Source organism: Rheinheimera tilapiae, from assembly GCF_042432165.1.
GTDB classification, from domain to species: domain Bacteria; phylum Pseudomonadota; class Gammaproteobacteria; order Enterobacterales; family Alteromonadaceae; genus Pararheinheimera; species Pararheinheimera tilapiae.
Genome location: NZ_JBHLXP010000001.1, coordinates 223,076 through 338,418 on the forward strand (window position 1 = coordinate 223,076; position 115,343 = coordinate 338,418).

Annotated in this window: 94 protein-coding genes (1 of these 94 cut by a window edge); 39 read left to right on the forward strand and 55 right to left on the reverse strand. The window is 53.3% G+C overall.

All coding sequences use genetic code 11. From position 1 onward, the window contains the following. The first annotated feature begins 308 nt into the window (after positions 1-308). The 9 genes from ACFFJP_RS01005 to ACFFJP_RS01045 all read left to right on the forward strand — a co-directional run bounded on the left by ACFFJP_RS01005 (position 309) and on the right by ACFFJP_RS01045 (position 9,214). Positions 309-1,076, forward strand: a complete 768-nt coding sequence (locus ACFFJP_RS01005; RefSeq protein ID WP_377239499.1) for an SDR family oxidoreductase — start codon at positions 309-311, stop codon at positions 1,074-1,076. A 35-nt stretch (positions 1,077-1,111) separates the two neighbouring features. After that, the gene (gene kduI, locus ACFFJP_RS01010) at positions 1,112-1,954 is read left to right on the forward strand and encodes a 5-dehydro-4-deoxy-D-glucuronate isomerase (RefSeq protein ID WP_377239501.1); all 843 of its coding nucleotides are present in this window, start codon (positions 1,112-1,114) and stop codon (positions 1,952-1,954) included. An 80-nt stretch (positions 1,955-2,034) separates the two neighbouring features. Next, the gene (locus tag ACFFJP_RS01015; protein ID WP_377239504.1) at positions 2,035-3,111 is read left to right on the forward strand and encodes a TRAP transporter substrate-binding protein; all 1,077 of its coding nucleotides are present in this window, start codon (positions 2,035-2,037) and stop codon (positions 3,109-3,111) included. Beyond that, on the forward strand, positions 3,104-3,604 hold the full coding sequence (locus ACFFJP_RS01020; RefSeq protein WP_377239506.1) for a TRAP transporter small permease: 501 nt from the start codon (positions 3,104-3,106) through the stop codon (positions 3,602-3,604). The genes ACFFJP_RS01015 and ACFFJP_RS01020 overlap by 8 nt, the downstream gene beginning before the upstream one ends. Beyond that, positions 3,604-4,899 carry a TRAP transporter large permease gene (locus ACFFJP_RS01025; RefSeq protein WP_377239509.1) on the forward strand — a complete coding sequence of 432 codons (1,296 nt, stop codon included), beginning with the start codon at positions 3,604-3,606 and terminating at the stop codon, positions 4,897-4,899. Before ACFFJP_RS01020 ends, ACFFJP_RS01025 begins: the two co-directional genes overlap by 1 nt. A 137-nt stretch (positions 4,900-5,036) precedes the next feature. After that, positions 5,037-6,056 (forward strand): LacI family DNA-binding transcriptional regulator, encoded by a 1,020-nt coding sequence (locus ACFFJP_RS01030; protein ID WP_377239512.1) that lies wholly within the window; start codon positions 5,037-5,039, stop codon positions 6,054-6,056. 513 nt (positions 6,057-6,569) lie between these two features. After that, on the forward strand, positions 6,570-7,853 hold the full coding sequence (locus ACFFJP_RS01035; protein WP_377239514.1) for a glycosyltransferase: 1,284 nt from the start codon (positions 6,570-6,572) through the stop codon (positions 7,851-7,853). A gap of 205 nt (positions 7,854-8,058) precedes the next feature. Beyond that, positions 8,059-8,478, forward strand: coding sequence for an LIC_13387 family protein (locus ACFFJP_RS01040; RefSeq protein WP_377239516.1), 420 nt, complete (start codon positions 8,059-8,061; stop codon positions 8,476-8,478). Between the two features lie 118 nt (positions 8,479-8,596). Further along, the gene (locus ACFFJP_RS01045; protein WP_377239518.1) at positions 8,597-9,214 is read left to right on the forward strand and encodes a LysE family translocator; all 618 of its coding nucleotides are present in this window, start codon (positions 8,597-8,599) and stop codon (positions 9,212-9,214) included. A gap of 430 nt (positions 9,215-9,644) precedes the next feature. Here the strand turns inward: ACFFJP_RS01045 and ACFFJP_RS01050 are convergent, their stop codons facing one another. The 4 genes from ACFFJP_RS01050 to ACFFJP_RS01065 form a co-directional block, all read right to left on the reverse strand. Next, positions 9,645-10,193, reverse strand: coding sequence for a DUF1697 domain-containing protein (locus tag ACFFJP_RS01050; RefSeq protein WP_377239520.1), 549 nt, complete (start codon positions 10,191-10,193; stop codon positions 9,645-9,647). A 9-nt stretch (positions 10,194-10,202) separates the two neighbouring features. Beyond that, positions 10,203-10,664: a DUF4920 domain-containing protein gene (locus ACFFJP_RS01055; RefSeq protein ID WP_377239522.1), complete on the reverse strand. Its 462-nt coding sequence runs from the start codon at positions 10,662-10,664 to the stop codon at positions 10,203-10,205. 97 nt (positions 10,665-10,761) lie between these two features. Continuing rightward, positions 10,762-13,806, reverse strand: coding sequence for an efflux RND transporter permease subunit (locus tag ACFFJP_RS01060; protein WP_377239525.1), 3,045 nt, complete (start codon positions 13,804-13,806; stop codon positions 10,762-10,764). Continuing rightward, positions 13,803-14,855 (reverse strand): efflux RND transporter periplasmic adaptor subunit, encoded by a 1,053-nt coding sequence (locus tag ACFFJP_RS01065; RefSeq protein WP_377239527.1) that lies wholly within the window; start codon positions 14,853-14,855, stop codon positions 13,803-13,805. The genes ACFFJP_RS01060 and ACFFJP_RS01065 overlap by 4 nt, the downstream gene beginning before the upstream one ends. A gap of 87 nt (positions 14,856-14,942) precedes the next feature. Here ACFFJP_RS01065 and ACFFJP_RS01070 point away from each other — a divergent pair, with 87 nt between their 5' ends. Next, on the forward strand, positions 14,943-15,635 hold the full coding sequence (locus ACFFJP_RS01070; protein ID WP_377239529.1) for a TetR/AcrR family transcriptional regulator: 693 nt from the start codon (positions 14,943-14,945) through the stop codon (positions 15,633-15,635). Here ACFFJP_RS01070 and ACFFJP_RS01075 read toward each other — a convergent pair. From ACFFJP_RS01075 to ACFFJP_RS01100, 6 genes are all read right to left on the reverse strand, one after another. Next, entirely contained in the window at positions 15,625-17,226 is a 1,602-nt protein-coding gene (locus ACFFJP_RS01075) for a methyl-accepting chemotaxis protein (protein ID WP_377239531.1), read from the reverse strand. The genes ACFFJP_RS01070 and ACFFJP_RS01075 overlap by 11 nt on opposite strands. A gap of 12 nt (positions 17,227-17,238) precedes the next feature. After that, positions 17,239-19,125, reverse strand: coding sequence for a putative bifunctional diguanylate cyclase/phosphodiesterase (locus tag ACFFJP_RS01080; protein WP_377239533.1), 1,887 nt, complete (start codon positions 19,123-19,125; stop codon positions 17,239-17,241). A gap of 369 nt (positions 19,126-19,494) precedes the next feature. Continuing rightward, positions 19,495-22,038 carry a glycoside hydrolase family 3 protein gene (locus ACFFJP_RS01085; RefSeq protein ID WP_377239535.1) on the reverse strand — a complete coding sequence of 848 codons (2,544 nt, stop codon included), beginning with the start codon at positions 22,036-22,038 and terminating at the stop codon, positions 19,495-19,497. Between the two features lie 19 nt (positions 22,039-22,057). Further along, a complete protein-coding gene (locus ACFFJP_RS01090; RefSeq protein ID WP_377239537.1) occupies positions 22,058-23,485 on the reverse strand; it encodes a glycoside hydrolase family 30 protein in 1,428 nt (475 codons plus the stop codon). Then, a complete protein-coding gene (locus tag ACFFJP_RS01095; protein ID WP_377239539.1) occupies positions 23,469-25,067 on the reverse strand; it encodes a tryptophan halogenase family protein in 1,599 nt (532 codons plus the stop codon). The genes ACFFJP_RS01090 and ACFFJP_RS01095 overlap by 17 nt, the downstream gene beginning before the upstream one ends. A 15-nt stretch (positions 25,068-25,082) precedes the next feature. Next, positions 25,083-27,839, reverse strand: coding sequence for a TonB-dependent receptor (locus tag ACFFJP_RS01100; protein ID WP_377239542.1), 2,757 nt, complete (start codon positions 27,837-27,839; stop codon positions 25,083-25,085). A gap of 465 nt (positions 27,840-28,304) precedes the next feature. Between ACFFJP_RS01100 and ACFFJP_RS01105 the strand changes: the two genes are divergently transcribed. Next, entirely contained in the window at positions 28,305-29,489 is a 1,185-nt protein-coding gene (locus ACFFJP_RS01105) for a helix-turn-helix transcriptional regulator (RefSeq protein WP_377239544.1), read from the forward strand. A 16-nt stretch (positions 29,490-29,505) separates the two neighbouring features. On the opposite strand, the gene ACFFJP_RS01110 is transcribed toward ACFFJP_RS01105, so the two are convergent. Then, positions 29,506-30,951: an ADP-ribosylglycohydrolase family protein gene (locus ACFFJP_RS01110; RefSeq protein WP_377239546.1), complete on the reverse strand. Its 1,446-nt coding sequence runs from the start codon at positions 30,949-30,951 to the stop codon at positions 29,506-29,508. 167 nt (positions 30,952-31,118) lie between these two features. Here ACFFJP_RS01110 and arfB point away from each other — a divergent pair, with 167 nt between their 5' ends. Continuing rightward, positions 31,119-31,538: an alternative ribosome rescue aminoacyl-tRNA hydrolase ArfB gene (arfB, locus tag ACFFJP_RS01115; protein WP_377239548.1), complete on the forward strand. Its 420-nt coding sequence runs from the start codon at positions 31,119-31,121 to the stop codon at positions 31,536-31,538. Positions 31,539-31,695: 157 nt separating this feature from the next. Then, complete coding sequence (locus tag ACFFJP_RS01120) at positions 31,696-35,301, forward strand: InlB B-repeat-containing protein (protein ID WP_377239550.1); 3,606 nt, start codon at positions 31,696-31,698, stop codon at positions 35,299-35,301. Between the two features lie 109 nt (positions 35,302-35,410). On the opposite strand, the gene ACFFJP_RS01125 is transcribed toward ACFFJP_RS01120, so the two are convergent. Both ACFFJP_RS01125 and ACFFJP_RS01130 read right to left on the reverse strand, forming a co-directional pair. Continuing rightward, positions 35,411-36,556, reverse strand: a complete 1,146-nt coding sequence (locus ACFFJP_RS01125; RefSeq protein ID WP_377239553.1) for an RNA polymerase sigma factor — start codon at positions 36,554-36,556, stop codon at positions 35,411-35,413. A 1-nt stretch (position 36,557) separates the two neighbouring features. Beyond that, complete coding sequence (locus ACFFJP_RS01130) at positions 36,558-37,559, reverse strand: alpha/beta fold hydrolase (RefSeq protein ID WP_377239555.1); 1,002 nt, start codon at positions 37,557-37,559, stop codon at positions 36,558-36,560. A 349-nt stretch (positions 37,560-37,908) separates the two neighbouring features. Between ACFFJP_RS01130 and ACFFJP_RS01135 the strand changes: the two genes are divergently transcribed. From ACFFJP_RS01135 to ACFFJP_RS01150, 4 genes are all read left to right on the forward strand, one after another. After that, entirely contained in the window at positions 37,909-39,285 is a 1,377-nt protein-coding gene (locus tag ACFFJP_RS01135; protein ID WP_377239558.1) for a Gfo/Idh/MocA family protein, read from the forward strand. A gap of 651 nt (positions 39,286-39,936) precedes the next feature. Next, positions 39,937-40,356 carry a hypothetical protein gene (locus tag ACFFJP_RS01140; RefSeq protein ID WP_377239561.1) on the forward strand — a complete coding sequence of 140 codons (420 nt, stop codon included), beginning with the start codon at positions 39,937-39,939 and terminating at the stop codon, positions 40,354-40,356. Positions 40,357-40,513: 157 nt separating this feature from the next. Then, positions 40,514-40,960 (forward strand): hypothetical protein, encoded by a 447-nt coding sequence (locus ACFFJP_RS01145; protein WP_377239564.1) that lies wholly within the window; start codon positions 40,514-40,516, stop codon positions 40,958-40,960. A gap of 20 nt (positions 40,961-40,980) precedes the next feature. Then, positions 40,981-42,921, forward strand: a complete 1,941-nt coding sequence (locus ACFFJP_RS01150) for a DNA topoisomerase III (RefSeq protein WP_377239566.1) — start codon at positions 40,981-40,983, stop codon at positions 42,919-42,921. A gap of 40 nt (positions 42,922-42,961) precedes the next feature. Here ACFFJP_RS01150 and ACFFJP_RS01155 read toward each other — a convergent pair whose 3' ends face one another. The 4 genes from ACFFJP_RS01155 to ACFFJP_RS01170 all read right to left on the reverse strand — a co-directional run bounded on the left by ACFFJP_RS01155 (position 42,962) and on the right by ACFFJP_RS01170 (position 45,709). After that, positions 42,962-43,663, reverse strand: coding sequence for a transporter substrate-binding domain-containing protein (locus ACFFJP_RS01155; RefSeq protein WP_377239568.1), 702 nt, complete (start codon positions 43,661-43,663; stop codon positions 42,962-42,964). A gap of 294 nt (positions 43,664-43,957) precedes the next feature. Then, positions 43,958-44,485 carry a GNAT family N-acetyltransferase gene (locus tag ACFFJP_RS01160; RefSeq protein WP_377239572.1) on the reverse strand — a complete coding sequence of 176 codons (528 nt, stop codon included), beginning with the start codon at positions 44,483-44,485 and terminating at the stop codon, positions 43,958-43,960. Further along, positions 44,482-45,225, reverse strand: a complete 744-nt coding sequence (locus tag ACFFJP_RS01165) for an FMN-binding negative transcriptional regulator (RefSeq protein ID WP_377239575.1) — start codon at positions 45,223-45,225, stop codon at positions 44,482-44,484. The genes ACFFJP_RS01160 and ACFFJP_RS01165 overlap by 4 nt, the downstream gene beginning before the upstream one ends. Before the next feature lie 40 nt (positions 45,226-45,265). Next, positions 45,266-45,709 carry a GNAT family N-acetyltransferase gene (locus tag ACFFJP_RS01170; RefSeq protein ID WP_377239578.1) on the reverse strand — a complete coding sequence of 148 codons (444 nt, stop codon included), beginning with the start codon at positions 45,707-45,709 and terminating at the stop codon, positions 45,266-45,268. A 115-nt stretch (positions 45,710-45,824) separates the two neighbouring features. Between ACFFJP_RS01170 and pdxR the strand changes: the two genes are divergently transcribed. After that, on the forward strand, positions 45,825-47,309 hold the full coding sequence (gene pdxR, locus ACFFJP_RS01175; protein ID WP_377239580.1) for a MocR-like pyridoxine biosynthesis transcription factor PdxR: 1,485 nt from the start codon (positions 45,825-45,827) through the stop codon (positions 47,307-47,309). Here pdxR and ACFFJP_RS01180 read toward each other — a convergent pair. The 16 genes from ACFFJP_RS01180 to ACFFJP_RS01255 all read right to left on the reverse strand — a co-directional run bounded on the left by ACFFJP_RS01180 (position 47,306) and on the right by ACFFJP_RS01255 (position 62,439). After that, entirely contained in the window at positions 47,306-48,034 is a 729-nt protein-coding gene (locus ACFFJP_RS01180; RefSeq protein WP_377239582.1) for a LytR/AlgR family response regulator transcription factor, read from the reverse strand. The two genes, pdxR and ACFFJP_RS01180, sit on opposite strands and share 4 nt — an antisense overlap. Further along, the gene (locus ACFFJP_RS01185; RefSeq protein ID WP_377239584.1) at positions 48,009-49,223 is read right to left on the reverse strand and encodes a sensor histidine kinase; all 1,215 of its coding nucleotides are present in this window, start codon (positions 49,221-49,223) and stop codon (positions 48,009-48,011) included. Before ACFFJP_RS01185 ends, ACFFJP_RS01180 begins: the two co-directional genes overlap by 26 nt. 31 nt (positions 49,224-49,254) lie before the next feature. Beyond that, a complete protein-coding gene (locus ACFFJP_RS01190; RefSeq protein WP_377239586.1) occupies positions 49,255-50,490 on the reverse strand; it encodes an ABC transporter permease in 1,236 nt (411 codons plus the stop codon). A gap of 35 nt (positions 50,491-50,525) precedes the next feature. Then, entirely contained in the window at positions 50,526-51,284 is a 759-nt protein-coding gene (locus ACFFJP_RS01195; RefSeq protein WP_377239588.1) for an ABC transporter ATP-binding protein, read from the reverse strand. 14 nt (positions 51,285-51,298) lie between these two features. Then, positions 51,299-52,591 carry an efflux RND transporter periplasmic adaptor subunit gene (locus ACFFJP_RS01200; protein WP_377239591.1) on the reverse strand — a complete coding sequence of 431 codons (1,293 nt, stop codon included), beginning with the start codon at positions 52,589-52,591 and terminating at the stop codon, positions 51,299-51,301. Between the two features lie 35 nt (positions 52,592-52,626). Further along, a complete protein-coding gene (locus ACFFJP_RS01205) occupies positions 52,627-53,358 on the reverse strand; it encodes a YIP1 family protein (protein WP_377239593.1) in 732 nt (243 codons plus the stop codon). A 364-nt stretch (positions 53,359-53,722) separates the two neighbouring features. Beyond that, a complete protein-coding gene (locus tag ACFFJP_RS01210; RefSeq protein WP_377239595.1) occupies positions 53,723-54,589 on the reverse strand; it encodes an SMP-30/gluconolactonase/LRE family protein in 867 nt (288 codons plus the stop codon). Positions 54,590-54,709: 120 nt separating this feature from the next. After that, positions 54,710-55,054: a flagellar biosynthesis regulator FlaF gene (locus ACFFJP_RS01215; RefSeq protein ID WP_377239598.1), complete on the reverse strand. Its 345-nt coding sequence runs from the start codon at positions 55,052-55,054 to the stop codon at positions 54,710-54,712. A gap of 101 nt (positions 55,055-55,155) precedes the next feature. Continuing rightward, positions 55,156-56,016, reverse strand: coding sequence for a hypothetical protein (locus ACFFJP_RS01220; protein ID WP_377239600.1), 861 nt, complete (start codon positions 56,014-56,016; stop codon positions 55,156-55,158). Between the two features lie 243 nt (positions 56,017-56,259). Beyond that, positions 56,260-57,156: a cold adaptation protein AtcC gene (gene atcC, locus ACFFJP_RS01225; protein WP_377239603.1), complete on the reverse strand. Its 897-nt coding sequence runs from the start codon at positions 57,154-57,156 to the stop codon at positions 56,260-56,262. A 10-nt stretch (positions 57,157-57,166) separates the two neighbouring features. Further along, positions 57,167-57,928 carry a cold adaptation protein AtcB gene (gene atcB, locus ACFFJP_RS01230; protein WP_377239605.1) on the reverse strand — a complete coding sequence of 254 codons (762 nt, stop codon included), beginning with the start codon at positions 57,926-57,928 and terminating at the stop codon, positions 57,167-57,169. Further along, positions 57,928-58,512 (reverse strand): cold adaptation protein AtcA, encoded by a 585-nt coding sequence (gene atcA / locus ACFFJP_RS01235; RefSeq protein ID WP_377239607.1) that lies wholly within the window; start codon positions 58,510-58,512, stop codon positions 57,928-57,930. The genes atcB and atcA overlap by 1 nt, the downstream gene beginning before the upstream one ends. Positions 58,513-58,519: 7 nt before the next feature. Beyond that, positions 58,520-58,801, reverse strand: coding sequence for a cold adaptation protein ActJcold adaptation protein ActJ (gene atcJ / locus ACFFJP_RS01240; protein ID WP_377239609.1), 282 nt, complete (start codon positions 58,799-58,801; stop codon positions 58,520-58,522). A gap of 131 nt (positions 58,802-58,932) precedes the next feature. Next, the gene (locus ACFFJP_RS01245) at positions 58,933-60,744 is read right to left on the reverse strand and encodes an amidohydrolase family protein (protein WP_377239611.1); all 1,812 of its coding nucleotides are present in this window, start codon (positions 60,742-60,744) and stop codon (positions 58,933-58,935) included. A 16-nt stretch (positions 60,745-60,760) separates the two neighbouring features. Beyond that, the gene (locus ACFFJP_RS01250; RefSeq protein WP_377239613.1) at positions 60,761-61,528 is read right to left on the reverse strand and encodes an ABC transporter permease; all 768 of its coding nucleotides are present in this window, start codon (positions 61,526-61,528) and stop codon (positions 60,761-60,763) included. Then, entirely contained in the window at positions 61,528-62,439 is a 912-nt protein-coding gene (locus ACFFJP_RS01255) for an ABC transporter ATP-binding protein (RefSeq protein WP_377239615.1), read from the reverse strand. Before ACFFJP_RS01255 ends, ACFFJP_RS01250 begins: the two co-directional genes overlap by 1 nt. A 233-nt stretch (positions 62,440-62,672) precedes the next feature. Here ACFFJP_RS01255 and ACFFJP_RS01260 point away from each other — a divergent pair, with 233 nt between their 5' ends. Then, on the forward strand, positions 62,673-63,740 hold the full coding sequence (locus tag ACFFJP_RS01260; protein ID WP_377239617.1) for an alkene reductase: 1,068 nt from the start codon (positions 62,673-62,675) through the stop codon (positions 63,738-63,740). 155 nt (positions 63,741-63,895) lie between these two features. Beyond that, the gene (locus ACFFJP_RS01265) at positions 63,896-64,591 is read left to right on the forward strand and encodes a 2OG-Fe(II) oxygenase (RefSeq protein WP_377239619.1); all 696 of its coding nucleotides are present in this window, start codon (positions 63,896-63,898) and stop codon (positions 64,589-64,591) included. 45 nt (positions 64,592-64,636) lie between these two features. Here ACFFJP_RS01265 and ACFFJP_RS01270 read toward each other — a convergent pair whose 3' ends face one another. Then, positions 64,637-65,095 (reverse strand): GNAT family N-acetyltransferase, encoded by a 459-nt coding sequence (locus tag ACFFJP_RS01270; RefSeq protein ID WP_377239621.1) that lies wholly within the window; start codon positions 65,093-65,095, stop codon positions 64,637-64,639. A 247-nt stretch (positions 65,096-65,342) separates the two neighbouring features. On the opposite strand from ACFFJP_RS01270, the gene ACFFJP_RS01275 reads away from it, so the two are divergent. Together ACFFJP_RS01275 and ACFFJP_RS01280 are read left to right on the forward strand one after the other, a co-directional pair. Beyond that, positions 65,343-67,358 carry a PhoX family protein gene (locus ACFFJP_RS01275; RefSeq protein ID WP_377239623.1) on the forward strand — a complete coding sequence of 672 codons (2,016 nt, stop codon included), beginning with the start codon at positions 65,343-65,345 and terminating at the stop codon, positions 67,356-67,358. Between the two features lie 347 nt (positions 67,359-67,705). Then, positions 67,706-68,941: a hydrolase gene (locus ACFFJP_RS01280; protein ID WP_377239625.1), complete on the forward strand. Its 1,236-nt coding sequence runs from the start codon at positions 67,706-67,708 to the stop codon at positions 68,939-68,941. 66 nt (positions 68,942-69,007) lie between these two features. Here the strand turns inward: ACFFJP_RS01280 and ACFFJP_RS01285 are convergent, their stop codons facing one another. Beyond that, positions 69,008-69,898 carry a DMT family transporter gene (locus ACFFJP_RS01285; protein WP_377239627.1) on the reverse strand — a complete coding sequence of 297 codons (891 nt, stop codon included), beginning with the start codon at positions 69,896-69,898 and terminating at the stop codon, positions 69,008-69,010. An 8-nt stretch (positions 69,899-69,906) separates the two neighbouring features. Then, positions 69,907-70,815, reverse strand: coding sequence for a cysteine synthase CysM (gene cysM / locus ACFFJP_RS01290; protein ID WP_377239629.1), 909 nt, complete (start codon positions 70,813-70,815; stop codon positions 69,907-69,909). Between the two features lie 262 nt (positions 70,816-71,077). Between cysM and ACFFJP_RS01295 the strand changes: the two genes are divergently transcribed. Further along, positions 71,078-75,211, forward strand: a complete 4,134-nt coding sequence (locus tag ACFFJP_RS01295) for a S8 family serine peptidase (RefSeq protein WP_377239632.1) — start codon at positions 71,078-71,080, stop codon at positions 75,209-75,211. 84 nt (positions 75,212-75,295) lie between these two features. Here the strand turns inward: ACFFJP_RS01295 and ACFFJP_RS01300 are convergent, their stop codons facing one another. The 3 genes from ACFFJP_RS01300 to ylqF all read right to left on the reverse strand — a co-directional run bounded on the left by ACFFJP_RS01300 (position 75,296) and on the right by ylqF (position 78,785). Then, the gene (locus ACFFJP_RS01300) at positions 75,296-76,045 is read right to left on the reverse strand and encodes an RNA methyltransferase (protein WP_377239634.1); all 750 of its coding nucleotides are present in this window, start codon (positions 76,043-76,045) and stop codon (positions 75,296-75,298) included. A 42-nt stretch (positions 76,046-76,087) separates the two neighbouring features. After that, a complete protein-coding gene (locus ACFFJP_RS01305) occupies positions 76,088-77,767 on the reverse strand; it encodes an amidohydrolase (RefSeq protein ID WP_377239636.1) in 1,680 nt (559 codons plus the stop codon). An 82-nt stretch (positions 77,768-77,849) separates the two neighbouring features. Further along, positions 77,850-78,785, reverse strand: a complete 936-nt coding sequence (gene ylqF, locus ACFFJP_RS01310) for a ribosome biogenesis GTPase YlqF (RefSeq protein ID WP_377239638.1) — start codon at positions 78,783-78,785, stop codon at positions 77,850-77,852. Positions 78,786-78,988: 203 nt separating this feature from the next. On the opposite strand from ylqF, the gene ACFFJP_RS01315 reads away from it, so the two are divergent. Both ACFFJP_RS01315 and ACFFJP_RS01320 read left to right on the forward strand, forming a co-directional pair. Next, on the forward strand, positions 78,989-80,476 hold the full coding sequence (locus ACFFJP_RS01315; protein WP_377239640.1) for an FG-GAP repeat domain-containing protein: 1,488 nt from the start codon (positions 78,989-78,991) through the stop codon (positions 80,474-80,476). Positions 80,477-80,493: 17 nt separating this feature from the next. Beyond that, positions 80,494-81,054 carry a peptidylprolyl isomerase gene (locus tag ACFFJP_RS01320; protein WP_377239642.1) on the forward strand — a complete coding sequence of 187 codons (561 nt, stop codon included), beginning with the start codon at positions 80,494-80,496 and terminating at the stop codon, positions 81,052-81,054. A 578-nt stretch (positions 81,055-81,632) separates the two neighbouring features. Here the strand turns inward: ACFFJP_RS01320 and ACFFJP_RS01325 are convergent. Then, entirely contained in the window at positions 81,633-82,043 is a 411-nt protein-coding gene (locus ACFFJP_RS01325) for a GNAT family N-acetyltransferase (RefSeq protein ID WP_377239644.1), read from the reverse strand. A gap of 218 nt (positions 82,044-82,261) precedes the next feature. Between ACFFJP_RS01325 and ACFFJP_RS01330 the strand changes: the two genes are divergently transcribed. From ACFFJP_RS01330 to ACFFJP_RS01365, 8 genes are all read left to right on the forward strand, one after another. Beyond that, positions 82,262-83,728: a PepSY domain-containing protein gene (locus tag ACFFJP_RS01330; protein WP_377239646.1), complete on the forward strand. Its 1,467-nt coding sequence runs from the start codon at positions 82,262-82,264 to the stop codon at positions 83,726-83,728. Between the two features lie 164 nt (positions 83,729-83,892). After that, positions 83,893-84,987: a sulfate ABC transporter substrate-binding protein gene (locus ACFFJP_RS01335; RefSeq protein ID WP_377239648.1), complete on the forward strand. Its 1,095-nt coding sequence runs from the start codon at positions 83,893-83,895 to the stop codon at positions 84,985-84,987. 42 nt (positions 84,988-85,029) lie between these two features. Next, complete coding sequence (cysT, locus tag ACFFJP_RS01340) at positions 85,030-85,872, forward strand: sulfate ABC transporter permease subunit CysT (RefSeq protein WP_377239650.1); 843 nt, start codon at positions 85,030-85,032, stop codon at positions 85,870-85,872. Beyond that, positions 85,869-86,747 carry a sulfate ABC transporter permease subunit CysW gene (gene cysW / locus ACFFJP_RS01345; protein ID WP_377239652.1) on the forward strand — a complete coding sequence of 293 codons (879 nt, stop codon included), beginning with the start codon at positions 85,869-85,871 and terminating at the stop codon, positions 86,745-86,747. The genes cysT and cysW overlap by 4 nt, the downstream gene beginning before the upstream one ends. 81 nt (positions 86,748-86,828) lie before the next feature. Further along, positions 86,829-87,656 carry a hypothetical protein gene (locus ACFFJP_RS01350; RefSeq protein ID WP_377239655.1) on the forward strand — a complete coding sequence of 276 codons (828 nt, stop codon included), beginning with the start codon at positions 86,829-86,831 and terminating at the stop codon, positions 87,654-87,656. Between the two features lie 492 nt (positions 87,657-88,148). After that, a complete protein-coding gene (locus ACFFJP_RS01355; RefSeq protein WP_377239658.1) occupies positions 88,149-88,532 on the forward strand; it encodes a response regulator in 384 nt (127 codons plus the stop codon). 25 nt (positions 88,533-88,557) lie between these two features. After that, positions 88,558-91,314: a PAS domain-containing protein gene (locus tag ACFFJP_RS01360; protein WP_377239661.1), complete on the forward strand. Its 2,757-nt coding sequence runs from the start codon at positions 88,558-88,560 to the stop codon at positions 91,312-91,314. A gap of 30 nt (positions 91,315-91,344) precedes the next feature. Beyond that, a complete protein-coding gene (locus ACFFJP_RS01365; protein WP_377239664.1) occupies positions 91,345-92,976 on the forward strand; it encodes a diguanylate cyclase in 1,632 nt (543 codons plus the stop codon). A gap of 193 nt (positions 92,977-93,169) precedes the next feature. On the opposite strand, the gene ACFFJP_RS01370 is transcribed toward ACFFJP_RS01365, so the two are convergent. From ACFFJP_RS01370 to ACFFJP_RS01390, 5 genes are all read right to left on the reverse strand, one after another. Beyond that, positions 93,170-95,569 (reverse strand): putative bifunctional diguanylate cyclase/phosphodiesterase, encoded by a 2,400-nt coding sequence (locus tag ACFFJP_RS01370; protein WP_377239666.1) that lies wholly within the window; start codon positions 95,567-95,569, stop codon positions 93,170-93,172. Next, positions 95,569-96,513: an ABC transporter substrate-binding protein gene (locus tag ACFFJP_RS01375; RefSeq protein WP_377239669.1), complete on the reverse strand. Its 945-nt coding sequence runs from the start codon at positions 96,511-96,513 to the stop codon at positions 95,569-95,571. The genes ACFFJP_RS01370 and ACFFJP_RS01375 overlap by 1 nt, the downstream gene beginning before the upstream one ends. A gap of 105 nt (positions 96,514-96,618) precedes the next feature. Continuing rightward, positions 96,619-97,896 (reverse strand): acetyl-CoA hydrolase/transferase family protein, encoded by a 1,278-nt coding sequence (locus tag ACFFJP_RS01380; protein WP_377239671.1) that lies wholly within the window; start codon positions 97,894-97,896, stop codon positions 96,619-96,621. A 78-nt stretch (positions 97,897-97,974) separates the two neighbouring features. Then, positions 97,975-98,859, reverse strand: a complete 885-nt coding sequence (locus ACFFJP_RS01385) for an AraC family transcriptional regulator (RefSeq protein WP_377239674.1) — start codon at positions 98,857-98,859, stop codon at positions 97,975-97,977. Between the two features lie 142 nt (positions 98,860-99,001). Continuing rightward, on the reverse strand, positions 99,002-99,841 hold the full coding sequence (locus ACFFJP_RS01390; RefSeq protein ID WP_377239676.1) for an SDR family oxidoreductase: 840 nt from the start codon (positions 99,839-99,841) through the stop codon (positions 99,002-99,004). Positions 99,842-99,963: 122 nt separating this feature from the next. On the opposite strand from ACFFJP_RS01390, the gene ACFFJP_RS01395 reads away from it, so the two are divergent. Then, a complete protein-coding gene (locus ACFFJP_RS01395; RefSeq protein WP_377239679.1) occupies positions 99,964-101,358 on the forward strand; it encodes an FAD/NAD(P)-binding protein in 1,395 nt (464 codons plus the stop codon). A 213-nt stretch (positions 101,359-101,571) separates the two neighbouring features. On the opposite strand, the gene ACFFJP_RS01400 is transcribed toward ACFFJP_RS01395, so the two are convergent. The 6 genes from ACFFJP_RS01400 to ACFFJP_RS01425 all read right to left on the reverse strand — a co-directional run bounded on the left by ACFFJP_RS01400 (position 101,572) and on the right by ACFFJP_RS01425 (position 109,087). Beyond that, complete coding sequence (locus ACFFJP_RS01400) at positions 101,572-101,820, reverse strand: DUF3297 family protein (protein ID WP_377239681.1); 249 nt, start codon at positions 101,818-101,820, stop codon at positions 101,572-101,574. A 152-nt stretch (positions 101,821-101,972) separates the two neighbouring features. After that, a complete protein-coding gene (locus tag ACFFJP_RS01405) occupies positions 101,973-102,356 on the reverse strand; it encodes a hypothetical protein (RefSeq protein ID WP_377239683.1) in 384 nt (127 codons plus the stop codon). Positions 102,357-102,809: 453 nt separating this feature from the next. Further along, on the reverse strand, positions 102,810-103,874 hold the full coding sequence (locus ACFFJP_RS01410; RefSeq protein ID WP_377239685.1) for a sulfate/molybdate ABC transporter ATP-binding protein: 1,065 nt from the start codon (positions 103,872-103,874) through the stop codon (positions 102,810-102,812). Continuing rightward, a complete protein-coding gene (locus ACFFJP_RS01415; RefSeq protein ID WP_377239687.1) occupies positions 103,871-104,011 on the reverse strand; it encodes a hypothetical protein in 141 nt (46 codons plus the stop codon). Before ACFFJP_RS01415 ends, ACFFJP_RS01410 begins: the two co-directional genes overlap by 4 nt. A 296-nt stretch (positions 104,012-104,307) precedes the next feature. Further along, on the reverse strand, positions 104,308-106,305 hold the full coding sequence (locus ACFFJP_RS01420; RefSeq protein ID WP_377239689.1) for a phytase: 1,998 nt from the start codon (positions 106,303-106,305) through the stop codon (positions 104,308-104,310). Positions 106,306-106,321: 16 nt separating this feature from the next. Continuing rightward, positions 106,322-109,087 carry a TonB-dependent receptor gene (locus tag ACFFJP_RS01425; protein ID WP_377239691.1) on the reverse strand — a complete coding sequence of 922 codons (2,766 nt, stop codon included), beginning with the start codon at positions 109,085-109,087 and terminating at the stop codon, positions 106,322-106,324. A gap of 218 nt (positions 109,088-109,305) precedes the next feature. Between ACFFJP_RS01425 and ACFFJP_RS01430 the strand changes: the two genes are divergently transcribed. After that, complete coding sequence (locus ACFFJP_RS01430) at positions 109,306-110,208, forward strand: GGDEF domain-containing protein (RefSeq protein ID WP_377239693.1); 903 nt, start codon at positions 109,306-109,308, stop codon at positions 110,206-110,208. Next, a complete protein-coding gene (locus ACFFJP_RS01435) occupies positions 110,208-111,161 on the forward strand; it encodes a helix-turn-helix domain-containing protein (protein WP_377239695.1) in 954 nt (317 codons plus the stop codon). The genes ACFFJP_RS01430 and ACFFJP_RS01435 overlap by 1 nt, the downstream gene beginning before the upstream one ends. A gap of 26 nt (positions 111,162-111,187) precedes the next feature. Here the strand turns inward: ACFFJP_RS01435 and ACFFJP_RS01440 are convergent, their stop codons facing one another. Further along, positions 111,188-111,391, reverse strand: a complete 204-nt coding sequence (locus ACFFJP_RS01440; protein ID WP_377239697.1) for a hypothetical protein — start codon at positions 111,389-111,391, stop codon at positions 111,188-111,190. A gap of 119 nt (positions 111,392-111,510) precedes the next feature. Continuing rightward, the gene (locus tag ACFFJP_RS01445) at positions 111,511-112,554 is read right to left on the reverse strand and encodes a 2Fe-2S iron-sulfur cluster-binding protein (RefSeq protein WP_377239699.1); all 1,044 of its coding nucleotides are present in this window, start codon (positions 112,552-112,554) and stop codon (positions 111,511-111,513) included. Positions 112,555-112,890: 336 nt separating this feature from the next. Between ACFFJP_RS01445 and ACFFJP_RS21350 the strand changes: the two genes are divergently transcribed. Beyond that, positions 112,891-113,988, forward strand: a complete 1,098-nt coding sequence (locus ACFFJP_RS21350; RefSeq protein WP_377239702.1) for a methyl-accepting chemotaxis protein — start codon at positions 112,891-112,893, stop codon at positions 113,986-113,988. 197 nt (positions 113,989-114,185) lie between these two features. Continuing rightward, positions 114,186-114,524 (forward strand): zinc ribbon domain-containing protein YjdM, encoded by a 339-nt coding sequence (locus ACFFJP_RS01455; protein WP_377239704.1) that lies wholly within the window; start codon positions 114,186-114,188, stop codon positions 114,522-114,524. A 53-nt stretch (positions 114,525-114,577) separates the two neighbouring features. On the opposite strand, the gene ACFFJP_RS01460 is transcribed toward ACFFJP_RS01455, so the two are convergent. Beyond that, positions 114,578-114,808, reverse strand: a complete 231-nt coding sequence (locus ACFFJP_RS01460) for a hypothetical protein (RefSeq protein ID WP_377239706.1) — start codon at positions 114,806-114,808, stop codon at positions 114,578-114,580. Between the two features lie 302 nt (positions 114,809-115,110). Here ACFFJP_RS01460 and ACFFJP_RS01465 point away from each other — a divergent pair, with 302 nt between their 5' ends. Beyond that, positions 115,111-115,320 carry a hypothetical protein gene (locus ACFFJP_RS01465; protein WP_377239709.1) on the forward strand — a complete coding sequence of 70 codons (210 nt, stop codon included), beginning with the start codon at positions 115,111-115,113 and terminating at the stop codon, positions 115,318-115,320. On the opposite strand, the gene ACFFJP_RS01470 is transcribed toward ACFFJP_RS01465, so the two are convergent. After that, positions 115,283-115,343 carry the end of an ExbD/TolR family protein gene (locus ACFFJP_RS01470; protein WP_377239713.1) on the reverse strand. 353 nt of this gene lie beyond the right edge of the window, so only the last 61 of its 414 coding nucleotides appear in the window; the start codon falls outside the window, past its right edge; its stop codon occupies positions 115,283-115,285. The two genes, ACFFJP_RS01465 and ACFFJP_RS01470, sit on opposite strands and share 38 nt — an antisense overlap.

Here is a 115,343-nt window from a genome sequence, read left to right on the forward strand (position 1 = left end):
GGAGCTGTTGACTTCAACACCCCCAAGGCAAGCCCTGTTGATTCGTTTTTTGTTTTTGTCTATCGGTGGCAAAATTCGCTTGCGTTTTTCTGCCACCGATGGCAAAAAGCTAACACCAAGCCATAATCACTGTCAAACCCCGTACAAAAAAACTGCAAAAAAAATGCAGCTTAGGGACAGTGAACAGGTAAATTTGGCAGAACACTTCCATGAAAATTGTTTATTTTCATATGGATATAAAAGTGTAACCTGAAGTGACAACAGCACGGCTGCCCATACAACAACAGGGCCGGCCCAAGGAGAGACGCATGCAACTGCAACAACTGTTTGGCCTGACCGGCAAAAAGGCTTTAGTGACCGGTGCCAGTCGCGGCTTAGGTCAGGCGATCGCCATGGCACTGGCTGAAGCCGGGGCCGAAGTGTTGTGTGCCAGTTCAGCGCCGGGTGGCAGTGACGCGACGGTCGCCGCTATCCGCCAACAAGGTGGACTGGCGCAAGCATTTTCATCCGATTTAGCCGATAGCAACGCAGTGATCCAGTTGGCAGAAAAAGCACTCGATTACGCCGGGCATCTCGACATTCTGGTCAACTGCGGCGGCACCATCAGTCGTACCCCGGCAGTGGATTTTGCCTTTAGCGACTGGCAACAAAACTTAGCCGTTAACCTCGATGCCACGTTCCTGCTGAGCCAACGTTTAGGTGCGGCGATGATTGAACGCAGAAGCGGCAAAATTATTAATATCGCCTCGATGCTGTCGTACAGCGGCGGCATTACCGTACCGGCTTATACCGCCAGTAAACATGCGGTGGTTGGGCTGACGCGGGCGCTGGCCAATGAATGGGCGGGGTTTGGCGTCAATGTGAATGCGATTGCTCCAGGCTATTTTAAAACCGACAACACGGCGGCACTGCAGGCCAATAGTGACCGTAATCAACAAATTCTTAGCCGTTTGCCGGCAGGGCGTTGGGGTGAACCTTCAGACCTGGCCGGTGCCGCGATTTTCCTCGCTTCCAGTGCCAGCGACTATGTCCACGGCCATGTGCTGGCAGTCGATGGCGGCTGGCTGGCGCGCTAAACCTGAATTTTTTTTACCAATTTTCCGGAGTTTTTATGAGCATCGTTTTTACCAACCGCTACGCCACCCACCCGGATGACGTGAAGCATTACGACACCGACAAACTACGCCAGCATTTTCTGGTCGACAACCTGATGCAGCCCGATGTGCTGGTGCTGAACTACACCCACTATGAGCGGCTGATTGTCGGTAGTGCCGTGCCAGTCAAAGGTGCTGTGGTGCTTGAAACCGTTGATGCGCTCAAGGCGGAGTATTTCCTCGAGCGCCGTGAGCTTGGCGTGATTAATATCGGCGGTGCCGGTGTGGTCGAAGTGGACGGCACGCCTTATGCGCTGAATTTCCGCGAAGCGCTGTATGTTGGCAAAGGCGCGCGCGACGTGCGGTTTGTGTCAACGGATGCTGCCAATCCGGCCAAATTTTATCTGAACTCCACGCCGGCGCATCACCAGTATCCAACCCGGCATATCACGATGGCCGACTGTAATGTGCTGAATATGGGCGCGCTGGAAACCAGTAATAAGCGCGACATTTACCAGCTGATGATTAAAGGTGTGGTCGACACTTGTCAGCTGCAAATGGGCCTGACCGTGCTGCATCCGGGCAGTGTCTGGAACACGATGCCGGCGCATCAGCATGACCGGCGGATGGAAGCTTATTTTTATTTTGGCCTCAGTGAAGGCCAGCAGGTTTGCCATTTTATGGGCGAGCCACAGCAAACCCGGCATATTTTTGTCGGCAACGATCAGGCGGTGGTGTCACCGCCATGGTCGATCCACAGCGGTTGCGGCACCGGCAGTTACACCTTCATCTGGGGCATGGCTGGCGAAAACCACGATTACAACGATATGGATAAGTTTCCGGCCAGCGCGCTGCGCTGATCCTGGGTTTATCTATGTAAAGCCGGCGCCGGCACGATAAAAAAATATAGCCAGCGCCTTTTCGCGACAGGGGAGACAACATGTACAGCTATATCCGCCGCAGCGGTGTGCTGGCGCTGAGTTTGATATTCAGTGTCCTGCTCAGCAGCTGCAGCAAACCGGAAGAACAAGTGCTGACCTTACGGATGGCCCATACGCTGGACCAGGAGCACGTCGTGCACAAAGCGATGGTTAAACTGGCCGAGCGGCTTGATCACTATTCACACGGCACGATGAAAATCCGCATTTACAGCGGTGGCCAGCTGGGTTCTGAGCGTGAACTGATTGAGTTACTCCAGATTGGCGCGCTGGCACTGACGAAAGTGTCGGCGGCACCGCTGGAAGGTTTTGCGCCCAATATGCAGCTGTTCAGTGTGCCTTACGTGTTTCGCGATGAAGCGCAGTTGTGGCAGGTGCTGGAAGGTGAGATTGGCCAACAGCTGCTGGCTGAACTGGCGCCGGTGCGGTTAAAAGGCCTGGGTTATTACGATGCCGGCAGCCGCAGTTTTTATACCACCAACAATAAAATCTCTACGCCGGCAGATTTGGCCGGGCTGAAGTTTCGCGTGCCGAACAGCCAGACTGCTGTGCAAATGGTGCAAACGCTGGGCGGCGCTGCGACACCGGTCGATTGGGGTGAGCTTTATACGGCGCTGCAACAAGGCGTGGTCGATGGGGCGGAAAACAACCCACCGAGCTTCTACCTGTCGCGCCATTACGAATTATCTAAATACTATGTGCTGGATGAACACACCGCAGTGCCGGATGTGATTTTGATGAGCCAGCATATCTGGAACACGTTAACCAGCGAACAACAAGGTTGGTTAGAGCAAGCCTTTGCCGATTCTGTCGCCTGGCAACGCGAGGCCTGGCAGGCGCAAACCCGCGACGCGCTGGCTAAAGTCAAAGCCGCTGGCGTGGAAGTGATTTATCCGGATAAACAGCCCTTTATTGATGCCGTGCAACCGCTGCATCAGGCGTTAAAAGATACGCCAGTCGGCGCTTTGATGGCGAAAATTGCCGCCTTACCTCCGGTGACAGAAACACCTGTAACAGTACCACCAGTGACCGCACCTGCTGGCGCTGTTCCGGCAACACAGGAGCCGTCACATGAATAAAACCGTATTTTGGCTGGATGAAGTCTTAAAACGCCTGCTGATTGGCCTGATGGCGGCCATTGTTGGTGTGGTGTGCTGGCAGGTGGTGTCGCGCTTTATTCTCGGCGAACCGAGCTCGATGACCGAAGAGATCTCCCGCACCTTGTTGCTGTGGATCGGCATGCTTGGCGCGGCGCTGGCCTATCGTACCGGCCAGCATTTGGGCCTCGATATTGTCACGTCAAAATTTAGCCCGCAGTGGCAGCGCCGGGTGGCATTTTTGCTGACCGCGCTGGTGGTGCTGTTTGCGCTGGCGGTGATGGTCGGTGGCGGTGGCGCGCTGGTACAGCTGACCTTTGAGCTGAACCAGATGTCGGCAGCACTGGGCATTCGCGTGGCCTGGATTTATCTGGCGATCCCGCTGGCCGGGTTTTTGATTGCATTTTACGGCCTCTGCCAGCTGATTTGTTTATGGCGGGGCGACACCTTGTTGCCAACCGGAGGCTGCGAATAATGGAAATGTCTGCATTGGTGCTACTCGGCATCTTTTTTATCCTGCTGTTTTTAAATGTGCCGATTTCGTTTTGTATTGGTTTGGCCACGCTCGGCACTATGTTGCTCAGCATGGATTTACTACCGGCGCTGACCACATTGGCGCAGCGCATGGCCGGTGGTCTGAATAGCTTTGCGCTGCTGGCCATTCCGTTTTTTGTGTTATCGGGCCTGTTAATGGGGCGGGGCGGTATTGCCAAACGGCTGATTGAATGTGCAATGGCGTTAGTCGGTGCGCTGCCGGGTGGCCTCGCCTTAGTGAACGTGTTGTCCTGTATGTTGTTCGGCGCCATTTCCGGCTCAGCCGTAGCGGCGACTTCTGCCATCGGTAGTTTTATGCTGCCGGAAATGAAAAAGCAGGGTTATGACGATTCATATAGCGCAGCTGTGACCGCTGCTGCCGCCACGACCGGCATGCTGATCCCGCCATCAAACATCATGATTGTTTATGCCATCGCCAGCGGTGGCGTGTCGATTGCTGCGCTGTTTGTTGCCGGTTATTTACCGGGCATTTTACTGGGTGTGGCGCTGATGATTGTCTGTGCCGGCTATGCCCGGATCAAAGGCTATCCGGTGGGCGCGCGTTTACCACTGAAGCTGGTCTTCAGTAAAATTGCCGCAGCGGTCCCCAGCCTGCTGATGATCATCGTGGTGATTGGCGGCATCATTAAAGGCGCTTTTACTGCGACCGAAGCCGGTGCTATCGCTGTGGTCTATTCCTTTGTGCTGGCGGTGCTGGTGTATAAAGAAGTGGCCTGGGCTGATTTGGGCAAAATTCTGCTGAAATCGACCGAAACGACGGCCATTGTGCTGGCACTGATTGCGACTTCGGCGGCGATGTCGTGGATTTTGTCGTATGAAAATATTCCGCAAAGTATCAGTGCTGGTTTGTTGGCGCTGAGCGAAAACCCGATCATCATCCTGCTGATCATTAACCTGATTCTGTTGGTGGTTGGCGCTTTTATGGATATGACGCCAGCGGTGCTGATCTTCACGCCAATCTTCTTGCCGGTGGCGATGGAGCTTGGCGTGTCACCGCTGCATTTTGGCATCATGATGATCCTGAACCTGTCGATTGGTTTGGTATCGCCGCCGGTCGGTAGTGTGCTGTTTGTCGCCTGTGCCGTGGCCAAAGTGAAGCTGGAACAGATGATCAAACCGCTGTTGCCGATGTATGCCGCGATGTTTGTCGTGCTGATGCTGGTGACTTATGTGCCGGCGATCAGCGAATGGCTGCCGTCTGTGGTGGGTTTGTAACAGGGCTATTGGATGAAACAGGAACAAAGCTGGTTGGTGTAGCGCTTCACCAGCTTGTTCATTAGAATGGCGCTGCCGGCTTTTGGCTGTGTGCAGCGCTGTACCCATTATACCGCTCGGGGAGAACTATCATTTACATGCTCAAATCATCCACTATTAACGATGTGGCCCGCTTAGCCGGTGTGTCCAAACGCACGGTCTCGCGGGTGATCAATGGCTCGCTGGCAGTCGGTGAATCGACGCGGGTCAAAGTGGAGAAAGTGATTGCTGAGCTGAATTATTCGCCGAGTCCGCAGGCGCGTGGCCTGGCGTCGAGCCGCTCTTACCTGCTCGGGCTGATTTACGATAACCCGGATGCGTTATACCTCGATGATGTGCAGCGCGGCGTGTTGGAAGTCTGTAGCCAGCTGGGTTACGAACTGGTGGTGCACCCGTGCCGCTATCGCAGCGAAACGCTGGTGCAGGACTGTTTTGCGTTTATTAACCGCTCGAAACTCGATGGCGTAATTTTACTGCCGCCAGTGTCGGAGCTGGATCATCTGGCTGCGGCGTTAAAAGAAGCCGAGCGGCCTTATGTGCGCTTAACGTCAGTGCTGTTAGACGAGACCTATCATTCGGTGGTGTCGGACGACCGCGCAGCAGCTGCCGAAATGGCGCGTTATTTCGCTCAGCTCGGGCACCAGGATATCGCCTTTATCAGCGGGCCGCAGCGCTATAAATCGTCCACCGAACGGATGGAAGGCTTTCAGCTTGGGCTGTCGGCCTATGGCATCAAGCTGCGGCCGGACTGGATTGTCGAAGGCAATAACAGTTTTGAAACCGGTATCGAATGTGCACAGCAATTGCTGAGCGGCACCGACAAACCAACCGCCATTTTCGCCAACAATGACCAAATGGCCGCCGGTGTATTAAAAGCCGCGCACGAGCTTGGTATCAAAGTGCCGGAGCAGTTATCAGTCGCCGGTTTCGATGACAACTTACTCGCCAGCCGGATCATTCCGGCCTTAACCACCATCCGTCGTCCGGTGCGGCAAATGGCCCAGCTCGCCGCCACCAAAATCATTATGGATATTGAAGACAACCGCCACGGCGCCGGTCATGTCGCCGCCAAAGTTGCGCCGACGCTGGTGGTGCGGGAATCAACCAAGCGGCTTTGATATTTTTTGTAGTGGTGCTGCTTTTGGCAAAGGCTGGAATGATGTTTTGTGCCAGTTGCGGTCTTTGGCGACAACCGTTGTGCGACAACCGGTGGGTTTCGCTGCGCTCTACCCACCCTACCAGCCAGCGGCCCGATCGTAGGGTGCAATGAGCAAAGCGAATTGCACCTTTGACACCTGTCGCAGCATCAAACAGCCTGAACGGAATGTCTGCAAATCGCTCTTTACCGCTACAACATCGCAAGGATTTTCTGCACTGTCGCCAGATTACGGGCCGTGATCAGCCGCCATTTTTTGCTGATCAGCAACTTTGCCATCAGATAGCCAAAACCACTTTAAGTAACCATCAAATTGACTGAAACTCAGCGCTCGCTGCAACCGTAGTGCATCCTTTAATCTAGATAATGTTTTACGAAATGAACCTTAGCTATCAGTTGCATCGTCTTTATCACATAAGAATTTCGCTACATTGGCTCATCGGCTGGCGAAAATTAATCGTGATGGTGGTTCTCAGTGAAAATTTTGATACTCACTTTTGGGTCGACAGGTGACGTTCTTCCTTACATTGCGCTTGGGAAAGGATTGGCGGAAAAAGGTCATGACGTTGTCATTTGTACGAACTCAAGATTCGAAAATTTTGTAGTCAAATACGCAATGCGTTACGCATACATAAGCGATGACATTACCCAACTCATTGAATCCGAATCTGGCAGAAGAATGATTGAGGGGCTAAATGGGGCTGTCGGTTTTCTCAAAGCAATGTGCTCAATGATTGGAAGGATTGGCGCCATTCAGACCAATATCATCAATGACTCTTGGATGGCAGTAAAGACCAACGAACCGGATGTTATTGTTTTTAGTCCAAAAAGCTATCAGGCGCGGCATTTCGCCGAAAAAATCGGATGCAAGGCGATTGCAGCCCCTTTATTTCCTCAGCATGTTCCGACTGCAACCCGACCCAGCTTAGGGTTTCCACGATTGGGCAGTTATAAAGGGTATAACCTTTATACCTATAAAATAGTGAGGGGTATTAGTCAGTTGATTGCTGGGAGCCAGATAAAAAAATGGCGTATCAGTCATGATTTATCACCTGCTTTTAGTGGGATTGATATTTGCCATGATATCGCTGGCAACAATATTCCGGTCATAAACGGCTACAGCAAAGCTTTGATCCCACCACCCGAGGACTATCCAGAAAATGTACACACTTGTGGTTTCTGGTTTCTACAGCAAGCATCAGGTTGGATACCTCCAGCCAATCTGGTCGAGTTTCTAACGCAAGGTCCGGCACCGGTTTATTTCGGCTTCGGTAGTATGGCCTCAGTCCGGTCAAAACGAATTACTGCCATCATTGTAGAGGCTGTAAAGCGCTGTGGATGCAGAGCAATATTGGCTACTGGATGGGGCGGTCTATCTCCTGAAAGTTTGCCAAATTACATGTGCCAAATTTCATATGCGCCGCATGACTGGCTGTTTCCAAGAGTCAGTGCAGTGGTCCATCACGGCGGAGCAGGCACAACCGCCGCAGGTTTAAAAGCTGGCCGACCAACGCTGATCTGCCCGATATTCGCTGATCAACCTCTTTGGGGGGAGATTGTATTTCAGCTTGGTGCTGGGGTTGCGCCTATTCCGCAAAACAAGCTCAATGTCCTAAAGCTATCCATAGCAATCAATGAGTTGCTTCATGATCATCGAATAAAAATGAAAGCACTTGAGATTGCTGAGCAACTTAATTGTGAGGATGGAATAGACAATGCAATTTCGGTTATTGAATCAGTAATGACTAAATCAGATTGATTTTGAAAAGAGATGGTAGAAAACTATTCATTGAATTGAAATTTACGGCTGAATAATTGGTTTGTGGGGTAGTGACTGGCGGTTTAATTGTTGCGTCGGCTTCCTCAACATAGTGAACGTTTCAGCTTGGCTGCTAAATCAGGATGAATCATGAACAAAAATCAGCCGCTAGCATTTCACCATCCGAATGGTATTTGGAGTCACTATGACTGAAATTTCAGCAGTTCTCATCGCTAGCAGTGCATGCCTTGTCCTGATGTTGGGAGCTATTCATCTTTTTTATACCTTTGTAGGCAGCAAGCTACATCCCCGCGATGCGGAACTGAAAACACGGCTTGATCAAGCGCCGTTGATACTGACACGGGAAACCAATATGTGGGCGGCGTGGCTTGGATTTAACGCCAGTCATAGTGTAGGCGCATTGCTCTTTGGCGCTCTTTATGGGTATCTGGCTCTGATGCAAAGTGAATTGCTGCTTCAGTCGGGTTTTCTGCTGGCGCTGGGTCTGATAACGCTGACCGGCTACGTATTTTTAGCTAAGTGTTATTGGTTTAGTATCCCTTTTCGCGGCTTTTTACTGGCCTTTGTTTTGTATGCCAGCGCAATCATTTTTGAGTTTATCTGATTCCTGACTAAGTCTGAGAATGAAAGAACATTTGAATTAAGATTTATTTATGATAGCGCTGTGCAATCGCACAACGCCCATGTTCACATGCTAAGAATTTAGCCTCATGGAGGGGTCAATGAGTATAGAAGTTTGGATTTCCTTTATCGCTGCAGCGTTGGTTCTGTGCTTTTCGCCAGGCCCGACCGCGTTTTTAGTCATGGGGCAGGCATTGGAACATGGGAGAAAGTCTGTTTTGCCTTTGGTGGCGGGCACGCTATCTGGCGATATCATTGCGATGAGTTTTTCCTTTATCGGTATGGGTGCCGTACTAGCCACGTCAGCAACTCTATTCTTAATCTTAAAGTGGGTTGGTGCGTTGTATTTGATATTTTTGGGAATCAAAGCTTTTAGAACCAAAATCGAACTTCATATCGAGCCAAAGCAAAATGATATTAAGAATGGCTCCGTATACCTCAATGCGCTATTGGTGACTGCATTAAATCCGAAAGGCATTATGTTCTTTATGGCATTTTTTCCAATGTTTATAAATAACGATGAACCTATATTGCCTCAGATGTTTGTTTTAGCCGTTTCGTTCTTAGGGGCTTCAGCTACTAGCGTTTCTTTTTATGCACTATGTTCTGGTTTTTTGCGTAGTAAAGTTAGCGCTGTTAATTTTCAGAATATGTTTAATAAAGTAAGCGGCGGGATGCTTATCAGTGCAGGTGTAATCACTACAACAATTCAAAGATAACTATTTTAAGCTAAATTTATTTTAGAAAGTATCTTTTAGCTGAATAGTTGTTTCCGCAAAAAGCGCAGAGTACTCGCCCCGGCTCTGACTAACACCCTGGGTCCGGCACCAATAGTGCGGCAATGGTGTCAGCATGGTGTCATTGTCAGACGTACAAAATGGTTAGCGACACTGATAATGGTACTGAGTTGCGGTCTGATTTTGCTCAACAGTGCACCGCTGTGGTTACCGTTGACGGTCAGTGCGGTCTGGTTATGGCGCCGGCCGCAGTGAGGTTTTGTGGCAGAAACGGTCAATTGACAATCCGTATGGGCCGCCTGACCGTCACACGATTGCCCCTGCCCGCATTCCGGGGAATTCGGGTAGGCAAAAGGCCTACCCCAACAACGTATCAAATCTCCGTTTTTCGCTCTTTACTGCCAATTTCCTGCTACAACATCGCAAGGATTTTCTGCACAGTCGCCAGATTACGGCCCGTGATCAGCCGCCATTTTTTGCTGACCAGCAGGTTTGCGATCGGGCATTGGTTAATCCCATCTGTGCAATAAAGATAAAGCGCATCGTTGCCAATCTGTAGCTTTGAATTGGTCGCAGGCAAAGCAGCTGCAACGCTGGCGAATTGCGCCAGGATTTGTGGGTCACGACAAAAACCGAGCAAAAACCGGCTCGGGTCTGGCTCGTTGCTGCCGGTCATCACTTCAGCATTGACCGCTGCCGTAGCGGCCTGCAGATCGGCGGCGGTTTTGACAATACAATGCAGGTCCAGTCCGGTTTCTGCCAACAGGGCAGCCGCGATTTGGTCGCCAAGCAGGTTGCAAGCAGGACTGGTTGGTAGGCTGAATACCGCATTGCCGGAATTGAGCAGCGTCCGTACCTGCTGCGCGCCGAGTTGCTCCAGCACCGCTTTTAACGTGGCCATCGGTAAGCGGTTGGCTTTGCCAACGTTGATGCCGCGTAGCAGCAGAATATAAGTAGTCACAGACCCGCCTTATTCAATCAATACTGAGACTGGCTCAAACTGATACAGCGTGATGGCCGTTTGCACTGCGTTGGCATCAAAGGCTTCGCCTTGTTCTTCGGCGCGGTGTTTCAGGTAAGTTTTAGTTTGTTCCAGCGTCATCGGTTTGGCCTTAAGCGAGCCATGCGCGTAGGCGTTTTTGCCTTTGGCACTGACCGGGAACACCATGTCGCCGTCTTTAACTTTCAGCCGGAAAGTCGGTTGGTCGGCAGCAGTGGCAAACTGCATCCAGCAGCCTTTTTTCTGGCAGACCGCGTCAATTTTGCCTTGAACTGTAAAGGGTTGCTGCAGATAACCTGCGGGTTTAGCCAGTACTTGTGCGACCGTCACACTGCCTGATTTGGCAAAATCAAAGGCCGGGCCAAAACTCTGGCTGGCGCTTGCCAGCGGGCTGAACAATAAGGCCAAGGCTAAAGCGATGGTTTTTTTCATCGGGAACATCCTGTGGTTGAAAAAAACCATCCTCTTTGCTTTAGGCGTTGTTGTCAACGTACGGCGTCACGCGTTGAGCTTGTGACGCCGTCCATCGTTATACCGTCGGGATTTTTGCCAGACGTTTGCGGAAGAACACCATATACAGCGCCGGCACAAACAGCAGCGTCAGCACAGTACCAACACCGACACCGCCAATCAGTACAAAGGCCAGCGGGCCCCAGAAGGTGTCCAGTGTCAGCGGAATAAAGGCCAGCATCGCGGCGAGCGCGGTCAGCAGCACCGGACGGGCGCGGTGAATGGTCGCTTCAACCACCGCATCACGTGGTGCCCAGCCATCGTTGAGATTGTCGGTGACCTGCTGTGTCAAAATCAGTGTGTTGCGCATCAGAATACCGGCGAGGCCAATCAGGCCAAGCAGGGCAACAAAACCAAACGGCTGACGGAATAGCATCAAACCGAGCGTCGCACCAATCAAACCAAGCGGCGCTGTCGCCAGTACCATCCACATGCCGGTGAACGAGCGCATCTGCAGCATGATAAAAATCAGCATCAGCGCCACCATCAGCGGCATCAGCTTTTGGATCGACGCATTGGCTTTACCGGATTCTTCAACTGAACCGGCTTGCGTGATGCGGTAACCGGCTGGCAATTTGGCCTGAATATCCGCCAATTCTGCCCAGATTTTATTCGACACGTCATTCGGCTGCGCGCCTTTCACATCAGCCACCACGGCGAGATAAGTCTGGCGGTTGTAGCGTTTTAGCAGTGGCTCTTCGTAATCAATCACCAGCTCACCGAGCTGGCGGATCGACACCGCTTTGCCCTGTGGCGTTTTCAGCTCAATGGAATCGGGTTGCAGCGCCTGTGGTCGCGCCAACCGGGCTACCACGTCAACACTGCGGATATCTTCACGTAGTTGCGACACCGTCGCGCCACTGAACTGGAATTGCAGTTGCTGCGCAACATCGGCGGCGGTCAGGCCATAGGCCAGCAGTTGGTCCGGATTGAGTTTCAGCCGCAGCACCGGCATCCGCTCTTCCCATTCCAGATGCGCGCCAACCGTATTCGGATTGGCGGTCATCACGTCTTGAACCTGATAAGCGATACGGCGCAGTTCCAGTGGATCTTTCCCAATGACGCGGAAGCTAACCGGCCACGGCACCGGCGGGCCGAATAACAGTCGCGTGACGCGGACTCGCGCTGCGCTGAATTCGCCGGCATCGATATGCTGATGCAACAGACTGATTAAGCGGTCACGTGCATCTGCATCTTTGGCCACAATCAAAATCTTGGCAAAGGACGGATCCGGTTGTTCCGGGTTCGCCGAGATAAAAAAGCGCGGTGCGCCGGCGCCGACAAAACTCGACAGCGACCTGACATCGTCGTTGCCTTTAAGCAATTGTTCGACCTTCAGCGCGACGGCGTCGGTATTACTGATCGCAGTGCCATGTGGCAGGTAAATACTGACCAGCACTTCCGGCCGGTCCGAGCTTGGGAAGAATTGCTTTTGCACGCCTTTGGCCATGCCCAGCACTGCCAGCACAAATGCCAGCACCACAATGCCAATCACGGTTTTTTTGCGGTTGATACACCACTGCACCAATCCGCGCAGTTTGCGGTAAAACGGCGTTTGGTACGGGTCATGCGCATGGGCTTTGACATCCGGCAGCAACTTCACGCCAAGGTACGGTGTAAAAGTTACTGCGACCACCCAGGATACAATCAGCGCGAAACCAACCACCCAAAAAATATTGCCGGTATATTCGCCGACGCCGGATTTGGCAAAACCAATAGGCACAAAACCAGCAATAGTCACCAGCGTACCAAACAACATTGGCGCTGCCGTGGCGGACCAGGCGTAGCTGGCGGCGCGTACCCGATCTATACCTTGTTCCATTTTTACCATCATCATTTCAATGGCAATAATGGCATCGTCGACCAATAAACCGAGCGAGATGATCAAAGCGCCGAGCGTGATGCGGTCGAGGTTAATGTCGACCATTTTCATCAGCAAAAAGGTGATGCCAAGTGTCAGCGGAATCGCGATGCCAACCACTAAGCCAGCGCGAAGACCAATCGCCAACACGCTGACCGCCATCACCACCAGCACGGCAACAAGGAATTTAATTTCAAATAAATCAACGGCTTTAGAGATAGCTTCGGCCTGATTGGTCAGCTGGTGCAATTCGATACCCAGCGGCAGCTGCGCCTGAATATCCTGCAGTTTTTGCTGCAGCGCTTTGCCAAGCACCAGGCCGTTTTCACCCGGTTGCATCACGACGCCAACCAGTACCGCTGCATCGCCACCGGTGCGGGCTAACAGCCGTGCCGGTTCTTCATAACCGCGGTGGACCAATGCGACATCACTGAGTTTGACCAGCTTGCCGCCGACCCGCAGCGACAACTGCTGCAGTTCAGTGAAACTGTCGGTGCGCGCATCAACCCGCAGCTGTAACCCCGGGCCTTTGGTCTCAATCTGACCGGCCGGCAACAGCCGGCTAGCCGCGCTTAGTTGTTGCTGTACTTCAGTTTGGCTGACACCCAGTGCCGCCAGTTTATTCTGGTCAAAGTCGATATAAATCCGCTCAGGCCGGTCGGCGATGATCACTGCTTTCAGCACGCCGGGCACCATGCTGAGCTCATCACGCAGCGATTCTGCCTGGCGGCTCAGATCACGAAACGGCAGGCCAGGCGCGCTGAGCGATAACAAGCTGAAATACACATCTGAAAAGGTGTCGTTGACCACCGGGCCAATCACGCCCGCCGGCATCGAGGTGGCTTCTTCTTGCATCCGTTTGCGGATCTGGTAGAACAAATCCGGCACCATCGCCGAAGGCGTGTAGTCTTTAAATTCGATGGTCAGATTGGCCGCGCCGGGGCGGATTTGACTGTCGATTTTGTGAATATTGCGCACTTCCTGAATACGTTTTTCCAGCCGGTCGGCCAGTTGCGCCTGCATTTCTTCAGCGGTTGCGCCCGGCCAGTACACCGACACAATCATGGCGCGAATGGTAAAAGACGGATCTTCGGCCCGGCCTAAGGATAAAAAGGCCCAGACGCCGCCAATAAAGGCCAGCAGGATAAAAAACAGCGTGATGGCGCGTTCGCGCACGGCCAGCACGGACAGGTTAAAGCTCATGGCTTCAGCTCCTGCACGGCCATGCCGTTGTTCAGAAGGTGAGTGCCGAGCGTGATGATTTTACTACCGGCCGGCAGGCTGGTTTGTACTGTGGCAAATTCGCCGTCCAGTTTCAGTACTGTGACCGCAGACGGCTGTGCTTTGCCATCGACGACTTGCCATAACTGCGGCTGCGCACCGCGTTCATCCAGAGCGCCAAGCGGCACCTGTACTTGCTGCGCGCTGACCGGCAACTGCAGTTGGACCTGCAACACCCGGCCCAGTGCCAGTTCGGCCGGTTGGCTGCTCAGGCTATACCGCGCCTGGCGCGTCAGACTGGCGGCGTCGGCACTGCCGGCGGCACTTCGGAGCGTCAGCGTGAATGATTCGCTGCCGAACAGCACAGTGCCTTGGGTTGGCGGTGTGATGTGTTCCGGCAGCTGCACTTCAATTTCAGATTGTTGCGCGCTGGCCAGGGCAGCCAGACGTTGACCGGCACTGACCACCTGGCCCGGTTCCGCGCTGATGTCAGTGATGATGCCGGCACTACCAGCTGTCAGATTGGCATAATTCAGCCCGTGTTCGGCTTGTTGTAACTGGGCGTTGGCGCGGTCTAAGTTGGCTTTGGCTTCGTTGTAGCGCAGTTCAACCTGTTCGCTGCTCTGTTCGCTGACAAAACGTTGTTTAATCAGTTGCGCCGTGCGATGTTTTTCCGCCTGGACCGTCTCCAGACTGGCTTTGGCAGCAGCCTGTGCAGCTTTGGCGACGCGGACCGACTCGGCTAAATCTTTTGGATCCAGCTTGTATAGCAGCTGACCTTGCTCGACGCGCTGGCCGGCCTCCACTAGCCGCTCTGCGATACGGCCACTAACCTGAAAAGCCACCGGTACCTCGTTACGCGCTTTGACCACACCGGTTAACACCAGCTGTTGTTGCCCGGCTTGCTGTAATGGTTGGGTCAGCACAGCTCTGGGTTTTTCTGCATTGTTATTGGCGGCGGCGGGGTCGGAACAACCGCTCAGCCACAATGGCAGAGACACAAGGGCGAGCAGAGGAAGAGTACGTAACATGGCCACCTCGGGCAGAGTCTGGTATTATTAAACGGCTTCGTTCAGAAATGCATTATTGAACGGCCGCGTTCAATAAACAAGAGAAAAATGATGACAACAACTCCCGGCACATCCCATCTCCCTCAATCAGGCCCTGCAGCAAGCGGGCGGCCGGTTGATCGCAATAAGGATATAGCCATTTTGCAGGCCGCGCGGCAAATCCTGTTATTTGAAGGTGCCAGTGTGCTGACGATGGAAGCCGTGGCCGCTAAAGCCGGGGTGTCCAAAGCCACTTTGTATTCGCGCTTTGGCAACCGCAACGCGCTGATTGAAGCAGTGCTGCGTGCCCAGTCTGATTTTTTTGTCGAAAGTTTAAGCCCCGCCGTGCAAAACGCCGCGCAAACCTTTGCCGCATTGGAAAGTTTCAGCCTGCGTCTGCTGCAGTATTTATTCAGCGAAGATCATCTGTGTCTGATGAAGACATTACAGGGGCATCAGGGCATGCCGGAAGAACTGCGGCTGCGGATGTATGAGTTAGGCCCGCAAGCCACTTGTGATCAGGTGGAAGCCTGGTTGTCGCAGGCGCATCAGGCCAAAGTGATTTGTTGTCCAGATCCGGCGCTTAGCACCGAGTTTTTGTTCGGCATGCTGGTCGGGATGGATATGCTACGCAATATGTTTCAGCAGTCACCAAAGCGCAAACCGGCCGATTTAGCCGGCCATGTCCGCACTGTGGTGACGCTGTTTTTACAGATGCATCAGTGTGAACTGAATGCCTGTCCGCCAGAGATCAAACCTTAAAACGACCGACTAAGCCGCTTAAATGGCCGGCAACTTCTTTTAACTCATTGATCAGGACATAGTTCTGGTCAGCAATTTGGTCTGCAACCACCGATTGATCATGCAGTTGATGCAGATTGCGGTTGATCTCTTCCGACACCTGCGACTGCTGCTCAGTTGCTGCTGCTGTGCGCAGTGACATGCCACTGACTTCAGATGACGATTTCATCAAATGACTGAACACCGATTCCGCCACTTCAGTTTGTTGCACTGAGTTGTCCGCTGACAATTTGCCCCGGCGGATAGCATGAGTCGATTCAGTCACCAGTTGCTGCAGCGTATGAATGGTGCCTTTGATCTCTTCGGTGCTTTCCTGGGTTTTCGACGCCAGCTTACGCACTTCATCGGCGACTACGGCAAAACCGCGGCCTTGCTCACCGGCCCGCGCGGCTTCAATCGCGGCGTTCAACGCCAGCAGGTTGGTTTGGCCGGCGATGCCGCTAATCACTTCAATCACACTGGAAATGGCGACTGAGCTGTTATTTAACGCTTCAGACAAACTCATTGCGGTGTCCACATCATCCAGTACGCCACTGATACTGCCGGACACGGCTTTAATTGACGCGATACCTTTTTCGGCGTAGCCGCGTGAATCGTCTGATTCGCGTGCGGTGTCGGAGGCCACTACTGCAACTTCGCGGTTGGCGACGGACATTTCGTGTACCGCGCTGACGATAGAATCGGTGGCAGTATTCAGGCTTTGCGTGATGCGTTTGGTTTCATGCACCGACGTCAGCATATTGCCGGTCACCGCGGCAAGCTGTTCACTGCTATGCAAAATGTCGGTGATCATCAGCGCCTGTGCATCGAGGAAGCGGTTAAAGGCATCGGCCAGGTCGCGTAACTCGTCTTTGGTCTGCACGCTGATGCGCTGAGTCAAATCGCCTTCGCCCTGCGTAATTTCATCGAGGCGGCGGATTATAGTTTCGACGTTAGATTTAATCGCCGTTGGCATCTTAAAGCTGTACCAGGCAGCAACAGCAAACACCAGCAAGCTGATCAGCAGCGCTGTGACTTCGATGTCCTGAACTTCGCTGTTGGCTTCGTCAATGTGTTGTTTGGACAGCTTCAAAGCGAATTCGCCGGCGTCGTTGTAGATTTTCCGTAGCGCAGCAAACTGTAAGTCTTCCTGCTGGACAAAGGCGGTGTCTTTGCCAGCACCTGCGGCAAAATACTGGTCAGCACTGCTGGTCCAGGCGCTAAATTTCTGGTCAAAATCAGCGAACTGACCGCTGAATTGCGGATATCTAGTCATCAGCGCTTTGTATTGGTTAAAACGGTCTTTCGCCTGTGCGACGTTTTCCTGATAGTCCGTAGTTAATTGCGAATTGGCCGCAGATTTATATTCTGAAATCGCCAGTTTGGCCTGATATAAATCACGATCAGCATTCAGCACAATGGAGATTGCCTGCTGAAACACATCTGATTCTTCTTGGACAATTTTTTGCAGTTTTGACACTATCACCGAAGATAAAGTCAGAATAAACAACAGCGTAATAAACATCAGCACAGTAGGGACACTGGCTTTAAAACGCAGACCATGATAATTCAAACGACACCTCGATTATTCGTGAGTAAATGGAAAAAGTGATGAGTATTCAACGGGTTTACTGAAGTAGTACCCTTGCATGTAGTGAATATTAATCGCCGTGAGGATCTGCACCTGTTCTGCAGTTTCCACGCCTTCCGCGACGATTTCCCAGCCCATGGACTGTGACATCGAGGCAATGGCATGCAATACCGGCATGCCGCCTTGGCCGATTTTGTCGATAAAGGCTTTATCAATTTTAACTTTATTGACGTGCAGTTCATTGATCACGGACAAAGACGAGTAACCGGTACCAAAGTCATCAATCGAAATAGCAATACCGGCATCGCGTAACTGATTGGTTTTGTCGATCAGGATATTTTTGTCGACGGTGAATACCGATTCGGTGATTTCAATTTGCAGCAATGCGGCTGGGATCTGATGCCGCTCCAGCAACTCATGTAAATCCGGTACAAATTCATCTTGTTGGAATTGCAGGGCGGACACATTGACCGCTAACATCAGTGGCTGACCGCACTGGCAACTATGCCGGATCACCTGACAAGCCTGATCCAGCACCCAATAGCCGATGCTGTTGATTAAACCGCTTTGCTCCGCCAATGGAATAAATTCATCAGGCGGCACCGGCACGCCGTCCAACGTCCAGCGCAGCAACACTTCGTAATAGCGGGAATTATCAACCGGTACCCGCACTATCGGCTGGAAAACCAGCCGTAATTCTTGTCGGCTGATTGCCTGTTCCAGCCGGGTGCGCAACATCGATTTGCGCCGGTATTTGCCGGCGATTTGTTCGTCATAAATGGTAAAGCCTTGTTTATTGGCTTTTTCGATATTGCCATACAGGGCGAGGTCGGCCAGATTAATCAGATTGGAGATATCGTGGCCATGGTCCGGATACAGCGACACACCGATATTGGCCGACAGTTTCAGCGCATTTTCCTGCAGACGAAACGGCTGTGAGATACTTTGCTGCACAGTCTCAATGAAATCATGCAAGGCTTCTGCAGTGATCGGAATGCCGATTAAAAATTCATCACCACCCCAGCGACAGCAAATAGCAGGTTCATGGGTCAGGGTTCGCAGCCGGTCGGCCATCTCGCGCAAATATTGATCGCCGATCTCATGACCGAGACCATCGTTGATGCTCTTGAGTCCGACCAGATCAATCATCACCAACGCCAGTTTTAATTCATTACGCCGGCTGACTTCGGTCAGCTCGGAGGCGATTTCGATGAAACGGCGGCGGTTATACAGGCCGGTCAGGGATTCGATATCCGATAGATACGACAGCTCCTTGGTGCGCAATAACACTTCAGTTTCCAGATTGGCCAGCAAATGTTCGTGCTCACGTCTGAGCCGGATAGATTCCAGCGTAAACAGGTAGCTGTTGCGCGCAGAAAAGCTTAAAAGACCGGTAAAAATGATGCCAAGGTAACCAAAGATAATCTGCTCGCCACCTTGCCACAAAAACCAAAGGCCAAATGGCAGCAGGCATAACACGATATAGCTGATGATCAGGGCTTTGTTCGACGATAAAGCGTTGGTGACACCAGCGGCAATGGCTGCCAGCGTGGCCAAAATCACAATGAGTTGCTCTGAATCGGCACCAATGCCAAACCACAGACCAAACAAACTCCATAACAACGCCGTAGCAACGGCTAAAGCGGCAAAGCGTTGCAGAATTTTTGGCTGGTATTTTTCCCGTTTGGTTTTCAGACTGTTCCAGCACCGCAGGTCGTAGCCACGCCACAACAGCAGACTGATCATCAGCAGCCACCAGATGCCAACTGAGGTATGGTGATTGTGCTGAAACAGCAACAAACTGGCGGCTGTTGCCGCAACGCCGGTGCCAATCAATCCGGTTTTCAGATTGTTGTACAGCACATCCAGGGTTCCCTGCAAAGACAGTTCCTGATTCGGCATACAGACAGCAACTCCCGGGGGTTGAATGCACCAAAATATCGCGGTGTTTGCGCAGTTTCTGTGCAAAAAGCCTTGATAGCAATTGAATATTTGCTGGTCTGACCTGAATTGTGACTTGTTCGCAGTCGCATGTCTGTAACGATATAGATTCAGGCCTGTTCCAGACCACAGTGTAGGAAAATATAGGGCTGATGGCTGGTGATATTAGCTGCGGCGAACCGGCGAAAATGCGCGCGGCGCGCAAGTGCCGCGAGTGGGGAGGTGTTGTAGTGCAGCAAAGGGAGCGTTTTGCAACGCCCCCTTCTTCGTGTGGAGCTTCTGGTTTCGGCAAGCAAAGCCCGCAGGTCACTAAACGCCCGGACAACTCAGATCGGCAGTTGCCGTCGCCGGTGTCAGTCGGATGTTCGACAGGGTCAGTGCGGTGTTGCCGCTGCTTTGTAACATGAACGGCTGGTACAGGTGATTCAGTGCGACGCCGGCATTAGCCAGACATTGCAAATCGATCACCAGTTTGTGCCATTGACCGGCCGCTTTTTGTGTTAGGAGCGGATTCAGATTTACCGTACCGCCGCAGCCTGAACCACAAGACATGCTAAGCAGGAGCGGTGCTGGTGGCGCGGTCTGCCATTTCAGATCAAACACCAGCTGGCCATAAGCGCTGATATCCAGCGCTTCACTGCTGTGTAATACCAGACTGGCGTCACCTTGCCATTGCAGTTGCAACGCATCTTCCTGCTTCTGCCAGTTTACCGCCTGCAGTTGCAGCTGCTGGCTGGGGCTTGCCGCTTTATTGCCGCTGACGGCGACCGTACCTTTTGGGTCCTGCAGCTGCAAGGTCAGCCCGGCTGCAGGCCGGCGCTCCAACAGACTACGCTGTGTGGTGGCTTTGGCTTGCTGTGCTACTTGCTCCGGTAAATCGGCGGCGATATCTTGTGTCGCGTCCTGTGATGAATAGCTCAGGCCATAACCGAGGGCAAATAACGGCTGATAGGCAGCATCGCCGCTGTTTAACGGGCTTTGATCGGCTTGCCGTGGCCAGGAAAATGGTAATTTGCCTTTAAAATCATACTGAACCTTGCTGTCCGGCGTCTGAAATAACACTTCAGCCACTGCCTGACCTGCGCTGCCCGGCAACCAGGCGGCGACAAAAGCGTCCGACAGATTCAGTTCCGGATTCACCCATAAAGGCCGGCCGGATAAAAACACGGTCACTACTTGAATGCCGGCAGCTTTGAGGCGGCGCAGCAGTTGCTCATCAGCGTTACTGCCTGATTGATAATCCAGCGTGGTGATATCGCCATCAAATTCGGCATAAGGGTTTTCGCCAATCACCACAATTGCCAGATCCGGTTTCTGGGCCGGACTGAAGCTGCCATCGGCGCTGTAAGTTACGCTGCCACCGCCAGCTTCGACCTGCTGGCGGATACCCGTAAGAATCGAACTACCTTGCGGAAAATCACTGTTTTGTGTGCCGGTGCCTTGCCAGGTCACAGTCCAGCCACCGCTTTGTTTGCCAATGTTGTCAGCGCCGTCACCAGCGACCAGCACTCTTTGTTGTGGTGCCAGCGGCAACAGCCGGCGATTGTTTTTCAGCAACACCAGTGACTCACGCACGGCCTGCGCAGCCAAGGCCTGATGATCGGCATGCCCAATCCATTGCTGCTGGCCTTTGTACGCTTGCCGGCCCGGATCCTGCTGGAACAGACCGGCGCGGAACTTGACGCGCAAAATACGCCGGACTGCATCGTCCAGCCGGGCCTGCGGGATGGCGCCGCTTTCGATATCAGCGATGGTGTTCTGATACAGCGCTTTCCAGTCTTCCGGCACCATCAGAATATCGACGCCGGCGTTAAAGGCCGCAGCACAGTGCTGGTTGCTGCAGCCCGGCAGCTGGCCATGACCATTCCAGTCGCCGACTACAATGCCATCAAACCCCAGCCGGTTTTTCAGCACGTCAGTCAGCAAATATTGGCTGCCGTGCATTTTCTGACCTTGCCAGCTGTTAAAGGACGCCATGACGGTCTGCACACCGGCTTCAATCGCACTGAAATAGCCTTGCGCATGCAGCCGCACCAGTTCGGCTTCACTGAGGCTGTTATTGCCTTGATCTTTGCCTGCGTCTGTGCCGCCATCACCCAGATAATGTTTAGCGGTGGCGATGCGGGTTTTTGGTAACGTCGCCGGTTCGCCCTGAATACCGCGCACTAACGCCGCGCCCAGCGAACGGACGATAGCCGGGTCTTCACTGTAACTTTCATAACTGCGGCCCCAGCGATCGTCGCGTGCGACTGCTACGGTTGGGGCAAATAACCAGTCGATGCCGGTTGCCGCCACTTCAGTTGCGGTGGCTTTACCGATAGCCTCTACCAGTGTGGCGTTATTAGCGGCGCCAAGGCCGATGTTGTGCGGAAAAATGGTCGCGCCATAGACATTATTATGGCCATGCACGGCATCGGTGCCCCACAGCGGCGGGATAGTGCTGCCGTCGAGGCTCGCATCGATAGCCGCCTTGGTATAGGCATCAGCCAATGCGGCCCAGTCAGCGGCGCTGGCTTGTTTGTTGTCATTCGGATAAGCGCCGCCACCATTGAGGTAAGAACCAAAGCCGTATTGGCGCATATCCGCCACGCTCATCCAGCGGATATCGGGCTGGATCACCTGTGCCACCTTTTGCGCCAACGTCATTTCGGCCAGCAGGCTGTTAATTTTCAGCTCCAGCGCAGCATCTGCCGCCGGGACTTTCAGCTGTGGCCAGACCGCTCTGGCTGCCGCCGCTGTGTCAGGCGTTTGCGCAGCCGGTGTCGCCGGAGGTTGGCTACAGGCCGTTACGGTGAACGTCAGCGCAAGCAGCGCCGGCGCCCGGAGTTTCTGTCGGGAGAGCAACCATTTCATCAACAATATTCCTTTTAGATCAAAGCAGCAGCGTCAGTACGCTGTGGGCCGGAGCTGTCACGCTATAGGGCAGTGATTTGCCGTCGCGGCGCAGGTTAAATGGCAGGGTTTTGGCGCTGTTGTTCAGGACCAGCAGCAGAATGCGACCGTCCGGGCGTAACAATGCTACTTGTTTTAGTGGCCCGTTGTTGGCGCCGGAATCAATCCGGACTGAGCCATCCAGCAGCCATTTGCTGGCCTGACCGATGATGTAATAAGCCACATTGCGGCGTAGTTGCTGGCCGTCGATAGTCAGCGCGCCGAGACACTTGCTACAGCCGCCGTCGGTAAAGGGCCGGTACTGGCTGTCGGCGGCCAGATTCCACTCCAGCACATTGCGCGCCCATTGCCGCGTTGCTCCGATGATCAGGTGTTCAGTATGCCATTGCAGTGAACCGGCAAAATCGCTGTCGGCGCCCACCCACTGCTCGGTGAAATAAATCTGTTTATCCGGATGCGCGGCTTTCAGTTTGGCCAGCTCACTGATATCGCCGTTGTATAGATGAAAGGCTGAACCATCGATATAGGCCTTGGCGGCCGGATCGTTCAGTACCGTGATCGGATATTCCACATGGTCGGCATTGTGATCATAAATGATGATTTTGCTGGTAATGCCAGCGGCTTTAAACGCCGGGCCCAGATGATGTTTGATAAACGCCGCCTGGTCCCAGGCGTGCATCAGCAAGCTTGGATTGTTGCCATCATGCAGCGGCTCGTTCTGGATCGTAACTGCGTCAATGCGGATACCATGTGCTGCCATCCCCTGAATGTAGCGGACAAAGTACTGCGCATAACTGCCAAAATGTTGCTCCAGTAATTCACCGCCGACCGTCGACTGATTTGATTTCATCCAGACTGGCGGCGACCAGGGGCTAGCCAAAATTTTTAAGTTGGGTTTTAACGCCAGAATTTCTTTCAGCGCTGGGATCAAGGTTTTTTCATCGGGTTTCAGCGAAAAATGTTTCAGCGCCGGATCCTGTTGTCCGGCAGGTAAGTCGTTATAACTGAATGGTTTTTCGTCCAAATCAGAGGCGCCGAGGCTGATACGCAGATAACTGATATTAATCCCCTTGGCGCTGAACAATTCCTGTAACAAGGCGGCCCGTCGTGCCGGTTGCAGCTGCATCAGGTGTTGCGCGCTGCCGCCGGTCAGGCTGAAACCAAAACCATCGATCGGCTGATATTGGCTGCGGGTATTCAGCACTATAGTGGCGGCGCCGGATTGCGCTGCCGGCAACAACAAACCAGCCGGGTTTTCGGCCAGCAGATATTGTTGATTGGCGCTGGTCAGCAGTAGCTGCGGGACTTTGCTGCTGTCAGTGCTGGCCAGAACCGGGTTGGCAAAAAACTGACTGCATAGCGCCAGCACTGCGGCAACCGCCAGGCGCGGTTTAACGAAGTTGTGCATAAAGATCCTGTGTAGTGGGGGGAGTCGTCATGGTGCTGTTGCGTTGGGGTAATGCCTGCAGACGCTGTAAAAAAGCCTGTTGTGTAGGCATCTTGGCAACGCAGGCAGCAATGACACTGGCGGTGCTGGCGGCAAATTCCTGAATTTGCGCGGTGCTTTTCAGGCAGACCAGCGGGTCATGTTGCTGCGGCAGCAGCCGTTGACCGAGTAATACCTGCACCCAGCTGTCTTCGCGAAACAGCTCGTCGGCAACCCGGTGTACCCGGCCATATGCGCGGAAAATGTCCAGCTTCTGTGCCAGCGTATCCGGCAGCGACATCGCGGCGCAGTACCGCCAGAATTCGCTGTCGCGCCGTTCGGTGACGTGGTAATGCGCGATGATAAAATCGCGGATCTGCGCCATTTCGGTGGCGGTCTGCACGTTGTAATGAGCGATATTGCCGGGGGCAAAACTTTTGTCCGGAAATAACGTGATTAGCCTGGTGATCGCAGTTTGCACCAGATGCAGGCTGGTCGACTCCAGCGGCTCGAGAAAGCCGCTGGACAAACCAATCGCCACGCAGTTGCCATGCCAGGCTTCGCTGCGCCGGCCGGTCTGAAAACGGATCTGGCGCGGTGCGGCAGTGGCCGGCGTATCCAGATGTGCCAGCAGGGTTTGTTCTGCCAGAGCGGCACTGGCGAACTGACTGCTGAACACGATGCCGTTGCCGGTGCGATGTTGCAGTGGAATACGCCACTGCCAGCCAAAACTGTGCGCGCTGGCGCGGGTGTAAGGTGGCAGCTGTGGCAAGGCGGCAGAAGGCACTGCAATGGCACTGTCGGCCGGCAGCCAGTGGCTCCAGTCCTCGTAACCCACGCCGAGCGCCTGACCAATCAGTAAAGCGCGGGTACCGGAGCAGTCGATAAACAAATCCCCGGTGATGCGCTGGCCATCTGCCAATACCAGTTCACGGATATGGCCGCTGTGGGCGTCGCGCACCACGTGTTCTATCAGGCCCTCGGTCCGGGTTACACCACGGCTTTCACTGATCCGACGTAAAAACTGCGCATACAGACCGGCATCAAAATGATAGGCATAGGCGATTTCGCTGACCGGTGATTGCGGCCGGTTCAGATCGGCGGGCATAAATTTATGCTGCTCGGCCATTTTGGCGGCGATGCAATATTGTTCAAATGGCAGTGCCAGGCCTTGTTGCTGCAGATGCAGCCAGTACTGGTAAAAACTCAGCCAGTCCCATTGCCGCCCCAAAGCACCAAAGGCGTGGAAATAGCTGTCACCCTGGCGGCCCCAATGGCGGAACTCGATGCCGAGTTTAAAGGTTGCACCGGTAGCGCGGATAAACTCGGCTTCATCAATGCCACACAGCTGATTGTATTTTTTGATTGCCGGAATGGTTGCTTCACCGACGCCGACAGTGCCGATTTGCTCGGATTCTATCAGTCGGATCTGAAACTGCCGGCCGGTCAGCTGTGACAGCATGGCGGCGCTCATCCAGCCGGATGAGCCGCCGCCGACGATCACAATTGACTGTACCGGATCCAATGGCTGCCCCGCAGTGGAGGCTTTGGCCGGATCAGACATAGAGTCGTCTCCCTGTTACAGCTTATAACTGATGCCAAACAGCACCTGACGACCATATTCCTCGTACACTTCCGGGAAATAACTGCCGCCGCCCTGTTCGGTATTCAGCCGGGTGGTGTATGGCGAGTTGGTCAGGTTGTTGACCTGCAGCAACAGCGTCAGGCCATCCAACGCGCCTTCGACAAAGTTGTAGCTGAGCTGCGCGTCCACCTGCTTGTCGGCCAGCACTTCGGTATAACCACGGGTGGCAAACAGCTGTACCACTTCGCCGCGAAATTCCGAGCGATAGCGCTGTGACAGGCGTGCCGAGAAACTCTCATTCTCGTAATAGACCGTCAAATCACGCACCCGGTCTGATAAACCCGGCAGTTTGGTTTTTTTACCCGGACCATCCGGCTCTATGCCTGAATCAGCCCAGGACTGACTACCGATAAAGCCAAAGCCTTGCAGACTTTCGTGGATTTTGCCGGCGTCCAGCGACATGCTCAGTTCCAGCCCTTTGATGTTACCGCCCTGACCGTTGGCCGGCCGGCTCATGTTGCCGATGTTGCTGATTGGCACAATGGTCGAATTATTCGGCGCATTAGAGAAATCAAAATCAAAGTTTTGCGTGTAGATATAACTGTCGAGTTTTTTGTAAAAAGCGCCGAGCGCGATATAACTGCTGCCGTCGAGATAAGCTTCATAAGTTAAGTCCAACGCTTTGGCGCGCCACGGTTCCAGCTGCGGGTTGCCGCTGCTGCCACTCCAGCGCCGTGAATCGACATTAACACCGGCGGTGATGCTGGCACGCATTTCGTCCATCCGTGGCCGTGCCATGGTTTTGCCGGCACTTAAACGCAGAAACTGGTCGTCCAGTACTTCCATGCTGAAGTTCACGGCGGGCAGGACGTCGGTGTAACTGGCACCTTCACTGACCTGTACCAAAGTGGCCGGATTGTTCGGATTGTAATCACTGGCCAGGAAGCCACTGGAAGTCTGTTCAGTGCGCACCAGTTGAGTGCCAATGTTACCTTTGAGCGGTTTACCCCACAGTTCGGTGTCGAGGTTAAAGCGCAGGAAACTGGTCAGCACTTCTTCGTCGACGCCCCAGGCTTTGTTCCATCTGTTGGTATCCAGAATGGGTTTGGTGTCGTAATAACGCGCCACGGTTGGCAGGATGTCGTAGGAGATCACACCTTTGATGCCGGCAAATCCCAGTGAGGTCGGCGCGACTAATAATGACGGATCGATACTCACCGGCTTGCGGCCGTTTTTCAGCATTAAGTCGTTGTCGTCGACCAGTTTGTCTTTGCTGCGTTCGGTGTAATCGAGGCCAAATTCCAGTGCGCTGAAAGTATTGCCGAGTGAGGTACCGTTTAAGTCGTATGCCGCTTTGGTATTGATGGCGCGGATGATTTCTTTAACATGCGGGAACCGGATCGAGCCGTCATGGCCCCAGCCGCCCCACGGCGCCGGATCACTGAGCTGAACTTTGTTGACGTCGGTGTAATCAGTGCCCGGCGTGTAAGTTGGGAAACCCAGCGGAGCCAGATCAAACCCGATTTGGTCAAAACTGCCGGTTGGCGTCAGGCCGGCGTAGGTTTCCAATACCTGCTCGTCACGCTCGGAGCCGGAGTAGGACAGGTCCAATGCTAAAGTCCAGCGGTCGGTCTTGTATTTGGTATTCCAGCCCAGCGCAGCCAATTGGTCGTCGCGGGTGTTGTTGTCGTTGCGCAGTACTGGTCTTAAATTGGTGGCAACGCCGCTTTTCACCACTTTGGTGCCGCCAAAATCGGCAAACTGCGGATTCAGGAACTGCATGCCATCGCCGGTCCATTGGTTAGTGAACCACATCACGCCGCGCATGATTTCGTCTTGTTTAAATTCAGAGTAATAAGCGTCGACCACGCTGTGCAGCTGATCGTTGGGTTTGTATTCAAACACACCCATGATGCCGTCGCGCACCTGACTGCGCGCTACGGCGGTCACTTCCTGACCTACCAGCCCCAACGCATCATCATTGTTGGTGCCGGCCAGCGCCTGATCGACGGTGTTCCATTCCCAGGCTTTGTAATGTTGCACCTGTGTTGGCGTATCCATATGGGCATAGCCAAGCGCGATACCGACAGTGTCATCGGCAAATTGGTCAATGTAAGACACACTGCCGCGCCAGCCGTTGGCGGAAATTTCCGGGTGCAGCTGATCAATACTGCCTTTTTCACCGCGCAGGTTAAACGCGACGGTCTGTTCGCCGTGTTGCAGCGGTCGGATGGTGCGCATATCGACAGTACCGGATAAGCCCATGCCGGCGATGGCGACGTCGGATGTTTTATACACCACGGCACCGTTAATCAGTTCCGACGGATACTGGTCATATTCGACGGCGCGGTTATCGCCGGCGCTCGCCTGCTGGCGGCCGTTTAAAGTAGTGGTGGAGAAATCCGGCGCCAGGCCGCGAATGGAGATCACTTGTACCCGGCCATTGACGCGTTGCCCGGCCAGACCCGGCAGCCGGGTTAATGATTCGGCAATACTGCTGTCCGGTAATTTGCCGATGTCTTCAGCAGAAATCGCCTCAACAATAGAGGCCTCGTTTTTCTTGATGTCGACGGTGGTTTCCATACTGCGGCGGATACCGAGGACTGAAATAACTTCAATTTGTTGTTCGGCGTTTTTATCGGTTTTTGTCACAGTGCTCTGGTCGGCATAGGCCAGCGCCGGCAGCAGACTGGCGCTGACCGCCACGCCAAGAATTTGCCGGATCGCACTGCTTAACTTGTGCTTGTGCATAAATTGTCTTCCTTATCCCGTTGATGTGTAGAACCGCACTTTGTTGTACTTCGGAGTGCTGGTCTCAACCTAAGCGGCTGTCGCTGTCTTGTCGTTTGAAACAGGTCGTACGATGCAAAAAAATTCACTCACCGGCGTTCGAATAAAGTCGAACCTGGTTCGGATAATGTAACTCAATGAATTTTATCGATTTGTTTTGTGCGTTCGATGCAGCTGCCTACAGGATACGCTGTAGTTTTTTTCAGCGCCGGGGTTGTGCCGGCAGGTCTTTGTTTCAAATAAGTGTACGACATGGTGGGGAAGGTTGCGACAGAGCCTGACGCAGCCAAAGTGACCGGCAGCCATCTTCCACTGCGTGGCGACTTTTGGCAGACGACTTTTGACTGCGACCTATTGCAGGCGGCAGGCCGTGCCATGCATAGTACCGGCAGTTCCGGCCCGTTTTAAGCTGCAGTTGCTGAGTGTATGGATACTATTCTGTTTAATTTCCATGACTTATTAATGGTCATGACCGCTTTTGAATGTCTGCTGCTAGCGTTATTGCTGGCGGCGTCGGCGAAAACACGTTCGCTCAGTAACCTGTTGCTGGTGGCATTTCTGATCTGTCATTTCCTGATCCCGCTGCACGAACTCACGTTCTGGGGCAAACAATTCCGTATTTGGCTGCTGGATTTTTCACCTGATATTTTTTTCCTGTTTAGTTACGCCTATTTCCTCGACGGTCCGCTGCTGTACTTTTTTGTCCGCGCCATGTTGTACAAAGATTTTCGCCTGAAACCGCAGCACAGCTGGCATTTGCTGCCACTGGGGATTTATCTGGCGCATATGGTGCTGAATTTCTATCTGTTGGATCCGCCAAGTCAGATCAGTCTGATCCAGACTCAGCACATCGCCTATTCATCGCCACATTTATACTTCGAAGCGATGGGGCGTTTTGTCCGCGTCGGGTATGTGCTGGCGTGTTTCCTGCTGGTACTAAATTACAGCCGGCAATCACAGCAACAACGCGCTGACCTGAAGATCAGCGACGTTGCCTGGCTGAAGCTGATGCTGCTGTCGTTCCTGACTATTTTTGGGATGGATGGCACGCTGATGGCAATCAAAATCTATGGTCTGCTCAAAAATGATTTTGATATGGATTTGTTGAATGTGGTCGGGCTCAGCACTTACTACCTGAACTTCACCGCGATTAATATTTTGATTTTCCTGCGTTTTACTTCGTTCACTTCAGTTGCGCCGGTCAATGAGCAGCCAGTGTATGAAGCCAAAGACGAAAAAAATCATGTGTTTGATCAGCAGATCATTGCCAAATTAGAGCAAGTGATGGAGCAGCAGCGCTTTTACGCCAACCCGGACATCACGCTGGATAAACTGGCCGACGCCTGCGGCTACCCGGCGAAAAAGGTCTCGCTGAGCATCAAGCAGTGTTACCAGCTGAATTTCTACGAATATATCAATTCCTACCGCATCCGCGCGGCGAAAAAACTGTTGGAACAACAAGGCCCGCAAGCGCGTACTATCACCGACATCTACTTCGATGTCGGCTTTAACAGCAAATCAGTATTTAATACGTTTTTCAAACGCACCACCGGCATGACGCCAAGCCAGTACCGTGAATCGCTGAAAACGGCGGCGGTACCAAACGAATAAAACCGGCGGGTGCCGGTTAGCCCAGCGGTGCTTGCGGGATTGGCGCTGGCAGGGGGATCAGCCAGCATTGCTTGTCTTTACTGAGTCTGCCCTGCATCAGCTGTAGCACCACTTTGTCGGTGACGGCGACGCCTTGTGCCGCCATTGTGGCGAAGTCGGTCTGGCCATTGTTGGCGAACCCTTTGCGGGTGCGATGAATATCAAAACGCCGGGACAGCTTCTGGCCAAACTGTTGTTCTACGCGGTCGGCGCCGAGCATCAGGCCATAAAGCCCACCCCAGGTTGCAGCCGGATTGTCGGAATCCCAGCCGGCCAGCACGGCGATTTTCACTGTGTCCTGCATATCGCCGGCGCCATAAAAATAGCTGAGCAGGCTGGCGGCGAAGTTAATGCCAGCGGCAAAACAGCCATTGCAATACAGTTGTTTGGCGCTGATTTCGTAGCCGTCCTGCTGCTCCAGCTGGTAACGCCTATATAGAGCGTCCCGCACCTGTTCCCACGGCACGCCGGCTTGAAACTGCGCCAGCACAAAGTCATACATTTTGGCCGGATATTGATTGGCCGGAAGCGTCTGCCGGGCTTGCGTCGCGATATTCAACAGCGCCTGCTGCAATGCGGTTTTATCCTGCACCAGCTCAGCGCTGAACATCGCCGCGCGGGCATGCAGTTCGACATAAAACTGCGCAATATCAGCGGCTTCGCCAGACGCTGTGGTGCGGATCGGTAAATACGCCAGCTGCTGCGCGATGTCGGGCCGGCCCGGCGCTAAAGCGCCAAACAGTTCAGTGGTCAGCTGGGCGTCAATCATATCGTAATGCGGGTTCTGCGGTGGCAGGCCGGTAAAGGGTGGCAGCCAGCCTTGTTGCATTAAATCAAAGGCTTGCTGATTGGACACCCAAAGAAAATTCTCCGGTTTGCCATCTTTAGTGCGATGCGGCGTGTTGTCGTCGCGGTAGATATAAGCCAGCCAGCCGGCACGAATTTGCGCGCCAGTCAGCAGCGGATTCGGGCTTTGCAGCATCAGTTGCAGATAGATGTATTCAATGTCGCTGTCATCGTCCGAGCCCCAGATTTGCCCGGGGCTACGCAGCACCCAGTTAATGGTTGGCGACAAATCACTCGGCACGCCCTGGCCCCAAATACTCGGTTCATCGGCTTTGCCCCAGTCGGCGCGGGTATAAAAACGCCCGGCCGGGCCGGTGCCACCGATTTTGTCCATCTCGGTGACCAGGCCGGTCCAGTTGGCGACGCTAAGGCCGAGCCAGAAACCGGTCAGTTTTTCCTGATACGCCGCTCGCGAAACAGCTAATTCAGTGGCCGCGGTAGCAGCACAGCTGGCCTGCGACGTGGCGGCGCCAGCCAGTGCGGATGAAAGGAAGCAGCAGATGGCGCTGAATTGCGATATCCGCAGAAACAGGCGGCGGGACATGGTTTGTTGCAGAACTGGCAGCAGAATAGGCATCACAACTCCGTTTGGAAAGCGCTTTCATTTATCCTGCAGCTTTGGGGGGAGCCTGTCAATCGACGCTACCAGGCTTAGCTGTGCGTCAATATTTTGCAGCGATCTCCAGCACAGTCGCCGGCTGACAACTGCTACACTGGCGCCTCTTCGCTTAAGGACCGCTATTGATGCTGCAAATCACTTCCACTATCGCCATTGATGAGGCTGAAATCGACTGGCAAGCCATCCGCGCCAGTGGTCCTGGCGGCCAGCATGTCAATAAAACTTCGACCGCGATGCAGCTGATGTTTGATATTCAGCAGTCTTCGTTGCCCGCGCATTACAAAACCGCGTTGCTGCAAAAGTCCGATCATCGCATCACCGCATCCGGCAAAATCATCATCAAATGCCAGCAAAGCCGCAGCCAGGAGATGAACCGGGAAACGGCGTTGTTGCAATTGATTGAACTGATTAAATCGGCCGGCATAGTGCCGAAAAAACGCCACGCCACCAAACCAACCTACGGCAGCCAACAACGCCGGCTCGACAGCAAAAAACAACGCAGCGGCACCAAAAGTCTGCGCCAGCAAAAACCGGGTGTCGACTAACTACGACCGCGATTCACCCGCGTTCAAGCCATTTCTGCTGTCATGCATTTCCAAATTATCAACATTCGGGTAACGTATAGCGGATAAAAAAAAGGGTTTTCCTGCGAGACATCGCACCTGAATGCCATACACAAAGATAAAAGCAGCGGAGAGCTACATGCAGTACCAGAGAATTTTGGCGTTAGGTTTGCTAATGAGCCTCAGTGGTTGTGGCGGCGGTGGCGGCGACAGTCCCGCGCCGGTGACACCGGAAGTGCCACAGTATCTGGTCTCAATCCAAGCTGGAGCAGGCGGTAGCCTGAGCCCGGCCAGCACTCAGGTTCGCCAGGGTTCGACCGCAACTTTCAGCGTCAGCGCAGCCACAGGTTATGAGATTGACAGCGTCAGTGGTTGTGCCGGCAGTCTGACCGGCAATCAATACACCACAGGGGCAGTGAATGCCGCCTGTACTGTCACCGCCAGTTTCAAAAAACAAAACTTCCTGCTCACAGCAAAATCTGGCACCGGTGGCACTATCACACCAGCCGAACAGCGTTTGTTTTACGGTGATAAAGCAGAGTGGGCGGTCAAAGCGCAAACTGGCTATCAGATTGACCAGGTGGCCGGCTGTAACGGTAGCCTGAGTAGCGACATCTATAGTGTCGCCACGGTCACGGCTAATTGCGAAGTCAACGCCAGTTTCAAAAAACTCAGTTATACCGTCAGCACCGCAGCAAATGCCGGCGGAACTGTGACGCCCGCCTCACAAAAAGTTGAGCATGGCAACACCACCACGGTTGCGCTCAAACCAGATGCCGGTTTTACCATCAATACCGTCACAGGCTGTAGCGGTCAGCTGCAGGGCGATGTATACCGCACTGGCGCTATTACCGCAGATTGTAAAGTGGAGGCGGTGTTTGGGCCGGCCCTGGTGCAAGTTACAACCACTAATAGCAACGGTGGCAAGCTGAATCTGTCAAACCCGCAGGTGAAATATGGCGAAAGCCTGCAGCTGACGCTGCTACCGGATGCCGGATTTGATATCACTACGGCTTCAGGTTGTGGCGGTAAATTACAAGGCGCGGTGTTTACCACAGCGCCTGTCATAGCAGCCTGTACTGTTGAGGCAAAGTTTAACGTTAATACGATTGTCGTTTTTCCGGATGCGGGTTTGGATAAAGCGGTCAGGAAAGCGCTCGGAATAGATGACAACAGTCCAATTACTAAGACACAAGTGGCGAGTTTGACAGATTTACGTCTGTATCAGGAATCTGAAATCGTCGATTTGCAAGGTCTGCAGCACCTCACAGAACTGACGATTCTTGCTCTGTTTGCAAATAAACTGAGCGATATAGGGCCTGTACAAAGTTTGAAAAAACTAGAAAGATTGGAATTATACAATCTCCCTGTAATCAATTACCAAGCGTTACAAGGCCTTAAAAATCTTCGCCGGTTAGAGCTGTATAAAAATTTAGCTACTGATTTGTCTCCTTTACGTGAGCTACCCATAGCAGAGTTTTTAATCAGCACAGACGCAGACATAGATTTGTCACCGTTGCAGGGTATGCCAATAAAGCGTTTCCAGCTTTGGGGTAGTGAGACAACAGATTTAAGCCCATTAGCCAATGCACCTCTGGAGGTATTGGACTTACAGGGCAGTAAAACGCAAGACCTTTCAGTATTAAAGAACTTAACTAATTTGGATGTGCTGAAGATTGGGGGTTCTGAGGTCACTGAACTTGGTCCTCTGAAGCAGTCAAGACAATTGTCCTATCTTGATTTGGGTAACACCAAAATCAACAATCTGGATGTACTCAGTGAATTGGCGTTAGCAAAAAATGCAGTGTTAGAAATCTATGGGTGCATTGATCAGAAAGGTTATTCCAAACATCTAGAGCAATTAGAAGCTTTAAGGAGCCAGCGTAGTTTGTCGTTACGGATCTTCCCGTATAGTCGAAGTGATTGTGTTGATACTTTGGTGGGAACCAACTTTAGTTTACAGGCAGAAGTTGCAAATCGCAGTTTACACTACAGCTGGCAAATCAGTGGCAATACCTCGCCGATGCATTGCGCTTTGTATCTGGATCAAGACGATCAATTGCTGGGTTCAAGTGCCTCAACCCTACAAGCATGTGCTGCAAACGGCACCGCCACATACAGCGGCTACCAGGCCGACCAGTTCCGTCCCGCAATATGGTTTGATAATGGCATTGGTGGCGAAAAGCTGATTAAACTGGATGAAGTCGGAGCCGCGCCGGCCCAACCCGCGCTGCAAAGTCTGGATTTAAGTCAAATTACTATTTCTGCGAAGCCTTTATTGGTGGCTGAGCGCGATGGTTTGCTACGATTGCATGTCACCGCAGCACAAAGCCCGGCGCTGTTACCTAAATTCCAACTTGATTTGCAGCTGAACGGCAATAGCCAACTGCTGGATACTGTAGCACCGAAAAAGCTACCAGCCAGCAAAGTGCATCGTAGCCTGACCGATGCCTATCAGGCGATCATCCCGGCAAGCTGGATGAAACCGGGATTACAAATCAAAGTGTTACAGGACGGGCAGCTGGTCCGGACTTATGCACCGAAATATGCGCCGGCGCGGCCGCTGGCGATCCGCATCGTGCCATTTCAGCTTGGTGACCAGGTGGCGACGTTGCCGGATGTCAATGTCGTCAAGAATGCCGTGCGCACTTATTGGCCATTCAGTCAGATCGATGTACGCGCTCGCGCGCCTTATCAGCTGAAAGCGGGTGGTACTAAATCCTCGGCTTATGTGATGCTGCCGGAGTTGGCAGATTTGCGCCGGATCGAAGGTGAAGGCGTGTATTACTACGGCTATTTTAAACCTGAGATGGGCGATAATTGTTGTGGCGGTTTAGGCTATGTCGGTGCGCCTATTGCGGTCGGTTATGACACTGACGATGGTGAGATCCTGGCCCATGAACTGGGGCATAATTTTGGCCGCGAGCACGTGGACTGCGGTAATCCGTCAGGTCCGGATCGGGCTTATCCGTATCCGGCGACAACTATGGGATCGGTGGGATTGGATTTGGCGCTGAATGGCTGGATGTCGCCGGAAGACCATAAGGACCTGATGTCTTACTGCGGCCCTAAACATGTGTCGGATTACAACGTCGCGGCAGTACAAGAGTTCGTGCAAAAGAACCCGCCGGCAGCCTTCCCGATGCCAGCACAAGCAGCCTATCAGGCACAAACCGGCGGCAGCGCTTTATACCTCGCCGGCACTTTGCAGGGCAGCCAAGTGCAGGTCCGAACCTTAGTACCGTTGTCGCGTGCCCCCCGCAGCGAAGCAGCCAGTGGTTACACTATCCGGGTGTTAAACGAGCAAGGCAGCTGGTTTGAATTTAACCTGCAGCTATTGCAGGTAGACCATCAGGACAACCCATCAGAGCGTCATTTCAGCGTTGAACTGCCGCAGATGACGATTCAGCGCTTTGAGATTTGGCACAGTGGCGTGCTGGTTGCGACGCAGGAAAATACCGCTGTGCTGGCAGGTAGCGCCCGCCAAAAACAACAACAGCAGCAACAGAGTCAAAGTCAGATCCAGCTGGACGAGAGCGCCAATCAGCTTTGTGTGACCTGGCCGGCCAGTAAAGATGCCTCGCTTAGCGTCATCCATCAGCAAAACGGCGAAGATACTGTGTTGGCATTAAATGAAACGACCGGCCAATTCTGCCGCGACAGCAGCGCATTGCCACCCGGCGGTGACTGGCGCCTGATTTGGCGTCAGCAGTTGTCGGTGCGGGAATTCCGTCAGGCACGTTAAGCAGGACGACACAAATGATAGAGCCGGCTGAATGCCGGCTCTATTTTTTGGTGGATGCACACATCTGTTGATGCCGGTCCCCAGCTCAGCGACGTCAAAGACGCTGCTGTCAGAGCCGGCCCGAAGCGATCAACCCGGCAATCATGCCGGCCCAGCCGGAGCCAATGCCGACCACTGTTCCTACTGCACAGCCAAGCCATTGCCGGCGTTGTGTTGCCGCTGCTTTAATTGGATCTGCGGCCCGTTCACGCGCTTGTTGTGGTGCCAGCAAGCGGCTGAGCTGGACCTGCGTGCTCAGCAGCAACAACGTCAGCATCGTCATACAGCTGATCGGCCCCCAGGCGCTTTGTGTCAGCTCATAGGCGGCGACCCAGCACAGACCAAACAGCGCCATCCACGCTATAGTGCGGCGTCTGAGCTGACGTAAGGCCGTAGCAATTTCTGCGCTGTCAGCGCGGTCTATCGCTGGTTTCATACCATAAAACACCGCCGCAATCGCCAGTAAGGCGCCGATCGCGGCGCCGCCGAGTATGGCCACTAATTTCAGCGGGCCTGCAGCACTTCCTTGCACCACTGTTTGCGACAGCTGATCTGCCGCCATCGCCGCAGCGGGCGGGCTGGCGGTTGCGAGTGCTGCAGTCAGTGATGCTGAGAACCCTAGCCCCGGCGCGGTTGACAAGATCAGCTGGCCATAACGGCTAAGCCATTGCTCTTTCAGTGATTCACGCACCCGCTGCAGTTTTTTCCGTACATTGGCTTCGCTAATGCCAAGCAGCGCCGCCACCTGGCTGCTGGATTGTTCTTCGCGGTAAAACAGCAGCAGAATTTCACGGCTTTCGGCCGGCAGCGCGTCGAGGAATTGTTGTAGCAGCTGCGCTTGTTCGGCCCGGCCATGCCACAGCTCTGGGTTCGCATCCGGGTCAATAAATTCGGCCAGCACAGTGTCTGCGTCATCACTATCCAGCTCGCGTCGCGCTTTTTGGTCACGCAAGCCATGAAACGCCTGATAGCGGGTGATTTGCCGCAGCCAGGGTAAAAAACTGCTGGCTTCGCGCAGTTGTGGTAGTTGCTGCCAAACGTGGATAAATACCTGCTGTGCAATATCTTCGCTGCGGTCTAAGTCTTCAACAATCGCCAGCGCAATACTGCTGACCATCTGGCGGCAGCGGCTGATCAGGCGCTGATAAGCGGCCATGTCGCCTTGTTGTGCCGCTAACACGTCAGGCATTAACTGTAATTCGATGCTGTGATCCATCTTATTTTGCCTCCTGCAGAAAGCTGCGGATTTTTTGATTCAGCCAGGCCGGGTCGTCCAGCATGATAAAGTGCCTTGCCTGCGGGTTGATGTCGAGTTGTGCCGCCGGTAATTTTTCCAGTTGCTGCTGATACAGTGCTTTGACGCCGGCCTGCGCCTGTGGCGGTAAGGCCCCGCTGGCGCCCAATAACAACACTGGCTGTTTGACCTTGCCCAGATGCGGACGTAAGTCGGTGGTCAGCAGTTCCGCCATCACTTGGCCCACAGACGCCGGATCTGACTGGCCAGCCATCGCCAGCACTTGTTGCTGCGCGGTCGGGCTGGTTGCTTGAATAAACAGGCCTTGTGCGGCCGCCTGACTCAGCTGCGCCTGTGTCATGCCGCCATATTGCATGCTGATTTGCGTCGCCTGAGCCTGCATCTGTGCAGGGACTGTGGCCGGGTCGCGGGTAAATACCGGTGCCAGATATGGCAGACCATCCACCGAGACAATAGGGCCAATTTTCTCCGGCGCTTTGCTCGCAAGCGCAAAGGCCAGAAAACCACCCAGACTATGGCCAATCAGCACCGGCTGTTGCAGCTGCTTTGCCTCGATATAGGCCAGTAATTCCTGTTGCACAGTTTGCAGCAGCGATCCTTGTTCTGTTTGTTGGTTTTTGCTGGTGAATGGCGCTTTGCCGGCAAATCCGGCGATATGGATCAAGTGCAGCTGATGGTCTGCTTTCAGCGCATCAACAGTGCTTTGCCACACCGACGGTGCGGACATCAGACCCGGGATTAAAATCACCGGCCGGCCCTGACCAATCACTTCCACACTAAAACTACGTGGGCTGGTTGTTACCTGGCGGCTGGTTGCCGGCGCTGTCACAGCGACAGGGGCGGCCACGGCGACTGGCGTCGCTGCCTTACTATGGCCGGACTGGTTCGCAGCAAATACCGCGACAAAAATGGTTGGGATCATCGACAGACCGGCGGCTTTGGAAGATTTGGCACATTTGAACATGTTGAACTCCTTGCGATTGGTGATATCTCCTAGTGCCGTCAACTTCAGTTGCTGTGACAAAAAATTTAAAAATAATTTTTATCCTTATGAATTTAAACAATTTTATTTTTCTGGAATCATCTCAAAGGCAGTAGCGGGCTGGCCGCCCAGGCGGTGTGATTTTAGCTTGGTAAGCCAATCGTCTGGCGGTTCATGCACTGGTCGCAAATTCACATCGAAACAAATCGAAAGTATTTCAATGTATTTTTATTTATGTTATACCAAAGCCATCAACTTACAAAAACAGTCAGGTCCGGCGGTAGCTTTGCCCGCAGCAACACTGGCTGAGCACTCATCACAGGAGATAGTTATGGCGAGTTTTGACCGGCGCAGTTTTATGAAAGCTTCTATCGCAACCGCGGCACTGGGAGTCGCTGCGGCTTGTAGCCAGCAAGGTGCCAAACCGGCCGGCGCTGCGCCTGCGGCGAAAGGGAAGTCGGTGATGGGGCTGGTGGTACCGGCGATGGCTGAAGTGCGGGTTGGCCTGATTGGCGTCGGTGAACGCGGCGTGGGCTATATCAGCCATTTCAGCCAAATCGAAGGCGCGCGCATTACGGCGATTTGTGACACCGATCCAGCAACGCTGACCCGGGCGCGGGCGCTGTTCGATAAAATGGCCAAACCACAGCCAGCCTATTTTGGTGACAGCCCGGACAGTTACCACCAGTTATTGGCGCGCGCGGATGTTGATATTGTCGTGATTGCGACACCATGGGCTTTGCATCACCCAATGGCTAAAGCCACGATGCTGGCTGGCAAACATGCCTTTGTCGAAGTGCCGATGGCGCTGGAACTGGAGCAAATGTGGGATTTGGTCGACACCGCCGAAGCAACCCAGCGTAACTGCATGATGCTGGAAAACGTCTGTTATGGCCGTGACGAGCTGATGGTGCTGAATATGGTGCGTCAGGGCCTGTTTGGTGAATTGCTGCATGGCGAAGCCGCCTACATCCACGAATTACGCTGGCAAATCAAAGAGATTGAACGCAAAACCGGTTCATGGCGCACTTTTGAAGAAGCACGACAAAACGGTAATTTGTATCCGACCCACGGCTTAGGCCCGGTAGCGCAGTACATGGGCATTAACCGTGGTGACCGGTTTGATTTTATCAACTCAGTCAGCTCGCCGGCGATCGGCCGCGCGGCGTATGCCAAACGCGAATTTCCGGCCGACCATCCGCGTAACCAAATCAAATACACTTGCGGTGACATCAATACCAGCATTATTAAAACGGTGCAGGGCAGAACCATTATGCTGCAGCACGACACCACCACCCCGCGGCCATACAGTCGGCATAACCTGATCCAGGGCACCAACGGCGCTTTTGCCGGTTTCCCGAACCGCATCGCGCTGGAGCAGGGTGGCCGTGGCAGTTACCACGATTGGGATCTGGATATGACGCCGTGGTACCAGCAATACGACCACCCGCTGTGGCAACGCATGGGCCGAGAAGCCGAGCGTAACGGCGGCCACGGCGGCATGGATTTCCTGATGTGCTGGCGACTGATTTATTGCCTGCGTAACGCCGAACCACTGGATCAAGACGTCTACGACGGCGCGGCTTGGTCCGCGGTATTACCGCTATCAGTCGCCTCAGTCGCCGACCGCGGCAACAGCCGCGATTTCCCCGATTTCACCCGTGGGTTATGGCAGAAAACCAAACCGTTGGGAGTGGTTGGCGGCTGAACAGGCGCTTTGTGGCAGTTGCGGATCTGTGTGACACCCAGTGTGCGACAACCGGTGTGCGACACCCAGTGGGCTTCGCTCTACCCACCCTACGAGCCGGATACCCGAACGTAGGGTGCAATGAGCAAAGCGAATTGCACCTTGTAGATCGCGCGAAGAATACTTTTGTTTGCGAAGTTGCCGGTGGCGGCTGAATCGTCGCTTTGTGCCAAAAGCGGATATTTTTAATCGTCATGTACGGCGGCGCGTTGCTTGCGCGTACCTACTCGCTAATTGAGATCGTAGGTACCGGCAAGCGAAGCGTCGCCGTACAGTACCCATATTCGATGACCGCAATTCGCTCATTGCAGTCCACGCCGGCTAACTGCCATTTATTCCTGACGCATAAGTTTCAACATGACGCCCGCCTTCATCTGCGAACTTCGGATTTGCGCCCCGATTGGTTTGCCATCTTGTTTAAATAACTGATTCGTATATTCTTTCGAAAATTCATCTGCAATTGTTGATGACATGGCAGTTCGTGAAGATCTGGAAAATTCTGATTTGGTTGCTGGCATTGGCACCGCCAGAGACTTTCCGGTCCAACGCGCTGTGGTTAGAAAATGCTGAGCCGGAATGACCTGTTTGGTATGCACTGATAAGGCACTGCTGATGTTCTCTTGGGTCCGGATATTGCTGATCGTTACTGCGATAGCTGGTGTGGTCTATATCTTGCCATTTATCTGGTTTTTTTTGTTGATTGCGCTTGGGCCAGATCTCTGTGCCAATCAGATTTATCAGGAAGTCTATTCGGCCGATCGCACGTTAAAAGCGGTGGTTTTTCAACGGGATTGCGGCGCGACAACCGGTTTTAGCACGCAGGTTTCGGTATTGCCAGCCGGGGAAACTCTCGGCAATGATGTTGCTGGCAATCTATATATTGCGAACGGGCGCCCGGCCGACAGCCGGCTGTTGCTGCAGTGGACGTCACAAAGGTCGATGCTGATCCAAGGTCATGTGACCGATGCAATCAAACAAGAAACTATGATAGAGGGAGTTGCAGTCAGCTATATCCAGGCTGTTGGTCATTAACCTCAAATTTAAAACGCCAGTCCTGTTACCGAAGTACACCTGAAAAAACGAGCTGCGCCCCTGCCTCCGCTGTGCAAACACCGTCGTCACGCTTGCTTTTGGCTGCGCCCTGACATGTAATGGCGCCGTTTTGTTGCCATTATCTGAAGGAAAGCGCATGCAGAAGGTTGTCAGAGATATTGGATTGTTTGTGGTTGCACCGCTGGCGATTTTGGGCGGGCTGACCGCCTGGATGTTTGCCGCAACGGCGCAACCTTGCTCGAACGCAATCACGCAACAATTGGCGTCACCTGACGGGCGTTTTAACGCGGTCGTGTTTGTGCGCAGCTGCACCACAGCGCCGGGTTTTAGCAGCAACATTTCCATTCTGGTGAAGGACGGTATTCTGGCCGATGGCCCTGGCAATCTGTTTGCCAGCGATGGTCATCCGGAGCAACTTGGCTTTAGTTTGCAATGGCAAAGCACTGGCAAAGACAGCCTGCAGCTGAATGTGACCAGCAAAATCAGAGGCACAGTGTTGCATGCTGATCCGGTCTGGTCGGCTAATCCCAACATCACTGCGACCTATCAGTTTGGCAATACTGCGACGACCAGCGGGCACTAAGTTTCCCCGGGACTGCCGCCATGATCCTCTACATCGCAGAAAAACCCAGTGTTGGTCGCGCTGTGGCTGATGTGCTGCCAAAACCTCAGCAAAAAGGCGACGGTTTTATCAAGGTTGGTAACGGCGATGTGGTGACCTGGTGTATCGGTCATCTATTAGAACAAGCCGAGCCGGAAGCTTATCACCCAGATTACAAAAAATGGCGAAAAGAGCACCTGCCGATTATTCCACAGGAATGGAAGCAGCAAGTAAAACGGGAAACCAGTAAGCAATTTAGTGTCGTTAAAAAGCTGATTAAAGAAGCCAGCCTGCTGGTCAATATGGGAGATCCGGATCGGGTTGGCCAGATCCTGGTTGATGAGGTGATCAACTATAGTGGGGTCAGTAAATCCAAGCGTGAAATGACAAAGCGCTGCTTAATCAACGACATGAATCCTGTCGCTATCCAAAAAGCACTGAACAATTTACGCACCAACAGCGATTTTATTCCGCTGGCAACCTCAGCTTTAGCCCGGGCGAGGGCGGATTGGTTATACGGCATCAATATGACCCGGCTCTGCACGCTGCTGGGCCAGGAAGTTGGTTATCAAGGTGTATTGTCGATTGGCCGGGTGCAAACGCCGGTACTGGGGTTGGTAGTGCACCGCGATGCTGACATCGAAAACTTTGTCAGCAAACCGTTTTACGAAGTGTTTGTGACTGTGCAAACGCAGCAAAATGAAACATTTAGTGCCAAATGGCAACCGAGCGCAGCCTGCGAACCGTACAGAGACGAAGACGGTCGGGTACTGGTGCGCAAACTGGCGGAGACCGTGGTGCAAAAAGTGACGGGCCAACCCAGCGTCATCACCGCAGTGGCCAAAGATCAGAAAAAACAACATGCACCTTTGCCCTATAGTTTGTCGGCACTGCAAATTGACGCATCGAAACGCTTTAATCTGAATGCACAGAAAACCCTCGATATTTGCCAGCAACTGTATGAACGACATAAGTTAATTACCTATCCGCGCTCCGATTGCCGTTATTTACCGACCGGCCATTTTGCTGAGCGACACGGCGTGGTTGATGCGATTGGCAAGACAGCACCTGCGCTTACAAACGCTATCAGTGCGGCCGATTTGGCGCTGAAAAGCAAGGCCTGGAACGATGCTGAAATTAGTGCCCACCACGCCATTATTCCAACCGCCACCAGCATGGATTCGACCAGACTCAGTCATGACGAAAGACAAATCTATGAATTGATTGCGCGGCAATATCTGATGCAGTTTTATCCGCCGTTTGTCTACGCCGAGCACCAAATTGATGTCGAAATTGCTGGTGGCCAGTTTATTGCCCGGCAAAAAACGCTGCTGGCGCCGGGCTGGAAAGCGTTGTTAGCGAACGAAAAGATAACCGGACCAGATGCGGAATTCGCCCAGACGCAATTGCCAAACGTGCAGGTTGGCGAGCGGGGCACATGCATCGATGCGCAGCTCAGCGAAAAACAAACCAGCCCACCAAAGCATTTTACCGATGCCACGTTATTAGCGGCCATGACCGGAATTGCCCGTTATGTGACGGATCCGGAAGTGAAAAAAGTACTGCGCGACACCGACGGTTTGGGCACTGAAGCGACGCGGGCCGGCATTATTGAGTTGTTGTTTAAACGCCAGTTCCTGACCAAACAAGGCAAAGACATTCGTGCGACAGAGATTGGCAAACAGCTGATTAACAGCTTACCAGAGCGCATGGTGGTGCCCGATATGACCGCCCATTGGGAAGCGCAATTAGAAGCGATCTGCCAGAAACGCCTGAGCTATAACGACTTCATGCTGCCGCTGACCGACGATCTAAAAACCTTGCTGTTGGAAGTGGAGGGCCAAAAGCAAAACTTCAATGCACTGCATGGCTTGGGGCAACATAAATCTCCAAAGCGTACGAGAAAATATCCTGCGCGGAAGCAGGCCAGGTCACATGCTTAACATCCGCTGTTGCCAACAAGTAAGTTGCTGCCGGACGCGACTAGCCGCGCCGCGGCGCCGCGTCCGCTGCGAGTTTGTTCGCCGGCGTTAAAGGTTTTGGTTGATGATTTTTGGGCAGTGGGATCTGGCAACTTGGATTGGTAAACAAAGTCACGGGTGTCTGCAGCAGGCTAGTTTCTGAGAACTGCAGTTGGCCGCGCACTGCAGTGGTCAGCCTGGCAAAATTGTAGTCATCATACATCGCCATATCGACTCGCTGTCGCAGCACTAAATCTACCGACTGTTGAACGGATTCGGTGTAGGTGATGCTCAGTCCCGCTTGGTTAAATTTATTGCTAAAGGGCGAAGAATCCCCGCTTCTTAAAATCGCAATGCGTGACCCGCTCAGCTCATCCAATGTTTGCCATTTGAACGGTTTGGCTTGTTGCCTTCGAATGAGGCCAATGACAATGTTTTGTTCGGATAAAATGATTTTGTGGCTAGCCACACCTTCACCGCTGGGATAAAAACTCAGGCACCATTGACCATGCTGTATCATGTGATATGCCCGTTTGGGTGGCACTATGTGTGGTCTAAATTTATAGTCGGGAAAAGCTTGTTGTAGAATGTGGAAGGCTAATCCACCGTCAACCGTTTTGCTGGTGGTAAATGGCGGGTATTCAATTGCTATGACGTCGTAGACTTCAGTGGTCTGCGCAGCGCAAGGCAAGACACTCAGGAGCAACCACAGCCATCTGAACATTGAAAAATACCTCTGGTAACGTCAAGTCGGTCCGTCAGTAACATCATGCCGATCATTCATTTGAAACGAATGGTGAGTATAGCCAAGCAAACCGCACATTGTTTAAGCGGTTGTAGCTGCTGATCTGAACAATCTGTTTTGCGAGCCGCCGGCCTGAAACCCGCCAAATAGCCTTTTCAACTGCTGTAAATGGCGTCGACAAGCTGCTCAGTGCGCCGATTAGTCCTGCCTGCCGGCATGCGCGCAGACCACACCGTGGTTTGCCGTGCGCGAGCACTGAGCTGTCATCGCGCGCTAAGCGGGCATGGCTTGCTCACGCAGCATCGCATAGACTGCCATGTCCACATGCTTGCCCCGCACAAAATTGGCACCGCGTGCCACGCCTTCGCGGGTAAAGCCACACTTGATGGCGACCCTTTCCGAGGCCAGATTGGCGGTATTCATCCGAATTTCCAGCCGGTTAATCAGCAAAGTATTAAACAGATATTGGCTCAGCATACGCACTGCGCGCGTTGCAATGCCGCGGTTACGCTGCGTCTGTGCCAGCACGGTATAGCCAATTTCGCGGGCATTAAAATACGGCACCGACTTGAAATGCCAAATGATGCCGAGGATGGTGTCGTCCTGATCGACGATCAGCAGTTTTTCATGGCTGTCATTGGCAAGGCCGTCGATTTCATAATTCTTTTCAAAGGTTCTGGGTGAGGTGATAGCGCCGGGCAAATACTCGCCGCGTAACTCCAGATCATTTAATAGCGGCACCAATGTCGCCAGGTCATGCCTTGTAATAAAACGGATCGCCAGATTGCCGTCTTTAATCATATTACAGCTCCTTTTGTGAAACCGAGCGCTGGGTTCTGCGTGTTTACTGCTGCTTCAGCAGCGAGCAAGCCCTGAGCTTGCATCAGTTGCCAAACGGTTTGTGGCTGCTCCGATCGTTGTAGAAACTGCAGCACATCCTGCCTTGATGCCGGCGTTTTATTCTGTGACAGCTTCATTTTGGCGTGTAGTGATTCGATCCTGACGACAAAGCCAGTAATGGCAGCGGACAGCTGCTTTTCATAAGCAAGATTGCTCTGTCGCCCGCTAGGCCCGCTAGCTGCGACAGCATCAGTGCCCGCCGCCAGGCTGACAAACCCATCCTGAACCTGTTGCGGTAATGCTTGATTAGCCTTGGTTTGTTGCCTGCGCACTAACGCCAGCGTACTTCTGGGATCTAATAACTCTACTTTGCCGCTTACCTCGACCAGACTGTAATTCCAGGTCGCCACCTGCGGTTGCTGTTGATAACACTCTGCGGCGACATAAGCATGCGGGCCTTGCACCACCAGCTTTACGCTATCGCCATCCTGCAAGCCTTGCAGTTGCGGGTTTTGTCTGGCCATATGGCCATACACCTTGCCAGTCAGGCCAGTGGGTTGATCCCATTCAAACAAAAACGGTAGTGCGCTGAGCTGTAAATCTGCCGTCAGCAACAAGCCAAAATAATGCTGTTGCAAAAACTGCCGGATCAGTAGCGGATCATCCAGCAAAAAATGGCTTGGGGTGTAAGTCGGAGTCATTGGTAACCTCTGGCGCGCGCTCTTTGCAGATATTGAAAATCTATTGTTGACGCTGTACAGCAAAAGCATTGCTGATGGACTGAAAGCCAACCTTAGGGTAATAACCCATCGCGCTTGGCGCACTTAACAGCAGTTGCTGGACCTGCGGGCCGCTGTGCTCAGCAACTGCCTGCAACAATAACCGGCCTATGCCTAAGTGCTGCAGATCGCCGGCCACCAGCAAATCGGCTATGTAACAAACAAAAGCGCTGTCGGTTAAACAACGGGCCAGACCGACCAGCTTGCCGTCGATACGGGCACTCAGTGTCAGATTGGCGCCGCTGAATAGTTGTGCCATGCGGGCGCTATCTGCCAGTGGCCGCTTGATGCCAGACGAGTGGTACAGCGCCAGATACTCATCCAGTCGTTCAGGCTGCCAGGGCTCCACTTCGATCGTCAAAGCGACACCCGTGGTGGTGAAATGTTGGTTGGTGGTGGTGTGCATATAAAAACTCCTGAAAAACTAGCTGGCGTTGGTGAGTAATGGCTGTTTTAATGCAGCTTAAAAGGCAATTGGTTCCACAAAAAGAACCAGTTTTAATAAAGTGATGGATCCAGTTATGCGCATTGAACCCGATAGCATCCGGCTAAGTGGCGAAGGCAGTTTGCAGTTGCAGCTGTATCAGGCGTTGCGGCAACCGTTGTTAAGTGGACTTTGGCCCAGTGGCGCCTTGCTGCCATCGAGCCGGGTATTGGCCAGTGAACTGCAGCTCAGCCGCAATACAGTTAACGCTGCATTGGCGCAGTTGGTGGCGGAAGGTTATCTGCAAGGCCAGCCCGGCCGGGGCTATTGCATCATCACACAATTGCCTGACGCTTATTTTCAGGCCAGCCATGTTGCTAACAGCCAAGGCTTGCCGGCCAGCGCCAACACCAATTCCAACACAAAACCACACGCCAGCGCAGAGATGTTGCGTCAGACGGCGACACCATTTAAAACCGGCTTGCTGGAGCCTGGCGTGCCGGACCTCAGTGCTTTTCCCTACCGGATCTGGCAGCGGTTGTTGCAGCGCCATGCCACCCGGCCGTTGTTAGGCGTTGGTGGTGATACGCTGGGATATTTGCCTTTGCGTCAGGCGTTAAGTCTGTATCTGCAACAGTCTAGGCAAGTGCACTGCACCGAACAGCAGATCCTGATCACGGCCGGCGCACAGCAGGGGCTTTATGTGGCGGCGATGCTCGTCGCGGCGCGCGGCGATAAAGTACTGATGGAATCGCCGGGTTACGGCCGGCTGCGCCAGGCGCTGCAATTGCAGGATTTAGCCATTGGATATCTGGATGCTGCCGGGCCTTACGGTGTGACCGCAGAAGATTTGGCCGCGCAGCAGGATTGCAAAGCGTTGTTTCTGACACCAGGCCACCAATATCCGATGGGCGGCATAATGCCGTTGTCACAGCGTTTAGCAATCTTACAATGGGCGCAGCAACAGGGCTGTTGGCTGGTTGAAGATGACTATGACAGTGAATTTCAGTTTAAACACCGGCCTGTGGCCAGCCTGCAGGGATTGGCACAGGGGCAGGGCGTGATTTTTGTCGGCAGTTTTAGCAAAACCATGTTGCCGGCATTGCGGCTCGGTTATCTGGTGGCGCCGACAGCATTGATCCAGCGCGCGGCCGCGATAGTGCAGGCTATCCATGGTGACGTCCCGCTGTTGACGCAGGCCGCACTGGCCGATTTTATCAGCGAGGGGCATTTCAGCCGGCACTTGCGTAAAATGCGCAAACTGTATCAGCAGAAACAACAGCTAGCGCAACAACTGGCCAGCCAGTATTTACCGGACTGGCAGCTACATGCGCTGCACGCCGGGTTACATTTAGTGCTGCGTTGCCCGGCTGCCATGCAGTCGTCGTTTGATGGCCTGAAGCTACAACAGCGGCTGGCCGCTGCAGGTTTTGCACCGGCGTTATTGTCGAAATACCAGTTTGCCGGCGAAACATCGGCCGGCTTTGTAATTGGCATCGCCAATATCAGCCCAGCCGATCTGGAGCGTGGTTTGCAATTAATCGCGGCAATTTGTGGTGCAGCACCACAGGACCTGGCCTAAAACCCACCAAATAACGTTTTCAGCTGTTGCACCTGGCGACGACTAACGTCGATCTGTTGGCCGTCCTGTAATATCGCTAGCATGCTACCGGCAGCGAGGCCCGGTTCTAATGCCGTGATGGCGCTGATGCGGATAATGTCGGCGCGGCTGGCTTTAAAAAACTGCTGCGGGTCGAGCCGTTGTTCGATACGCGACAGCGAACTTAAGACAAAACTTTTGCCATACGGCGTATACACGGCGCTGTGATTACCGACCGATTCAAAGCGACTGATTTCACTTAACCGCACAATGCGGCTGTTTTCGCCGAACTTCAGCAATAAACCGTGATGATCGGGCAGATAGCTTTGCTGGCTGGTATCACTCACTCCGGCAGGGGCTGCAGGCAGCCGGCTTAAACTTTGCGCCAGGCGCTGCGGCACAATTGGCTTCACCAGATAATCCAGCGCATTGAGGGCGAAGGCGTCCAGCGCATAGCTGTCAAATGCTGTGCAAAACACAAAAAACAAATTGGGTCTGAGTTCTGCCGCCAGTTCCAGCCCGGTGCAACCCGGCATCTGAATATCCAGAAACACCAGCGCGATGTCGGGCTGTGCAGCGAGGATATCGCGCGCGCTGTCAGCACTGTCTGCCTCGGCGACAATTTCAATATTGGGATGGGCCTGCAGCAAGCGTTTTAGCTCGCTGCGCGCGAGGCGCTCGTCATCGACGATCAGCGTTTTCCACATGGTGAAGCTCCATTTCAGTTGGGGATAATTGTGGTTGCGGCTCTGCGGGCAGATCCAGCGAACCGGCTTCCAATTCGATCGTGACCTGATACTGGTCCAACTGCGGTTCGATGTGCAGCTGATGCCGGCCCGGCAATAATGCCAGGCGCTGGCGCAGATTTTTAAGGCCAGTGCGGGTGCCGTGTACACTGCTGAGACCAGCACAACTATTTCCGACCGTCAGCTGCCAGCCATTGGCGACCGGGCGGCTTTTAATCCAGAGCCGGCCGCCTTGTGGCAGCGGCGCAATACCATGTTTAATCGCGTTTTCCACCAGCGTCAGCAGGCTTAAGGTCGGTAGCTTTTGTTGCCACAGCTGCTCGTCAAACTGCAAGTCGAGTTGCAGTCGTTGTTCCAGCCGCACCTGCTCAATCTGCAAATACTGCGAGGCAATTTGCCATTCGTCGGCCAGCGTCGATAACGGCTTTAAATGTGCCTGCAAATGGAAGCGGAACAGCTCTGATAGCTGCGTGACAGTGGCTGCGGCTTTGTCCTGATCTTCATAAATCAGCGCGCGGATGCTATTGAGTGCATTAAATAAAAAATGCGGATTCAGCTGATTGGTCAGTTGCTGCAGCTGTGCCTGATGCATCTGCTTTTGCATTTGTCGTTTGCTAACCAAAGTGCCCCAGAACACATAAGCCAGCGCCCAGAGCCAGAACAACACCGCCTGATTAAAGCCGCCAATCAGCTGCATAGTCCCCATACCGATTTGCAGCTTCATCTCCTCACCATTGGCTTTTTGCACCGACATATGGCGAAAATCCAGCTCTTTAAGCGGGGTTAACTCAGCAAGATTCAGCGAGACAAACATCAACAGCTGCCCGAGCAGCAGGCTAAACAGCAAAAAGCCGAATAAATTACTGCCATACCGGCCTTGCGGCAGCAGCTCCAGTTTCAGGTAAGGCCGGATCAGGAAATGGCAGAACAGCGCCATCAGGCTGGTATCGAGCGCGCCGCGCAGCATCGCCATCAGATAAGTGTCAAGATTTGGTGTCTTAAACATCACGCCGATCGACAACATATAAAACACCAGATACACCAGATAACAGGCGATGCTGACCCAGATATAAGTGGAGGAGCACTGAAAACTGATGCGCCACCAACGTTGCAGGTCTTGCTGCCAGCCGTTTGCTGCTAAATCGGACATCTGCACTCCTGTTCTGATAAATTTCAATGGCTTATTCATACCGTAGCGCATCAATTGGTGCAAGTCTGGCGGCTTTGACTGCTGGCATCAGGCCAAACACCACACCGATAAAAGTGGTGAAACCGAGCGATAATAACACCGCCCATAATGGCACCACAGTATCACTGAGGCTGGGGATTAACGCGCCAAGCAAAGCGGCGACGCCATATCCGAGCAATAAACCGAGCAACCCGCCGAATAAACTCAGCAACACGGCTTCGAGCAAAAACTGCAGCAAAATCACTTGTGGCGTGGCGCCGAGCGCTTTGACGATACCAATTTCGCGGGTGCGCTCGGTCACTGATACCAGCATGATATTCATCACGCCAATGCCGCCGACCAGCAAACTGATGCCAACCACACCCGCCGCCACCAGCGTGACCGAGTTCAGCACCTGGTTAAACTGGCTTTTCATTTTCTCTGCGGTGATAAATTCAAACGGATCTGCTGCATCGCTGGCAAGGCCGCGTTTGGCGCGCAGCACATTGCGGATCTGCTGCTGCAGCGCCTGTTCGTCGACTCCGGCCTTGGCGCGATAGCTGATTTCGACCTGTAACTGGTCCGGACCATTGAGCGCCTTGGCGGTCTGGAACGGCGTGATGATGTAGTTATCCTGGTCAAAACCAAACAGGCTGCCGCGTTTCTCGCCAACGCCAATGATGCGAAACCAGTCGCCCGAGATCAGCACAAATTCACCGACCGGATTGGCCGGCAGCTGTAACTTGTTAATCAGCGAAGGGCCGATAAAAGCCACGCGGCGGCGGCGCTCGTCATCCTGAGGCAGGATAAAACGGCCGAGCTGCGGATAAATCCTAATAACGTCCTGGTAATTCGGCGCAGCGCCGATCAGCTGGCTTTGGCTGCTGCTGCGGCCATAACTGACGCTCAGCCCCATACTAAAGGCTGGCATCGCCACGGTAATTTGCTCAAAGTCACTGATTTTATTCAGTAAAGCGTCGTAATCGCTGTCGGTCAGTTTATTGCGAAAGCCCAGTAATTCCTGATCCGGCGTGGTAAAAGCGCGCAGCGTGGTCATATCGGAGCCGAGGTCATCAAGCTGACCGCGAATGCCGGCACTGAGGCCCTGCATAATCGCCACGACGCTGATGACTGCCGCCACACCGATGATAATGCCGAGCGTGGTCAGACCGCTACGCAGCAGATGCAGGCGAATGGATAACACGGCGCTTTGCGCGCACTGACTGAACATTTGCCAGAAAGCTAACATATCAATTCCTTGTTCGTTTTCACCCGGTAAACCGGTTACACCGCGAGCGCGCTGCGGCCTTGCTGTTGTTGCCGATCGGCGACAATCCGGCCATCCACCAACCGCACCACCCGGCGGCAGTGATCGGCGATCTCCTGTTCATGGGTGACCAGAATGATGGTCTGGCCCTGCGCATGCAGTTCATCAAACAGCGTCATAATGCTGGCGGTGGTTTTGCTATCGAGGTTGCCGGTTGGTTCGTCACCGAGCAGCACTGCCGGCTCTGTCACTAAGGCGCGTGCTATCGCCACACGCTGGCGCTGACCGCCGGAGAGCTGACTGGGCAGATGCTGCGCTTTGTCGGTCAGGCCAACGCGTTCAAGCACAGCCATGGCACGGGAGAGCCGCTCCTGTTTGCTCATCACGCGGTACAGTAATGGCTGCATCACATTCTGCAGCGCAGTTAAGCGTGGTAATAAATTAAAGCTTTGAAAGATAAAACCAATCTGCTGATTTCTGACCTGTGCCAGCGCAGTTTCATCGAGGCTCGCCACCGGCTGACCACAGAGCAAGTATTGGCCCTGATCCGGCGTATCCAGGCAACCGAGCATATTCAGCAGCGTCGATTTGCCGGAGCCGCTTGGGCCTATCAATGCCAGATAGTCGTTGCGGCTTACTTTGAGGTCGATATCTGCCAGTGCCGCGAAGGTTTCCCCAGCCATTTGATAAAACTTGCTGATGCCGCGCAATTCAATCACAGGCAGTTCAATCACTGGCGTGTCGGGTGCTGCGGTGATGGTTGTTTCCGACGCCATGGCTGTTTCCGCGCTCATGGCTGCTGCCCCGCAGCTAGCTGCGCAGAAGTTGACACCTTCGCTGGGGTGGCGATGGTTTCAAACCGTACTTTGGCACCGGCCTGCAGGCTGGTAAAGATCCGCGCCGGCCCGGTGATCACCTGTTCAGTGCCCGTGAGACCTTGGCTGATTTGCTGCGCCGTATCGGTGGCCAGACCCACTTCAACCGTTTGCGGATAAGCGCGGCCGTCCCGTACCAGCCAGATTTGTTTGCTGTTGGCGCTGCTTGTGCTGTTTGTGCTGTTTGGCGCTGGAGCCGTGCCGGCGGGTAAAGACTGCAGTGCGGATACCGGTACCGACCAAACCTGCGACAAAGCGGCGGTTTGCAGTTCAGCGCGACAACTCATGCCCGGATAAAGCGCTCCCTCAGCGTTTTCCAGTAACACTTTGACTTTAAAAGCCAGCGCCTGGCTTTGCCCAAGCTGTCGCGCACTGCTGCTGATGCTTTGGACTTTGCCACTGAGCGCATTGTCTGGTGCTGCGGCAGCAAAGACTTTGACGCTCTGACCGGTAAAGACGCTGTGCACATCGGCTTCATCGAGCCGCAGTTCTGCCAATAACGCGCTGGTGTCGGCGATGGTCATCAGGTCGCTGCCCATCATCTGGGCACTGCCTGGGATCACCGTTTCACCGGCTTTGACGTCGACCGCGACAATGACGCCGCTGATCGGCGAGCGTAATTCCGTTTTGGCCAATAAATCAGCTGCTTGTTTTTCCGCGGCGAGACTTTGCGCCAGCTGCTGTTCTGCCGATTGTTGTGCAAGCTGCGCCAGCAGCTGTTCACTGCGCAGGTTATCCAGCAATTCTTGTTGGATCAGGCCTTTATTTGCCAACTGTTGCTGACGTTTTAATTGCCGCTGCAAATTCTGCAGGCGAGTGGTCGCCATCTGAATATCGGTGCGGGCACGGGCGCTTTGGGCCCGGGCTTGCTCCAGACTGGCGCGGTAACTCTGCGGGTCCAGCTGTAACAGCAGCTGACCGGCTTCGACCTTGTCGCCTTCCTGCACAAACACCGCATCGACCCTGGCCATCAGTTCAGAGCGCAGCGCGACCTGAGTGCGGTACACCAGATTGCCGGACGCCAGTATGCTGTCGGTCAGATCGCCTTTGGTCACAGCGCTGACCTGCACATCCAGCGCCTGTGATTGTTTGCGGTACATCGTCACACCGGCAATAGTCGCCAGGATCACAGCAGCTACCAGCAGCCGGCGCCACGGCGTCGTGGTAGTGACGGCGGCAGTCGCGGGAGTATTTGATACATCAGTCATGGCAAAATCCTTTAGCTGTTCCTATGAAACTCTGGTTATGCAAACAGCGCCCATAAACCAAAGATCAGCAGCACTGGTGTGCCTGTGACAATTGCCGCACGTTTGGCAGTAAACCCTGCAGCGCTTTGCAAAGCAGCGAACAAAATCCACAGTTGCCAGACTAAAAACACATTGATGCTTTCCGCCCAGTTATAGAGCGCGTGGCCGATCGGTAAATCCAATACCAACTGATTCAGCGAGGCGTAGTTCACCAGCATCAGCGGTTGATCCGGGCTGTCCGCTAGTACCACCAGCAGTGCGAGACCGAGGATATTCAATAGCGCCGGTAGCTGGCTCCAGACCACCAGAGCAAACCACTGGCCGTAATTGAGCGCCTTTTGCAGCTTACCGGTTAACAGCAGGTAACCTGCGGTGATGGCAGTAAAAGCCAGGCTGCCGACGGCGATGGATACGGCGCCGATAATGGGCGTCGCTCCCGCCATGCTAGCCATTGCCGCGCGGATTTGTTCGGTCTCGGCTGGGGTCAGTTCACCGGCATGCAGCAGTTGCTGATCAACCAGCCAAGCCGGGCTCATGCCAGCGTAAAACCAATAAATAATGGCGGTGGTCAGCAACAGCTGAATGGCCAGCAACCAGAATTGGCGGCCGCTTTGTTGTGGGACTGCAGCCATCGCAGCTGCCGGGTTTAATAATGTATTGAGGATTTGGCTGATAAAGCCAGGGGTTGCCGTAGTTTGTGGCGTCGCGCTCATTACAGGGTTGGTCATCTCAGTCTTCCTTGTTGTGGTTCACAAAGTGGAGTTACTGAGTGCAGAGTAAAATGAGCTGAAGCAACAGGTGAAAAACATGTGAAGTTCGGCAGTACTGCGTGACAAACGGCCGCACTGCCGGACAAAAGGTTGGCTGTCCTGGGATAGGCTCCTCAGAAGAGTAGGGTGGGTAGAGCAAAGCGAAACCCACCGTTGGCGAAACCAGATAAAAATTATTTAGGCAATGAGCAAGAAGCAGGTGCAATTCGTTTTGCTCATTGCACCCTACGATTTAGGTTATCTATTTGTTTTTGTTACTCTCATCAGGCATCGGCTGCACGCGGAAAACAGCCAGATCCCGCTATTTAGCGCGTGGCGGCGATTAGCGCAGGGCGATGCGTTCGATACTGCCGTCGCGTTGCATGGTCACGTAAAGAAAGCGCTCATCCGGTGATAACGCGACGTTGGTCGGAAACTGGCCATGCAGGTTAAATTCTTTTAACACGGCGCCGGCCGGGCTCAGTTTGACTACTGTACCTTTACCATAACGGGCGATATACAGATTGCCGTTGCTATCACAGCGCATGCCGTCGAGACCAAAATCAGCGAATTCAATCAGCAATCTTTTCGCACCGGTTTCCAGCTGGTCGTTTAGCGGGTAAGCCCAGACTTTACGCTGCGCGCTTTCGTTCACGTAGAGCCAGTGCTGGTCGGGGCTGACCTCGACACCATTGCTGGTACCGGTCTGGTCGATCAGTGCCGCTTTGCCGTCAGCGCTGATACGCCACAACTGGCCTTTGCTGTTTTTCCAGTCCGGGTCGCTGGCGAAAATCACGCCGGCCTTGGTCAGTGCCAAATCATTGGGTTGGTGCATCTTGGCTTCATGCACAAATGAAGTTAATGTGCCGTTGGTATACCGCCAAATCTGATGGCCCGTATAGTCGGCTATCCACATCACACCTTGCGCATCCATTTGAATGCCATTGCCAGTGCTGCCGGCGGGTAAGCGCAAGTACAAGTTGGCTTTGCCATCCGGCGTCACTTTCCCAATGCTGCCTTTGTGTTCATCGCTGGCACCGCCAAAGTTCACCGCGTACAAATTGCCGGCGCTGTCGGTGTCCGGGCCTTCCACTTCGCCATGGAAAGTGCCTGCTGGCACAAAGATTTGGCTGTCAGGCTGCTGGACTGCTGTGGCCAGTGTGACGGGCGTCGCGACGGCTGCGCAGAGCACGAAAAGTGTTTTTATCACAGGCTTTCCTTGAGCTGATGTTATGAATTAACAAGGAAGACTGTAATGAGTCTAGTAGGGCAGAACAAGGTTTATTTGCTGCTGGATGACGCGAAAATGCGCTCAGGCGGCTCAGGCGGCTCAGGCTTCTAGGCCGGCCACCATTTCCTGACTGATTTGCAGCACCAGTGTTAAATCGGCCTCGGCGGGGTCCAGTTGCAGTTCATTCAGCACCGTTTCGGCCAGTTGCAGCAGGCTGTGCTTCAGCGCTTGCGGATAGGGGTGATTGTCATCGAGCATCAACCCGCGGATGGTCACCCAAACCAAGCGGCAATCACCACAAACCTGATTCAGCGCAAAGGCATCTTTGCTCTCGATGGCGCGTTGCAGCGCGAAGCAGATCTGCGACAGTACCTGTGCGTCCAGTTGTTTACTCTGCGGTGTCAATTGGCGGGTCTGTTGGTAAAGCTGTATGGCTCTGTTCATAGCAAAACTTCTTTATCGCGTGTCAGGACTGGAACTATTGCCAGCCAACCAGTGCAGCAGGCTGTTATGGCTCCGCTGCACTGCAGATCTGTACTTTGCTTTTAACTGAATAACGCCGACAGTGAATTGACGTTTTTGTTGCCGCTGTTTTGTGACAAACCGCTGAACTGGGTCTTGATTTGTTCACGCGCCTGTTTGGCTTGTTCGATTGCCTGATTGCGCTTTTCTTCTTCGTCGGCAGACAAAGTGCGGTTGTTACCGGTTTTAGCCGTTTCCAAGCGCTGTGCCGCTTTGGCGGCCAGACTGGCAGTTTCAAGGCGTTTGCTGACGTCAGCATCGGCTTTTTTCAGCCGTGCCGTGGTGTCCTGGGTGGTTTTTTCAGCATTGGCGAGAGAACCGGCTTTTTTGTCGTCAGCGCTCAGCAATGCTTTGGCATCTGCGGCAGAGCCGATTTTTTCCGGCAGGCCTAGTGCTTTGGCTGACTTGCTGCTGGCGACTTCCAGTTCGCCACCACGGGTATTGGTTGAAACGGTCTGATTTTTCGCATCGGTCAGCAAGTTAGTTTTCGTTGCGCTGTTGCCCGAGCCTGATTTGACGGTGGCTTTGTCCTGACTGGCGATAATGCTGTCGCGCGCTTTGGTGTAATCGGCCTGCAGTTTTTCCCGATCTTTACCGGTAATTTTCTCGTCAGCTAATTTAGTTGCGATGTCCCGGACTTGTTTGAGCTGGCCATCGATTTCTTTATTGGCCGTATTGGCGGCACCGACAGCCGTTTTGCTGTTTGAGAGATTTTGTTGTACGGCGGTGTATCGTTCGGCTTCTGTGCTACGTGTACTTTTATTGGCACTGGCACTGCTTTCAGGGCTGGCGGTTTTGGCAGGAGTGGCTGCGGTGGCAGTCGTCGTAGAACTTGCTTGCGTCTGAGTGACGGCCTGATTGTTACCGGAGATTGCGCTGACCATTATGGTCTCCTGCTTTGGGCGGAAAAACTCTGTGAGTGTATCTCAATTTTGTTGGTTTTTCAGTCAAAGGTGGCAAAAATTTGCCGCTGGCGCGGGGAAGGGGTTGGTACGAGCGATTTGTGGACAATCCCAAAATGTTATGTACGGCGTGTGACGCGCAAGCGAAGCTCGCTGGGCGTCACACGCCGTACATTACGATTTCAAATGCCCGCTTCTGGCACGAACCGGTGTTAATACCGCCGATCACATCTCAATATACTGTGGCCAGCCTAATAACGGATTCAGCATACCTTGTTTATGCTCAAAGGCATCCAGCTGCTCCGGCGAGGCTTGTGCCAGCGCTTTTTCGCGATATTTCGCGGCAAACTGCAGCGTTTTCAGCATAGCCGGCGCAAAGTTTTGGCCGATGTCAGCCCGGATGGCGTCAGCAATGCCTGCCGGCAATTCTGCCAGTGCGGCCTCGGTCTGTAACAGCAGATAGTCGGTGTTAAACCAACGTTCCTGCATCTCGGTCTGACGGATGCGTTGTTTTAAATCCTGTTTGACCTTGCTGTGGCCACAGACCACGCGGTAAATCACCACTTCGGCCAGCATGCCTTCGAGGCTGAAATGTTCAAACGGGTCAACTTGCTGTTGCTGGAAAAACTGCTGTTTCAGCAAATGAATGGCATTACGCCGGTTCGATTCAAGCAATGCATTCTGATAGAGCTGCCAGCCATGCCATTCTTCAGCGTCCGGTGGACTGGAAATATCGTGCAGCAGCTGCTCGTCGACATCGCCAAATAATGATTTGCGGCTTTGCTGTTTTGGACTAACAGTGACCAGCATGCTCCAGCCTTTTTGGAACGGCTTCATCACGCCATCGGCACTTTGCAGCAATGTCAGCGCGCGCGCCGGATCATGATCAGATAACTCTGCAAGACCAAGACTAACCACGCCGACCACATCATGTGCCGCTTGTTCCAGCAAATGCATTTTGTATTTGTTGTAAAACTTGTCGGCGAATTTCAGGCTCATCAGTACGGCCTTGGCTTTTAACGCCGCCACGTCTTCGCTACTCAATAACTGTTGTTCTTTGCCGAAGCTCAGTACTTTGCTCAGAAACGGTCCTTGTTCCTGGTCGCGTAGGACTAATTGCATGCGAGGGTCCTTAATCGAGGAAACTGAACATATCATCCACTTCAGCGTATTCGTCGCTGCCCTGGTTCTTATCTTTGGCCTGCATCACCAGTTCGGTGGCGAACTTATTGATAATACTTTCCCAGCCAGAATTTTCATTGCGCACCAGCGCTTTGATTGCTTGTTCAACCTGCGGGGTCAACTGACGGATCAGTGCCAGCAAGCTGCGTGGGTCGTCAAACCCAAGACCATGCACTTCTTCGTTCAGATGACGTTCGGTGTAGCTGACGGCTTCTTCCAGATCCTGCTCTTCTTCATGCAGGATATCCTGATAAAAATCTTCATCTTCAACTACTTCGCCGCGATACAGCTCAATAAACGGGATCGACAGATAAAACAGGCCGGCCGGATCTTCGGCGATACATTCGAGGATCTCGGCTTGTTTTTCTTCCGTCTCCTGCGTGCGGATCAGGTAGGTTAGAAAATCAAAGGTATGCTGCTTTAAATCTTCAGCATTGTTTTTGATTTTCTCTTCCCAATACAGCGGCTGCTGACAGACGATGTCGCGGATTTTTTCCGGCGTCATCAGCTCAGAAATAATCGACGGGAAGGAGATATCGTGTTGGCTGTTGATTTGCGTCAGCGTGACAATATCAATTTGTTCAATCACTTCGACCAGCTGCGCGTCTGACATTTCATTGGCGATCAGCTCGAATTTTTTGCTGGCCTGCTTCGGCTCAACCATCGCCAGTTCTTTGATCTCGGCAACGGTAATTTCAATCAGATTGTTCATCAGCGACCTTCTCCTTTAAAGCGGATATCGTCGTAGGCATCGTCATAGCCTTCTTCGTCTTCGTCGTCATCGCGGCCATTGCCGTTGTAGTCGTCGTCGGCTTCGTCCCGATCGTCGCTATCGTAATCTTCTTCGTAACCTGGCTCGTCGTCCTGATCTTCGCTGCTGCTATTGCGGCTGCGCGCCGGCGCTTTGCCTTGTTGTTCCAGCAGATATAACACAGCACAGGATTCAATCAGCAAAGTTTCGGAATAATCGCGGACGGTTTTCACCAATGGCAGATCGGCATTGTTAAACGCCACAGTGACTTTAAATTCGTCCCATGCTGGCAGCGTGGCGGTTTGCACCCACTTTGCCCACTTTAGCTTGGCTTCTTTGCTGAATTTGACGCGGCCAAACAGCGCAACTGGCAGATATTCCGGCACTGATTCGAGCATTTCCGGATCAGCCTGCAAAATCGCTTTGATTTTGGCACTGAATTGTTCCAGCGCTTTTGGTGTGTCTGGGTCGTTGTACGAATCGATGTTTTCGTACGCATCAGTTTTGAGCTGATTGATTTTTTGGATATTCAGTTTTTTCGTCATAACGTCCTCAATAGAACTGGTCCCACAGCTCTTTCATCGCTGCGGCGGGGTCGGTGACAATGACATTGTTAAAATCTTTGATAAAAGCCGCTTTGGCTTTTGGATCGGACAGCACGTCATACGACAATTTAACTTGATGCAGCGCGTTGGCGGCCGCAGCTTTTTCGTCGTCAGACAAGCCGAGTAACTTGTCCGGATGGTATTTATTCGACAGCCGTTTATAGGCTTTTTTAATTTCATCTTCACTGGCGCTGGCTTTGACACCTAACACGCGGAAATGGTTGATCATAATTCGCCCTGGGAAAGCGCTGAGCGGTGCTCTGGCATGACCGGCTATGATAGCAGAATTCGGCCCAGAGTCATGCGGCCCGGGCCGTCTTGTGCAATCTTTGCTGCAGCGTCGAATTTACCGGCGCCGTTTCAGGGGTTCGCCAGCAACACCGGCGCTGTCAGTTCAAACTCAAAGGTCTGGTTGGCATTACCCGTATTCACTGTCCATAACAACATCGTAATGCGGCTGGGGTCCAGACCTTTCAGCTGCTGCAACGGCACTTCGATTTGTTGCAATGTGGCGGTGGCAGTAAAACTGAATTCAGCAGGCCGTTGATTTCCTTCGCTAAAGGCCAGCAACCGGTATTGGCCGGCACTACCACGCAGCTGAAATTGCAGGTGGCTGATGCCGCTGAAATCGAGGCCTTGCAGATAGTCCGGGCTGGCCATCCAGGCGACGCCAGCCCACGGATAAGGGGCCGTCGTATCAATTTCGCCCTGAACCTTGATCGTGGCGGGTGAGCCTTGCGACTGCAGGCTGGCACTGGCGCTGGATTGGCCTTGCATCATCTGGTCACTGCTGGCGACAAACATAGCGCCTTGCTGCGGGGTGACACTGTGGCGGAAATCAGCCAAAGCACCGGCGCTGACTGCGGCGCGCTGGGGCGGCGACTTGCTTAACTTCACCGCCCAGCCATTTTTGTATACCTTTGCCTGCAGCAGATCGGTGGCCTGGCTCAGCGCAGGGAGCAGCAAAAAGTCTGCCCGATAGCCGACCGCAATACGGCCACGCTGCGGCAAATTAAACGCCTTGGCCGGCGCGGCGGTGGCCGCGTGCAGCGCGTCAAAAAAGGTCAGACCGGCCTCCTGCAGCAGCGCCACTTCCAGCACCATACTCAGGCCATGATAGGTGCCGGCATTCGGTGCGTCCGTGCCAGCCAGCAGGCGGATGCCGGCCTGGTGCATGGCACGGCTGTTGTCGATGAGGTTTTGGTATAAATGTGCCGGGATCCGTGGGTTTTTCGCGCCAGCAAGCGCTGCTTTTGCCGCCTGACTGAGTGGCAAGTCTGGGTATTGCAGAAGAATTTGCTGTGCACTGCTGCCGCGCACGGCGGCTTCGTACACCGTCATCGTTGGGATCACAAATACATCCCGTTGTTTTAATTCAGCCAGCAACGTGGCGCTGATGCGGGAGTCAAAAAAGCTGTGTACCAGGCCATCAGCACCGGCTTTGACCGCATCTATGGCTGAGACCTGTTCGGCAATATGCACCACGGCTTTGAGATGTTGGCGGTGGGCAGCCGCGATCACAGCCTGCAGGCTCTGTTGGCTAATCGACGGCATGCTTTTATAAATGGCGCGTTCGGACTGATAGACAATTTTAATAAAATCAGAGCCTTCGGCTTTGCGTGCTGCAACAAAAGCCTCAGCATCGTCCGGTGCCTGTAACACCGGGATCTGCATGCCATATTCAGTGCCATGGCCTTTGGGCGCAGTGACCAGTGTGCCGGCACTCCAAAGATCGGATTGCTGCGCCTGACTGAGATCATCACGACTGGTTTTCAGTTGCGGCAATTGTGCGGCCGCGCTGAATAAATCAATCGCGCTGGTCACACCGAAGCTCAGTTGCTGCTGCTGCGCATTGCCCCAGCTATGCACATGGGCATCGATGAGCCCCGGCATTAACCACTGCGGGCTGCCGTCCGGATTTTTACTATCGATAAAAGGCGCGTCACTGTTTGGCCGCTCTGCACTGATACTGTGGATCAACCCTTGCCGCACTTCGATGTATTGCGGTTGTGGCAGCTGTGTCTCGCCATCAAACAGCTGTACCGGCCCCAGCACAAAGCTATTGGTCAGGGATTGCGGCTCTGGCAGCAGCAGGAAGAAGGCGCCAAGGGTTGCCGCTGCGGCCAGACTTAGCCAGTTATTTTTGCTCAGGACCATCTTGTTCATACTCATGCTGTGCTCCTGGCGCTTAACGACGGTCATGACTTTGTGCCCGAAAACGCCGGGTGGCCAGCCAAATAAATACCAGGCTATACGCAACCAGCACGGCCACATTGACCCAGAATGGCTCGCCACGGTCTTTGCTAATCACGGCATAACCGAGCTGCCCCAAGTGATAGCTGGGCAACACCAGCGCCAGCTGTTGTAGTGCTGTTGGCAACAGCTGCAGCGGTAACCAGAGGCCACCTAAAAACGCCAATGGCAGATAAATCAGGTTGATAGTAGCGGGGGCGGACTTGGACGACAGCGTGAGGCCAAGCGTCAAACCCAGCAGGCAAAACGGAATTGTACCCAGTAACAACACCCCCGCCAGTTGCAGCCATTGACTGGTATACAGCCGCACCCCGGCGATTGCTCCGGCACAGACAAACAGCAGCAGAAGAATCAGCAGTGCCAGCAGCAGGCAGGACAGCGTTTTACCAAATAGCCAGCTGCCAATCGGTGCCGGTGAAATTTGTTTTAGTGTCAGCCAGCCTTGCGCCCGCTCAGTCGCTACATTGGCGCCAAAGTTAAACAGCGCCGGTCCCATCACACCAAAAGCGGCATAAGACACCAGCAGATATTCGGCATGCTGACCTTTTGACAACATCACACCAAACAGCAGGTAAAACAGTACCGGAAAGGCCAGACAAGGCAGGATGAAACCCGGCGTGCGCCATAGGGTTTTCAGATCCATCTCCGCTTCGGTTTTATACAGCGCCACGCGCTGCGACAAGTTTAACCAGGAACTGTTCATCAGTGTGTCTCCTCGTGGGTTTGGGTGAGCTGTAAAAAGGCTTGTTCCAGGCTGGCGGCGCTGACGGTTAAATCGCAAAGCTGCGGGTCTTGTTGCAACAGTTGCCGCAAGCAGTCTTCCACCCGGCTGCTGCTGATCTGCACCTGATGGTCTGCCAAAGGCAACACAGCGCTGACGCCAGGTAACTGCAGCAGATCTGCCGGCGACAGGCTGCTGCGACAACGGATCTGGCGCTGACTAAGTCCGGCTTTCAGCGCGGTCGGGCTGGTGTCGGCAATAAACTGGCCGTCTTTGAGTAGCAGGATACGGTCGGCCAGCGCATCGGCTTCTTCGAGGTAATGGGTGGTCAGCAGAATGCAGAGCCCTTCAGCGCGGGCGGTGCGGATCAGCTGCCAGAAGCGCTGGCGCGCTTCGACATCCATGCCGACAGTCGGCTCATCCAGAAACAAAATCTTCGGCTGGCCTAACAACGCCAGCGCCAGCAACAGCGATTGCCGCTGACCGCCGGACAAACTGCTGCAGCGCTGCTGTAAATAGCTTTGCAGGCCAAAACGTTCGATCAGCGTCTGCAGGTCGAGCGGTGCCGGATAATAAGCGCTGAATAAGCGCAGTTGCTCGAGGACTGTGAGCTGGCCCGGCAAACTGGCTTGTTGCAGCATCACGCCGAGCTGACCACTTAACTGCGGGTCACGGCGGATTTGTGCCGGAACCTGGCCGAGGATTTTAATCTCGCCTTGTTGTTGACTGAGTAAACCCAGCATCAGCTGGATCAAGGTCGTTTTACCGGCGCCATTGGCACCGAGCACAGCAATAATTTCTCCGCCATACAATTCAGCACTGAGTTGCTGCAGCACCGGCGTGTTGCCATAGCTGTGGCTGAGTTGGCGGATATGGATAAGGGGTTCGGTCATCGTCGGACACTCCTGTCGGGTAGATGCGGCTATTGTGCGGGTGCAGCAGGTGCTGCGGCAGGGCGCTGCGTCATCAGGCTGTGGTGACATTTGTCACCGCTGATCAAAAAAGTTGGCGTCGACGTACTTGAAAAAGAATACTTGCGCCTTTATGTACCGTTCGGTAAGTTAATTAAGCCGCTGGCAACTTTGCCGCATCGATTGCCTCCACGCCTCTGAACCAAGGAAACAACATGAGTGATTTATTCAGCCCGTTTAAACTCGGCGCCTTAGAACTAAACAACCGTATTCTGATGGCGCCGCTGACGCGGTGTCGCGCCGATGCCGACCACGTGCCGACGCCGATCATGGCGGACTATTATGCGCAGCGCGCCAGCGCGGGTCTTCTCATCGCCGAAGCGACGATGGTGGCTGAAGGCAATTCAGCATTCTGGCGGGAGCCGGGGATTTATTCGGCCGCACAAATTCAGGGCTGGAAGCAAGTCACCGATGCGGTGCATGCCAAAGGTGGCAAGATAGTGCTGCAGATTTGGCATGGTGGCCGCGCTTGTCATCCAGCGCTGAACAATGGCAATACGCCGGTGTCTGCGGCGGCAGTTGCCATCGAAGATACGGTCCATACGCCAGAGGGCAAATTGCCATATACAGTGCCACGGGTGCTGGCCGATGAGGAAATCCCAACCATTATCGCCCAGTTCCGTCAGGCCGCTATCAATGCCCGCGAGGCCGGTTTTGATGGCGTTGAAGTGCATGGTGCCAATGGCTATCTGCTGGACCAGTTCCTGCGCGATGGCGTAAATACGCGTAGCGGCCGTTATGGTGGCTCGCTGGAAAACCGCAGCCGTTTGTTGCTGGAAGTAGTGGCAGCAGTGGTTGAGGTGTGGGGTTCTGATCGCGTCGGCGTGCGGATCTCTCCGCTCAATAGTTACAACAGCATGGTCGATTCAGATCCGGTGGCATTAACCCGGCATGTGGCTGCGGCATTAACCCCGTTTAATCTGGCCTATTTACACCTGATGCGGGCTGATTTCTTCGGTGTGCAGCAAGGCGATGTCGTTACAGCCGCCCGCGAGGCCTACCAGGGCAACTTAATTGGTAATATGGGCTATCAAAAAGAGGAAGCGGAGCAGGCACTGGCTAGTGGTCAGCTGCAGGCCGTGGCTGTCGGTGCTGCCTTTATCGCCAACCCGGATTTAGTCGAGCGCTGGCAACAAAACTGGCCGTTAAGCGCGCCGGACCAAAGCACTTTCTACACGCAGGATGCCAAGGGCTATAGCGATTATCCGGCCTATCAGGCCTAAGTTCTCCGCTGTCTAGCTTTGAAAACACTGGCGGTTTGATACCGCCTTTGTTTTGTCCGCTGTAAATTAAATGCAAATTTTCCGCCGACGGAGCTTCTCAGCACGAGGCCGGATGTTTTATCTTGCTGGTAACCTGTGCCACGCGGATCAACCCGATGACCGATTTTATTGAAATCTATGATGACGCTTTAAGCCCTGAACTATGTCAGGCCATCATCAACACTTTTGACCAAAGCCCGCATCGCACGCCTGGCCGCACCGGTGGCGGGGTCGACCCGAGCAAAAAAATCAGTACTGATTTGTATCTGAATGACCACGCTGAATATCAGGCGCTATTGCAGCAAATCATTGCAGTGACGGGCCAATATGCCGAGCAGTATTTCCGCAAATATCATTTTGCGCTGATTGCGCCGGTCGCGTTAACCATCCAGCATCCGGTCACCGGTGAGCCGGTCAATCTGACACATGAAAACTATGCTGAGCTTGGCGAGGCCCGTGCCGGCGATTATATGCGCCTGCTGTACCGGTTGGGGTCGATCCAGGCGCAGAAATACGAAGCGGGCAAAGGTAATTACAACTACTGGCACTGCGAAGTCTATCCGCAGGCGCCGCTGAACGAGCCGCTGCACCGCACATTGTTATTTATGTTTTATTTAAATGATGTCGCTGAAGGCGGTCAGACCGATTTCTATTACCAGCAGAAATCAATCCAGCCTAAAGCAGGCCGGATGGTCATCGCGCCGGCGTACTTCACCCATACCCATCGCGGCTGTATTCCGGTGTCGAATGACAAATACATTTTGACCAGCTGGATCCTGCTGCAACGCGCGGAACATTTGTACGGCCAATAAATACAACGCTGCCAGTCAGCGAGCTGACTGGCGAATGGTGTGCGTTTAGCCGGCGGGCCGGATCATCTTCAGATGCGGAATATCGTCTTCCAGATAGGGTTCGCTGGCGGCGACAAAGCCCATACTTTCGTAAAAACGTTGCAGATAACACTGCGCCGAAATATACAGGTCCAGCTGCGGCCATTGTTCGCTGGCAACTGCAATGGCTTTAGCAACCAGCAGTTCGCCGAGGCCTAGCCGGCGCGCCGTTTGTGCGACACAGACCCGGCCGACCGCCGGATGGTCCGGATAACTAACACCGGGCGGCAGCACCCGACTGTAACCGAGAATTTTGTCCTGCTTCTTCAACAGGATATGCAGCACGCCCGGTTGTAAATCTTTGCCGTCCAATTCTGGGTACGGACAGTTTTGTTCGACCACAAACACGTCGACCCGCAGCTGTAACATGTTGTATAGCGTCAGGCTGTCTAACTGCTCAAAAGGTACAATTTGCCATTCCATCATCGGTGCTGTTTGCCTCAGTTGCCGCGCAGATTAACTTGCACTATACCAGAGCGCGCTAGGCTCTGTGAGCCTCTGCGCCAGCAACTTTTGTCGCATTTGCGCTGAATGGGACCTAGGTTAAGCTCCGGCTTGTCATACAAATGTCGATGGGATGTCGCAAAACTGTCGATGAATCGTCACTTGGCTGACATCTGTAAAAGCTCTAATACCGGCGGAACTTTTTTGAACCGTCATCGCCGGAGCGCTCATGTACAACAAGCAGCAGAACAACAAGTTAGATTTCGATAATAGCGGCATCGATCCGCAGACCAACTTTTCCGATAACCCGACCTTCAGCGATATCGTCGCGACCCGTCGTGGTTTTTTAAAAGGCGGCATTGCCGCTGCTGTGGCTACCGTGTTTGGTGGCACTCTGGCCGGCTGTAACAGCGATACCAAAGCGCCGCTGGAGTTACCTGTAGCGGTGAAACCAGAACCAGCGCCAGTGCTGCTGAATTTCGCTGCTATTCCGACCAATCGCCTGGACAAAGTCACAGTGCCGCAAGGCTACACCGCCCGTGCATTTTTACCGATGGGCACTCCGCTGACCGGCGCCTATCCGGCGTACAAAGAAGGTGGTCTGAATACCGGTGCTGAAATGGAACAGCAAGTTGGCGCGCACCACGATGGTATGCATTTCTTCCCGCTGGATGCCCGTACCGATGGCAAAAACAGTGCTGAGGGTGTCTTAGTATTCAACCACGAGTATGTAGAGCCTGCCACCCTGCATCAAAACGGCCCAACCGGCGCACCGCGTCCGGCCGATGAAGTGCGTAAAGAAGTTGCTGCACATGGCGTGACCGTTGCGCATATCAAAAAAGACGCGTCTGGTCAGTTCCAGTTAGTGCAGGGTAGTCCGCTGAACCGCCGTGTAACAGGTGCCACGCCGATGGAAATCTCCGGCCCGGCACGCGGCGATGCCAAGATGGTCACCAAATACAGCCCGGACGGCACCCGTACCCGCGGTACGCTGAATAACTGTGGTAATGGTTACACACCATGGGGCACCTATTTAACCGCCGAAGAGAACTGGGCCGGTTATTTCATGAATGCCGATGCAGCGCAGCCACGTGAACATAAACGTTATGGCGTCGCTACCAAAAATGGCCGTTATAGCTGGGAAACTGCCGATTCAGGCGCTGATCAATACCAGCGCTTTAATGCCTCGACTATCGCCACAGATTCAAACCGCGACTATCGCAACGAACCGAATACTTTCGGCTGGATTGTCGAAATCGACCCGTTTAACCCGGACAGCGTGCCACAAAAACGCACCGCAATGGGCCGGTTTGGCCATGAAGGTGTGGTATTCCAGCCACCAGTTGAAGGCCAGCCAGTGGTGTTCTACTCAGGTGACGATTCGACTTTCGAATACATCTACAAATACGTATCAAAAGCGCCGTACTACAAAGCAACAGCCGGTGGTCATCTGCTGAATGAAGGCACACTGTATGTGGCTAAATTTAATGCTGACGGCAGCGGTGAGTGGTTAGCGCTGGACTTTAATTCAGAGAAATTCCGCGCCGCAGCGCTGGCGAAAAACGTTGAGTTTGTCAGCCAGGCCGACGTGTTGATTAACACCCGATTAGCCGCTGACGTGGTTGGCGCAACGAAGATGGACCGTCCGGAGTGGGGCGCTGTTCACCCGACGACCGGCGAAGTGTATTTCACACTGACCAACAACACGGCGCGTACTGCAGCACAGGTGGATAAAGCCAACCCACGCGCCAATAACGCGACAGGTCATATCATCCGCTGGCGTGAACGTCAGCAGCCACAAGCGCTGTCATTTGACTGGGATATCTTCCTGCTGGCTGGTGATGTTGGTACTGAAACCCCAGGTACGGGTCTGAAACTGACGGCAGATAATCATTTAGCCAGCCCAGACGGCCTGGCGTTTGATAAAAACGGCCTGCTGTGGATCCAAACCGATATGAGTGGTACACAACAAGGTTCTGGTCCATTTGGCAATAACCAGATGGTGGTTGCTGACAGCAAAACCCGTCAGATCAAACGCTTCCTGGTTGGCCCTATCGACTGTGAAGTCACAGGGATCAGCTTTACACCGGATATGAAGACGATGTTTGTCAATATTCAACACCCAGGTGACCGCTCGACTGTGACGAAACTGACCTCGACTTGGCCTGCGAATGACGCAACCAGCCGGCCACGTTCAGGGACTGTGATTGTGACTAAAGACGATGGTGGCATCATTGGTTCGTAACCACTGCACCTGCTGACGTGTTAAAACTGAATGGCCGCCGAACAGCGGCCATTTTTTATATCCAGGGATGGATGGTATGGTGAAGCAGGGACTTCGCCAGGTCAATCTGTTGGCGTGGCGCCTGCAGAACGCCGCTCGCTCTGCGAGGGGCAAATGCAGGTACGCAGGTACTTGGTACCCAGTACGTGCTACCCAGAGCTTTTCGGCGACGCCTGATGCAGAAATAAAGCCGGACCAATCTGCGATACAGCGCTATCTGCGACCGGGTGTTTTGCCGTATAATCTGCTGGTTTTTTCTGCGCCTCCGGTGCAGTTGTGATTGTCCTGTCAGAGTGTGTTGCCATCAATTGAAAAAAGTCCTGTTCCGTATCGCTATTTCCAAACTGCTGCTGGTCGCGGTGTTATTACTGTCGTTGGCACTCAGTTATATTCCTGATCAGGCTTTTCATGTTCCCGGCGCTGATATTGCCCAGCAAAACTTCCATGTCATTGAATTCAACGACGACGGCGAGCCACATAATCCGGCGCAGCTGGCTGGGTTAAAAGCCCGTATCAATCAAAGCAGTGCCAAACCGGAACTACTGATTTTTATCCACGGCTGGCACCATAGCGCAGCACCTGATGATGAAAATTTCATTGCGTTTCAACAGTTTTACCAGCAAATGGCACAGTCGGATGCACAGCGTAACCTGATAGGTTTGTACATTGGCTGGCGCGGCGATAAGTTTGACCCGCTGTGGCTGGATGGCTCGACCGACGCCAGCAGCCAGGTCGAGGCATTGGATTTCCCGACCATTTTTCAGCGTAAATCAGTGGCACGGCGTATCGGCAAAACCGGTTTTTCAGCCTTGCTGGACGAGCTGGATGTCTTAGTCAACGCGGGGCAGCTGCAACGCTACACAGTTTTAGGTCATAGCTTGGGCGGTGCGGTTGCGCTGCATGGCAGTAAAGATCGTATCAGCAATGCGATTAAGGCCGGTCAGGATAATCCCAACTTGTTTATTTTGTTAAACCCGGCGGTACGCGCCAGTGAATACCGGCCGATGGACGAGCTGCTCAGCGTCGACCGGCAAAAACCAGCGATGGTGGTGTTGCAATCTAAAGGTGATTACGCCTTAAAAGAAGCCTGGAACTGGTTGCGTGATGGTGAACGTGTGATGGGCAATTCCTGGGCTATCACCCATGACATAGACCGCTGCGTCAATGGTGATTGTGCCATCGCACTGAATATTCCCAAGGCGTTGGCAGAGCACGATGCGACGCCGGGCTGCATGATGACGTTACCGAAATCGGCGTGGAAAATCCGGGCCCGGTTGCAGGCACGACGCACAGTACAAACCTGCGGAGATGCCAATATGCAAGCGGTTTGGGTATTGGCAGTGTCTGACGATATCATCAGCGGCCACAATGGCATTCTGACTCCGGGCCACGCCGTGGCGCTGTCAGAAGTGATGGCAAAAATCGATTTACACCGCAACCAGCTGCCGCTGGTGCAGCGTCAGGTGGAGCAAGCCGAACAAGTGGCTGAAACGTTATTGGCAGTACCGGGCGACACTGAGCTGGCTCCAGCCGCTGAACATTGACTCTATGTAGGGTGCGTTGTCAAACGCACCGCTCGGATCATTGTTCGCTACATCAATAAAATGCAATTAATGCATTAAAATCAATACGGTTCCGCCGACTGTTAAAGCCGCACCGAGCCAGGCCCCGGCGGCGGGCCGGCGTTTATACACCAGCCAGAGTAGCGGTAATACCAGCACCGGGCTGACCGACGACAGCATCGCAACCAGACTGGCATCGCCGAGCTTGAGCGCCTGCAAAATCAACGTCATGCCAATCACCATCGACAGCGTGGCATTAAAAGCGACCATACCGAGCACCTTACGGGTCATCGGCAGATAAGTCCTCGCCACTTTAAAACCGAGCCACAACAACACCAAATGACAAATCAGTGCCGTTGTCATCCGCACCGCCGAGGCAGCGATGGCGTCGATGTCAGTCTCCATCAGCGGTTTGAGCATCAGCGTCGAGACGGCCTGACACAAAGCCGACAACAGCCCAAGGCCAATGCCAATACCTAACTGGTGGTTGGCGGTTTCCCAGTGATGTTGTTCGCAGGCTCTTTTGCCAAACAAGATGGCACACATCACGCCGCTGACCAGCAAACCAGAGCCAATCAGCGTCCAGCCCCATAATCGTTCACCCAGAAACAAATAGGCCAGCACTGCAGAAAATAACGCATGTGTCGCAAAGAGCACACCGGCGCGGCGCGGCCCCAATCGGTTCATTGAAGCAAACAGGGCGGTATCGCCAATCAGAATACCGATAATGCCAGATGCAGCCAGCAGCCAGAGTTGGTCGGCCGGCAACGTCTGCCAGCTGCCGCTATACAGGGCCACCGACCAGAGCAGCAAACTGGCGAAGGTCATGCGCCAGCGGGTAAAAGCAAAAGCGCCTAAATGTGCCGATGCTGGTGCTGAAATTAAACTACCAACCGCCCAACATAACGCTGCGGCTAGCGCCATCCATTCAAAATTCACAACAGTCCCTAATTATTGAATAAGCCGGAAGACAAATACCGATCACCGCGGTCGCAGATGATGGCCACAATCACTGCGCCGGAATGTTGTTCGGCCAGCCGGATGGCGGAAAAGACCGCACCACCAGAACTGACACCGGCACAAATGCCTTCTTCGCGTGCTAAGCGCCGAGTGGTGGCGATAGCATCGGCCTCACTGACATCCAGCACTAAATCGACACGGCTTTTTTCATAAAACCCCGGCAGATAAGTTTCAGGCCAGCGCCGGATCCCCGGAATAGAACTGCCTTCCGCCGGTTGTAAACCAACAATTTGGATCGCCGGATTTTGTTGTTTCAGATAAGTGGACACACCCATGATGGTGCCGGTCGTACCCATACTGGATACGAAATGAGTGATAAGCCCCTGGCTTTGTTGCCAGATCTCCGGGCCCGTCCCTGCGATATGGGCGGCCGGATTGTCGCGGTTATTAAACTGGTCCAGCACTTTACCTTTGCCATCACGCTGCATCTGCAGCGCTAAATCGCGTGCGCCTTCCATGCCCTGCGCTTTTGTCACCAGAATCAGTTCAGCGCCATAGGCCTGCATCGACGCTTTGCGCTCTGCAGTGGCGTTGTCCGGCATGATCAGCACCATGTGGTAGCCTTTAATCGCTGCTGCCATTGCCAGCGCAATGCCAGTATTGCCACTGGTGGCTTCGATAATGGTGTCGCCGGGTCGAATATCACCCCGAGCCTCAGCCGCATTCAGCATATTCAGCGCAGGTCTGTCTTTGACGGAGCCTGCCGGATTGTTGCCTTCAAGCTTTAATAAGACTGTGCTTTGCGTATGGGCCGCCATGCGTTGCAGCCGCACTAACGGCGTCTGGCCGACATAATCGGCAATGGTCGGAAAGTTCGGTTCAGCAGAGATGGGCATCTGGGGCTCCGGCACGGGAAAGTGGCGCTATTGTAGCGGAAATCACCGGTGTTGACAGGTTGTGTCGCCAGCATTGTTCCTGTTTACGTATGGCACTGGTCGAGCGATCTGACGAATCGCTGCAGCACTAAATGCATTGCACAGGCTGCTGGCGCCGCGTTTAAAAATGACTTCACACAGAGGCTGGAAAAAGTGGCACAGAATTGATAGTGTTTTGCTCTTTTTTTACATAATTCCAATAAAAATAACAGGGAGTTACTGGATGACACGGAAAACACTACTGGCCTTCATCGTCAGTGCCGCGTTTACTCAGCATGTTTGGGCAGCGATACCTGATATTGCCGCTATTGCGGCGGCAGGTGATTTACCACCCGGCAGTTATCGCCAGGACCTGTCAAATGGTGAGCTCCGGCTGACGGAGCCTGAGCGTTATCTGGTGCAGCTGGATACGCCGGCGTTATATCCGCAACTGGAGCAGGAATTACGGGTGCAACAACCCGAGCAACTTGCGCCAGAGCAGGCGCTGAGTCATGACAGCTGGCAACAATTGAGGTTCAGCCAGATCAGTGCCGCCCAGGCGCGCATTCAGAACGAACAGCAGCTGGCTAAAATACAAATCCAGAGTCGTTTTCCACAGGCCCGGGTTACCGGTCAATTCAGTCAGTTAGAAAATGCCTTAACTGTAACGCTGACAGCGCCTGACAAACAACAGCTTGTAGAGCAAATAGCGCAACTCCCCGGCGTCAAAGCCATTTATCCGGAACAGTTAGTCAGGGCTTTTTTATCACAAAGCGTGCCTAAAATCGAAGCACCTAAAGTGTGGGAGATGCAACGCGACGGTCTGCCGGTCAAAGGCAAAAATATTCGTGTGGCGATTTTAGATACAGGGGTGGATTATAGCCACGAAGCCTTGGGCGGCTGTTTCGGCGCTGGTTGTAAAGTCGCGGGTGGTTACGATTTTGTCGCCAAAGATAATGACCCGATGGATGTAAACGGCCATGGTACTCATGTGGCATCCATCGTTGCAGGTCAGTCGGCCACCATTACTGGTGTGGCGCCTGAGGCCAGCATCTATGCCTATAAAGTGCTGGCAGACAATGGCTATGGCAGCAATTTTGACGTCATCTCCGCTTTAGAAAAAGCAGTAGATCCGGATGGTGACCCGCAGACCCGCGATGGCGTGCAGATCATTAACATGAGTCTGGGTTACGATAGCCGGGATGCAAATGACCCCTTGGTTGTGGCGGTGAACAACGCCGCGAAAGCTGGCGCTTTGGTGGTCGTCGCGGCGGGAAATTCGGGTCCGGCAGCTGAGTCTTTAGGCTCGCCTGGTATCGCATCTGAAGCCCTGACCGTTGCCAATACCTCAAAAACTGATGAGATGTCTTACAGCAGCAGCCGTGGCCCTGGTGTTGCGGGAGCTTTGCTGAAACCTGAAATCGCAGCACCTGGCAGCAGTATTTATGCGGCAATTCCGGGCAATAAATATGATTATAAAAGCGGTACCAGTATGGCAGCACCACATGTCGCCGGTGCTGCCGCTTTGTTGCTGCAGGCGGAACCAACGTTAACAGTTGTTCAGTTGAAGAATCGGCTGGTACAAAATACAGACCCGCTGAAAGAATCGTTTTGGGACCATGGTACTGGCCGGTTAAATGTGCAAAAAGCAGTGAGTGGTCAATTGGCTGTTGATCAGCACGCATTGTATCTGGGGCTTGTGAATAGTGCTGATTTCGCTAAGCAGGGAACCCGTCGTTTCAGCGTCCAAAACAACTCAAGCCAGGCCATTGAATTAACATTAAAAACCTCTGGTACACCGGTATTTTTGACCGCAACTTTAAGTAGTTCATCCGTCAAATTAGCGCCAGGCGAGACAAAAGAAATCGATCTCAGCTATCTGGTTGATTCGGCAAAAGTCCCTGAGAATCCACCCGGTAATGCGGTCTATCAGTTTAATATTGAGTTGGTTGGCAGTAACCAGACCTACAATCTTCCGGTGATATTGGATCATTATCTTCTTCTCAAACTGAATTTGGCCAGTTCGATGCAATCGGTGGAAATTTATACGCCGAAGTGGTCGAGAGTCGCTTTCCGTCACAACCTGTGGGGGCAGTCCAGTGTCAATCTGCGGTTGGTGGATAAGAAGATTCATATTTTTGCCGAGGCGGTCTCAGCTCCCATCGCATTACTGCCTGCAGAAACAAAAAATCTATCGGTCAAGCGTCAAAACTGGATATTCCGCACCGATGTCGATGTTACTGTTACCCCGGAAATCACGCTATCCAATACCGAAATCAAGCATCGTTTACGGCTTAAAGCGCCGACCAAAAATGGAACTCCGTTTTGGGCGGGTGATTTTAAGAAAACTTTTGGCACTGTCACTCTGAAAGATAACGAACATTTAATTTACGGTTCTACCTTCTGGACAGAGTGCAGACCGTTTTGCACAGCCCGGCCGCCGTCAGAGTTTTATTTGAGTGACGTACCTACCAGTTTTACCTTGCGCAGTCAGCAGCAACTGTTGCTGTCAGACACGATGCCACAGCAGCTGATTATGGCGGCCTTCCGCTTTAAAACGCCGTTACAGACAGAAGATTTAGAACTGGACTTTACTGAACCAAATTTAGTAAGACTGCGAAAACAAGCCGAAAAACCAGACAATTCTTTTATCATGGGCCAGTTAGGCGGTCCTGAGCTGACCGGACAGCTGGACCTGCAGATCTGGCAAAAATCAGTAGGCCTGAATGCCGACGAAATGCCAGACAGCAAAATGCGTTTTTTGGATTGGGCTAAAACTGCTGCATCGGCCAGTACTCAGCAATGGCGGTTGACGGAAGACGGAAAGCTCCAAAAATTCCGTTGTAAGGCAGCAGTTTGTGATATCACCAAATTGTCAGATCAGGAGATCATCTACAGCTCAGATGTCCGTGAATTATCTTTTGATAACAATTTGCGTTATCTGACATCACCAGTACAAGCCAGTGTCGAAGGACTGCGGATCAAGCCGCGTCATCACAACGTCGATTTAGAAACAGGCAACAATATTTTTAATGACTTATGGCAAAACGATGTGCCGGCTTATAACAAGATTAAAGCGCGTCACCAATGTGGTTCTGAAGTTAATCTGCTAAATGAGTTCACCGCAAATATATGGTATGGCGATATGGCTGCCTATTTTGCTACAGAATTTATTCAAGCTTATGATTGTAAAGAAAATACTGTGTATCTGAACTATCCGCTGGATGGTCGTGACACCCAGGGGCTACTGGGTGAAGTGCGGTTTGATCAGCAAAAAGCGGGTTTAGAATCACCGTATTTTGTCAGTCTGGCTACCTTTAACCGTGCAAAACAAGGGGATACTATCAGCCGGATTGATAACAAATTCAGTGTCGAAGTTGCCTCGAAACAAGATCCGGTGAAAGAGTTTAAAGTCCTGCTAAAAACCAAAGATGGCGAATGGAAGCTGGCATATCACGGTTATAACGCTGGCGTGCATCAGTTCCCGTTGCCGCTGCGTGCCGGTGAGCAGTGGCTGGACCTGCGTCTGCAAGTGATCACGCAATCTGGCAATCAGTTGCTGAATACTATGCCTGAAGCGCTGCGTTTAGGCGCCAGTGCCGGTGGCGACAACGATGTCGACAGCGATGGAATTCTGAATGCTGCTGACACTGATAACGACAACGATTCAGTGCCTGATGCCAACGATGCCATGCCATATAATCCATCAGAAACCTTGGATTCTGATCAGGATGGCCTTGGCAATAACGCTGACCCGGATGATGACAACGACGGCACACCGGATGTCAGCGACGCCTTCCCGTTAGATCCGGCTGAAACTGCCGATACCGACAAAGATGGCATCGGCAATAACGCCGACCCGGACGATGATAACGACGGTGTTGCAGATGCTGCAGATGCGTTCCCACTGGATCCAAAAGAGACCATGGACAGCGATAAAGACGGCATCGGCAATAATGCTGACCCTGATGACGACAACGACGGTGTCGCGGATGCTGCAGACGCCTTCCCGCTGGATCCAAAAGAGACCCTGGACAGCGATAAAGACGGCATCGGCAACAATGCTGACCCTGATGACGACAACGACGGCGTTGCGGATACAACGGACGCCTTCCCGCTGGATCCAAAAGAAACGTTGGATACCGACAAAGACGGCATCGGCAATAACGCTGATCCAGATGACGATAATGACGGCGTGGCTGATGGCAGCGATAAATATCCGCTGGATGCCAGTCGCAGCAGCGACCCGGTGACGCCGACTGCAGGGAGTTCAGGTTCGGGTGGTTCTGGCGGTGCTGGTTTAGGCGTGCTGCTGATAGGCTTACCGCTGCTGGCCTGGCGCCGGCAGCATGGTCAGGTAATACGCAAAGCGGCCTGACTGTTAGCTTAAACTCCAAATGTAAAAAAAAGCGCCTAGGCGCTTTTTTTGTCTGGCACTGCGGACACCGCCGTCATCCAGCGGCTATTTCGCTGAAAGCCTTACCAGATTATCGACAATCACCGCACTGGCAATGCCGACATTTAAACTCTCGGCCTGGCCAAAGGCCGGGATCGTAATACGGCGGTTAACACAAGCCGCGATGGCGTCACTGATACCGTTGGCTTCATTGCCCAGCACGATAAAACCACCGGCTTTGGGCAAGGCCAGCTGATGCACGGAATCGCCGTTTAAAAAAGCGCCGTACACTGGTTGCTGTGCCTTTTCCAACCACGGCGTTAAATCGCCGTAATGCAGTTTGACGCGTAAAAACGAGCCTTTGGCACTGGCAATCACTTTGGGGTTAAAGGCATCGACGGTGTCGGCTGAACACAGCAGATGGCGGATGCCATACCAGTCGGCGATGCGGATGATAGTGCCGAGATTGCCCGGGTCGTTGACGTTATCCAGCACCAGCGTCCAGTGGCCGTCGGTCTCCACAAAAGGTGCATATTGCGGGATTGCGACCACGGCCAGCGCGGCATTGTTGCTGGTAAAAGTGCCGACTTGTTCCAGCTCGCTGGCGGAACAAGGGTGACTCATTTCAGCGGCATAGGCCGTTTCCGGATAACGGTCAAAAAAATCAGCCGTGCCAAACAAGGCTTTGACCGGCCAGTGTGCGGCCAATACTTCCAGCACTGCCTTTTCACCTTCGACAAAAAACAGTTGTTCTGCTTTTCGAAACTTCTTTAAATGCAGTGACTTAATCAGTTTTGACCACTTCTGGCTAATCATAAAAGACCTTGTTTATTCTCGGACGATTTATTCACGGAAGATTTATTCACGGAATTGGTATTTCAGTTCGCCGCCGACATAGGTCGCCAGCACTTTAGTTTGCCACAGCTGTTCCGGCGCTACTTTGACGATGTCGCGGTCGACCAGGATAAAATCGGCCCACATACCCGGCGCCAGGCTGCCCATGCTCTGGTCCTGGAACGCGCCATAGGCGGCATCGACGCTGAAACTGCGTAAGGCCTCAACCAGCGTCAGTTTCTGCTCCGGCAACCAGCCACCTGCCGGTTGATTTTGCTGGTCTTGTCTTGTTACAGCGGCATGAATGCCAAAAAACGGATTGGCCAGTTCCACCGGATAATCAGAGCCACCGACAATGCGGTTGCCGTCATCGACCAATGAGCGCCAGGCATAAGCACCGCGTAGCCGCGCTACGCCTAACCGATCTCCGGCCATGTTTTTGTCGGACGTCGCATGCGTCGGTTGCATCGATGGCAGCACATGCAATTTCGCAAACCGGGGTAAGTCTTTAGGGGCAACGATTTGCGCATGTTCAATGCGGTGACGACCAGCTTTGCGCTGCACTTCGGTTTGTAAGCTTTCAAAGCGATCTAACGCCAGCTGGTTGGCATAATCGCCAATCGCGTGCACGTTGGCCTGAAAACCGGCGTCGATAGTCAGTTTCATCACGGCGGTGAGTTTGTCCGGCTGTGTCACTAACAAACCGGTTTCTTTTGGCTTGTCGCTGTAAGGCGCTAACAAGGCCGCACCACGGCTGCCGAGCGCACCGTCGCCGTAAATTTTCACTGAGCGCACATCAAGCAAGTCGAGCGGATCGTCCACCGGACCGGCTTTTAGCCAGGCTTCGAGCGCCGGATCTGTCGCCGACAACATCGGATAGAGCCGCAGCGGCAGTTGTTTGGCTGCACGTAATTGCTGGTAAGTGGCGAGATTAGCGGCGTCGATACCGGCATCATGCGTGCTGGTGATGCCCAGCGATAACAGATGGGCAAATGCGGCATTCAGCGCGCTGACGCGTTCGGCTTCATTGATAGCGGGGATCTGTTTCTCTAACAATAACATGGCGTTATCAATCAGCACGCCGGTCGGTTCGCCATTGGCGTCGCGGATGATTTGGCCACCCGGCGGGTCGATACTGTCTTTGCTGATGCCAGCCAGTTGCAATGCTTTACTGTTGGCCCAGCCGGCATGACCGTCGACGCGGCTCAGCCACACCGGTTTATCTTTGATCACCTCATCGAGCAGCTGTTTGCCGGGAAATTGCTGGCTTGGCCATAACACCTGATTCCAGCCGCGGCCTAAGATCCACTGCGCCTGCGGATTGGCTTTGGCAAAGGCGGCGGTTTTGGCTACAGCCTGCGCTTCTGAGCTGCTTTCGCGTAAATCAACCTGACTGAGGTTCTGACCGAGGCCCAGCACATGGCCGTGGCCGTCAATCAATCCGGGCAGCAAGGTGCGGCCCATGCCGTCGATTTTGCTGGCATCCGGATAGTCTTTGGCGATGCCCTGACCCCGTGCCAACACTTTGCCACTGGCATCATCAAACACCAGTTCATTGAATGACAGCAGCTGACGCTGCTCATCAAAACCATAGCCTTTAATATTCGTAATAAGCACCGGCGCGGCGCCGGCGGTCGCCGACAGGGTCAAACTGCCGGAAATCAGCAAGGCCAGCAGGGACTGCCGGCGGGAAAGACAAGACATCGCAAACTCCGTGTACGTGGGCCACAGCCGGAGGCTGACCAAAGGGGTCATTCTGCAGATGTGGCGAACCTGGGTCAGGGCGTCAGCGACGGTTTTTCTTGGTGCGGCGCGCCCGTTCTTTATCACGCTCCGCTTTTTCTTTGGTTTTGCGGGCTTCCTCTAACTTAGCATTGGCCACTTCGGCTGTCACCATATCAGGGGTTTCCAGCGTGATCGGGCCAAACAGGCCGGCGCGCAGTTCGTTAATCAGGATAGCGCCGGCTTTGGTCACGTCGACCACGCCGCCTTTGGCCATACAGCCGCGACGCTCGCCAATGGCGTCGAGCAGTGCCAGATCATTTTCTGGCATTTCTTTGAGTTGATAGCGGCCCAGCACCTGGTCGGCATAATGTTCCAGCAGATATTCCGCCGCGAACAGCGCGATATCACCGTAATCAAAAGCAGTTTCTTTAATCGCGCCGGTGATGGCGAGGCGATAACCACAGCTGGCTGGGCTTAGTTTGGGCCAGAGGAAACCCGGCGTGTCGGTCAGGATCACGCCATTGTCGAGTTTAATCCGTTGCTGCGATTTGGTGACCCCGGCTTCGTTGCCGGTTTTGGCAATGACCCGGCCGGCTAAGGTATTGATCAGTGTCGATTTACCAACGTTTGGAATGCCCATAATCATCGCACGCGGGCCGCGCACGTCGAAGTTACGGTCGGGTAATAAGGTGGTGCACAGGTCGAGCAAAGCACGGATCTGCGCCGGGTCCTGCTGGCTGATTGGAATGGCTTTGACACCGGCTTCTTTTTCAAAGTGCGCCTGCCAAATCGCCGTGATGGCCGGGTCGGCTAAATCAGCTTTATTCAGCACTTTAATACAAGGCGTGTCGCCTCTGAGTTCCGGTACCAGCGGGTTTTCGCTGGAAAACGGAATTCGGGCGTCGAGCATCTCGATGATGACATCAACCTGGGGCATCACCTCCGCAATTTCTTTGCGGGCTTTATGCATATGACCCGGGAACCAGTTAATTGACATCACACATCTCCAGAACGACAACAAAGCCGGTTATTTTAGCCCGAACCGGCGCTGACCGGAAATCTTTCGCAGGGGGGCGACCTATATTCATCGAAAAAAATGCTTTAACAACTGAATTTGTTACACATTTGTTGGTCTTTGAACTGTGATGCAGCGTATGCTGCTCTGTACTTTTCTATTTGTCTAAGATGAGGAACCACAGGATGGCCCCGGCGCTGCGCTCTTTTTCTCTCGATAACATCCCATCAGGCAAACTGCTGTTGGCATTGCTAACCGGCGCGCTGTTACTGACACCGGTGCAGGCGCTGCAACTGAAAGCCACCACGATCGAACTGGCACATCCGGCCAACGGCAGCGTGCTGCGCTTGCCTGGTCAAGCGGTATTGTTGGTATCAGGCCACAATCATGAATTCCGTTGGCTCAGCCGGGTCGATTATGCCAACAACAGCACTGAACAAATTGCTTTGCCGGTGCAGGTACAGTTTTTTCAGCCGGCGACTTTAGCCGGCCACAGCGGTAGCCAGCTGGTGGCGATGGGGCAGGATGCGCTGTGGCATTATCAGACCGACACGAAAAAATGGCGGCAACTGACCAGCGCACCTTCTGCGTATCCGGTGACGGACGCCAAACGGATGTTGGAGCTGGAATTCGCCGCCGATTTGGATCAAAACGGTCTGACCGATTTTCTGGTGCCGGATTTTCGTGCCCTGCAAGTGCTGATGCAGCAAAAAGACGGCACATTTCGCACTTATTCTCTGCCAATCGCTGCACAAATGCAGATTTTCCAGAAAGATCCGGACTTTTTGCTGAAAACGCCGCGTCAGGTCGATTTCACGCTGGACGGCCGCACCGACATTGTTTTTAACGTCGATGACAGTCTGTGGGTTTATCCGCAGCAGGCCGACGGCAGCTTTGTCACCACGGCAACTGTGGTGCCGTTGGGGCTTGGACTGACGCCGGATGTGCAGGCGCAACAGCGTGGCGGTGATGGCCGCAGCTATGAAGGCTTGACCATTACAAGGCTGGAACGGTTACTCGACTTAAATGGCGATAAAGTCACCGATTTAGTAGTGCAACAGCAGCATTATGTTGATGTGATGGAGCAAAAATACAGCTACCGCATTCACTATGGCCGTAACGACAACGGTAAGCTGGTATTCCCAACGACGGCTGATCAGCAAATCAACACCACCGGCGTGCAGTTTGATGTGCAGTTTGCTGATTTAGACGCCGACGGCCGCTTAGATTTTTACACGCCGGCAGCGGATATCGGCATCAGCAAAATCGTGTCGGCACTGTTGACCGGCTCTGCTTCGGTCGACTGGCTGTTTTACAAACAGCAGCCAGACGGCAGTTTTGGCACCAAGCCAGTCCATCGCCAGGAAGTGGATGTGGGGATTTCGCTTGGTAGTGGCCAGTTTAATCTGCCGGTGACCGCGGTGTTAAAAGGCTTAGATGGCAAAGCGACGCTGCTCAAAGCAGAAGACGACGACACTTTACGTAGCTACGCACCGGTCGGCGCTAAATTGTTTTCCGACAAAAGCACGCGGCAGAATATCAAGTTGCCAAAACGTGCAATTAACTTGCTGGTCAATGACTTAAATGATGATGGCAAAGAAGATCTGGTGCTGCCGTTTGGCGCGCAAGAAGCCAAAGACCAAACCAACCAGCTGACGATTTTATTGCAATAAACGACAAGGAAAAGTGGATGAAGCTGTTGAAAAGTGCGGTGTTGTTATTAGGTTTGGCTGGGATTGGTGGATTGCAGGCGGCGCCAACCGCCGTGATTGAAACCACTATAGGCACTATGAAGTTTGATTTGCACCAGCAGGCCACGCCGGTCACAACTGCCCGTTTTATCGAACTGGCCAAATCCGGCTGGTACAACGGCAAATCCTTTTACCGGGTGGTCAAAGGCCACGTCGCGCAGGCCGGCATCAATGATGACAATCATCCGGACCATCAGAAATACCGCGTCCCGGCCGAGTTCTCTGACAAATTACCCCACATTCGAGGCAGCCTCGGCATGGCGCGCGACGAAGACCCGAATAGCGGCAGCACCGAGTTTTTTATCTGCTTAGAACGCCGCGCGCATTTAGACGGTAAATACACCAATTTCGGCCAGCTGACCGACGGCGACAAAGTACTGGATGCCTTTGCCGCGCTGCCGGTAGAAGAGAAATGGATCGACAATCCCGGCGCAAAACCTATTGCGTTTCACAGCCCCAAACAGCCGGTGCTGATTAAGCAGATCCGGATTGAGCCTTGAGTGGTGGGGTTGGGCGGTGGATTTGAAGGTTCTGAAAGCAATGCGGTACCGCCACTGTGCGCCTGCGTTTTCATAACATGAATGTCCCAGGAATCCGCAGCAAACGGCACGGACGATTACACAAGATTGGGCGTCACACGATGGGCGTCACACGATGGGCGTCACACGCACGCCGTGAATACTCCCGGGTCTCGCAGACCGGGTCTCGCAGACATGTAGGCTCGTCAGCCGCAGGGTGAAGGCTGACTGTCTGCTTTTGTAATTGACCGGCCGTTCTGCGAGTTCCTTTGAATCTTCAATTTGTGCCAACTGTTGACAAAATGTACGGCGGCGCTGACGCTTGCACGTACCTACTCGCAGATTAAGATCGTAGGTATCGGCAAGCGAAGCGTCGCCGTACATTACCCAATATTCGATGACTGCGACTCGCTCAAATCTGCTATTCCGAACATCAACAAACCCAACATCGGCATCCACGGAGTGAGCGGTTAAGAGTGAGCGCGGGAGGCGCGAACGGGCGAACGCAGTGGTGGCGATGTTGGATTTGCCACGATGTGCCAACTACTCAGAAAGCTAGACTAAAGCACCTTGCTCATAAAATACTTAGCGCCGCCGGCAAAAGGGTAGTCCTGCTGGGTCCATTGCAGCTGATAGCCGTGTTTTTCGTAAAAGGGCCGCGCCTGAAAATCTAACGTATCGAGCACGACATAACGGCAGCCGCGGTCGCGCGCGATTTGCTCGGCGCGGTTTAACAGTTCTGAACCCTGGCCTTTGCCGCGTAATTCTGGGGCCAGCCAAAACGATTCCAGATAAAACCAGTTGCCAAAAGTGCGGCCGGCTAAGGCGCCGAGCAAATTACCGGCGTCATCATGGATAGCGAGGCCGAGCGGCTGCCGCAGGCTGGCGTCCCAGTGTAAGGCATTGAATTCGGCTATTTTTTGTTTGGCCAGCTCAGCAAACTCGGCTTGATGTTGTTCAGTCAGATGCATTGATGCGACAATCCGCGCAGGAAAACTTGCGCTTGTTATACGGCGATTCGGTGTTTTTCCGCAAGGGTGTGGCGGCAGATCGCTCCGGTGCAATTCGCAGGCTCATTGCACCCTACGATTGTATATCCGGAATGTAGGCCGGGTATCGCATACCGGGTATCGCATAACGGGTGTCGCACAGGAAGAACGTTCCTTAAATCCAGAGTGGAGCACAAAAGTTGTTCGGCAAAATTTTATGGTTAAGCCTGGGCGGTGCGCTGGGGTATTGGCTCAGTAGCGAGCTGGCGACTTTGTTGCTGTCCTGGCTGACACCACTGCTGGGCGTTGTCGATGCGCTATTGTGGACTCAACTGACGCAGCTGGTGCTGCTGATTTTACTGGCGTTTGGTCTACTGCAACTGGCGCGCCGGCAAAAGGCGCTGCATACGCTGGCGGGCGCTGTGTTATTGCCGCTGGCGGTGGTGGTGAGCTGGAGCGGCACTTTGTCGCTGTATCGCGCAGAACTGGATCTGGCGTTGACGCCGGCGCTGGCGCAGGCCCGAACGGTCGAGATGCAGCCCGCGCAGCAACTACAACTGGCGCTGCAGTGGCAACAACAGCAAGCGCCGACTGCGGCGCAGCTGTATGTAGAATTTGCCTCAGCGCGTAAACTTTATCTGACGCTGCATCTGCAACAACCCGGCAGCTGGACTTTAACCCGCCATTGGCTGCAGCTTCCCACGGTTCCTGCTGAAACTGCTCTCACCGCACTCGGTGAACCGCTGGAGTTGAAGCCCGGCAACAGCCGGCACAGCATCGGTGAATTGTTTTTCTCGCTGCATTATCAGCTGGCGGGCTTGTTCAAACGTGCCGCCCAGCCACTGCTGATTGGGCTGTCGATTGCGATGCTGGCGTTAGCTGCATCGGGTATTTATTTATTCTGGCAGCGCTGGCGGCACGCCGGTGCTGGACAGCCATCTGGCCACTTATTCGGTCGCGGGCCGTTGCGCTGGCATTTAACAGGTGCGCTGCTGAGCCTGCCGTGGCTCTGCTGGTTTTTTGGCTCGGCGCTGCTGACACAATACGGCAACTGGCAGCCTGAGCTCTTCAAACAACACAGTGCCGCTTATTATCAGGCCCTGTTTCCTCAACCGCTGCCGGCTGCAAGCGTTCATGCCACGGGCGCGCCAGATCTGGCGAAGTTGCTGGACGCGCCGGGCTGGCCGGTTGCCAAAGTGCAGTTGGATCTGACCACAGGAACATGGCTATTGACAGAACAGCCGGCCTGGCCACAAACCGCGCCTTATCAGCTCAGACAACAAACATTAAATGCCCATTTGCAGGTGCTGCCGCAGGCTGATTATTGGCACAGTGCACCCTGGACGCTGCGTAATCTTGGGTATGCTGCGCATCAAAGTCTGTACGCCGGGCCGGAGTTACGGGCCTTGCTCGCCTTCGGCGGAGTGCTGGCTGTCCTGATGCTGTGCGGGGCGGCAGAATCTTATGGCTGCAAACAACGTTGGTGGTTATTCGGCGTGCTGCGCGCACTGACCAGCGGCTTTGTGCTGGCCACATTATTGCTGATGCTGCTCAGTGTGAAGCCGCTGTTCAATGCCGCTTTGCTGACGCAGCTGGGCCTGTGCTGGGGATTGTGCGCCGTGCTGCTTTTCGGCTGGACCTGCTGGCAGTATCGGTTGCAGCGCTAAAAGAGTGAGCATAACTTTTAGTTATAGCTCTGCACTTTTTGATTCTTTTTATCTTGACCAAATTGTTTTAGTCTTACTCCCATCAAGAGATGTTCAGACGTCTGTATATCTGAAACTGCCGAAGCCTGGCGACCGGCGGTCAGCACTGATTGCGGAGTAAACCGTTGCAATTATTCACTTTTTCCCTGCAGGTCAGCGCGAAACGGCGCCACTTGCAGCCATCAACGCGGGCCAGCGGATTGCTGAAATCCTGGCTGCGGTTCCCTGCGCTGTTGCTGCCGACACTGTTTTTGCTTGCAGCGCCCCAGCTGCAGGCCAATCCGCAGCCGCAAGCACAAAAAGAAGTGCGGCTGCTGAACGTGTCTTATGACCCGACCCGTGAGTTTTATCGCGATATCAATCAACATTTTGCCAAAGTCTGGCTGGAAAAAACCGGCCAGAAGCTGATTGTCGAACAGTCGCATGGCGGCTCCGGCAGCCAGTCGCGGGCTGTGCTCGATGGCCTGCGCGCTGATGTGGTCACTTTAGCGCTGGCAGCGGACATCGACCCACTGGCGCGCGTTGGCAAGCTGATCGCGCCAGACTGGCAGCAGAAACTACCGCACAACAGCGCGCCTTACAGTTCGACCATTGTGTTTTTGGTGCGCAAAGGCAATCCGCTGAAAATCCACGACTGGAACGATTTGGCGCGCGACAACATCGATGTGATCACACCCAATCCAAAAACCTCCGGTGGCGCACGCTGGAACTATCTGGCGGCCTGGGCCTATGGCCTGAAAAGCAGCGGTACCGAAGCTGGCGCCAAAGCTTTTGTGCAAAAGTTATATCGCAATGTGCCGGTGCTCGACAGCGGCGCCCGTGCGTCGACTGGCACCTTTGCCCGTCGTGGTATTGGCGATGTGTTATTAAGCTGGGAAAACGAAGCCTATCTGGCGGTGAAAGAGCTGGGTGCCGATCAGTTCGAAATTGTGGTGCCGTCGATTTCGGTGCTGGCCGAGCCGCCGGTTGCCGTGGTGCAGAAAAACACCGAGCGCAAAGGCACGACCGCGTTGGCGCAGGCTTACTTAGAGTTTTTATACACGCCAGCGGCGCAAAAGTTGGCGGCGGAGCACTATTTCCGGCCGATCCAGCCGGTGCCTGGTGTGCCGGCGCTGCCACAGCTGGAGCTGAAAACCATCGCTGATTTTGGCGGCTGGGATTTAGTACAGAAGCAGCATTTTAGCGAAGACGGTATTTTTGATCAGATTTATGCGCGCTGAGCCGGTGTTTTCAAAGCGGTGCCAGTGAAAAAAGGGGACTCTGTGTTTTTTAAAAAATCATCGCACAAACCGGTCTTACCAGGTTTTGGCCTCAGTATGGGGTTTACCACCTTTTATCTGAGTCTGCTGGTGTTCCTGCCATTGTCGGCGCTGGTGCTGAAGAGCTTTGAGCTGGACTGGGCCGGTTTTGTCAAAGTGGTCGCCAGCGAACGCGCGATTGCCAGCTATCAGCTGACCTTTGGCAGCTCCTTTATCGCCGCCCTGATCAACCTGGTGTTTGGTTTGCTGGTCGCCTGGGTGCTGGTACGTTACACCTTTCCGGGGAAGAAAATCATTGATGCGCTGGTCGATTTGCCCTTTGCGTTGCCCACTGCGGTGGCCGGTATTGCGCTGACCGCCATCTACGCGCCGAATGGCTGGATTGGTCAGTACTTTTATCAGTGGGGCATCAAAATCGCCTATACGCCAATCGGTGTCACGCTGGCGCTGGTGTTTATCGGGCTGCCTTTTGTCGTGCGCACCGTGCAGCCAGTGCTGGAAGATTTAGAGCAGGAACTGGAAGAAGCGGCGGCCAGTTTAGGTGCGAACCGGCTGCAGATTTTTTGCCGGGTGATTTTTCCGGCGCTGATCCCATCCTTGCTGACTGGGTTTGCTTTGGCTTTCGCCCGCGCTATTGGCGAATACGGTTCTGTGGTGTTTATCAGCGGCAATATGCCATTTCGCACTGAGATCACGCCGCTGCTGATTATGTCACGCCTGGAAGAATTTGATTATGCCGGCGCAGCCGCACTTGGCACAGTTATGTTATTGATTTCGTTCATTTTGTTGTTATTGATTAATGCGTTGCAGCACTGGAGTCAGCAGCGACACGGAGGTGGACGATGAGTGCAGGTTCAGGTCAGTTCCAACCCAGACGCGCGACAACAGAACCACTGTGGCTGCGGGCTGTATTATTAACTTTTGCACTGGGATTTCTGGCGTTATTTCTGCTGTTACCGCTGGTGATTGTCTTTGGCGAAGCCTTCAGCAAGGGCTGGCAAGTGTATGTTGCCGCGGTAACTGAACCGGCCGCCGCTCATGCCATTAAGCTCACATTGATCGCGGCCGTGATTGCAGTGCCCTGTAACGCGATTTTCGGCCTCGCGGCAAGCTGGGCCATTGCCAAATTTCAGTTCCGTGGCCGGCAGTTCCTGATCACCCTGATTGATTTGCCGATTGCGGTGTCGCCGGTCATTGCCGGCTTAAGCCTGATGCTGATTTTTGGTGCGCGTGGCTGGTGGGGTGAATGGCTGAATGACCACGATTTACAAGTGATGTTCGCCGTGCCGGGTATTGTGCTGGCGACCATTTTTATCACCTTTCCTTATGTCGCGCGCGAGCTGATCCCAATGATGCAGCAGCAGGGCCGCGAAGCTGAAGAAGCAGCACTGACGTTAGGCGCAAGTGGCTGGCAGACCTTTATCCGCGTCACTTTACCGTCAGTAAAATGGGCGCTGCTGTACGGCTTGATCCTGTGTAACGCGCGGGCTATGGGCGAATTTGGTGCTGTGTCTGTGGTATCCGGCAAGATCCGCGAACAGACCAATACGATGCCGCTACATATTGAAATTCTGTACAACGAATATCAGTTTGCTGCTGCGTTCGCCGTGTCTTCATTGCTGGCGTTGTTAGCACTGCTCACGCTGGTGCTGAAAAGCAGTCTGGAATGGCGGGCTGCCAAGGATTTAGCCGAAGCCGAAGCTTGCCGCCGGCCTGAATAATATCTGGCGCGGCATTCACTTGCCGCGTCAGTCATGCTCGCTATACTCAATTTCGTTGTGTCCATTCATTGAGTAGGCGAGATGAAAATTCTGCTACTGCTGGCCGTTGTGCTGGCGTCTAATCTACTGGTACCAGCAGCGCTGGCGGCCACGCCACTGCAAGTCACTATGTTACTGGAGTTCAGTGAGAAAGGCGCACAGGCTTATCAGCTGCAAAAACAGCAGTGGGATATCCTGCGCAGTTATGCCGGAGAAAAACTCGATGTTAAATATGAACATGTCAGCCTGCAGCGTAGCCTGGACTTGGTGCAACGAGACGGCTATTGCAGTCTGAATAAACGCAAAACCCCGCAACGCGAACAGCAATTGTTGTTCTCCCGCTATCCGCTGAATATTGGTCCACCGCTCAAACTGATCCACCTTGCTGCCAAGCCATTGCCAGCGGAAGTTGACCTGCTTGATTGGTTGGTTAAGTCACCCCGCAGTAAAATCGGCATTGCAGCAGGTCGCAGTTACGGCCCGGTGCTGGATGCGCTGATTGCGCAGCAAAGTACACGCTTCTATCAGCTCGCCGGTGAGGATGCCCATACCAAACTCTGGCTGATGCTACAAAAAGGCCGGTTGGACGCGTTGATTGACTACAGTGTTCGCAGCAGTTTACTGGCAAAACAGAGCGATGGTATTGAGGCCACTACCATTCGGGGTGAACCCAATTTCGACCTCGCTTATTTGGTTTGTCATCGCAGTGAACACGGTCAGCAACTGATTAATTTGTTTGATCAGTTACTGCAGCAACCAGCCTTACAACAACAGCTATTGCGCAATTATCAGCAGTACTTTAGTCCGAAAGAGTGGCAACAGGTGTCTGATGAAATTTTGCGGTTATTCCAAACGCAATCCCCACATTAATAATAAGCTCCTAAATTAATATGCAGGTTTACCGCAAAAGACCTGTCTGTTGCGTAGATTGGCGTGATCTAAATTACAAAGATTGATACAGATAGCTGCAACGCGACAACAGGATGAGCACACTGGAATTTGGCGTAGAGTAACTTTCGCTTGGCAGTTTGTTGGTAAAACTCCAACCAGCTTTTTAGAATCTTAAGTGCGAACCTCGTTTACCATCATATTGCCAGCTTCGCAGAGGTCAGCAATAAAATGTGCCGCTAGAGATGTGGAGGGTTCTGACAAGCAAGGATAGCTGGTCAATACTGGCAGATCTGCATCGGTTGGACGACAATGTCCCTAACTTAGTTTTTTCGCATATGATGTAACCTGGCAGCAAAAAGATCCGGACGCTGCAATGATCGGTACAACCCAAAGTACACCACCAACAATCATGACTCTTGCCAAGCAAATTTTCATGCGTGGATCGAAGTTTACCAAGCTATCGGAGCGGAAATGTCGTTAAAAAAAATTCTTCATGTTGAAGATGACGAATCAATTAGATTGATTGTTGAAATGGCTCTGGTTGATTTGTTTGGGATGACACTAGTCAGTTGTGACGGCGGAGCTCAGGCTTTGGCACAACTGAATCATTTTGTGCCTGAACTGATTTTAATGGATGCAATGATGCCAAAGATGGATGGATTACAGGTACTCGCAGAAATTCGTCAGCGCCCCGATACACTGAATATCCCCGTCGTCTTTATGACAGCACGTATACAACAAGCTGAGAAACAACAATATCTGGATGCTGGGGCCATTGCTGTTATAGAGAAACCATTTGAAGCCACGGAGCTGGGGTCTCAACTTTCAGTGATATATCAGCAATATCAATCATAAAATCATTCTGCAGGTATATTTCTCGATGCTAAAGCCCACAATCCCTGACACAGAGTTATACCGGCTAGAAGTTTTACGGCAAACAAAATTACTGGATACGGCATCAGAGCAGCGTTTTGACCGGATCACTGCGTTAGCTAAGCAGACCCTCAATACAGAGATTGTGTTGGTCTCGTTAGTTGATGCTGAACGTCAATGGTTTAAATCGAGGCAAGGGTTAGATGCGTGCGAAACGCATCGAGATATTTCATTTTGTGGCCACGCAATATTGGAGAGTGACGTCTTTGAAATTCCCGATGCAACTCTAGACCAGCGTTTTGCAGATAATCCACTGGTACTTGGAGCGCCATTTATCCGTTTTTACGCCGGAGTGCCGTTATCACGTCGCGGACAGAATATCGGTACTTTGTGTTTTATTGACCCGCAACCGCGAAAATGGTCACTAAAAGAGCAACAATTAGCTCAGCAATTTGCTTCATTGATTGAGCAGGAAATTGAAGACCGTCTGCAAGAAAAGGCACATCAGGACTTGCAACACAGTGAACTGATGTATCGCTCTGTATTAGAAGGAACCCGCATTGGGACCTGGCAGTGGAACGTCCAAACTGGCGAAACTATCTTTAATGAACGTTGGGCAGAAATCGTTGGTTACCAATTAACTGACTTAGCCCCGATCTCAATAAATACCTGGCTTTCATTGGCCCATCCCGATGATTTGGCAGAATCAGGCCGATTATTGCAACTGCATTTTGATGGGATAAATCCGTTTTATGACTGTAAGTGTCGCGTTCAACATAAAGCTGGTCACTATGTCTGGGTGCATGACAGAGGCCGGGTTATCTCTTGGACCGATGATGGCAAACCGTTGATGATGTATGGGACCCACGCGGATATAACAGAGCAGCACAATAACGAATTGGCACTGGTTCAAAGCAGGGATCAGTTTCAGTCATTAGTCGCCAATATTCCGGGAATTACCTACCGCTGCTTGGCTGATGAACATTGGACCATGATTTATATGAGTGGTCATATCGATCCATTATCCGGATACCCAGCCAGTGACTTTATCGACAATGCGGTGCGTAGTTATGCCAGTGTGATTCATCCGGATGACCAATCCTGGCTTGAAGATGCAGTCGGGCATGCCGTCATCGAACACCGCAGCTGGACACTGCACTATCGCGTTCTCCACAAAGATGGCACGGTACGATGGGTTGAAGAACGTGGCTCCGCGCACTATGACCAAATGGGGCATGTACAGTATCTTGATGGTTTTATTCTGGACATTAGTAATGAGAAAAAATTACAAGACCAGTTAGTCAAGTTAACTCAACAGTTACCAGGTGTCGTATACCAATTCCAGCTATGGCCGGATGGAAGAATGGCCTTTCCTTATGCCAGTGCTGCGATTGAGCAAATTTATGGCGTGTTACCAAGAGACGTTATTGAAGATGCTACTCCCGCTGTAGACAAAATCTATCCGGATGATTTACCGGCAATGATGCAAAGTATCGCTGACTCTGTTTCTCAGCAATCTCTCTGGCAGTTGGAATATCGTGTTGTAGCAGCGGAAGGGCAGTTGAAATGGTTATCGGGGCGGGCAACACCAGAGAGGATGCTTGATGGCAGTACACTTTGGCATGGATACATCCATGATGTGACAACGACTAAAGAGCATTATCTAAAGCTTGAACGCCTTAATCAGCAGCTCAGTATTGCACAGCAAAGTCTTGATCTGGCGAGTGAACAAGCCAAAATCGGCTACTGGCAGGCGTCGTTAAAAACCGGAAGTTTATGGTGGTCTCCAATCATCTACCAGATTTTTGGATTTGATGCCGCAACTGTCGTCCCTAGTGTCGCGCTATTCAAAAGTACGGTGCATCCCGATGATGTGCGGGTAGTTGAGGAGAGCGAGCAACGCGCCTTAACCACTGGTATTCACAATGTAGTGCACAGAATCATTCGTCCGGATGGAGAAATCCGCTGGGTGCATGAATTGGCACAACTGTTTCCGGAAGACAAAGACCCGAATTTGATGCTGATTGGTTCATTGCAAGACATTACAGACCGGATGAAATTGCAGCAATTAAAGGATGACTTTATTTCGACAGTCAGCCATGAGTTACGCACACCACTGACCTCCATTTATGGCGCTCTAAGCCTGCTGGAGTCAGGCTGTTTGGTCCAGCTCCCGGAAAAGGCGCAGAAACTGATCAGTATTGCGGCTAGCAATTGCAAACAATTGAGCCACCTGATTAACGACCTGCTGGATATTGAGAAATTGATTGCCGGTAAAATGATGATGGAACTAAGACCAGTCCCAGTAACATCAGTGCTGCAAAGAGCCATTACGGATCATGCACCGTATGCCGCTCAGCAGGACATCCGTTTACAATTAGTGTTACAGGGTGAGTCAGAACAACAGCAGTTAATGATTGATGAACATCGGTTATTGCAAATTCTGGCAAACTTATTATCAAACGCAGTGAAGTTTTCGCCAAAAGGTAGTGACGTATCTTTGAGTGCCGCTTTAATTGGTGACGAGGTAGAAATTGCGGTTCAGGATCAAGGGCCAGGTATACCCGCAGAGTTCCAGAACAGGATTTTCCAACGATTTTCGCAGGCGGATGCCAGTAGCGCAAAAGCCAAAGGCGGGACAGGTTTGGGACTTGCATTATGTAAAGAACTCGCAGAGGCCATGCACGGTTCTATTGGTTTTGAGTCGGAACCTGGTCGCGGTGCACGATTTTATGTGCGCTTACCTAAGGTGCTCCGGGCATAAAATTTTGGATTAGGATGGAAGGAGTAGTGAGTGCCAAACAAGTCACTAGCTGATATTCAGCAAGCGATGCAGCAGCTACAAGAGAACTTTTTACGCAAGTTAGAAACGCATGCGGACATTTTACGTGGCATAAATAAACAATTACAAAACGAAGATATTAGTTCACTCAACGAGCTTATTAATCTGTCACATCAGTTAGCCGGCTCCTGTGGCACTTTTCAGCTGGCTGATGCCGGCTACTTAGCCAGACAACTCGAAGTAGTTGCTATTCAGCTTCAGCAAAGTGCATCTGTCGATACCCGGCTGATTCATTTAGTCAGTGACGCGATTAGTCATTTTACTGACGAGGTCGATTTGCGCCTGTTAAAAAACAACAGTGTCGCATCTATGTCAGAGATCGGGTCTCCCTATCAACAAAAGCAACTTATCTGGCTGGCGTTAGAAGACCAGATACTGTGTACAGAACTGATGGCACAGCTTTCAGCATTTGGATATCAGGTTGTGTCATTTGATTCCTTTGGAGCCGTTCAGATAGCGCTATTAAAATCGGTGCCGGGCTTATTGTTTTGCTCTGCTGAGCTCAAAGGGGAGTCATTATTGTTGCAGAATCAGCTACTACAGTATGTGAGTGAACAACAATGTAAGCTGATGATTTTTTCGATAGAAGACTTTTTTGAGCTAAGAGTGGCAGCCGTTCGCATAAATGCTGCAGGCTTTTTTGTTTCTCCACTGGACGTACCTAGTATCTTGCATCGGATCAGTAAATTATTCGACGATAGCTATATCACAGATAAAAAAGTAGCGATTCTCGATGATGATTTGCTATTGGCTGAGCATTATAGCTGGGTACTGAAATCGGCCGGTATTGATGTATTGCTGGTAAAAGAACCCGAGCAGATTATCTCTGAACTGCAGAATTTTAGTCCCGATTTACTGCTACTAGATATGCATATGCCAGGCTACTCCGGCTCTGATATATCAGGGGTGATCAGACAATATGACTCGTTAAGCAGTCTTCACATTACCTTTCTGTCTGCCGAACATGATATCAAGCAGCAGCTTCAGGCAATGTCATTTGGCGCTGATGACTTTATTACAAAGCCTATTTCTAATGAAAACTTGATCACGTCAGTCCGATTAACCCTGGCAAGAAACAAAGAAATAAAATCACTGATAGAACGTGACAGTTTAACCGGACTCATCAAACACAGTGCGATTAAAGAAGCTGTCGCTCGCCAATATGATTTGTTTAAGCGAAGTACTGACCAGTTTTGTGTTGCAATGCTGGATCTCGACCACTTCAAAAACATCAATGACAGTTATGGGCATGCAATGGGTGACGTTGTGATCAGTACTATCGCCACCCTACTTAAAAAAAGGCTCAGGCGTAGTGATCGCGCCGGGCGTTATGGTGGTGAAGAGTTTCTGATTGTTTTACCAAATTGCAAGTTGCAGCATGCTGAGGAAGCCCTAAACACTATTTTGCGCGCATTCAGGGAGATTCACTTCAGTGCTGGCAAATCTCAATTCTCCTGTACTTTTTCCGCAGGGGTAGTTTCCAGCGAATTAGAATATGCAGACGCAGAAGACATGATAAAAGCAGCGGACGAAGCCCTGTATCAGGCAAAAAAACTGGGAAGGGATCAGATTTTTAGTAATTAGACGCTTTTAATGTGTTGTATCTAAGACTCTTTAGCGGGGTTTTTTGCGAGGTTTTACTGGTATAAGACCGACAGTTGGATCTGATATTCAGGCCGTACCTGCGTATCTGTTAGATGGCTGCAATGAAGAGAGTTATCCCATTAACTAAGCTGCCAGCCTTAACTTATCTGAGTTGGTTTACTCATCGATGGGGCTAGCCTGACGCGTCAGCGTGTCGATTATGGGAGTTCAGTAGTCCTTCAAACTCAGCCAATGGCAGTGGTTTAGACAGCAGATAACCCTGAATATACTCGCAACCGGATGCCTGCAGGAACGCCAGCTGTTCCTCCGTTTCAACGCCTTCAGCCGTAGTGGTGACTTGCAGCGATTTAGCCAGTTGCAGAATGTTTTCCAGAATGGCTCGGCCTTTGGCGTTACTCATGCCTTTGCGGATAAAGCTCTGGTCAATTTTCAGGTTCTGTACCGGTAAGCTCAGAACCGTTGCCAAATTCGAATGACCGGTGCCGTAGTCGTCAATGGCAATGCCAATCCCGGCTTTGATCAGCCGGTGCATGTTCTCTGCGGTATGGGTTTCATCCTCGATCAGACTGTATTCGGTGACTTCAATTTCCAGCAGTTGAGCCGGAACATCAAATTCGCCAACCTTTTCAAAAATGTAGGCAATAGTACTGTCATCGACTAAGTGTCTGGCTGATAAATTGATTGAAATCGGCATCACTTGCCAGCCCTTGTCCAGCCAAGTCCTGATTTGCCGACAGGCCTGCTTGATCACCAAACGATCCAATTGTGCCATCAGGTGACTTTGCTCTGCCAATGGGATAAAAATCCCCGGCGAAATAAATTGTCCATCGAGCTGCCAGCGTAACAATGCTTCTGCGGAAACCGGCAGTCTGCTGAGCGCGGCAAATTTAGGCTGGTAATGAAAAAACAGTTGTTCATCGCGGATCGCCTGGTCCAGCTGATGGCAAACGAAAGCATTTCTCTGCAGTTGCTGGATCAAGCCGGGTTCAACTTGCAACATAGTGCCGCGACCTGCAGATTTCGCCTGGCGCATCATTAATTCAGCACTATGCAATTGCGTCTCAAAAGTTTCAGTGGATTGCAGCAATTGATAGGTCGTGCAGAAACTCAGTTTCACATGAAAACCGGCCAGAGGCAGTTCCGAACCTTGTAACGCCTGAAACTCAGCCAGCCAATGTGCTGGCGGCTCGTGACTTAATAAAAGGAACTCAGCGCCCTGATTGCGCGCCAGCAGATGGTTCGGCCCTAACCGCTGTTGCAACAACTTATAAAAGGCCTGGATCAACAGATCACCGACAGTAAAACCAAAACTGTTATTCAGATTCGCCATGCCGTCGACGTTCAGCAGGTACATCCAGTGTACCGCAGGATTGTCCTGCAGCAGACGTTTCAGACCATGCAGGTTTGCGGCGCCGGTCAGGGCATCAGAGAAGGCCAACTGTTCAATGGAACGTTGGTAGTGACGTTGTTCGGTATTGTCTTTCAGAAACGCGATGTAGATCAGCTGACCTTCCAGTGACGCTTGTGTCAGCGTGATATCCAATGGCACTGCGGCGCCATCTTTGCGCAGACCTTCAACTTGTCGTAACCGATTGAGAAAATGACCCGATGGAGGGATGCCTCTTTTGGCCAGATGCTTCTGGTGGTCCTGGCGGTGCTGCGGCGGGATCAGTAAATTCAAATCCTGACCGGTTAATTCGCCTGCGCTCTGATAGCCGAAGATCTTCAAACCCGCCTGATTGATTTGCAGTATCCGCCCCTGCGTGTCCGCACTGATAATGCCGTCGGTCGTGCTGTTTAACACCAATTCGTTAAACAACTGCGTGTGTTGACTCAAAGTTCTTTGCTGGTTCAGCGCGTCTAGCGTGCGGTTTAGCATCAGTTCCAGCCGGCCAAACTCGTTGTTGTCATTCACTGCCGCTCTTGCATCATGCGCGCCGGCTGAATACTGATTCAAAGTCAGTTCGAGACGGCGTAGACGCACAAGCAGGATCTTCTTCAGCAGTAAGAAGGTTAGAAAGCCACTCAGCAGCATACTCGTGAGATAAACCAGCATATTTTGCAGCGTGATAGCCAGCCCTGAACTCAGTGCGTCGTGTAAATCATATTGCAGCACCAGCCAGCCTTGTTCTTTGCCAAACTGCAGCGGTAACGCCATCATCAGTTCGTTGCGGTCGCTTGATAACAGCAGCGGTTTTACCATCTGCTGTGGTGGCAGCGTAGCAAGCTCTTTAGCAAGACCGGCGTCGTAAGATTTGAGGCTTTCACCTTCAATCGCAACCTGATGCGCGGCAACAATCATTTGTTGCGGGTCGACAATCAGCACCGCTAATACATGCGGACTTTCCGATTTAAGTGATGTCCAGTTTTTCAATGACGCTTCATCATGTTTCATCAGGTAAAGCTGCAGCAACGAATGTTGCTCCATCAATTCGGTTTCCAGGTGATGCTGTTCGTTGGCAATCAGTTGCGTTCGTGTCATGCCTTGATGCATGCCATACAACAGCAATAAGCCAAGGCAAGATAGCCCAAGCGTTAATAGCAACGGTAACAGACTGATGTTTAGCCGCATTACAGCGCTTCCAGATAGCGGGTATTGATCAGGTTGGTGCAGTCGCAAGGTTGAGAAATCATGCCAATATCGAGTAACACCTGTTGATAGTCCTGCATGATTTTTTGCATTTTGACTTGGTTTGATAACAGCTGTATTTGCATAGTGACGGACGGGATCTGCAACTCACCGTAAGTTTGTACCAATTCCTGCTCTGACAGTTTGAGCCTTTTGTTCAGTTGCGGATACCAGCCTTGCCAGTTTTGCTGCATCTGCTGGAAATGCTGGTGGTATTGCCGGATAAATTGCTGGATCTGTGCTGTGGTGGGGGCGTTATCACCAGTTTTACGTACGATGAGCACATCCAGGACTTCGCCAGGCACTTCTTTGCTGGTGAACAAAGCCTTCGCCCCAAGCCGCAACAGTTTGCTTTTTTCCGGTTCGAAGGTCATGACGGCATCGACTTCGCCATTAGTCAACGCTTGCGCATGGGCGGCTAAATCTAAACCGACAAGCTCATAATCAGCTGCATTGAGATGGTTCAGCGATAAAAAACGCTGCCATAAATATGCACCGAGCGCATTGCTTTCAATACCGATACGTTTGCCGCTGAGTTCTGAAATTTGACTGATCCCGGGGCGGGCTAATAGTTGATCGGCACCATCTGAGATGTTGAATAACCAGATCACTTCAATCGGTATACCGCTGGCCGAAATCCGCACGGCTTCATCCAGCGTGAGTGCGGCCATATTAATAGTGCCTTTGCGCAAGCCATTCAGCACCTGACCTGCCGCGCGATACTCGATCAGTTGAACATCCAGCGACTGAAATACCCGCTGGTCACGTGCAACATACAGCGGTTCATAACCGGGCCACAGATTGGTCCCTATCCGCAGCGTCGGATCTGGACGCGGCTGACAAGCAGCCAGCCACATCAGCAAGCCGGGCAGGAGCACGGCTCTCATTCGTTTGATCATGTGCGTTCTTTGTCACTGCAATAAAAGACCTATAACAAGTTAAAGCGCAAAGAACGACAGACAGCAAGCGAACTCAAGAAAAACCCCGAAAAATCAGACCTTAAGACCCCAATCTTCAAACGCCTGCCGCGCCAGTTGCTCGCGAAATTGTGGCGCAGCGATGTCGATCAGCGCTTTGGCGCGCTCGGTCAGACTACGGGCGCGTAAGTTGGCCACACCATACTCGGTGACAATGTAATGCGCATGGGCGCGGGTGGTGACGACGCCTGCCCCCGGCGTTAACAAAGAGCTGATGCGCGAGACTGTGCCACCGGCTGCGGTGCTGGGCAGCGCAATAATGGCGCGGCCGCCTTCAGATAAACCGGCGCCGCGGACAAAATCCATCTGACCACCCACTCCGGAGTAAATCTTCGTGCCGAGCGAATCGGCACAGATCTGGCCGGATAAATCGACCTGCAGCGCACTGTTGATCGACACCACCTGCGGGTTTTGCCGGATCACCGCGGTGTCGTTGGTATAGGCCACATCTAAAAACACCACTTCCGGGTTGTCATCGACAAAGTCGTACAGCGCCTGACTGCCCATGGCAAAAGTGGTTACCACTTTACCCGGATGTTTTTTCTTATTGCGGTTGTTAATGACGCCTTTGGCCAATAATGGCAACACGCCATCGGAGAACATTTCGGTGTGCACACCGAGGTTTTGCCGGTCGCCAAGGCAAGCCAGTGCTGCATCCGGAATAGCTCCAATGCCCATTTGCAGGCAGTCGCCGTCGCGGATCAGGCTAGCGACATTGGCGCCGATTTGTTGTGTCACCGGATCCTGTTCGGCCGGCAGATGCAGTGGGATCTGCGATTCGAGTTCAACATAAGCGGCGAAGTCCTGCAGATGGACAAAAGAATCGCCGTGGGTGCGGGGCATGCGCGGGTTGATTTGGGCAATAACGCGACGGGCGTTTTGCATCGCGGCGCGAGTGGCTTCAACTGAGACGCCGAGGCTGCACAGACCGTGTTTATCCGGCGGCGACACTTGCACAATCGCCGTATCGACGCGTTGCTCTTTGCTTCTGAATAACTTCGGAATTTCCGATAAAAAACTCGGCACATAATCGGCAAGACCGCAGTTCACGGCAGGGCGGGTCGGGCCACCAACAAAAAACACCCGTTGGCGTAAATGCCCGGCCAGTTCAGGTGCGCACAACGCACCGCTTTTTTCGGTATGCAGACTCAGCAGTGTCAGGTTCTGTTTATCACGCGCCACCTGGGCTAAAGCGTCCAGCATGCTGTAAGGAGTGGCAGCCATCGAGTGGCTCCAGATAAATTCATTGTTGCCAATCAGGTTCAGAGCGGATGCAGCATTGGGATGTTTCATGGTCGGTTCCGTGGCTTAAAGAGCCCATAGTGTAGCGGGTCCACAACGACGGAACTCTGACCTTGATCAAGAACCGGCTCAGTTCGTTTGCAAGGCCAGCCAGATCCGGGTTTGTGCCTGATGCGCCGGCACGTCGGGGAAAAAACTGACCCGCTCCAGTAACAATGGAACATCGGCAGGAACCCAGCCTTTTGCCGGCAACAGTTCGGTATACAAAGCGCGGATGATAGGTTCGAGCTGCGCATCCGGTCCTGTGTGGTCAAAACGGGCATACAGACCGGCTGGTAGCTCGACATAGCTGAGCTCGGGTGCTTGCAATAATTCCGGCTGCACTGTGTCCAGTTGCAATGCCAGACCAAAGCGGTATTGGTCCGGAGCGGTATCCTGCGGGTCGTCATAGAGCAGGTTAAAAGTAGCGAAACGGCTCGGGTGTAATTTGTGCGTGCGGCGAAACTCGATAAAACGCCGGATACTGTTGCCAATACTGGCCGGGTGGCCCTGATGTAGCCATTGTAGTAACAGAGTACCGCTGCGTGTTTCAGCCCGCACCGCTGCGATGGCCGCAGCAGAAAGTGTCGGTGCGTCTGAAGCTGCGATTTGGTTGAGCTGTTCAGTTTGTTCCGCCCAATACAACCAATCCGGTTGCTGGCGGAACTGAGCCGGCGCCTGACCTAACCAACGGGCAAAGGCGCGGCTGAAGCTTTCTGCATGCTGATAACCGGCTTCCAGTGCTAATTCAGTCACCGGGGTTTGCCGGTAGGCCAGCGCTGTCGCTGCGCGCTGTAACTTCAGTAAGCGCTGATAACTCTGTAAGGGCATGCCGCAATAAAACCGAAACTGACGGTGTAAATGCCAGACTGAATAACCGCTGCGGGCGCTGAGCTCCGTCAGTGTCAGCGGTTCATCGGCAGCTTCAATCAGGGCTAACAGCTGCGGCAGCAGCGCTAAAAAGGGTTCAGACATCAGTAAGTTCCTTTAACAGAAGTGGCCTTACTGTATCAAAGTCATAGCGGTGCTGCCTGACCGTTCTTGCTTGTGGGCACTGAGGAGCGACTACAACAACCACATTCGGTCGCCTCTCTGACGTCTTGCAGAAACTTAGTGTTCAGTGCACCGACAAACCGAATTTACGCTTTAGGATCCGATGTAGCAGGTTGCTCGGTAACACCGCTTTGAGCAGCGGTAATAACCAGCTGCCGCGGCCAACCCGGATGTGTAACTGACGCTGTGGGATTTGCAGCGCTTGCACCAGTTCACGGGCATATTCCGTGGCTGGTGTCGGGAAATCCTGTGAGGCACGGGCGCGACGTCGCACGCCGTCGCGGTAAGGCCACCAGCTGGAATCTTCGGACAGCACCTGTTCAGCCAGCTGACTGGCACGGTCGGCAAAACCGGTATCGACAGCACCGGTCACGGCCAATAGCACTTGCACACCCAGTGGCTCCAATTCCATCCGCAGTGCTTCACTGATAGCATGCAGCGCCGCTTTCGATGCGCAATACACGCCGGCAAAAGGCGTGACCAGATTGGCACTGACACTACCGATATTCAGCACAGTGCCGCGACTTTGTTGTAGCAGTGGCAAGGCGGCTTTGGTCATCGCCACCACTGAAAACACGTTGGTCTGAAACTGCAGCGCCAGTCGCTCCGGGCTGATATCCAGCACCGGGCCAATAGCACCATAGCCGGCGTTGTTGACCAATAAATCCAGCCGGCCGTGCTGGGCTCGCAGCTGCTGAACCATCGCATCGATTTGCTGCTGGTCGTTGACATCGAGGCCAAATACCGCAAAACCCTCCGCCTGCAATCGTGCTAAATCACCCGCTTGCCGGGCTGTGGCGAACACCTGATAACCGCGGCTTTTCAGCTCTCGTGCCAAAGCCAGACCAATGCCGCCGGAGCATCCGGTTACCAGGGCGATCAAAGGCGAGGGGGCTTGCGGCATCAGCGACTCCGGCAGACAAAAAGGTGAACTTCAGCTGTACCTTAACTGCTTTTTTCATTGACAGGAAGGGCTTTGGCCAGTTATCACATCGGCGGTAGTTCATCAGGTGGTACAGCACAGCGATGCAGAAAATTGCGATTTTAGGTGGCGGCTTAGCTGGCGTTTCAGTGGCGATGCAGTTGATTAAACAGGCTGACACTGCGTTGTCGCTGCAGATTTTTGACCAGACCGGTCAGTTTGGTCGTGGCGTAGCTTATCAGCCAAGGCAAGTGGCGCATTTGCTGAATGTGGCTGCCGGAAAAATGAGCCTAGACCCGGCGTTACCGGCTGATTTTCTGCATTGGCTGCAACAGCAAGCGCAATTTGCCGCTGACGAGCCTGCGGTATTAGCGCAGGCCTATTTGCCGCGGGCAGTGTTTGGTGATTATGTCGCACAGCGCTGGCAAGAGTCGTTGGCGCTGGCTGTGCAAAAAGGTCTGCAGGTCAGCCTTCGCAAGGTCAAAGTCACAGCACTGGATTTGACGGACCAGACCGCTCCACGTCTGCAGTGCGAGGGCGATTGGCAGGATTTTCACCAGCTGGTGCTGGCCTGTGGCAACGAATTACCGCGCCATCCGGCGGGTTTTGCTGAACTAACGAACCATCCGGCTTATGTCCACAACCCCTGGTCTGACGCCTGGCTGCACAAACTCAAACCTGACAGCCAAGTCGTGATCCTCGGCAATGGTCTGACGATGGTCGATACGTTGTTATCTCTGCGCGCTGCTGGCCTGAAAACACCGGTGCTGTCAGTATCTCCGCATGGTTATGGCATGTTGCCGCACCGCCATCCGGGGCTACAGCTGAACCAGTTCAGTCAGGCGTTACCGCAGCAGGCCAGCCTGCGGCAGTTATTACGGCTGTTTAACCGGGCGCGCCATCAGGTAAGGCGCTTAGGCGTGTCGGCAGAACCGCTGATTGATGCGTTAAGGCCGCATACGCAGCGCTACTGGCAGCAATTCAGCCCTACAGAAAAAACGCTGTTTATGCGCCGGCTGCGGCATTTATGGGGCGTGGCGCGCCACCGGGTGCCGCTGCATTTGCATGACCAGCTGCAGCAACTGCGCTTACATGGCTTACTGGAAGTGCATGCCGGCAAAGTGTTGAGTGTGCGCCCGGCAGGCGAACAGCTTGCCCTGCAGATCAATAGCCGGGTGCATCGTGAAATGCCGGCACAAACTTTTGATTATCATGCAGATTTAGTGCTGAATTGCACAGGGCCGGAGCAGGATTACCGCAATCTGCCGGGCCATCTGCTGCAACAGGCTATCGCAACAGGTGCTTTAGCGGCAGGGCCGCTTGGTTTAGGTTTAGCTGTCGACGTCGCCAGTTTGCGGGTTAAGAATGCGGCTGGCGCTGTACAGCCGACAGTTTATGCCATCGGTTCGTTATTGCGTGGCGAGTTGTGGGAAAGTACTGCACTGCATGAAATTCGCCAGCAAGCCCAGCAGATCGCTGCGGGAATTTTGGCACACTGACACAATAAAAAAATTGCCTGGAGCAATTTTTAACAACGCATAGCGTTGGCCTGAAAGGTGAGCGCCATGGACGGGGCGAATAAAAAATTGCCTGGAGCAATTTTTAACAACGCATAGCGTTGGCCTGAAAGGTGAGCGCCATGGACGGGGCGAATAAAAAACCGCCTCAGGCTATTGAAGGCCGGGCGGTTTTTTTACAGATGTGGCCGTGTCTTAGCGGTAATAAGCTTCGACAGTGCCTTTCATCGTCATCAATAGCGGTTGGCCACGACGGTCCACTGCTTTGCCGGCCGGCACTTTAACCCAGCCTTCGCTGATGCAGTATTCTTCAACGTCAAAACGTTCTTTGCCATTCAGGCGGATGCCAATGTCATGTTCAAACACGGCCGCGTTGTAATGTGGGCTGCGTGGTTGGACTGACAGGCGGTCTGGTAATTCCGGGCGTGCGGTGGTGTCGTTCATGCTGAGATTCTGTGCAAAAAAAAGAGCGCTATTGTAGGCAATTGCGACGGTGCGGCTCAAGTGTTAAGGGCAGAAATGTCGGGTGGCATTTTTTAAAAACTCCGGGCTTTGTGGAAAAAGCCCGGTCTGCTGTTGTTTCAGGAGTTGTCGGATTAACCAGCAACCAAATCAAACCATTGTTGTTGGCGGCTTGAATCCAACGTTTTCAGTTTTTCCACAGTGGCGTGTGGCAGTTTACGCACAGAGCCCTGTTCAAATTGTTTAATAGCACTGCCCAGTTCAAATACCGGCGTGGTCACAGCGCGTTGTTGTTGCAGACTACGGCATTCACGTTGGCTAGGCGCATAACCCAGTTTGCCGGCATAAGCAGCCAGTACGTTGCGCTGATATGCTGAAGTGCCTTTGGCAGCCAGTTGGCAGTAACCGCTATTGCTGTAGCTGTGTTGTTGTTCTGCAGCATGTGCAGTGCCAATGTTCATCAGACCCAGGGCAAACAGGCCGGCCAGCAGTGTTGGGGTGTGAGTCAGCAGTTTCATCCAATTTTCCTTCTGAGATTAGGCACAACAGAGATTTGTGTTGATGCTGTTGCAACAACGGGCGTCAGATTAATTGGATTGCGTGACAAGGCCGTGGCGGAAGCACGAGAAGAATTGTGACAGAAGGATTAGATTTTTTTATGCATCATGCCTGATGTGGGATTCATGTTGTTCAGTTGGTTTGTGCCAAAAGCAGACATTCTTTAATTATCATGTACGGCGGCGCGTTGCTTGCCGGTACCTACCGCCCCGACGTAAGGTTAGGTACGGTCAGCAACACTCGGTGTGCGACAACCGTTGTGCGACAACCGGTGGGTTTCGCTGCGCTCTACCCACCCTACGAGCCAGCGGCCCGATCGTAGGGTGCAATGAGCAAAGCGAATTGCACCTTTGACACTTGTCGCAGTGTCAATCAGCCTGAACGGAATGACTGCAATCCGCTCTAAGCAGAGATCAAATCCCTTCGCCTAAAAACACCCGGCTGTAGCGGGGTTTTAACCAGGTGTGCTGGCCGACGGATAGCCCCAGCTGTTTAAATCGGGTTTTATCCAGTTCGACGTGGATGATTTGGTCGGCGTGTTGCGATTGCAGTTCGAGCCGCACCGTCGGGCCGACCACTGTGATGAGGTCGAGGCGGGCGGCGATGGCGTCGTCTTCTTTGGCATGCAGCACGTCGATTTCATGTGGGCGCACGTAGGCGAGGCCTGGTTGCTCCAGCTGTTCGGCGGCGGCTGGTAAGTCTGCGCTGCTTGGTTGCACCAGCTGGTCGCCGTCACGCACCCGGGCGTGGAACAGGTTCACCGTGCCTAAGAATTCGTAAACAAATGGATTGGCTGGATGGTCGTAGACCTGCTCCGGCGTGCCGTCCTGCTCAACGCGGCCTTTGTTCATCACGACAATCCGGTCGGCCACTTCCAGCGCCTCTTCCTGATCGTGTGTAACAAAGACGGAGGTGACATGAATTTCATCATGCAGCCGGCGCAGCCAACGGCGCAGTTCCGCACGCACCTTGGCGTCCAGCGCACCAAACGGCTCGTCCAGCAGCAGCACTTTTGGCTCAACGGCTAACGCGCGGGCCAGCGCAATACGCTGACGCTGACCACCGGACAACTGCGATGGATAACGGTCTGCGGTCCAGTCCAACTGCACCAGCTCCAGCAGTTTCTGCACTTTTTGCTTAATCTCAGTGTTCGACGGGCGGAATTTCTTCGGCTTGACGCTCAGGCCAAAACCGACGTTTTCCGCCACTGTCATATGTTTAAACAAAGCGTAATGCTGGAACACAAAACCGACGCCGCGTTCACTGACATGGCGGTCGCTGATATCTTCTTCATTAAACAGAATGCGGCCACTGTCGGCCTGTTCCAAGCCTGCGATCAAGCGCAATAAAGTGGTTTTGCCGGAGCCAGATGGGCCGAGCAATGCAGTCAGTTCACCGCTTTTAATCGACAGACTGACATTATCAACGGCTTTAAAATCGCCGAAATTTTTCCGCAATTGCTGGACTTCAATACTCATAGCTGCCCCGGTGAGGTGGTGGTGTCGTGGCGGTCTGCTGCGGTATTTGCCTGCCAGGCGCCCAGTTCTGCGCGGATTAACGCCTGTTGCAGCCATAAGCTGTAGCGTTGCCACCAGGTCAGTTGAGTCTGTTGCATGCAAATCTCCGTTTAGACATCTATATGCCCAATATCTAAGAGCCTGCATTAAAACAGAGCGGCTTAATAACCTTAAATACTTTTTCGGAGCAGGATATAACTGAAAAGTTATATGAAGGGATTTGGTAAGGAGAACATGGATCGCGTGTGACGTACGGTGTATGACATACGGCGGTCTTTGTTTGGTGAGAACATGTACGGCGGCGCTTGCGCTTGCGCGTACCTACGCTCTTATCGGGGCAGTAGGTACGTGCAAGCAAAGCGCCGCCGTACGAAATAAACTCATCACATAACGATTACCGCTTCAACACTACTTCCAACTGCTGCAACGGCACCAGTTTCAGGTTTTGACCAGCTTCCGGCATCCGGTTGCGGCCATCCTGGATCGCGATGGCGCCGAACGGAAACGCCGGGCCCAGACTTTTCACGGTCAGATCCAAGCCGTCGGTTTCTGAGCTGCCGTCGATGCCAAGCTGCGGATTAGTGCCGACGCGAAAACGCTGCACAAATGCATAGGGCGCGGTCGCTTCATACAACACATAACTGTCATTGCCCTGGCTGGAGATCAGTAACAAGGGTTTGTTTTGTGTTGTAAAAGTGCCGGCCGGCAATAACGCCATACCTTCAACGTCGGCGACCAGCGGGCCTTGTTCATCGTTGGCGGTGATCACCAGCTGTCCGGCCACAGGAGCTGCTGCATCGGCGGCAAAGGTCCAGACGCCGACATCTTCTTCCCCGACATACAGCTGATGGTTTTGATCATCCGCCACACAGCCTTCCGGCTGCGATGGCACTTTGAGCGTGCGCACCAGCTCGCCTTGCCATTGCTGGCCGTCTGAACTCAGGCGGAACTGATCGATGCGGCCACTTTTATCATTAACGAAGGCATAAAGCTGGTCCGCCGCCGGTTGATACAGGCACATGCCATAAATATCCGGCAGTGCGGTCGGGACTTGTCCGGCGTCGTGCAACTGGCCAGCGGCATCAATGGCGAACAATTGCAGGCTGTTATTGTTGCGCAGGCTGGCCACGGCGATATCGTGTGGTTTGCCCTGCCAGCGCAGACCATAGCGCACATCGACATTATTCAGCCGGCCAACCGGCAGCTGCTGCACCCGTTCCCCTTGCAGGTTATACACCTCGAGACCTGAGCGTTTATCGGTGGCTAGAATACGGCTGTTAGCCGGGTTGGTGGCGTGATGCCAAAACGCCGGGTCGTCGATCACATCACCGCGCGTGGTGGTTGACGCAGTTTCCAGCGTCGCCTGCAGCTGCGGAAACACGACAGCCGTTGCGGTTTGTTGCGGCTGTAACTGGATGGGTAGCGTCGCGCTCAGCAGCGGCTGCACGTCGAGCAAGTGCGCTGGCTCAACAGCGAACTGCAGGGCAATCTGCTGATTGTTGTGCTGCAGTGACATACTTTGCAGAGCAAGCTCAGTCGACAGTGGGGATGCCGTCGCACTGAAACTATCATCTGCGGCAGGAGTAAAACGCAGCAGCCGCGCCGGTTCAGCTTCCAGTGCCAGCAACTGGCCGTCAGGTAGCAACTGCAGCGCACTGATCTCGTTTTGAATGGCGCCAAAGGGTTGGCGGGCTTGCATCAGCGTGCCGGCTTCATCCGATTCTGCTTCAGCGTTAAAGCGCCATAAACCTTGCGGTTCACTGACATACAGCACACTTTTGCTGTGATCGACCGCGCAGGATTTGGCGTCATACGGCAGGTTCAGCACGCGCATCGGCACAGGTTGTGGTAGCCACTGGTCCTGCTGTTGCAGCAACAGCTGGTCGGCGCCACCGCGATCGCCGATGACAAACAGGCTGAGCTGCTGATTTTCTTTGCTTTGATAAAAACACAGGTCTTCGGCGACCCGGCTGGTCAGGGTGTAGTTGAACCGAGGCGTGAGCACTCCTGCCTGATACTGCCACAGCCATAACTGTTGCGTTTCTTTATCAACGGCAGTGATGAGCAGTTGATCGGCTTGCTGCTGTAACAAAGTCAGCCGTTCAAAGCGGCCGGCAGCGCTCGCCAGCACTTTGCCGTCAGCGTCCAGCACTTGCAGTGCTGTGGCGTCAGTGCGTAGCTGCAGAGCCTGATCCGCGACAGTGGCTGTGGCGCTGTAAGTGCCGGTCAGCCGCAGTGGCTGCACAGCGAGCGGCGTATCAGCGCCGTGCTTGCTGGCATCCGTTGGCGCCGTTTGTAGTTGTTGCTGACAACCAGCCAGACCGAGCAGCACAGCGCTGCTCAGTACCGAGCAAACAAAGCGGGCCTTGTTTGTGAAGACAGGATAATTCATTCGATGTGCTCCCATCTTAATGGCTGATTTGCAGACCAAGCGCGAAGCTGCGGCCGTATTGTTCGTACTGGAAATTGGCATAACGCTGTCCGGTATAGGCGTAATAAGGCTCGTCATTCAGGTTGACGATGTTGAAGTACAGTTGCACTGAGTCTGACCACTGATATTTACTGGAAAAATCCAGCTGCAAATGGTCGTCGGCAAAGACGTCATACGCCGCATCATCCAGTTCGCCGACTTCGGCTAAATAAGCCGATTTATAGTTGGCAGCAAGGCGAAGGCTCAGGGCCTCGGTTTCATAGCCAATCGCAATGTTGGCGGTACGATCAGACTGGCTAGGCAGCGTAATATCACGCTGTTGCCATTTGCCGTCATCGAGATAGCCGAGGCTGGCATCCGAGCGGGTCAAAGTCAGGTTGGCCGACAGCAACAGCTGATCCAGCCAGTTACCAAAGCCGGAAACCTGATGCACGGCATTCAATTCAATGCCGCTTAAACGGGCTTTGTCGCCGTTGCGATAGGTTTCCGCCACCGCGAAGTTTTCATAGCCTGCGCTGCCAGCCAGGTCGGCCTGGTAAATAAAGTGCTGAATATCTTTGTAAAACACCATGGCAGACAACACGCCAAGGCCGTCGGCATAGTGTTCAAAACCAAGGTCCAGGTTGTCTGAGGTCAGCGATTTCAGCTCTGGGTTACCAAAGCTGGCTTCCAGTTCACCATCGTCTTCTTCCAGCAGATAAGCCGGCGCCAGCTGGGCAAAGTTCGGCCGGACCAAGGATCTGCTGTACGAAGCGCGGATCTGCGAATTGTCATTGAGCTGATAGCGGCTGATCAGGGCCGGCAACCAGTCACCATGGCTGGTATCTGCGTTAGTCGCAGTGAACGTGTCCTGTTCGCCGTCATAACGGATGCCGCTGCTGTCGCGTTGCTCATGCTCATAACGCGCGCCTGCCACTAAATGCCACAGGTCGCCTTCCCATTGCGCCATCAGGTAACCGGCACTTAATTGCTCGTCAGCTTTGAAGTTGTTGATAGCGGATTCGACGTCATCGATATAATCGTCTCTGTCTAAACTATTGACCAGACTATAAATACTGGCTGCGTTGATGGCAGGACCAAAGCGGGAAGGGGCAAAGTCGACCATGCTGTTGCTGTATTGGCTCAGGCTCAATGCTTTGACGCCGGCATCGGCGAAATCTTCAAAGGCCCACACCGTTTCACGGGCCGTTTTTTCACGCTGACTGATTTTCACACCGGTTTTCAGCTGCCAGACACCGTCGGCAGCAATAAATTCGCGGCTGAGATCGGCCCGCACATTGTGCTCCTGCTCTTTGGTGTAGGTTTCGCCCATCTCGACTTCGTCAATGTTGTAACCGTCGGCCAGATAAGCCGCATCCGGTGCGATCAGTTGCAGCATATCGCTGCCCTGGAAGCCAAGGCCCGCTTTGAACTTCTGTGTAAAGGCTGCACCGGAAATACTAAAAGGCGTGTCTTCATCAGCCTGGCTGCTGCCGGCTTCCAGTTGCCACTCATAAGCGCCTTGCTGCTGTTTAGTGCCGAGCACCAGCGCGCTGATGCTTTGCTGCTCTTCACGCTGCTTCAGTTCCCGCACCAATTTGCCTTTACCGGTGACACCGGCCAGCTGCGCTTTGTCGAGCTCAGTGATGAGCGCCTGACGGCTCTCATCGTCGGTAAAACGGCTGTACAAAGTGCGGACATAATATTCGGTCAGGCTGTCGGGTCTGTAGTCGGCGTTCAGCGCAAGGCCCAGGCGTTCGCGGCTGATTTGATAGTCGCGTAGTTCAAACTCTTCAAGACCAGCCGGGAAATCCCATTTGCCGCCGGTTTCACTATTGTCGGAGCCGAATTTACGTTTGGCCAGACTCGCGGCGAATGCGATGCCCAGGCTGTCGCTGTTGTCGCCGACATCAAACAGCCGGGTGGCGACGCCGGAAATTTTCGGGCTTTGCGCATCGACCAGGCTGTTATGGCCTACTTCTGCCGTGAAGCTGTAGAAGTCATGGCTGCGGTCAAACGCAGATAAGCTCTTGATTTCAATAGTACCGCCTAAGGAACCGGCCGGCATATCCGGCGTCAGCGTTTTGCTGACTTCGACCGACTCCAGTAAGTCGGATGGGATCACATCGAGCGCAACCGCGCGGCGGCCTGCTTCCGGCGCTGCCAGCGAAGTGCCGTTGTAAGTGACGGCGTTGTAATCAGGTGCCAGACCGCGCACGCGGACAAAACGGCCTTCGCCCTGATCGCGCTCGACCGATACCCCGGCCAGACGTTGTAAGGCTTCACTGGCATTGCTGTCGGGGAATTGGCCCATTTCGTCGGTACTTGCCACAGTGACAATGCCGGCGGCATTGCGTTGACGGCTCAGCGCTTTACTGACTGCGCCAGACTGGCCGGTCACTTCGACGTGCTCCAGGCTGTTATCGACTGCGCGTAGTTTGATATCACCCAGTTGCAGCGGGTCGGCCGCGATGATCACGGCTTGCTCAGCAAGCGCCGCGCCGACATAACGCACTTGCAGCGTGTAGCTGCCTGCTGGCAGTTTCGGAAACACAAAGCGGCCATCGGCGGCGGTGGTGCGGCTTAAATTCAGTTCGCGGATCACCACTTCAGCGCCCGGTAACAAACGCTGCTGGTTGTCGGTGATACGGCCACTCAAAGCGGCATCGGCGTATGCCGTGCCAGTCGTAGCAGCAGTTAAACAAAGGCCAAGCCAAATAGCTCGGCTGAGCCGGTGCGGATGAAACAAAGGTGCAGAAGTCATAACAGTTCCCAGTGCTGAAGAAGAAAATCCGGTGCTTATTGTGCGAAGACTGTGTGACAGCTACGCAGACAAAAAACCGATGTCATGTGCCGGGCGGACCCGGGTCTTTGCAGCACAAGTCAGGGCAGCATTTGTCATCCGACTGTCACGGCACTGTCACAGGGGCTGTCGAGAATGAGGGGTTTACATGTTTAGGATTGGCGCTGAGGACCTATTTGATGTGGCGATATCACCGGCAAAAACTCAGTGTCTGCCTGCTCTTATTGCTGGCGGTGCTGGTGCTGGCATTTCATCAGGGTGAACTGAAAGACTGGGCGCTGCGCGACAGCGTCGATAGTCTGGGCGAAGCCGTGACGCTGGCGGTCTGTGGCGCCTGGTTGAGCCTGATCATCAGTAGCCGGCCTGTGGGTCGTATCACCAACTATCTGTTTTTTGGCAGTTTTTTACTGTTGTTTTCCGCAACTTTAGATTTGGCTGACGAAGTGCTGGATTATCCGCCGGAGCAGCGATTGTTGAGCTGGCTGGAATCTTTCCCGGCACCGATTGGCATGGTGTTATTAACCATTGGCTTGTTTGGCTGGCATCGCGAACAACAAGTGATTAGCCGGCAGTTACAGGGCCGCGAAGGTTTTTTACGCGACCATCAGCTGATTGATCCGCTGACGCAGCTGTACGGACCGGTGTATTTGCATGCGGTGCTGAACCGCGAGATTAAATTGCGCCGGCCAGGTCAGACCTTATCGCTACTGTTATTGGATATTCAGGGCTTTGCCGGCTACAACCGCAATTTTGGTGTGTCGGCCGGGGACGAGTTGCTGCAACGTCTGGCGATTTGGTTTGCCGGCCAACTGCGGCCACAGGACGTGATTTGTCGCTACAGCGGTGACTGTTTTGTCGTATTGCTGCCAGACACGCCACCGAGCAGCGCCGAACTGCTGGCGCAGCATTTACAAAGCCAGCTGCAGCATATCTGCACTGAGCCTTTGGTGTTACAGACGGTGGTTCAGCCGGTGCAGGACCAAAGCGCAGCGGCGGCTTTGCAACAGCTGGAGTTATCCTTGTTGCAGGCAAAAACGCAACCGTCATCGCGACATGCGGCGTATTCCAGGGTGTGGTACTGATGCGTCGGCCGGGCGGATATCAGGACAAACAGCTGCTGGTCGCGCATGGCGTGCCGGAATTGCTGCAGGCGGCGCAACGCCGCGGCGCTTCGCTGCATCAGCTGCTCGCCGGTACCACTTTGTTTGAAACTGACCTGCAAAAACCGCAATTTCGGATCCATCCCGGCGCGCTGCAGCGTCTGCTGGGTAACCTGAATAAAGTACCGAGCCCGGAACTGCCGGCTGTTATTGCGCAGGCGATATTACTGAACCCGCAGATCCCGGTCTGTCGGTTGATCCTGACGGCTCCGACACTTAGCAAAGCACTGCGGTATCTGTGGTTTTATCGCCAGCAGCTGTGGCCTTTATGTCTGCCTGTGTTGCAATGGCAAGGCGCCACGCTGCGAATGACGTTATTGCCGGCGGTCGGCATGGGGGCTGCGCAGGAACTGGCACTGGCGGTATGTCAGCAGTTTGTGCTGGCGCTTTGTGCGGCGCGTCAGGTGCGTGCTGGTGCCTCGGAGAATACAGAACAAAGCTCGGCACCATTGATGTTGCAGCTGACTTCGGCGCAATTGGCGCAGCGTTTGCCGCAAGAGCAACGGGCGGAATGCCGGCACTGGCGGCAGATTTGTTGTCAGCAGGCGAAGTTATTACCGCGTCAGCCCGGCTTGCTGGAATGGCTGAGCCGGCAGCAGCTGCGGCGTTTGCCGGATTGGCTGAGCCCCGATGAGGCTGCGGCGATGTTGCAGCTGCATCCGGCCGCGCTGAAACGCTTGCTGGCGGAACAACATTGCAGTTTTAGCCAATGGCAGGATGTTTTACGCAATCAGCTGGCGCTGTTCTGGTTGTCGCAACCAGAGCTGTCGAACCGGCAGCTGGCGGCGCGGTTGGGCTATTCGGACGAGCACAATTTCCGCCGGGCGGTGAAACGCTGGACAGGTTTACTGCCGAGCGCATTGAGACCAGGCTGAATGGCCAGGTCTCACTATCACATCCCCTAGCGCTGCACCTGGCGGTGGCCAAACTCCTGATCAGGCAGCTTCGCCGATAAATCACCAAACTCGGCCAGCAGAGTCGCGATCTCCCGTTCAGTAAAACCTACCCGGTCAAAATGACTGGCCAACTCTTCCATACTGGCGCCTTTAGCCAGCATGCGCTGACCGGTTTGCAGATGAATATTGCGGACAAAATCTGAAGTCATAATCGGTTCCTGCATAGTTAAACCATTGCAGGCGGCATCATGCCGGCTGAACAATACAGGCAGATGACAATTATTTTACAAATCGACCAAATACGGGCTGCACAGGATGAGCGGCCTGCTCAGTCGCCTAATAGCAGGGCGCTTTTGGCCTGTACACAGCAGGTCAGCACTTCGCCGGCGGACAGCGGGACCGCCGGGTCCAGCATTTGGATGACTTCACCTTTGAGCAGACGTTTTTTGCATAAGCCACAAGAGCCACCGCGGCAATCAGACGGAATGCAGGCACCGGCTTGATTCAACGCGTCCAGCACTGAACGAAAGCCGGCCGAATCGGTGCGGATCGCACCATATTGCAGTAAAAAACTTTGTTGGCTGGCCGCGGCACTAAATAGTTCAGACCGCAGCGACACACCGGCTCGCGCTAGTTCAAGGCGCAGTTGCTCTGTCATCGCCGCATTGGCGCAGCAATAATAATCCGCCTGCCGGCCGCCGAGCGCCAACAGCTGGGCGGCATTGATGCGGCCCTGTCCGCCCAGCCAGTCAACCGGCGGTTGTGATAATACCGGCACATAATGCAGTCCAGGTAGACGATTTAATAAACGGTGAAACAACAGGTCTGCCGCCGTGCGCGTCTGATAGACCAGCGTGACAGGCCGGCGACTGCGTAGCGCCTGATAAACCAGCGCAATCATCGGGGTGATGCCGACACCACCGGCTATCAGAATCAGTGGTCGGCGCCAGCCTCGCAGCACAAAATGGCCTTTAGGCCGGCTGCTGTGCAGCATATCGCCGACTTTGAGCTGGCGAAACAGCTGTGAACTGAGCCGGCCACCTGGTTCCGCTTTAATCACCAGCCGGTAAAAATGGCTATGCCGGCAATCCTGCGCTAGTGAATAAGCGCGACTGACTGGTTGGCCGGCCGCATCAGCCCCAAACAGCTGAATATGTTGGCCAGCCTTCGCTTCAGGCAGCATCCGTCCGTCAGCACTGACCAGCGTCAGATGCAGATATTGGCGCTGACGGCGCAGCCGGCTGACCCGCAGTTGTAACGACGGTTGATGGCGCAGGTATTTCTGACGCTGTTGCCACCAGTCAAAACCGGCCTGCAGCAGCCGCAATGTTGGCAAAAACAGTATCAGCACCAGCGCGAGAGTCGTAAGCATCAGAGAAACCATCAGATCTTGCTGGCGCTACTAAGCTGCAGCAAGCAGTTAATTCAGGGACAACAGTATATCATCATTTTAGCATTGATGAGAATGATTATCATTTGCTTGATTGGCAGATGAAATAGCCAAGCGGAGCCGGGTGCTTGCATGGTCTGACGCTTCAGCTGTAGTGCAGTCAAAATTTTTTCTCTGTAGTTGCGTATTTGCTGCTAATAATTAGAACTCGTTCCACCGGAGCGAATCTTGATTCTGTTCATAGAGTTAGTTGGCATCTAGTCTGTACTTACTGCAGAAACACGCAGTGGTACAAATGGTTAGCACAGGAAAATCACCATGGCACAATCTGATAATCAGCCCGTTCTCCCTTCAATTGTTCTGGCTGTCGCACTGTTATTAATGACGACGTTTTTATTCATCAATCCAGCGACGTTTGCCGTCCGTCTGGCGGGCGCTGTGATTGGACTGGCCGCTGCATTTTGGGCCTGGTCGCAGTTTCGCGCAGCTGTGGAGCAAGCACAGCAACAATCTGTGACACAGCAGGACATCAAACGTGAACTGCAGGAACAACAGCAAGATAAACTCGGGCAACAACAGCAGTTTTTACAAGCCGTATTGCCGGTTTGGCGTGACCAGCAACAGATGGCAGCACAGCAGTTGGAAACCGCTGTCAACGCGCTGGTCAGCCAGTTTCATGGCATTCATGACCAGCTCCAACAATCCATTCAATCGTCCCGAGCTGCCACAGGCGGGCACACTGGCCTCGCGGATGTCGTGCAGCAAAGTGATCGCAATCTGACAGCTATTGTCAGTTTGCTACGTGAAGCTATGAGTAACCGCGACGAATTGCTGAATGAAATCAATGCACTGGCGGCGATCACCGATGAACTGAAAACCATGGGCGCTGAAGTGGCGGGGATCGCGTCACAAACTAACTTACTGGCATTGAATGCGGCTATTGAAGCGGCGCGGGCCGGTGAGCAAGGGCGTGGTTTTGCCGTGGTTGCTGACGAAGTGCGCACCTTGTCATCCCGCTCTGGCGAGACCGGCGCGCGCATCACCAAACGCATTGATGACGTCAATGAAATGCTCAAACGGACGCTGGCGCGTACCGCGCAATTTACTGAGCAGGATGACCAGCGTTTGCAACATTCCGAAGTGTCAATCCAACAAGTCCTCGGCGATTTTAAACAAGTCGCCAGCGCGATTCTGGCATCGTCCGAGCAGCTGGAGAGCAGTAGCCTGAACGTGCAGCACGAGATCAGTTCAGTGCTGACGTCGCTACAATTCCAGGACCGTGTCAGCCAGATCCTGGCGCATGTCAGCGCTGATATCGACAAGCTGCATCAAACGCTGAATCGGGAGGACAGTCTGAGTCAGCTGGATCAACAACAATGGTTGCGTGACATTGCCAGGAACCGCGTCGCGGTCTAGCTGGAACCGATATGGTAGGATCTCCGGGAATGCTTCGTGGCGCTTTGCATAACATGTGCGGTGATGAGTGCTGTTGGCGAAGTAACGTGAAAGCTGCGGTTTTGCTGGCTTGCAGTTTCTGCTGCAATTTTTGTCACTGCCGCTATAATAGCCCTCCTTTTTTTAAGGCTATTTAGCCATTCTGCTGCGGAGCCCCGATGAGCCAGTTACCTCCATGTCCACAATGTCAGTCCCCTTTTGCCTATGAAGATGGCGCGCAGCTGGTCTGCCCTGAGTGTGGTCATGAATGGCAGCCAGGCGCTGAAGCTGCGGCTGAAAGTAGCCGTGAGATCCGCGATTCCGCCGGTTCAGTGCTGCAGGATGGGGATACCGTCACTGTGATCAAAGACTTAAAGGTCAAAGGTTCTTCGCTGGTGGTGAAAATCGGCACTAAAGTGAAAAACATCCGGTTGGTTGATGGTGATCACGACATCGATTGCAAAATCGATGGTTTTGGCGCAATGAAGTTGAAATCGGAATTTGTTAAAAAGGTCTGAACAGACCGCAACAAAAATGGCGCCATGGGCGCCATTTTTATACCGGGTATTGGTTAGTAAGCGCGGTTTTTAAAAGTAGCTGCGTCCAGAATCGACCACAGATGGACCAGCCCCGCAATCACCGCCGGGATAAAAATCAGCCACCACATGGCATAACCGGCCATACAGACGACAAAAAACAAAATGGCTGGCAGTAAGCGGCCTTGTACCAGCTGGCCCAGCCCCGGGATAAACACACTGCATAATGCGGCAATTACATTACCGCCTGAACCTTGTTCTGCCATAGCCGGCTCCTTACTTTCAACGATTTAGCCTTTAAACTGACTCTATCTCAAAACTTTATGTGTGACAGCATAATTCTGTAAGCAAATTTATAACGGCGTGAGGTCTTCGTTTTGCTGCGATAGGCTGTTGCCGGTCTGCCATGGTGGAGTTAACAGGTGGATGCTAAATCGCAACAGACACAACACGCTAATCTGTGAGTCCGGCTGAAACTAAACCAGCTGCTGCCCGAATTGTTAATGGTGTTTGTTGGTGTATTTGCGGCGTGATTTTCAGTGACTATTGGCATCTGGAAGGCATCAATATGATGCAGGCTTCGGGCCGGCTAAATGATATTGATTTAGCGCTATACCGCAGTATGGCTCCGGGATATGAATCTATTGCGATGTACCCAGAACAGCTGCAACGGTTTAGAGAAGTCACAGTGCAGATGGCGCAGGAGTTACTGCGCGAAATCGATAACAAATACCCGAAGCTCAAGCCCCCGGTTCCGTCAGAAAGCCCAACTGAGTAATACCGGCCTGCTGCACAGCCGCC

Bases quoted from the DNA above. Each gene is read 5' to 3' on its own strand.
- ACFFJP_RS01005 (WP_377239499.1), top strand. From the start codon at position 309: ATGCAACTGCAACAACTGTTTGGCCTGACCGGCAAAAAGGCTTTAGTG.
- kduI (WP_377239501.1), top strand. From the start codon at position 1,112: ATGAGCATCGTTTTTACCAACCGCTACGCCACCCACCCGGATGACGTG.
- ACFFJP_RS01015 (WP_377239504.1), top strand. From the start codon at position 2,035: ATGTACAGCTATATCCGCCGCAGCGGTGTGCTGGCGCTGAGTTTGATA.
- ACFFJP_RS01020 (WP_377239506.1), top strand. From the start codon at position 3,104: ATGAATAAAACCGTATTTTGGCTGGATGAAGTCTTAAAACGCCTGCTG.
- ACFFJP_RS01025 (WP_377239509.1), top strand. From the start codon at position 3,604: ATGGAAATGTCTGCATTGGTGCTACTCGGCATCTTTTTTATCCTGCTG.
- ACFFJP_RS01030 (WP_377239512.1), top strand. From the start codon at position 5,037: ATGCTCAAATCATCCACTATTAACGATGTGGCCCGCTTAGCCGGTGTG.
- ACFFJP_RS01040 (WP_377239516.1), top strand. From the start codon at position 8,059: ATGACTGAAATTTCAGCAGTTCTCATCGCTAGCAGTGCATGCCTTGTC.
- ACFFJP_RS01045 (WP_377239518.1), top strand. From the start codon at position 8,597: ATGAGTATAGAAGTTTGGATTTCCTTTATCGCTGCAGCGTTGGTTCTG.
- ACFFJP_RS01055 (WP_377239522.1), bottom strand. From the start codon at position 10,664: ATGAAAAAAACCATCGCTTTAGCCTTGGCCTTATTGTTCAGCCCGCTG.
- ACFFJP_RS01060 (WP_377239525.1), bottom strand. From the start codon at position 13,806: ATGAGCTTTAACCTGTCCGTGCTGGCCGTGCGCGAACGCGCCATCACG.
- ACFFJP_RS01065 (WP_377239527.1), bottom strand. From the start codon at position 14,855: ATGTTACGTACTCTTCCTCTGCTCGCCCTTGTGTCTCTGCCATTGTGG.
- ACFFJP_RS01070 (WP_377239529.1), top strand. From the start codon at position 14,943: ATGATGACAACAACTCCCGGCACATCCCATCTCCCTCAATCAGGCCCT.
- ACFFJP_RS01085 (WP_377239535.1), bottom strand. From the start codon at position 22,038: ATGAAATGGTTGCTCTCCCGACAGAAACTCCGGGCGCCGGCGCTGCTT.
- ACFFJP_RS01090 (WP_377239537.1), bottom strand. From the start codon at position 23,485: ATGCACAACTTCGTTAAACCGCGCCTGGCGGTTGCCGCAGTGCTGGCG.
- ACFFJP_RS01095 (WP_377239539.1), bottom strand. From the start codon at position 25,067: ATGTCTGATCCGGCCAAAGCCTCCACTGCGGGGCAGCCATTGGATCCG.
- ACFFJP_RS01100 (WP_377239542.1), bottom strand. From the start codon at position 27,839: ATGCACAAGCACAAGTTAAGCAGTGCGATCCGGCAAATTCTTGGCGTG.
- ACFFJP_RS01105 (WP_377239544.1), top strand. From the start codon at position 28,305: ATGGATACTATTCTGTTTAATTTCCATGACTTATTAATGGTCATGACC.
- ACFFJP_RS01110 (WP_377239546.1), bottom strand. From the start codon at position 30,951: ATGCCTATTCTGCTGCCAGTTCTGCAACAAACCATGTCCCGCCGCCTG.
- arfB (WP_377239548.1), top strand. From the start codon at position 31,119: ATGCTGCAAATCACTTCCACTATCGCCATTGATGAGGCTGAAATCGAC.
- ACFFJP_RS01120 (WP_377239550.1), top strand. From the start codon at position 31,696: ATGCAGTACCAGAGAATTTTGGCGTTAGGTTTGCTAATGAGCCTCAGT.
- ACFFJP_RS01125 (WP_377239553.1), bottom strand. From the start codon at position 36,556: ATGGATCACAGCATCGAATTACAGTTAATGCCTGACGTGTTAGCGGCA.
- ACFFJP_RS01130 (WP_377239555.1), bottom strand. From the start codon at position 37,559: ATGTTCAAATGTGCCAAATCTTCCAAAGCCGCCGGTCTGTCGATGATC.
- ACFFJP_RS01135 (WP_377239558.1), top strand. From the start codon at position 37,909: ATGGCGAGTTTTGACCGGCGCAGTTTTATGAAAGCTTCTATCGCAACC.
- ACFFJP_RS01140 (WP_377239561.1), top strand. From the start codon at position 39,937: ATGTTCTCTTGGGTCCGGATATTGCTGATCGTTACTGCGATAGCTGGT.
- ACFFJP_RS01145 (WP_377239564.1), top strand. From the start codon at position 40,514: ATGCAGAAGGTTGTCAGAGATATTGGATTGTTTGTGGTTGCACCGCTG.
- ACFFJP_RS01150 (WP_377239566.1), top strand. From the start codon at position 40,981: ATGATCCTCTACATCGCAGAAAAACCCAGTGTTGGTCGCGCTGTGGCT.
- ACFFJP_RS01155 (WP_377239568.1), bottom strand. From the start codon at position 43,663: ATGTTCAGATGGCTGTGGTTGCTCCTGAGTGTCTTGCCTTGCGCTGCG.
- ACFFJP_RS01160 (WP_377239572.1), bottom strand. From the start codon at position 44,485: ATGATTAAAGACGGCAATCTGGCGATCCGTTTTATTACAAGGCATGAC.
- ACFFJP_RS01165 (WP_377239575.1), bottom strand. From the start codon at position 45,225: ATGACTCCGACTTACACCCCAAGCCATTTTTTGCTGGATGATCCGCTA.
- ACFFJP_RS01170 (WP_377239578.1), bottom strand. From the start codon at position 45,709: ATGCACACCACCACCAACCAACATTTCACCACCACGGGTGTCGCTTTG.
- pdxR (WP_377239580.1), top strand. From the start codon at position 45,825: ATGCGCATTGAACCCGATAGCATCCGGCTAAGTGGCGAAGGCAGTTTG.
- ACFFJP_RS01180 (WP_377239582.1), bottom strand. From the start codon at position 48,034: ATGTGGAAAACGCTGATCGTCGATGACGAGCGCCTCGCGCGCAGCGAG.
- ACFFJP_RS01185 (WP_377239584.1), bottom strand. From the start codon at position 49,223: ATGTCCGATTTAGCAGCAAACGGCTGGCAGCAAGACCTGCAACGTTGG.
- ACFFJP_RS01190 (WP_377239586.1), bottom strand. From the start codon at position 50,490: ATGTTAGCTTTCTGGCAAATGTTCAGTCAGTGCGCGCAAAGCGCCGTG.
- ACFFJP_RS01195 (WP_377239588.1), bottom strand. From the start codon at position 51,284: ATGGCGTCGGAAACAACCATCACCGCAGCACCCGACACGCCAGTGATT.
- ACFFJP_RS01200 (WP_377239591.1), bottom strand. From the start codon at position 52,591: ATGACTGATGTATCAAATACTCCCGCGACTGCCGCCGTCACTACCACG.
- ACFFJP_RS01205 (WP_377239593.1), bottom strand. From the start codon at position 53,358: ATGACCAACCCTGTAATGAGCGCGACGCCACAAACTACGGCAACCCCT.
- ACFFJP_RS01215 (WP_377239598.1), bottom strand. From the start codon at position 55,054: ATGAACAGAGCCATACAGCTTTACCAACAGACCCGCCAATTGACACCG.
- ACFFJP_RS01220 (WP_377239600.1), bottom strand. From the start codon at position 56,016: ATGGTCAGCGCAATCTCCGGTAACAATCAGGCCGTCACTCAGACGCAA.
- atcC (WP_377239603.1), bottom strand. From the start codon at position 57,156: ATGCAATTAGTCCTACGCGACCAGGAACAAGGACCGTTTCTGAGCAAA.
- atcB (WP_377239605.1), bottom strand. From the start codon at position 57,928: ATGAACAATCTGATTGAAATTACCGTTGCCGAGATCAAAGAACTGGCG.
- atcA (WP_377239607.1), bottom strand. From the start codon at position 58,512: ATGACGAAAAAACTGAATATCCAAAAAATCAATCAGCTCAAAACTGAT.
- atcJ (WP_377239609.1), bottom strand. From the start codon at position 58,801: ATGATCAACCATTTCCGCGTGTTAGGTGTCAAAGCCAGCGCCAGTGAA.
- ACFFJP_RS01245 (WP_377239611.1), bottom strand. From the start codon at position 60,744: ATGAGTATGAACAAGATGGTCCTGAGCAAAAATAACTGGCTAAGTCTG.
- ACFFJP_RS01250 (WP_377239613.1), bottom strand. From the start codon at position 61,528: ATGAACAGTTCCTGGTTAAACTTGTCGCAGCGCGTGGCGCTGTATAAA.
- ACFFJP_RS01255 (WP_377239615.1), bottom strand. From the start codon at position 62,439: ATGACCGAACCCCTTATCCATATCCGCCAACTCAGCCACAGCTATGGC.
- ACFFJP_RS01260 (WP_377239617.1), top strand. From the start codon at position 62,673: ATGAGTGATTTATTCAGCCCGTTTAAACTCGGCGCCTTAGAACTAAAC.
- ACFFJP_RS01265 (WP_377239619.1), top strand. From the start codon at position 63,896: ATGACCGATTTTATTGAAATCTATGATGACGCTTTAAGCCCTGAACTA.
- ACFFJP_RS01270 (WP_377239621.1), bottom strand. From the start codon at position 65,095: ATGATGGAATGGCAAATTGTACCTTTTGAGCAGTTAGACAGCCTGACG.
- ACFFJP_RS01275 (WP_377239623.1), top strand. From the start codon at position 65,343: ATGTACAACAAGCAGCAGAACAACAAGTTAGATTTCGATAATAGCGGC.
- cysM (WP_377239629.1), bottom strand. From the start codon at position 70,815: ATGCCCATCTCTGCTGAACCGAACTTTCCGACCATTGCCGATTATGTC.
- ACFFJP_RS01295 (WP_377239632.1), top strand. From the start codon at position 71,078: ATGACACGGAAAACACTACTGGCCTTCATCGTCAGTGCCGCGTTTACT.
- ACFFJP_RS01300 (WP_377239634.1), bottom strand. From the start codon at position 76,045: ATGATTAGCCAGAAGTGGTCAAAACTGATTAAGTCACTGCATTTAAAG.
- ACFFJP_RS01305 (WP_377239636.1), bottom strand. From the start codon at position 77,767: ATGTCTTGTCTTTCCCGCCGGCAGTCCCTGCTGGCCTTGCTGATTTCC.
- ylqF (WP_377239638.1), bottom strand. From the start codon at position 78,785: ATGTCAATTAACTGGTTCCCGGGTCATATGCATAAAGCCCGCAAAGAA.
- ACFFJP_RS01315 (WP_377239640.1), top strand. From the start codon at position 78,989: ATGGCCCCGGCGCTGCGCTCTTTTTCTCTCGATAACATCCCATCAGGC.
- ACFFJP_RS01320 (WP_377239642.1), top strand. From the start codon at position 80,494: ATGAAGCTGTTGAAAAGTGCGGTGTTGTTATTAGGTTTGGCTGGGATT.
- ACFFJP_RS01325 (WP_377239644.1), bottom strand. From the start codon at position 82,043: ATGCATCTGACTGAACAACATCAAGCCGAGTTTGCTGAGCTGGCCAAA.
- cysW (WP_377239652.1), top strand. From the start codon at position 85,869: ATGAGTGCAGGTTCAGGTCAGTTCCAACCCAGACGCGCGACAACAGAA.
- ACFFJP_RS01350 (WP_377239655.1), top strand. From the start codon at position 86,829: ATGAAAATTCTGCTACTGCTGGCCGTTGTGCTGGCGTCTAATCTACTG.
- ACFFJP_RS01355 (WP_377239658.1), top strand. From the start codon at position 88,149: ATGTCGTTAAAAAAAATTCTTCATGTTGAAGATGACGAATCAATTAGA.
- ACFFJP_RS01360 (WP_377239661.1), top strand. From the start codon at position 88,558: ATGCTAAAGCCCACAATCCCTGACACAGAGTTATACCGGCTAGAAGTT.
- ACFFJP_RS01370 (WP_377239666.1), bottom strand. From the start codon at position 95,569: ATGCGGCTAAACATCAGTCTGTTACCGTTGCTATTAACGCTTGGGCTA.
- ACFFJP_RS01375 (WP_377239669.1), bottom strand. From the start codon at position 96,513: ATGAGAGCCGTGCTCCTGCCCGGCTTGCTGATGTGGCTGGCTGCTTGT.
- ACFFJP_RS01380 (WP_377239671.1), bottom strand. From the start codon at position 97,896: ATGAAACATCCCAATGCTGCATCCGCTCTGAACCTGATTGGCAACAAT.
- ACFFJP_RS01385 (WP_377239674.1), bottom strand. From the start codon at position 98,859: ATGTCTGAACCCTTTTTAGCGCTGCTGCCGCAGCTGTTAGCCCTGATT.
- ACFFJP_RS01390 (WP_377239676.1), bottom strand. From the start codon at position 99,841: ATGCCGCAAGCCCCCTCGCCTTTGATCGCCCTGGTAACCGGATGCTCC.
- ACFFJP_RS01395 (WP_377239679.1), top strand. From the start codon at position 99,964: ATGCAGAAAATTGCGATTTTAGGTGGCGGCTTAGCTGGCGTTTCAGTG.
- ACFFJP_RS01400 (WP_377239681.1), bottom strand. From the start codon at position 101,820: ATGAACGACACCACCGCACGCCCGGAATTACCAGACCGCCTGTCAGTC.
- ACFFJP_RS01405 (WP_377239683.1), bottom strand. From the start codon at position 102,356: ATGAAACTGCTGACTCACACCCCAACACTGCTGGCCGGCCTGTTTGCC.
- ACFFJP_RS01410 (WP_377239685.1), bottom strand. From the start codon at position 103,874: ATGAGTATTGAAGTCCAGCAATTGCGGAAAAATTTCGGCGATTTTAAA.
- ACFFJP_RS01415 (WP_377239687.1), bottom strand. From the start codon at position 104,011: ATGCAACAGACTCAACTGACCTGGTGGCAACGCTACAGCTTATGGCTG.
- ACFFJP_RS01420 (WP_377239689.1), bottom strand. From the start codon at position 106,305: ATGAATTATCCTGTCTTCACAAACAAGGCCCGCTTTGTTTGCTCGGTA.
- ACFFJP_RS01425 (WP_377239691.1), bottom strand. From the start codon at position 109,087: ATGACTTCTGCACCTTTGTTTCATCCGCACCGGCTCAGCCGAGCTATT.
- ACFFJP_RS01430 (WP_377239693.1), top strand. From the start codon at position 109,306: ATGTGGCGATATCACCGGCAAAAACTCAGTGTCTGCCTGCTCTTATTG.
- ACFFJP_RS01435 (WP_377239695.1), top strand. From the start codon at position 110,208: ATGCGTCGGCCGGGCGGATATCAGGACAAACAGCTGCTGGTCGCGCAT.
- ACFFJP_RS01440 (WP_377239697.1), bottom strand. From the start codon at position 111,391: ATGACTTCAGATTTTGTCCGCAATATTCATCTGCAAACCGGTCAGCGC.
- ACFFJP_RS01445 (WP_377239699.1), bottom strand. From the start codon at position 112,554: ATGCTTACGACTCTCGCGCTGGTGCTGATACTGTTTTTGCCAACATTG.
- ACFFJP_RS21350 (WP_377239702.1), top strand. From the start codon at position 112,891: ATGGCACAATCTGATAATCAGCCCGTTCTCCCTTCAATTGTTCTGGCT.
- ACFFJP_RS01455 (WP_377239704.1), top strand. From the start codon at position 114,186: ATGAGCCAGTTACCTCCATGTCCACAATGTCAGTCCCCTTTTGCCTAT.
- ACFFJP_RS01460 (WP_377239706.1), bottom strand. From the start codon at position 114,808: ATGGCAGAACAAGGTTCAGGCGGTAATGTAATTGCCGCATTATGCAGT.
- ACFFJP_RS01465 (WP_377239709.1), top strand. From the start codon at position 115,111: ATGATGCAGGCTTCGGGCCGGCTAAATGATATTGATTTAGCGCTATAC.